The sequence below is a fragment of the Bordetella genomosp. 13 genome, from assembly GCF_002119665.1.
Classification (GTDB): domain Bacteria; phylum Pseudomonadota; class Gammaproteobacteria; order Burkholderiales; family Burkholderiaceae_B; genus Bordetella.
This window is the reverse complement of the sequence record NZ_CP021111.1, coordinates 1300552-1415894: the sequence shown is the minus strand read 5'-3', so window position 1 is coordinate 1415894 and position 115343 is coordinate 1300552. Positions and strand designations below refer to the sequence as shown.

The 115343-nt window shown below is 69.5% G+C and carries 81 protein-coding genes and 1 pseudogene (2 of these 82 only partly in view); 31 read left to right on the top strand and 51 right to left on the bottom strand.

From position 1 onward, the window contains the following. The 5 genes from ntrC to rdgB all read right to left on the bottom strand — a co-directional run. On the bottom strand, positions 1 to 238 hold the beginning of the coding sequence (ntrC, locus tag CAL15_RS06365) for a nitrogen regulation protein NR(I) (protein WP_198299238.1). 1268 nt of this gene lie to the left of the window's left edge; only the first 238 of its 1506 coding nucleotides appear in the window; its start codon is at positions 236 to 238; its stop codon lies beyond the left edge, outside the window. Beyond that, positions 238 to 1302, bottom strand: coding sequence for a nitrogen regulation protein NR(II) (glnL, locus tag CAL15_RS06360; protein ID WP_086077806.1), 1065 nt, complete (start codon positions 1300 to 1302; stop codon positions 238 to 240). Before glnL ends, ntrC begins: the two co-directional genes overlap by 1 nt. A 220-nt stretch (positions 1303 to 1522) precedes the next feature. After that, positions 1523 to 2935 (bottom strand): type I glutamate--ammonia ligase, encoded by a 1413-nt coding sequence (gene glnA / locus CAL15_RS06355; RefSeq protein ID WP_086077805.1) that lies wholly within the window; start codon positions 2933 to 2935, stop codon positions 1523 to 1525. Positions 2936 to 3109: 174 nt separating this feature from the next. Then, complete coding sequence (gene hemW / locus CAL15_RS06350) at positions 3110 to 4339, bottom strand: radical SAM family heme chaperone HemW (protein WP_086077804.1); 1230 nt, start codon at positions 4337 to 4339, stop codon at positions 3110 to 3112. 6 nt (positions 4340 to 4345) lie between these two features. Beyond that, entirely contained in the window at positions 4346 to 4969 is a 624-nt protein-coding gene (gene rdgB, locus CAL15_RS06345; protein ID WP_086077803.1) for an RdgB/HAM1 family non-canonical purine NTP pyrophosphatase, read from the bottom strand. A gap of 105 nt (positions 4970 to 5074) precedes the next feature. Between rdgB and CAL15_RS06340 the strand changes: the two genes are divergently transcribed. Continuing rightward, positions 5075 to 6886 (top strand): EAL domain-containing protein, encoded by a 1812-nt coding sequence (locus CAL15_RS06340; RefSeq protein ID WP_086077802.1) that lies wholly within the window; start codon positions 5075 to 5077, stop codon positions 6884 to 6886. Positions 6887 to 6896: 10 nt separating this feature from the next. Here the strand turns inward: CAL15_RS06340 and CAL15_RS06335 are convergent, their stop codons facing one another. Further along, positions 6897 to 8564 carry a methyl-accepting chemotaxis protein gene (locus CAL15_RS06335; protein WP_086077801.1) on the bottom strand — a complete coding sequence of 556 codons (1668 nt, stop codon included), beginning with the start codon at positions 8562 to 8564 and terminating at the stop codon, positions 6897 to 6899. A gap of 135 nt (positions 8565 to 8699) precedes the next feature. After that, entirely contained in the window at positions 8700 to 9620 is a 921-nt protein-coding gene (locus CAL15_RS06330) for a LysR family transcriptional regulator (protein WP_086077800.1), read from the bottom strand. A gap of 147 nt (positions 9621 to 9767) precedes the next feature. Here CAL15_RS06330 and CAL15_RS06325 point away from each other — a divergent pair, with 147 nt between their 5' ends. From CAL15_RS06325 to CAL15_RS06310, 4 genes are all read left to right on the top strand, one after another. Then, entirely contained in the window at positions 9768 to 10931 is a 1164-nt protein-coding gene (locus CAL15_RS06325) for an acyl-CoA dehydrogenase family protein (RefSeq protein ID WP_086077799.1), read from the top strand. 7 nt (positions 10932 to 10938) lie between these two features. After that, positions 10939 to 12327 carry an MmgE/PrpD family protein gene (locus tag CAL15_RS06320; protein WP_086077798.1) on the top strand — a complete coding sequence of 463 codons (1389 nt, stop codon included), beginning with the start codon at positions 10939 to 10941 and terminating at the stop codon, positions 12325 to 12327. 207 nt (positions 12328 to 12534) lie between these two features. Continuing rightward, positions 12535 to 13062 carry a DUF2844 domain-containing protein gene (locus CAL15_RS06315; protein WP_086077797.1) on the top strand — a complete coding sequence of 176 codons (528 nt, stop codon included), beginning with the start codon at positions 12535 to 12537 and terminating at the stop codon, positions 13060 to 13062. A gap of 14 nt (positions 13063 to 13076) precedes the next feature. Beyond that, positions 13077 to 14360 (top strand): DUF3443 family protein, encoded by a 1284-nt coding sequence (locus CAL15_RS06310; RefSeq protein ID WP_086077796.1) that lies wholly within the window; start codon positions 13077 to 13079, stop codon positions 14358 to 14360. A 17-nt stretch (positions 14361 to 14377) separates the two neighbouring features. Here CAL15_RS06310 and rph read toward each other — a convergent pair whose 3' ends face one another. After that, positions 14378 to 15124 (bottom strand): ribonuclease PH, encoded by a 747-nt coding sequence (gene rph / locus CAL15_RS06305; RefSeq protein WP_420042537.1) that lies wholly within the window; start codon positions 15122 to 15124, stop codon positions 14378 to 14380. A 125-nt stretch (positions 15125 to 15249) separates the two neighbouring features. Here rph and CAL15_RS06300 point away from each other — a divergent pair, with 125 nt between their 5' ends. The 6 genes from CAL15_RS06300 to CAL15_RS06280 all read left to right on the top strand — a co-directional run bounded on the left by CAL15_RS06300 (position 15250) and on the right by CAL15_RS06280 (position 20392). After that, the gene (locus tag CAL15_RS06300) at positions 15250 to 16197 is read left to right on the top strand and encodes a YicC/YloC family endoribonuclease (RefSeq protein WP_086077795.1); all 948 of its coding nucleotides are present in this window, start codon (positions 15250 to 15252) and stop codon (positions 16195 to 16197) included. Between the two features lie 166 nt (positions 16198 to 16363). Beyond that, entirely contained in the window at positions 16364 to 16549 is a 186-nt protein-coding gene (locus CAL15_RS24360) for a hypothetical protein (RefSeq protein ID WP_157666611.1), read from the top strand. An 18-nt stretch (positions 16550 to 16567) separates the two neighbouring features. Next, entirely contained in the window at positions 16568 to 17476 is a 909-nt protein-coding gene (locus CAL15_RS06295; protein ID WP_086077794.1) for an EamA family transporter, read from the top strand. Positions 17477 to 17607: 131 nt separating this feature from the next. After that, a complete protein-coding gene (locus tag CAL15_RS06290) occupies positions 17608 to 18345 on the top strand; it encodes a class II aldolase/adducin family protein (protein WP_086077793.1) in 738 nt (245 codons plus the stop codon). 78 nt (positions 18346 to 18423) lie between these two features. Continuing rightward, entirely contained in the window at positions 18424 to 19410 is a 987-nt protein-coding gene (locus CAL15_RS06285; RefSeq protein WP_157666610.1) for a tripartite tricarboxylate transporter substrate binding protein, read from the top strand. Between the two features lie 10 nt (positions 19411 to 19420). Further along, complete coding sequence (locus tag CAL15_RS06280) at positions 19421 to 20392, top strand: ketopantoate reductase family protein (RefSeq protein ID WP_086077791.1); 972 nt, start codon at positions 19421 to 19423, stop codon at positions 20390 to 20392. A 46-nt stretch (positions 20393 to 20438) separates the two neighbouring features. Here the strand turns inward: CAL15_RS06280 and CAL15_RS06275 are convergent, their stop codons facing one another. Further along, a complete protein-coding gene (locus CAL15_RS06275) occupies positions 20439 to 21716 on the bottom strand; it encodes an amidase (RefSeq protein WP_086077790.1) in 1278 nt (425 codons plus the stop codon). A 161-nt stretch (positions 21717 to 21877) separates the two neighbouring features. Next, positions 21878 to 22810 carry a LysR substrate-binding domain-containing protein gene (locus CAL15_RS06270; protein ID WP_198299159.1) on the bottom strand — a complete coding sequence of 311 codons (933 nt, stop codon included), beginning with the start codon at positions 22808 to 22810 and terminating at the stop codon, positions 21878 to 21880. Positions 22811 to 22996: 186 nt separating this feature from the next. On the opposite strand from CAL15_RS06270, the gene CAL15_RS06265 reads away from it, so the two are divergent. The 4 genes from CAL15_RS06265 to CAL15_RS06250 are packed head-to-tail and all read left to right on the top strand — an operon-like array spanning position 22997 to position 29741. After that, positions 22997 to 23998 carry a Bug family tripartite tricarboxylate transporter substrate binding protein gene (locus CAL15_RS06265; RefSeq protein ID WP_086077788.1) on the top strand — a complete coding sequence of 334 codons (1002 nt, stop codon included), beginning with the start codon at positions 22997 to 22999 and terminating at the stop codon, positions 23996 to 23998. A gap of 36 nt (positions 23999 to 24034) precedes the next feature. Further along, on the top strand, positions 24035 to 24511 hold the full coding sequence (locus CAL15_RS06260) for a (2Fe-2S)-binding protein (RefSeq protein WP_086077787.1): 477 nt from the start codon (positions 24035 to 24037) through the stop codon (positions 24509 to 24511). After that, positions 24508 to 27498: a c-type cytochrome gene (locus tag CAL15_RS06255; RefSeq protein WP_086077786.1), complete on the top strand. Its 2991-nt coding sequence runs from the start codon at positions 24508 to 24510 to the stop codon at positions 27496 to 27498. Before CAL15_RS06260 ends, CAL15_RS06255 begins: the two co-directional genes overlap by 4 nt. After that, positions 27495 to 29741, top strand: a complete 2247-nt coding sequence (locus tag CAL15_RS06250; RefSeq protein WP_086077785.1) for a xanthine dehydrogenase family protein molybdopterin-binding subunit — start codon at positions 27495 to 27497, stop codon at positions 29739 to 29741. The genes CAL15_RS06255 and CAL15_RS06250 overlap by 4 nt, the downstream gene beginning before the upstream one ends. 28 nt (positions 29742 to 29769) lie before the next feature. Here the strand turns inward: CAL15_RS06250 and CAL15_RS06245 are convergent, their stop codons facing one another. The 9 genes from CAL15_RS06245 to CAL15_RS06205 form a co-directional block, all read right to left on the bottom strand. Continuing rightward, positions 29770 to 30468 (bottom strand): class II aldolase/adducin family protein, encoded by a 699-nt coding sequence (locus tag CAL15_RS06245; protein ID WP_086077784.1) that lies wholly within the window; start codon positions 30466 to 30468, stop codon positions 29770 to 29772. Positions 30469 to 30516: 48 nt separating this feature from the next. Further along, positions 30517 to 31473 carry a helix-turn-helix domain-containing protein gene (locus CAL15_RS06240; RefSeq protein ID WP_086077783.1) on the bottom strand — a complete coding sequence of 319 codons (957 nt, stop codon included), beginning with the start codon at positions 31471 to 31473 and terminating at the stop codon, positions 30517 to 30519. A gap of 138 nt (positions 31474 to 31611) precedes the next feature. Next, the gene (locus CAL15_RS06235; protein WP_232468132.1) at positions 31612 to 32622 is read right to left on the bottom strand and encodes an NADPH:quinone oxidoreductase family protein; all 1011 of its coding nucleotides are present in this window, start codon (positions 32620 to 32622) and stop codon (positions 31612 to 31614) included. Beyond that, positions 32619 to 33056: a PaaI family thioesterase gene (locus tag CAL15_RS06230; RefSeq protein ID WP_157666609.1), complete on the bottom strand. Its 438-nt coding sequence runs from the start codon at positions 33054 to 33056 to the stop codon at positions 32619 to 32621. The genes CAL15_RS06235 and CAL15_RS06230 overlap by 4 nt, the downstream gene beginning before the upstream one ends. Beyond that, positions 33053 to 34735: a class I adenylate-forming enzyme family protein gene (locus CAL15_RS06225; protein ID WP_232468131.1), complete on the bottom strand. Its 1683-nt coding sequence runs from the start codon at positions 34733 to 34735 to the stop codon at positions 33053 to 33055. Before CAL15_RS06225 ends, CAL15_RS06230 begins: the two co-directional genes overlap by 4 nt. A gap of 14 nt (positions 34736 to 34749) precedes the next feature. Continuing rightward, positions 34750 to 35526 carry an SRPBCC family protein gene (locus CAL15_RS06220; protein ID WP_086077780.1) on the bottom strand — a complete coding sequence of 259 codons (777 nt, stop codon included), beginning with the start codon at positions 35524 to 35526 and terminating at the stop codon, positions 34750 to 34752. Further along, positions 35523 to 37940, bottom strand: a complete 2418-nt coding sequence (locus tag CAL15_RS06215; protein WP_086077779.1) for a xanthine dehydrogenase family protein molybdopterin-binding subunit — start codon at positions 37938 to 37940, stop codon at positions 35523 to 35525. The genes CAL15_RS06220 and CAL15_RS06215 overlap by 4 nt, the downstream gene beginning before the upstream one ends. Beyond that, the gene (locus CAL15_RS06210; RefSeq protein ID WP_086077778.1) at positions 37927 to 38421 is read right to left on the bottom strand and encodes a (2Fe-2S)-binding protein; all 495 of its coding nucleotides are present in this window, start codon (positions 38419 to 38421) and stop codon (positions 37927 to 37929) included. The genes CAL15_RS06215 and CAL15_RS06210 overlap by 14 nt, the downstream gene beginning before the upstream one ends. A 4-nt stretch (positions 38422 to 38425) precedes the next feature. Continuing rightward, a complete protein-coding gene (locus CAL15_RS06205) occupies positions 38426 to 39310 on the bottom strand; it encodes an FAD binding domain-containing protein (RefSeq protein WP_086077777.1) in 885 nt (294 codons plus the stop codon). Positions 39311 to 39422: 112 nt separating this feature from the next. Between CAL15_RS06205 and CAL15_RS06200 the strand changes: the two genes are divergently transcribed. Next, positions 39423 to 40328, top strand: coding sequence for a polysaccharide deacetylase family protein (locus CAL15_RS06200; RefSeq protein ID WP_086077776.1), 906 nt, complete (start codon positions 39423 to 39425; stop codon positions 40326 to 40328). Positions 40329 to 40517: 189 nt separating this feature from the next. After that, positions 40518 to 42149: a methyl-accepting chemotaxis protein gene (locus CAL15_RS06195; RefSeq protein WP_232468130.1), complete on the top strand. Its 1632-nt coding sequence runs from the start codon at positions 40518 to 40520 to the stop codon at positions 42147 to 42149. On the opposite strand, the gene CAL15_RS06190 is transcribed toward CAL15_RS06195, so the two are convergent. From CAL15_RS06190 to CAL15_RS06125, 13 genes are all read right to left on the bottom strand, one after another. Beyond that, positions 42082 to 42408 carry a DUF3325 family protein gene (locus tag CAL15_RS06190; RefSeq protein ID WP_086077775.1) on the bottom strand — a complete coding sequence of 109 codons (327 nt, stop codon included), beginning with the start codon at positions 42406 to 42408 and terminating at the stop codon, positions 42082 to 42084. The two genes, CAL15_RS06195 and CAL15_RS06190, sit on opposite strands and share 68 nt — an antisense overlap. Further along, positions 42401 to 43960 (bottom strand): PepSY-associated TM helix domain-containing protein, encoded by a 1560-nt coding sequence (locus tag CAL15_RS06185; RefSeq protein WP_086077774.1) that lies wholly within the window; start codon positions 43958 to 43960, stop codon positions 42401 to 42403. The genes CAL15_RS06190 and CAL15_RS06185 overlap by 8 nt, the downstream gene beginning before the upstream one ends. Next, positions 43960 to 44286, bottom strand: a complete 327-nt coding sequence (locus tag CAL15_RS06180) for an iron uptake protein (RefSeq protein ID WP_157666608.1) — start codon at positions 44284 to 44286, stop codon at positions 43960 to 43962. Before CAL15_RS06180 ends, CAL15_RS06185 begins: the two co-directional genes overlap by 1 nt. A 21-nt stretch (positions 44287 to 44307) precedes the next feature. Then, the gene (locus CAL15_RS06175; RefSeq protein WP_086077772.1) at positions 44308 to 45936 is read right to left on the bottom strand and encodes a cyclic peptide export ABC transporter; all 1629 of its coding nucleotides are present in this window, start codon (positions 45934 to 45936) and stop codon (positions 44308 to 44310) included. After that, positions 45930 to 57713 (bottom strand): non-ribosomal peptide synthetase, encoded by an 11784-nt coding sequence (locus tag CAL15_RS06170; protein ID WP_198299158.1) that lies wholly within the window; start codon positions 57711 to 57713, stop codon positions 45930 to 45932. The genes CAL15_RS06175 and CAL15_RS06170 overlap by 7 nt, the downstream gene beginning before the upstream one ends. Before the next feature lie 25 nt (positions 57714 to 57738). Next, positions 57739 to 59058: a lysine N(6)-hydroxylase/L-ornithine N(5)-oxygenase family protein gene (locus tag CAL15_RS06165; RefSeq protein WP_086077770.1), complete on the bottom strand. Its 1320-nt coding sequence runs from the start codon at positions 59056 to 59058 to the stop codon at positions 57739 to 57741. A 14-nt stretch (positions 59059 to 59072) separates the two neighbouring features. Next, positions 59073 to 60161 (bottom strand): GNAT family N-acetyltransferase, encoded by a 1089-nt coding sequence (locus tag CAL15_RS06160; RefSeq protein WP_232468129.1) that lies wholly within the window; start codon positions 60159 to 60161, stop codon positions 59073 to 59075. A gap of 109 nt (positions 60162 to 60270) precedes the next feature. Next, entirely contained in the window at positions 60271 to 63525 is a 3255-nt protein-coding gene (locus CAL15_RS24355; RefSeq protein ID WP_198299157.1) for a non-ribosomal peptide synthetase, read from the bottom strand. After that, on the bottom strand, positions 63518 to 73834 hold the full coding sequence (locus CAL15_RS06145) for a non-ribosomal peptide synthetase (RefSeq protein WP_086077769.1): 10317 nt from the start codon (positions 73832 to 73834) through the stop codon (positions 63518 to 63520). The genes CAL15_RS24355 and CAL15_RS06145 overlap by 8 nt, the downstream gene beginning before the upstream one ends. Before the next feature lie 4 nt (positions 73835 to 73838). After that, positions 73839 to 75854, bottom strand: a complete 2016-nt coding sequence (locus CAL15_RS06140; protein WP_086077768.1) for an AMP-binding protein — start codon at positions 75852 to 75854, stop codon at positions 73839 to 73841. Positions 75855 to 75945: 91 nt separating this feature from the next. After that, positions 75946 to 76932: a TauD/TfdA family dioxygenase gene (locus tag CAL15_RS06135; protein WP_086077767.1), complete on the bottom strand. Its 987-nt coding sequence runs from the start codon at positions 76930 to 76932 to the stop codon at positions 75946 to 75948. A 42-nt stretch (positions 76933 to 76974) separates the two neighbouring features. Continuing rightward, positions 76975 to 77667 carry a thioesterase II family protein gene (locus CAL15_RS06130; RefSeq protein ID WP_086077766.1) on the bottom strand — a complete coding sequence of 231 codons (693 nt, stop codon included), beginning with the start codon at positions 77665 to 77667 and terminating at the stop codon, positions 76975 to 76977. Continuing rightward, complete coding sequence (locus tag CAL15_RS06125) at positions 77667 to 77888, bottom strand: MbtH family protein (protein ID WP_086077765.1); 222 nt, start codon at positions 77886 to 77888, stop codon at positions 77667 to 77669. The genes CAL15_RS06130 and CAL15_RS06125 overlap by 1 nt, the downstream gene beginning before the upstream one ends. Before the next feature lie 300 nt (positions 77889 to 78188). Here CAL15_RS06125 and CAL15_RS06120 point away from each other — a divergent pair, with 300 nt between their 5' ends. Together CAL15_RS06120 and CAL15_RS06115 are read left to right on the top strand one after the other, a co-directional pair. Continuing rightward, positions 78189 to 80387, top strand: coding sequence for a TonB-dependent siderophore receptor (locus CAL15_RS06120; RefSeq protein ID WP_086077764.1), 2199 nt, complete (start codon positions 78189 to 78191; stop codon positions 80385 to 80387). 10 nt (positions 80388 to 80397) lie between these two features. Beyond that, positions 80398 to 81093: a 4'-phosphopantetheinyl transferase family protein gene (locus CAL15_RS06115; RefSeq protein WP_086077763.1), complete on the top strand. Its 696-nt coding sequence runs from the start codon at positions 80398 to 80400 to the stop codon at positions 81091 to 81093. A 24-nt stretch (positions 81094 to 81117) separates the two neighbouring features. On the opposite strand, the gene CAL15_RS06110 is transcribed toward CAL15_RS06115, so the two are convergent. From CAL15_RS06110 to CAL15_RS06095, 4 genes are read right to left on the bottom strand one after another with little or no spacing between them, the layout of a single operon-like run. Beyond that, on the bottom strand, positions 81118 to 82203 hold the full coding sequence (locus CAL15_RS06110) for a VWA domain-containing protein (protein WP_086077762.1): 1086 nt from the start codon (positions 82201 to 82203) through the stop codon (positions 81118 to 81120). Next, the gene (locus tag CAL15_RS06105) at positions 82200 to 83231 is read right to left on the bottom strand and encodes a DUF58 domain-containing protein (protein WP_086077761.1); all 1032 of its coding nucleotides are present in this window, start codon (positions 83229 to 83231) and stop codon (positions 82200 to 82202) included. The genes CAL15_RS06110 and CAL15_RS06105 overlap by 4 nt, the downstream gene beginning before the upstream one ends. Then, complete coding sequence (locus tag CAL15_RS06100) at positions 83209 to 84222, bottom strand: AAA family ATPase (protein WP_086077760.1); 1014 nt, start codon at positions 84220 to 84222, stop codon at positions 83209 to 83211. The genes CAL15_RS06105 and CAL15_RS06100 overlap by 23 nt, the downstream gene beginning before the upstream one ends. Positions 84223 to 84234: 12 nt before the next feature. After that, positions 84235 to 85137, bottom strand: coding sequence for a S1C family serine protease (locus tag CAL15_RS06095; RefSeq protein ID WP_086077759.1), 903 nt, complete (start codon positions 85135 to 85137; stop codon positions 84235 to 84237). A 70-nt stretch (positions 85138 to 85207) separates the two neighbouring features. Between CAL15_RS06095 and CAL15_RS06090 the strand changes: the two genes are divergently transcribed. Beyond that, positions 85208 to 86263 (top strand): VWA domain-containing protein, encoded by a 1056-nt coding sequence (locus CAL15_RS06090; RefSeq protein WP_086077758.1) that lies wholly within the window; start codon positions 85208 to 85210, stop codon positions 86261 to 86263. A gap of 21 nt (positions 86264 to 86284) precedes the next feature. On the opposite strand, the gene CAL15_RS06085 is transcribed toward CAL15_RS06090, so the two are convergent. After that, the gene (locus CAL15_RS06085) at positions 86285 to 88585 is read right to left on the bottom strand and encodes an NADP-dependent malic enzyme (protein ID WP_086077757.1); all 2301 of its coding nucleotides are present in this window, start codon (positions 88583 to 88585) and stop codon (positions 86285 to 86287) included. 111 nt (positions 88586 to 88696) lie between these two features. After that, positions 88697 to 89608 carry a hypothetical protein gene (locus CAL15_RS06080; protein WP_086077756.1) on the bottom strand — a complete coding sequence of 304 codons (912 nt, stop codon included), beginning with the start codon at positions 89606 to 89608 and terminating at the stop codon, positions 88697 to 88699. A 33-nt stretch (positions 89609 to 89641) separates the two neighbouring features. On the opposite strand from CAL15_RS06080, the gene CAL15_RS06075 reads away from it, so the two are divergent. Then, positions 89642 to 90796, top strand: a complete 1155-nt coding sequence (locus CAL15_RS06075) for a pyridoxal phosphate-dependent aminotransferase (protein WP_086080958.1) — start codon at positions 89642 to 89644, stop codon at positions 90794 to 90796. 69 nt (positions 90797 to 90865) lie between these two features. Here CAL15_RS06075 and CAL15_RS06070 read toward each other — a convergent pair whose 3' ends face one another. Further along, positions 90866 to 91720 carry a lytic transglycosylase domain-containing protein gene (locus tag CAL15_RS06070; RefSeq protein ID WP_086077755.1) on the bottom strand — a complete coding sequence of 285 codons (855 nt, stop codon included), beginning with the start codon at positions 91718 to 91720 and terminating at the stop codon, positions 90866 to 90868. Positions 91721 to 91806: 86 nt separating this feature from the next. On the opposite strand from CAL15_RS06070, the gene CAL15_RS06065 reads away from it, so the two are divergent. Then, positions 91807 to 93351 (top strand): UbiD family decarboxylase, encoded by a 1545-nt coding sequence (locus CAL15_RS06065; protein WP_086077754.1) that lies wholly within the window; start codon positions 91807 to 91809, stop codon positions 93349 to 93351. A gap of 35 nt (positions 93352 to 93386) precedes the next feature. On the opposite strand, the gene CAL15_RS06060 is transcribed toward CAL15_RS06065, so the two are convergent. The 4 genes from CAL15_RS06060 to CAL15_RS06045 all read right to left on the bottom strand — a co-directional run bounded on the left by CAL15_RS06060 (position 93387) and on the right by CAL15_RS06045 (position 95397). Beyond that, positions 93387 to 93824, bottom strand: a complete 438-nt coding sequence (locus CAL15_RS06060) for a hypothetical protein (protein WP_086077753.1) — start codon at positions 93822 to 93824, stop codon at positions 93387 to 93389. 1 nt (position 93825) lies between these two features. Continuing rightward, positions 93826 to 94251, bottom strand: a complete 426-nt coding sequence (locus CAL15_RS06055) for a phage holin family protein (protein ID WP_086080957.1) — start codon at positions 94249 to 94251, stop codon at positions 93826 to 93828. Between the two features lie 48 nt (positions 94252 to 94299). Next, positions 94300 to 94623 (bottom strand): DUF883 family protein, encoded by a 324-nt coding sequence (locus CAL15_RS06050; protein ID WP_086077752.1) that lies wholly within the window; start codon positions 94621 to 94623, stop codon positions 94300 to 94302. A gap of 84 nt (positions 94624 to 94707) precedes the next feature. Beyond that, entirely contained in the window at positions 94708 to 95397 is a 690-nt protein-coding gene (locus CAL15_RS06045; RefSeq protein WP_086077751.1) for a hypothetical protein, read from the bottom strand. 403 nt (positions 95398 to 95800) lie between these two features. Between CAL15_RS06045 and CAL15_RS06040 the strand changes: the two genes are divergently transcribed. The 3 genes from CAL15_RS06040 (at position 95801) to CAL15_RS06030 (ending at position 99320) form a co-directional block, all read left to right on the top strand. Continuing rightward, entirely contained in the window at positions 95801 to 96895 is a 1095-nt protein-coding gene (locus tag CAL15_RS06040; RefSeq protein ID WP_086077750.1) for a TRAP transporter substrate-binding protein, read from the top strand. Between the two features lie 101 nt (positions 96896 to 96996). Continuing rightward, positions 96997 to 97653, top strand: coding sequence for a TRAP transporter small permease subunit (locus tag CAL15_RS06035; protein WP_086077749.1), 657 nt, complete (start codon positions 96997 to 96999; stop codon positions 97651 to 97653). Positions 97654 to 97655: 2 nt separating this feature from the next. After that, positions 97656 to 99320 (top strand): TRAP transporter large permease, encoded by a 1665-nt coding sequence (locus CAL15_RS06030; RefSeq protein ID WP_086077748.1) that lies wholly within the window; start codon positions 97656 to 97658, stop codon positions 99318 to 99320. Here the strand turns inward: CAL15_RS06030 and CAL15_RS06025 are convergent. The 5 genes and pseudogenes from CAL15_RS06025 to CAL15_RS06005 all read right to left on the bottom strand — a co-directional run bounded on the left by CAL15_RS06025 (position 99313) and on the right by CAL15_RS06005 (position 106368). Beyond that, positions 99313 to 102009, bottom strand: a complete 2697-nt coding sequence (locus tag CAL15_RS06025; protein WP_086080956.1) for a nitrate reductase — start codon at positions 102007 to 102009, stop codon at positions 99313 to 99315. The genes CAL15_RS06030 and CAL15_RS06025 overlap by 8 nt on opposite strands. A gap of 146 nt (positions 102010 to 102155) precedes the next feature. Further along, positions 102156 to 103370: pseudogene (locus CAL15_RS06020) on the bottom strand (NAD(P)/FAD-dependent oxidoreductase); the annotation flags it as partial. Positions 103371 to 103393: 23 nt separating this feature from the next. Continuing rightward, on the bottom strand, positions 103394 to 104230 hold the full coding sequence (locus tag CAL15_RS06015) for an ABC transporter ATP-binding protein (protein ID WP_086077746.1): 837 nt from the start codon (positions 104228 to 104230) through the stop codon (positions 103394 to 103396). Between the two features lie 4 nt (positions 104231 to 104234). Next, positions 104235 to 105092 carry a nitrate ABC transporter permease gene (ntrB, locus tag CAL15_RS06010; protein ID WP_232468128.1) on the bottom strand — a complete coding sequence of 286 codons (858 nt, stop codon included), beginning with the start codon at positions 105090 to 105092 and terminating at the stop codon, positions 104235 to 104237. A gap of 1 nt (position 105093) precedes the next feature. Then, complete coding sequence (locus CAL15_RS06005; RefSeq protein ID WP_086077745.1) at positions 105094 to 106368, bottom strand: CmpA/NrtA family ABC transporter substrate-binding protein; 1275 nt, start codon at positions 106366 to 106368, stop codon at positions 105094 to 105096. Positions 106369 to 106833: 465 nt separating this feature from the next. Between CAL15_RS06005 and cysG the strand changes: the two genes are divergently transcribed. Then, entirely contained in the window at positions 106834 to 108225 is a 1392-nt protein-coding gene (gene cysG / locus CAL15_RS06000) for a siroheme synthase CysG (protein ID WP_086080954.1), read from the top strand. Positions 108226 to 108244: 19 nt separating this feature from the next. Here cysG and upp read toward each other — a convergent pair whose 3' ends face one another. After that, positions 108245 to 108883, bottom strand: coding sequence for a uracil phosphoribosyltransferase (gene upp, locus CAL15_RS05995; protein ID WP_086077744.1), 639 nt, complete (start codon positions 108881 to 108883; stop codon positions 108245 to 108247). Between the two features lie 164 nt (positions 108884 to 109047). Continuing rightward, the gene (dacB, locus tag CAL15_RS05990) at positions 109048 to 110466 is read right to left on the bottom strand and encodes a D-alanyl-D-alanine carboxypeptidase/D-alanyl-D-alanine endopeptidase (protein ID WP_086077743.1); all 1419 of its coding nucleotides are present in this window, start codon (positions 110464 to 110466) and stop codon (positions 109048 to 109050) included. A 99-nt stretch (positions 110467 to 110565) separates the two neighbouring features. On the opposite strand from dacB, the gene CAL15_RS05985 reads away from it, so the two are divergent. The 5 genes from CAL15_RS05985 (at position 110566) to tgt (ending at position 115143) form a co-directional block, all read left to right on the top strand. Beyond that, the gene (locus CAL15_RS05985; RefSeq protein WP_086077742.1) at positions 110566 to 111534 is read left to right on the top strand and encodes a Bug family tripartite tricarboxylate transporter substrate binding protein; all 969 of its coding nucleotides are present in this window, start codon (positions 110566 to 110568) and stop codon (positions 111532 to 111534) included. Positions 111535 to 111544: 10 nt separating this feature from the next. Next, on the top strand, positions 111545 to 111946 hold the full coding sequence (locus tag CAL15_RS05980; protein WP_086077741.1) for a RidA family protein: 402 nt from the start codon (positions 111545 to 111547) through the stop codon (positions 111944 to 111946). Between the two features lie 10 nt (positions 111947 to 111956). After that, positions 111957 to 112841, top strand: a complete 885-nt coding sequence (locus tag CAL15_RS05975; RefSeq protein WP_086077740.1) for an amidohydrolase family protein — start codon at positions 111957 to 111959, stop codon at positions 112839 to 112841. Between the two features lie 107 nt (positions 112842 to 112948). After that, positions 112949 to 114010, top strand: coding sequence for a tRNA preQ1(34) S-adenosylmethionine ribosyltransferase-isomerase QueA (queA, locus tag CAL15_RS05970; protein WP_086080953.1), 1062 nt, complete (start codon positions 112949 to 112951; stop codon positions 114008 to 114010). Beyond that, positions 114007 to 115143, top strand: a complete 1137-nt coding sequence (gene tgt, locus CAL15_RS05965; RefSeq protein ID WP_086077739.1) for a tRNA guanosine(34) transglycosylase Tgt — start codon at positions 114007 to 114009, stop codon at positions 115141 to 115143. The genes queA and tgt overlap by 4 nt, the downstream gene beginning before the upstream one ends. Positions 115144 to 115227: 84 nt before the next feature. Here tgt and CAL15_RS05960 read toward each other — a convergent pair whose 3' ends face one another. After that, positions 115228 to 115343 carry the 3' portion of a CcdB family protein gene (locus tag CAL15_RS05960; protein ID WP_086080952.1) on the bottom strand. The gene runs 202 nt beyond the window's last position, so the window shows 116 of its 318 coding nt (coding positions 203–318); its start codon lies beyond the right edge, outside the window — the gene reads right to left on this strand; the stop codon is at positions 115228 to 115230.

Sequence of the window (115343 nt, the reverse complement as noted above, 5' to 3'; positions counted from 1 at the left end):
TCATCACGATGACGGGCAGGCCGGCATGGCGTTCCTTGATCTGGCGCAGCAGTTCCAGGCCGTTGCCGCCGGGCATGCGGATATCGGACACCAGCACCGACGGCATGTCGCGCGACAAGGCGTCGAGCACGTCGGAAGCCTGGAAGAAGCTGCGCGTGGCGATGCCGGCGCGCGCCAGGGCTTTCTCGAGCACCCAGCGTATGGCCTGATCGTCGTCGACTATCCAAACGGGTTTCATCAAAGTGGGGGCTCCATCGGTAGGACCAGGCGAAACTCGGTGTGTCGCGGACGCGACTCGAATTCGATGAGGCCGCCGTGCTGCTGCACGAAATCCTGGGCCAGCGACAGGCCCAGGCCGGTACCGCCGGGGCGCGCCGTGACCAGGGGGTGGAAGATGCGATCGCGGATGTGCTCGGGCACGCCCGGACCGTTGTCGATGATGGACAGCACCAGCGCCAGGCGATGGTGCCGGTGCGCCAGCATCACCTGGCGCGCCACGCGGGTACGCAGCGTGATCTGCGGCGACGGCACGTCGGCGCCTGCCTTCTGCAGCGTCAGTTCCTGCGCGGCGTTGCGCGCCACGTTGAGCACGGACTGCATCAGGCGGGCGGCGTCGCCGTACAGGTCGGGCACGGAGGCGTCATAGTCGCGCACCAGGCTGACGCCGTCGCGGAACTCGGCCTGGATCAGCGCGCAGACGCGCTCGCAGATCTCATGGATGTTGACCGGCTTGGCATTGAGCGGCACGCGCTGCGGGCCGCTGAGGCGGTCGACCAGCGCCTGCAGCCGGTCGGCCTCGGAAATGATGACCTGCGTGTACTCGGCCAGGGCCGCGCTGGGCAGCTCGGATTCGAGCAACTGGGCCGCGCCGCGCAGGCCGCCCAGGGGATTCTTCACTTCATGCGCCAGATTGCGCAGCAGCTCGCGGTGCGACTCGATCTCTTCGACCAGACGGTGATTGCGATCGGCCAGCGTGCGCTGCTCGATCTCGCGCGTTTCTATCATCACCGGCCAGGGCTGCCCGGCAAGCGCCACGGTGGTGACGGTGACTTCGACCGAGTCGGTGATGCGGCGCAGCGAGGTCAGCTGCCGCACGTCGGCGAACTTGCCCGCGACCGCGCCATCAATGGAGGCTTGCAGGTCTTCGGGATGATCGAACAGGCTTACCGCGGAAAGGCCGCGCAGTTGCTTGCGCGATCGGCCGAACAGGTCTTCGGCGGCGGCGTTGGCGTATTCGATGTGGCCGCGCTCGTTAACGAGGAAAACGGACGTGGCTAGCAAATCAAAGGCGTCTACATTCATCGCTAAAGCACCAGAGCAGCCGTAAGGCGGGCACGCGGGCCGGCCAGCGGCCGGCGACGCCGCGGAAAACCGCGGCAGGCGCTGGCCCCCCGCGGGCAACGGCTTGCCGCAGGACAGACCGCCGGCTCGCCAGGATGCCGGGCAGACCCGCCCTGCGCGCCGGCGGCGCAGCCGCCGGCGGTGCCGTGCGGACGAGCCCGCAGGCCCGTCCGAGCGCCCATTACAGGCTGTAGTACATGTCGAATTCGACCGGGTGCGTCGTCATGCGCAGACGTTGCACGTCGGCTTCCTTCAGCGCCAGGTACGCGTCGATCATCTCGTTGCTGAACACGCCGCCGCGGGTCAGGAACTCGCGGTCCTTGTCCAGGGCTTCCAGCGCCTGGTCCAGCGAGGCGCAGACGGTCGGGATCTTCGCGTCTTCGTCCGGCGGCAGGTCGTACAGGTTCTTGTCGGCCGGATCGCCGGGGTGGATCTTGTTCTGGACGCCGTCCAGGCCAGCCATCATCAGGGCCGAGAACGCCAGGTACGGGTTGGCCAGGGGATCCGGGAAGCGCGTCTCGATGCGGCGGCCCTTCGGGTTGCCGACGTACGGGATGCGGATCGAGGCCGAGCGGTTGCGGGCCGAGTAGGCCAGCTTGACCGGAGCTTCGAAGTGCGGAACCAGGCGCTTGTACGAGTTGGTGCCGGGGTTGGTGATGGCGTTCAGCGCGCGGGCGTGCTTGATGATGCCGCCGATGTAGTACAGCGCGAACTCGGACAGGCCGGCGTAGCCGTTGCCCGCGAACAGGTTCTGGCCGTCCTTCCAGATGGACTGGTGCACGTGCATGCCGGAACCGTTGTCGCCGACGACGGGCTTGGGCATGAAGGTGGCGGTCTTGCCGTAGGCGTGCGCGACGTTGTGCACGACGTACTTCAGGACCTGGTTCCAGTCGGCGCGGCGCACGAGCGTGCTGAACTTGGTGCCGATTTCAAGCTGGCCGGGAGCGGCCACTTCGTGGTGGTGCACTTCGACGGGCACGCCCATCTGCTCCAGCACCAGGCACATTTCCGAACGCATGTCCTGGAACGAGTCGACCGGGGGCACGGGGAAGTAGCCGCCCTTGACGCCCGGACGATGGCCCATGTTGCCGCCTTCGAACTCCAGGCCGGTGGACCAGGGGGCTTCTTCGGACTTGATCTTGACGAACGTGCCCGACATGTCGGTGTTCCAGGTCACGCCGTCGAACACGAAGAACTCGGGTTCGGGACCGAAGTAGGCGGTGTCGCCCAGGCCCGAGGACTTCAGGTAGGCTTCGGCGCGCTTGGCCAGCGAACGCGGGTCACGGTCGTAGCCCTTCATGTCCGAGGGCTCGACGACGTCGCAGGTCAGGATCAGCGTGGGTTCTTCGCGGAACGGATCCAGGTTGGCCGTTTCCACGTCGGGGATGAGCAGCATGTCGGACGCCTCGATACCCTTCCAGCCCGGGATCGACGAGCCATCGAAGGCCTGGCCGCTTTCCAGCTTGTCCTCGTCCACGCTGTGGGCGGGAACCGACACATGGTGCTCGCGACCATTGGTGTCGGTGAAGCGGAAATCCACGAACTTGACTTCGTTGTCGGCGATCTGTTTGAGAACGTCTTTGGCGCTTGCCATGTCATCTCCATGATTGATAAATGCGTCGTGGGCGGTCGGCCCGACTGGCAATGGCTTATTAAGCAATAAGCATGCCAACTCGGAACCTCGGGATTGCCCGCAGGCGCGGTGCAGCCCGCCCGCGACATAGCACCATTATGGTGCAAAACATGGTGCACTACGCACCAAATCGGATCATTCCCCGGACAGGAACATTTCCTGCAGGTCATTCAGGAAGCGCCATCCCAGGGCGGTGGCCCGCAGGCGCGTCGGATCCGCATCGAGCAGGCCCTTGGCCGTCGCTGCTTCCAATTGGTGCGCGATGGCGGCAAGCGACAAGCCGGTGCGTTCGGCGAACAGGCCGGCGGCGACGCCGTCCTTCAGGCGCAGGGCGTTCAGCATGAATTCGAACGGCAGCTCGTCGGCGCCCACTACGCGCTGTTCGGCGATGTGGCTGCCGTCGCGCCGCCCTGCCCGCTCCATCCACGACTCCGGCTGGCGCGCCCGGGCTTCCCTGACGATACGGTCATGAAATGACAGCTTGCCGTGCGCGCCGGGGCCCAGGCCCAGGTAGTCGCCGAACTCCCAGTAGTTGAGGTTGTGGCGGCAGCGCGCGCCCTGCCGCGCATAGGCCGACACCTCGTAGCGCTGCAACCCCGCCGCGGCCAGTTCGGCCTCCACCGCGTCCTGCATGGCCGCGCCCACGTCGTCGTCGGGCAGCCCCTCTGGCGGGTACTTGGCGAATACGGTGTTCGGCTCGAGCGTCAGGTGGTACATCGACAGGTGCTCGGTGCCGAACGACAGGGCCTGCCGCACGTCTGCCAGACAGGCCTCCAGCGTCTGCCCCGGCAGCGCGAACATCAGGTCGAGGTTGACGCGCGAGACCGCGCGCTGGGCCATCTCGATGCCGGCGCGCGCCTGCGCCGCATCATGGATGCGGCCCAAGCGCCCCAGTTGGGCATCGTCGAAGCTCTGGATGCCCAGCGAAAAGCGCGTGACGCCGCTGCCGGCGTAATCCCGGAAGCGCTGCGCTTCGGCCGTGCCGGGATTGGCCTCCATGGTGATCTCGGCATCCGGCAGCAGATTCAGGCAGGCGCGCAGCATGGCCAGCAGTTCGTCCAGGCCGGCGGCCGACAGCAGGCTGGGCGTGCCGCCGCCCAGGAACACCGACACCACCTGCCGGCCCCAGATCGACGGCAGCGACTGTTCGAGGTCGGCGCGCAGCGCGTCCAGGTAGGCCCGTTCGGGCATCTCGGCAGCGGCGTGCGAGTTGAAATCGCAATACGGGCACTTGCGCACGCACCACGGCACGTGCACGTAGACGGACAAGGGCGGCAGGCTGGTCAGCGTGGCCGGGCCGGCCGGCATGACGGCGCGCGCGCGGGGCGCGGCGCCGACGGGTTGCAGGGGAATGGTGCGGGGCATGCGGTGTCAGGCTGCTGCGAGCTTGTCCAGCAACTGGCGCAGCGCGCGGGCGCGATGGCTGACGCGGTTCTTCTCGACAGGGTCCAGCGCCGCGGCGGTTGCGCCCAGGTCGGGCAGGTAGAAGTGCGGGTCGTAGCCGAAGCCGTGTTCGCCGTCGGGGGGCTCGACGATCTCGCCGTGCCAGACGCCCTCGCCGATCAGCGGCTGGGGATCGTCCGCGCTGCGTACGTAGACCAGCACCGCGACGTACCAGGCGCGGCGGTCGGCGTGGCCGGCCAGCTGGCGCACCAGCAGCGCGTTGTTGGCGGCGTCGCTTTTCTCGCCGCCGTGGCGCTGCGCGTAGCGCGCGGAATACACGCCGGGCGCGCCGCCCAGCGCGGCGACGCACAGGCCGGAATCGTCGGCCAGCGCCGGCAGGCCGGTATGCAGGCTGGCGTGGCGGGCCTTGGCCAGGGCGTTCTCGACGAAGGTGACGTGCGGCTCGTCGGCCTCGGACACGCCCAGTTCGCCTTGCGGCACCAGTTCGATGCCCAGCGGAGCGAACAGCGCGGCGAACTCGCGCAGCTTGCCGGGATTGCCGGAGGCCAGCACCACCCGGCGGGATGTGACGGAATCGGATGAGGCATTCATGGACGAATTGTATAAGCAGGAACACGGACAGCCTCACGGCCACACTATGGACACAAAGGCACGCCACCATGTTGCCCGCGACATCTGTCAAGGCCCGCAAGACCCATGCAACATCCCCCTGCCAGTACCAGCCGCAACGAGGATCTGGACGAGATCCTGCGGCAGGGGCTGCTGACCCCGCACTACCAGCCGGTGGCCGACCTGTTCCACGGCCGCATCCATGGCTACGAAAGCCTCATCCGCGGCCCCGCGGACCATTCCCTGCACCTGCCCGACGCCCTGCTGGCGGCCGCGCGCGCGCAGGGCCGCTACCGCGAAGTCGAGATGGCCTGCCTGCGGGCCGGCCTGCTGCGCTACGCGGCCAGCGGCCTGCGCGGCAAGCTGTTCCTCAACCTGTCGGCGGGCGGCGTGCTGCAACACTGGCAGGCCTGCGGCCGCGCGCTGCCCGAAGTGCTGCTGGGCGACAGCGGCGTGCCTGCCGGCAACGTCATCATCGAGCTGGCCGAATACGACCCCGCCCACGACGACATGCATGCCCTCACGCAGGCGTTGAGCTGCCTGCGCGAACGCGGCATGCGCATCGCGCTGGACGACTATGGCGTGGGCCATGCCAGCCTGCGCCTGTGGTCGGAACTGCGGCCGGACCTGATCAAGATCGACCGCTATTTCTTCCACGGCATCAGCGGCGACGCCTCGCGCCAGCAATTGGTGCGCTGCGTGCTGAACGCCGCCCAGTGCCTGGGCACGCCCGTGCTGGCCGAAGGCATCGAGACAGCCGAAGACCTGTCGGTGGTGCGCGACCTCGGCATCCGCTATGCGCAGGGCTGGCTGCTGGGCAGGCCCGCCACCGAGCCGTTGACCGAATTGCCCGAACCGGTGCAGGCGGTGCTGAACCTGCGCCGCCCCGCGCCGCGCCTGGCGGGCACCTACGACACCGTGGCCAGCCTCAGCGTGCAGGCGCCGGCGGTGCGTCGCGAGGGCCATACCAATGACGACGTGCATCGGCTGTTCCTGGAGCGCGCCGATCTGCATGCCGTGGCGGTGCTCGACGCCGAGGGCTATCCCATCGGGCTGATCAACCGGCGCGATTTCTCCGAGCAGTACGCCATCCGCTATACGCGGGAACTGTTCGGCCGCGACCCCTGCTCGACCTTCATGAATCCCGAGCCGCTGCTGGTGGACCTGGACACCGCCATCGACCGCCTGGCGCCGGTGCTGATCTCGGAAGACCAGCGCTATCTGCGCGACGGCTTCATCCTGACGCGCCACGGCCGCTACGCGGGACTGGGCACCGGCGAGGCGCTGGTGCGCTCGGTCACCGAGATCCGGCTGGAAGCGGCGCGCTACGCCAATCCGCTGACCGCCCTGCCCGGCAACATTCCCATCAGCCGGCACATCGGCACGCTGCTGACCGGCGATGAGGACTTCGTGGTCGGCTATTGCGACCTGGACAATTTCAAGCCGTTCAACGACGTGTATGGCTACTGGCGCGGCGACGACATGATCCAGCTGTGCGCGGAGGTCATCAAGCGCCACTGCCATGCCCAGCGCGATTTCGTGGGCCACGTGGGCGGCGACGACTTCGTGGTGCTGCTGCGCAGCCGGGATTGGCGCGAACGCCTGGAACGCCTCATCGGCGAGTTCAACGAACGGGCCCGCGTCTTGTACGACGAGGCGGGCCGCCGCAGCGGCGGCATCGAGACGGAGGACCGCTACGGCGTGCCCCGCTTCTTTCCATTCGTCACGCTGGGCGTGGGCGCGCTGATGGTGCGGCCGGCGCTGTGCGACGATACGCGGCCGCAGGACATCGCGTCGGCGGCCGCGCAGGTCAAGCATCGCGTCAAGCAGGGCCTTACCAATCTGATGATCGAGGACTACCCGGCCATCCGCATCGGCCAGCGCCTGCGGCGCGACTGACGCTTCGGGATCAGGCCGGCAGGTACTTCGGCTGCACGCCCAGGCGCGGCGCGGCCCCGGCGTAGACCGCGGCGGGCGCCCCGGCACGCGGCGCCTCGTCGGCCGCCGCATCCTGCTCCAGCGTGAACACCGACACGGCCTGGCGCAGCACGATGGCCTGTTCCGCCAGCGAGGCCACGGCGGCCGCGGTCTCTTCGACCATCGCGGCGTTCTCCTGCGTGTTGCGCTCGATCTCGGCCACCGCCTGGTTCACGGCGGCCACGCCTTCGGCCTGCTGCGCGCTGGCGTCGGAGATGCCGGCCACGATGCCCGTGATGCGGTCCACCGACTCGACCACCTGCTTCATGGTCTGGCCGGCGTTGCCCACCTGGCGCACGCCCGCGCTCACGCGTTCGCTGGCATCGTCGATCAATTCCTTGATCTCGCGCGCGGCCTGCGCACTGCGCTGCGCCAGCGTGCGGACCTCGCCCGCCACCACCGCGAAGCCGCGGCCCTGGGCGCCGGCGCGCGCGGCCTCCACCGCGGCGTTCAGCGCCAGCAGGTTGGTCTGGAAGGCGATGCCGTCGACCACGCCCACGATCTCGGCGATACGGCGCGAGGCCGTGGCGATGCCTTCCATGCTGCCCACGGCCTCGTCGACCGCCGCGCCGCCGCGGCGGGCCAGTTGCGAGACCTCTTGCGCCTGCTGGTTGGCGGTGCTGGCGTGCTGCGCATTGCCGGTGACGGTGGCCGCCAGTTCGGTAAGGCTGGCGGCGGCTTCCTGCAGCGCGCCGGCCTGGCGCGAGCTGCGGTCGGACATGTCATTGCCCGCCTCGGCGATCTCGCCAGAGCCGGCATGGATCTCTTCGACGCTGTGGCGCACGGCCGCCACGGCGTCGGTCAGGCCGCTCTGCATGCGGCCCATGGCCGCGTACAGCACGCCGATCTCGTTGTTGCTGCGCACCGTCAGCTTGCCGGTGAGATCGCCGTCGGCGATGCGATCGAACTGCTTGCCGGCCTCGGTAAGCGGCCGCAGGATGCCGCGATGGAACGCGACCCGCACCACCAGCGCGATCAGCATCACGCCAGCCACCATCAGCAGCGCCGCGATCATCGCGCGACCCTGCATGCTGGCCGCGTCCTCGACGGCCGTGCGGCCGACGGCGCGCGTGTAGCCCTGGTACTTGTCGACAGCCGCGATGTAGCGCTCGCCGACCTTGGGCATGACGTTGTCCGCCAGCTTGTTGGCCTCGATACCGTTCCAGCCCGAAATGGCCTTGTGCAGGGGCCCCATGACCTCGGCATCCAGCGCCTGGCTGGCGTCCATGACTTCCTTGTACAGCGCCGCACCCTCTGCGTCGCCGTCGGGGTTGTCGGCCAGGCGCTTGCGGCTGGCGCGCGCCGACTCGAGCAGCGCGCCGGCGCGGGCCAGCGCCTCGTCGCGCGGCGCCTCCTGCCCGCCTTCCATGTAGGTCTTGGCCACGGCCAGGTCGGCCCGGGCCTGGAAGAGCCGGCTGCTGAGATCGCTGAGATCGCTGGCGCGCTCGATGTTGACGCGGCCCAGTTGTTCGATCGCCCGCTGGTCGCCGCGCAGGATCCAGATCGCGGCCACCGCGGCAATGGCGAACAGCGCCACGAACATGACGAGCGTGGCCGTCAGAGCCGTGCTTACCTTCAGACCATTCAAACTTTTACTCATATACACCTGCCAGAATCCGCGTGGAGAGGCCACGGGGTTGCGCGGATTGTGCAACGCAACTTTGGCAGTTTCTTGACACTAATTTACGTGTCTGCCCTCTGACAGGCGGATGTCGGCGTCATTTCTCAAAAACCGTCACGCGTCGCCGCGTTCCGTCGGCGGCACGTCGTCGATCAATGCCTGCACCAGGTCGCGGGCGAAAGCCGGCAAGGCCTCGAGGTCTCTCACGCAGATGTGCAGGCGGCGCAGCGCCCAGGCATCCGTGAGCGGCACGATGGCGATGGCGAGCGAGCGCGCATAGCGCAGCGCCACCGATTCGGGGATGACGCCGATGCCCACGCCGCTTTCGATCATGCGGCAGACCGCCTCGAAATTGCCGACCTCGACGCGGAAGCGGAAAATGCGGCCCAGCGCGGCGGCCGCCTGCACCAGGAAGGGATGGATCGCGCTGGCTTCCGACAGCCCGACGTAGTCGTCGTCGAGCGTGTCGGCGAAGGCCACCGCGCGCTCTCCCGCCAACGGATGGTCGCCGCCCGTGACCAGCACGAGGCGGTCGTTGCGGTATGGAATGAACTGCAGCTTGGAATCCGCCGCATTGCCAGTGGCCGCGATGCCGATGTCCGCAGACCCTTCGGCCACCGCGCGCACCACCAGATAACTCAGGCGCTCGCGCAGTTCGACGTTCACGTCGGGGTGCGTGGCCAGGAAGCGGCTGAGCACGGCGGGCATGAACTCGGTCATGGCGGTGGTGTTGGCCAGCACGCGCACGTGCCCTTTCACGCCCCGCGCGTACTCCTGCATGTCGCCGCGCAGCTGCTCCACCTGCTGCATCACCGTGCGGGCATGGCGCAGCAGCGCCTCGCCCGAGGGCGTCAACGTGGCGCCCTGGCTGGAGCGATACAACAGCTGCGTACCGAAGTACTCCTCGAGGTTCTTCACACGCGTGCTGGCGGCGGGCAGCGACAGGTGCGACTTCTCGGCGCCGCGGGTCAGGCTGCGCCAGTCGCCGATGTGGACGATCAATTGCAGGTCGGTCAGGTCGAAATGCGCAGCCATCGCGGCCGGTCTCCTCTTCGGGAATCGAAAACCCGGTATTCGGCAATCCTAAATTGGCATTGCCCGGGGGCATGGGGCAAAGTGGCAGCCTGCCCTGGCCCATGCTGGGGCCATCATAGAAGATTGCCGAACCCCACACGCATTCCCATGTCCGATACCTCTCTGCACGCCTACGAAGACATCCGCGGCGCCGTGCGCGACCTGTGCGCGCAATTCCCCGCCGAGTACTTCCGCAAGATCGACGAAGCACGCGGTTATCCCGAGGAATTCGTGCGCGCGCTCACCGAGGCCGGCTGGCTGGCCGCGCTCATTCCGCAAGAGTACGGCGGCTCGGGCCTGGGCCTGACCGAAGCCTCGGTCATCATGGAAGAGATCAACCGCAGCGGCGGCAACTCGGGCGCATGCCACGGCCAGATGTACAACATGGGCACGCTGCTGCGCCATGGTTCGGAAGCGCAAAAGCGCGAATATTTGCCGCGCATCGCCAGCGGCGAACTGCGTCTGCAGTCCATGGGGGTCACCGAGCCCACCACCGGCACCGACACCACGCGCATCAAGACCACCGCCGTCAGGCGCGGCGATCGCTATGTCGTCAACGGCCAGAAGGTGTGGATCTCGCGCGTCCAGCATTCCGACCTGATGATCCTGCTGGCGCGCACCACGCCGCTGGACGAAGTCAAGCGCAAGGCCGACGGCATGTCGATCTTCATCGTCGACCTGCGGGAAGCCATCGGCCGCGGGATGGAGGTGCGCCCCATCGCCAACATGGTGAACCACGAGACCAACGAACTGTTCTTCGACAACCTCGAGATCCCCGCCGAGAACCTCATCGGCGAGGAAGGCAAGGGCTTTCGCTACATTCTGGACGGCCTGAATGCCGAGCGCGCCCTGATCGCGGCCGAATGCATCGGCGACGGCTACTGGTTCGTCGACAAGGTCTCCGCCTATGCCAAAGAGCGCGTGGTGTTCGGCCGTCCCATCGGCCAGAACCAGGGCGTGCAGTTTCCCATCGCGCGCGCGTACATCAACGTCGAGGCGGCCAGCCTGATGCGCTACGAGGCCTGCCGGCTGTTCGATGCGGGCCAGTCCTGCGGCACGCAGGCCAACATGGCCAAGCTGCTCGCCGCCGACGCGTCGTGGGAAGCCGCCAACGCCTGCCTGCAGTTCCATGGCGGCTTCGGCTTCGCGCACGAATACGACGTCGAGCGCAAGTTCCGCGAAACGCGCCTGTACCAGGTCGCGCCCATCTCCACCAACCTGATCCTGTCGTACGTGGCCGAACACGTGCTGGGATTGCCCCGCTCCTTCTGAGGTCATCATGACGGCTACCGCGCCCGCCGCCGCACGCGCCACGCATCCCAGCGCCGAGCTGGCGGCTTTTGCCGCCGGCCTGCGCTTCGAACAGATCCCGCCGGCCGTCCTGCGCCGCACCGAAGACCTGCTGCTGGACTGCCTGGCGTCCATCCTGGCTGGCGCCCGCACGCGGCCCGTGCAGGCCATCGAACGCTATGCCGTCGCGATGGGCCCGCAGAGCGGCCCGTCCGAAATGTTGACCGCGCGGCGCGGCACCTCGCCGGTGTTTGCCGCCATGGTGAACGCCGCGGCTGCGCACGTGGTCGAACAGGACGACGTGCACAACGGTTCGGTCTTCCATCCCGCGGCCGTGGTGTTCCCGCCCGTGCTGGCGTTGGCGCAGGCGCTGGGCCGTTCGGGCAAGGATCTGCTGACCGCCGCGGTGGCCGGCTACGAGGTCGGCATACGCATCGGCGAGTTCCTGGGGCGCTCGCACTACAAGGTGTTCCACACCACCGGCACGGCGGGCACGGTGGCGGCCGCGGCGGCCGCGGGCCGGCTGCTGGGACTGGATGCGAACGTGATGCTGCACGCGTTCGGCTCGGCCGGCACGCAGGCCGCGGGCCTGTGGGAATTCCTGCGCGACGCGGCCGACTCGAAGCAGCTGCATACGGCCAAGGCCGCCTCGTCCGGACTGGCGGCGGCGTGGCTGGCGCGCGAGGGGTTCACCGGCGCGCAACGCATACTCGAAGGGCCGCAGGGCATGGCGGCGGGCATGTCCAGCGATGCCGACCCCGCGCGCCTGACCGATCGGCTGGGCGAGCGCTGGGCTTTGGTGGAGACGTCTTTCAAGTACCACGCCTCGTGCCGCCACACCCATCCCGCGGCCGATGCCCTGCAAGAAGCCATGCGCGCCAACGGACTGCGCGCCGACGACATCGAGCGTGTGGTGGCGCACGTGCACCAGGGCGCCATCGACGTGCTCGGGCCGGTAACGGATCCGCGCACGGTGCATCAGTCGAAGTTCTCCATGGGCACGGTGCTGGCGCTGATTGCGCGCGGCGGCCGCGCGGGCCTGGCTGAGTTCGACGCCGCGCTGCAGGATCCCGCGGTGGCCGAGTTCCGCGACCGCGTCGAGATGCGGCTCGATGCGGACGTCGACGCCGCCTACCCCACGCGCTGGATCGGCAAGGTCACCGTGCACACGCGCGACGGCCGCGAACTGCATGCGCGCGTGGACGAGCCCAAGGGCGATCCCGGCAACACGCTCAGCCGTCCCGAGATCGAGGACAAGGCCCTGAGCCTGGGCACCTACGCGGGCGCGGCCACGGCCGACGAAGTGCGCGGGCTGATCCAAACGGTGTGGGGGCTGGAGCGCGCCGAACGGGTGAGCGCGCTGTTGCCGTCGGCCTGAATGCCACAGCAGCGGCCGGCGGCGGCATGGGGCCTTACGTGGCGTACGCATCGAACTGATCGCCACACGCGGTAACACCACGGCTGCACGATGGCGCCGCCGGTGGGATATTCTTTCGCGGTGCGGTCACGACACCCATCGAACTTTGGTGCGGACTCGCGCCGCCCGCCGCACACGGGCGTGCGGCGACCTGCCTCGGGGATATCCATGAAGAACCGGCATCCTGCGCTACCGGCGGGTGCATCGGCCAAGGCCGCGCCAGCCGCCGCGCTGGCTGCCTCGCTGGCCGCCGCGTTCGCCGCCGCACTGGCGTGCGCCGCATTGCCTGCGCATGCCGAACTGGGCGGCGCGCCGACCTGGCCCGCGCTGCAACCCGAAGGGCGCCAGTCTCGCGCCCTGGCCGCGTCAGCCGCGCCGTACGACGTCGTCGAAACCCATCTGCCCTCCGGCACCGTAGTGCGCGAGTACGTGTCGCCCACCGGCATGGTGTTCGGCATCGCATGGGAAGGTCCCGAGATGGCGCCGCTGAACACGCTGCTGGGCGCGTACTTCCCTACCTATCGCCAGGCACTGGACGCCCGGCGCGCCGCCCGCCACGGCGGCGCGCCGGGTCCGGTCGAGATCGATCAGGCAGGGCTGGTGGTGCAAAGCGGCGGGCACATGGGGTCCTTCTCGGGCCGCGCCTATCTGCCCGACGCCATCCCGCAGGGCGCCGACGCCGCCGCCATTCGTTGAACCGGAGTCCGAAGATGCGCAAGACGGCCTGGATATACGCTGCCTGCCTGACCGCCCTGCTTTCCGCCTGTGGCGGCGGCGGCGACGACGATGGCGACAGCGCAAGCCCCACACAGATCACGCCGGCCCCGCAGGAGGCGCCGGCCGCCGGCGGCCCGTCGGCCACGCCCAGCGACAGCGCGGCGCCGAACGCCATCCCGGTGACCGTGGGCAATGCGCCGGGCCGCCCGCGCAACTTCCCCGTGGTCAGCGTCACCGTGTGCGCGCCGGGCAGCAACGCGGGGGCCAGCTGCGCCACTATCGACAACGTGCTGCTGGACACCGGCTCGTATGGCCTGCGCCTGTACGCGTCGGCCATTCCGGCCGACACGCTGGCCGCATTGGAACCGCAGCGCATCGCCGGCGCGCAAGTGGCAAGCTGCGCCATCTTCGTCGACAGTCATGCATGGGGCACCGTGCGCAATGCCGACGTGCGCATGGCCTCGCAAGTGGCGCAGAACGTGCCCATCCACGTATGGTCGGATCCCGGCCTGCCGGCAAGCTCGCCGGCGGCATGCCAGCTGAATTCATCGATGGACACCGTGGCCGACCTGGGCGGCAACGGCATCCTGGGCGTGGGCGTGGCGCCGGCCGACTGCCCCGGCTGCAGCATCGCGGCCAGCGGCCAGTTCTATTACTCGTGCACGGGGGCGGTGTGCACGCCCGCCATCCAGCCCCTGGCCAACCAGATCGGCAACCCCGTGAGCCGGTTCGCCGACCACAACAACGGCATCGTGCTGCAGATGGAACCCATCGGCTCCGGAGGCAAGAGCGTTGCAACCGGTACGCTGGTCTTCGGCGTGGACACCGCCGCCAACAACGTGCTCGCGGGCCGCGGCGCGACGGTGCTGCGCACGGACGGCAGCGGCGGCTTCGAGGCGGTCTACAAGGGCGTGCGCATGCGGGCCTTCACGGACTCGGGATCGAACGGCTACTTCTTCGGCGATGCCGACCTGCCGCACAGCCGCATCAGCCCGGACTTCTACGCGCCCGAGGCCACGCAGTCGCTATCGCTGTGGGTGCTGGACCGCAACGCGGCCGCCGGCACGACGGGCGCGGAATTGCGCTTCGACGTCGCCAACGCCGACAGCCTGTTCGCCACCGGCAATGCCGCATTCAACAACCTGGCGGGCGACGTCCCCGGCGCCTTCGACCTGGGCCTGCCGTTCTTCTACGGCCGGCACGTGTACTACGGGCTCACCGGTCGCGCATCGGCGGGCGGGGGTTCCGGGCCTTATGTGGGATACGCGCCGCAGTAATGCGGCGCGCGGGCCCTTTATGCAGCCAGGGCGGCCCGCTGCGCCTGCACCAGCTGCGCGATGCCGCCTTCGGCAAGCGCCAGCATCGCGTCCAGTTCGGCGCGGGTGAACGTGGCTTCCTCGCCGGTGCCCTGCACTTCGACGAAGGCGCCGCCGCCGGTCATCACCACATTGACGTCGGCCTGGCAGGCCGAGTCTTCTTCGTAGTCGAGATCGAGCACGGGACGTCCGCCCACCAGCCCCACCGACACGGCGGCCACCGCATCGCGGATGGGGTTGCTTTGCAGTTCGCCGCGGCGCATCAGCAGCGCGATGGCATCGGAGGCGGCCACCCATGCGCCCGTGATGCTGGCGCAGCGCGTGCCGCCGTCGGCCTGCAGCACGTCGCAGTCCAGGTGCAGCGTGCGCTCGCCCAGCGCGGACAGGTCGACCACGGCGCGCAGGCTGCGTCCGATCAGCCGCTGGATCTCTTGCGTGCGGCCGCTTTGCTTGCCGCGCGCGGCCTCGCGGTCGCCGCGCGTGTGCGTGGCGCGCGGCAGCATGCCGTACTCGGCCGTCATCCAGCCCTGCCCCTTGCCCTTCAGGAACGGCGGCACCTTGTCCAGCACGCTGGCCGTGCACAGCACGTGCGTGTGGCCCGCCTTCACCAGCACCGAGCCTTCGGCATAGCGCGTGTAGTTGCGCTCGAGCGAGTACGGACGCAGTTCGTCGGGACGGCGCCCGGAGGGACGAGCGGACGGGATGGTGGCGATGGGATCGGTCAAGGGGACTCCGGCAAATGGCGGATGAGGATCCTGTAATTGTACGGGGACGCCGATGGTATCCTGACCCCTTGAAACGGCGCCGGCAAACGGCCCAGGGCGCCGTCCCAGATTGACCAGGACAAACCATGATCCGTAGCATGACCGCCTTCGGCAACGCCCGAGCGGACCTCGAACAAGGCTCGCTGGCGCTTGAACTGCGCAGCGTCAACAGCCGTTATCTCGACCTGTATTTCCGCCTGCCCGACGAACTGCGGCACACCGAGACGCCGCTGCGTGAACTGCTTACCGCCAACCTGGCGCGCGGCAAGGTCGAGGTGCGGGTCTCGTACACCCGCGCCGCGAGCGCCGAACTGAATACGCTCGACCCGGCCTGGCTTCAGCGCCTGGCCGCGCAGCTCGAAGCGGCCCGCCAGATCCTGCCCGAAGTCGCGGCGCCGCGCCTGGCCGAACTGTACAACTGGCCCGGCCAGCGCAACGCCGATGCGCTCGACCCGCAGGTATGGGGCGCGGCATGCATGCAGGCCGCGCAGCAGGCGCTGTCGCAGATGCAGGAAGCCCGGGCCCGCGAAGGCGAGCGCCTGGCGGCCATGATGCGCGAATGCGCCGAGGGCGTGGCGCGCATCGTCGATGGCGTCGAAACCCACCTGCCCCAGTTGCTGGCCGACCACCGCGAGCGCCTGGCCACCAAGCTGCGCGAGTCCGTGGAATCCGCCTTTCCGGGCGGCTTCGCCAACATCACCGGCGCCGAACTGTCCGAACGCCTGGCCCAGGAAGCCAACCTGTTCGCGCTGCGCATCGACGTGGCCGAAGAACTGTCGCGCCTGCGCTCGCATTTGGAGGAACTGCGCCATCTGCTGGGCGACGGCAGCGGCGCGGCGAAGTCGTCCGGCGGCAAGCGCGGCGGCCCGGCGGGCGGCAGCGCCGGCAAACGGCTGGACTTCCTGTTCCAGGAAATGAACCGCGAAGCGAACACGCTGGGCTCGAAGGCCGGCAGCATGGAGGTGACGCGCGCGGCCATGGACCTGAAGCTCCTGATCGAGCAGATGCGCGAGCAGGCGCAGAACATCGAATAGGCTTCGATCCTTCCCGCCTCAGGCCGCGTGCCGCTCGGCCTGAGGCTTCCAGCAGCACCGCGCACAGCGCCAGCGCTTTCGCTTGAGGCGCCTCTTTGCGCCAGTTCAGCCGCGTCTTCACGCGGCTGAACTTTGCTCCCGGCGCGATCCTTGACGAATACCCTCCGTGCTCACCCTGGCCGGCATTGCCATGGTCATGGCCGGCGTGCTGATGGTCGTCGATGGTCTTCGACCCAAACCGCCGCACAAGCCGCCGACCCCGGACACACGAGCATGGCGAGGTGACATCATGCCTTCACCGCTCGCCCAGGACTATGCGATATCGTGGCGTTCCGCTTCGGACGACCGGTGAGCCCTGGAGAACCCAGCATTGAAACCGAACGCAGCCCTCATCCTGGCGACGGCAAGCGGCGTGACCGCCAACGTGCTGCTGGGCGCATCTTCCCTGTACTGGAAAGAGCTGGGAAGCATCGCGCCGCAGACCCTCGTTGCGTACCGGGTCCTCGTCTCGCTGCTGACGCTGCTGCCGCTCATGTGGGCTGCCGGGCTGCTTCGGCCGCTGCGGACGAAAGTCACCCGGCGCGTCATCGCTCTGCACGCAGCGGCCTCGGTGCTCGTGGCGACCAATTGGGGAACCTTCATCTGGGCCTCCATCCATGGGCACGTCGTGGAAAGCGGCCTGGGCTATCTCGTCGCGCCCTGCATCGCGATCACGCTGGGCATCCTGGTGTATGGCGAACGGGCCGGCCCTTGGCGTGTCGCCGCCCTGACGGTCATTGCCGGCGCAATCTGCCTGCTGTTGACGCACAGCGGGGAACTGAACCACCGCGTCTATCTCATCATCGGACTGACCTGGGGACTGTATGCATGGCTGAAGAAAATGACGCCGCTGGATGCGTTCAGCGGCCTGCTGCTGGAGACCCTGGCCCTTGCGATGGCGTGCGCGGTCCTGCTGGCGGCATCGCAGTTGACCCTGTCGCTGCCCGCCGGCCTGGACCGATGGACCTACTACCTGCTTGCGGCCTGCGGCGTGGTGTCGCTGCTGCCCTTGGCCCTGTTCGCTTTCGCGGCCAATCGGCTGCCATTGATGGCCATGGGTTTCCTGCAGTTCGTACTGCCTACGACCCAATTGGTCATTGCGATAGGGATCTATCGTCAATCCGTTTCCCCGACCACCTTGCTGATCTTCGGTGCGATCTGGCTGGCGTTGATCGCGATGGTATTGGGGCCGCTGGTGTTCCGGTCCCAGACTGTCGCTGCGCGGCGTAGCGAGAGATGAACAGCTGGGGTATGTCCCAGTACGCTCCGTACCAAAATCGGTACTAATCTCTTTAAAGAATCAACCCTGCGAACTCTTGGGCGGGCGTTGCCTTTTTCGATCCAGTATCGATACATGCGTGCGGAGGCTTCATGTCGTCAATCACCACCGCTGAATGGCAGGCCCGCGTAGACCTCGCGGCGTGCTACCGGGTACTCGCCCATCTGGGCGTCAGCGACCTTACCTACAACCACCTGTCCGTGCGCGTGCCCGGCGAGCCGGACGCCCTGCTGGTCAAGCAGGCCACGGAAATGTTCGACGAGGTGACCGCCTCGTCATTGCGCAAGTACTCGCTGGACGGCACGCCGCGCCATGACGGCCCCGCCTTGAAGGGCGGCAGCCTGGTCATCCACGCGGGCATCCTGGAGGCGCGCCCGGACATCAACGCGGTGTTTCACACGCATACCACCGCGAACATAGGCGTCTCCTCGCAGAAGCAAGGGCTGTTGATGATCAATCAGCACGCCATCAAGTTCTACAGGCGCCTGGCCTATCACACCTTCGGCGGCTTCGAATTCAACATGTCGCAGCGCGCGCCGCTGATCGAAAGCCTGGGCCCGCACCGTGTCGCCCTGCTGCGCAATCACGGCGCGCTGGTATGCGGGCGCACGCTGGGCGAGGCCATGGTCGAGCACCAGTACCTGGAGATGGCGTGCCGCGGCCAGATCGCGGCGCTGTCCGGCGGCTGCGAAGTCACGCTCATTCCAGATGAAGTGGCCGAGTACGGCGTCACCCAGGTGACCTTCGACGATCCGCAGGCAGCCGGCGCCAAGGACTGGGCCGCCTGCCTGCGGCTGGCGCACCGGCTCGACCCATCGTTCGCGCTCTGACGCGCCGCCGAAAACCTGACCGCGCGCCATCTCGCCATCGCGCCAGACCACATACGAACCGACAAGGGGAAACCAGCCGTGAATCGCCATTTGAAGTTATGCGCCGCCGGATTGGCGGCGGCCGCCGCGATGGGCCTGCAGCCCGCCCATGCCGCTGACGGCGGCTCTGCCTATCCCGCCACGCAGGTGCGCATCGTCGTGCCGTTCCTGCCCGGCGGCGGCAACGACTTCCTGGCCCGCGACATGGGCCAGGCGCTGCAGCAGTCCTATGGCCAGAGCTTCGTGGTGGAGAACAAGGCGGGGGCCGGCGGGCTGATCGGGTCCGACGCCGTGGTCAAGTCCAAGCCCGACGGGTACACCCTGCTGATGGCGGCCAACACGGCGGCCATCGTCGACGCCACCGCCTCGAAGCCTCCCTTCAGTCTCGAACGAGACCTGACCGGTGTCGCGATGATCGCCAGCATGCCGATGCTTCTGGTGGTGAATCGCGACCTGGGCGTGGACACGACCGCGCAGCTCATCCAGCTGGCCAAGGCCCAGCCCGGAACCCTGAACTTCGCAAGCTCGGGCCCCGGCACGGTGCAGCACATGGCCGGCGCGCTCTTCAGCGCGGCCGCGGACGTGAAGATGGAACACGTGCCCTTCAAGGGCGCGAGCCAGATGATGCCCGAGCTGCTGGCCAACCGCGTGCAGGTTCTGATAGGCCCGGCGAATTCGGTGCTGCCGTACGTCAAGTCCGGCCAGTTGAAACCACTGGGCGTGACCAGCCGGGAACGCTGGAAGGCGATGCCCGAGGTGCCGACGCTGGCCGAGTCGGGCGTGCCCGGCTACCAGATCGACCTGTGGTACGCGGTGCTCGCGCCCAGCAAGACGCCGTCCGAGATCATCGGCAGACTGAACCAGTCGATCAACGCGTACCTTCGGGATCCCGCCACACACACCCGCTACGAAGCCCAGGCGCTGACTCCATGGATATCGACGCCGGAAGAGGTGAACGCCCTGATCCAGCGCGACGTGGCGCGCTGGAAGGCGGCCGCGGCCCAGATCGACCTGAAGCTCGACTGAAGGACGCGCAATGAAAATATGCGTATTCGGCGCGGGAGCGGTTGGCGGGCATCTTGCGGCCAAGCTGGCGCGCGCGGGCCTCGACGTCTCCATCGTGGCCCGCGGGCCGCACCTGCATGCGATCCAGCGCAACGGCCTCACGCTGAAGTCCGCCGACGAAACCTTCACCGTGCGCCTGCGCGCGACCGACGATCCCGCCCAGCTCGGCGCCCAGGATCTCGTCATCACGGCGATGAAGGCGCATTCGCTGCCGGCGGCGGTCGACGGGCTGCAGCACCTGCTCGGCCCGGCCACGCCCGTCGTCTATGCGGTCAATGGCGTGCCGTGGTGGTACTTCCATGGCATGGGCGGCGCGCTGGACGGACGCCGCATCGAACGCCTGGACCCCGGCGGCGCGCTGGTCGGGAAAGTGGGCCTGCGACGAGTGATCGGCGCGGTGATACGGTCGCCCAACGAAGTGGTGGCGCCCGGCGTCATCGAGTCGCGCAGCGCCAACAACTCGTTGATCCTGGGCGAACTCGACGGCAGCATCACCGAACGCCTGCAGGCATGCTGCGACACGCTGGGCGCGCATTATGGCGCCGTCACGCCGACCAGTGACATCCGCCAGGCGGTCTGGGACAAGCTGCTGCTCAACGTCGTGACTTCGCCCATCGCATGCCTGGCGCTGGCCACGTCCAAGGACATCTCGGACGATCCAGGACTGGTGGCGCTGTACCGCAGGCTGGCCGACGAATGCATCGCGATCGCCGCGCGCCTGGGGATCGTCCTGGCGCCGGATATCGATGCATTGCTGCGACAGGGGCGCGCGTTCGCCCATCGGCCGTCCATGCTGCAGGACCTGCTGGCGGGACGGCCCCTGGAGATCGACGCCCAACTGCTTGCCGTGCAGGACATCGCGCGCCTCGTCGAAGTCGACACGCCGATGATGGATGCGATGTTCGCGCTGCTGCGGGCACGAACCCGCCCGCAGGCCGCCTGATCGCAGGCCGGCAGGTCTCGCTTATCCGGTGGGCCCGGAGGCAAGCCTAGGCAGCAGCCTGCAGCAATGGATGCAGCGCCCTGCCCCAGGCCAGCAGGTCGTGGTCGGACTCGAAGCGGCCGACCAGCTGCACGCCCACGGGCAGGCCCGCCGGCGTCTTTCCCGTGGGCAGGTGCAGGCACGGCCAGCCGAGCACGGACCAGATGCGGTTGAAGGCGGAAGTGCCGGTACTCTCGAGCCCGCGCGGCGCGGCGCCCGGCGCGCTGGGCGTCAGGACCAGGTCGGCATCGCCGAAGAGACGTTCCCATTGCATGCGCCATGTCGCCTGCAGGCGGCGTTGCTCGAAATAGGCCTGCGTGGAGACGTCGAAGCCCAGCCGGACTGTGTCGCGCAGGCCGGCGCTGAGCTGCTCGGCGCGGCGCCGAACCACCGGCTCGAGGCTGCGCGCGAACTCGTAGTGCATGATGACGCCGTGCATGCGCGCGAGATCATGGGCCTCGTCGAATGGAATGTCGACGCACTGCACGCCGTGGCGCTGCAGGGCCAGGCATGCTGCGCGCAAGGCATCCGCGCTTTCGAGCTCGAGCGCCTGGTCGGGGCTGGAAGACACCACTGCCACGCGCCGGGGCAAGGCCGCGCCGCCGGCGCCGGAAGGCGGATATGGCAGCAGTATGCGCGCGATCGACTGGGCATCCGCCACGCAGCTGGTATGCCAGCCGATGACGTCGAGGGACTCGCACGTCAGCGCCAGGCCATCGCGGAACACCCCGCCGAATGAAGGTTTGAATCCCACCACGCCGCAGTATGCGGCGGGGCGGATCATCGAGCCGCCCGTCTGCGTGCCCAATGCGAAAGGCACCATCCCCGCGGCGACGGCGGCCGCCGATCCGCTGGAAGATCCGCCCGGCGTGTGGTCGGGTGCATGAGGATTCCGGGTAGGACCGGGCGCGCGGAAGGCGTACTCGGCGGTCACGGTCTTGCCGATGGGTACCGCCCCGGCACGACGCAGCAGGCTGACGCAGCTTGCGTCGAAAGCCCTGGGCTCGTCCGGCGTGGCCGTCGAGCCGCAGCGGGTAGGCATGCCGGCTACGTCGATGACGTCCTTGACCCCGAAGGGAACGCCGCACAAAGGCAGGCTGTCGCCCGGCGGCGTCTCTTCTTGGCGTAAAGCATCGGGAGTGGCGACGTGAGCCCAGGCGCGAACGCCGGCATCGCGGGCGGCCACGTGCGCCAGCGCGGCCTTTACCGCTCGCCACGGATGCGTGGCGCCGTCGTGGGCGAGGGATTCCAGGGTGGCGCCCGACTCGGTGCCGAAGCCATGCATAGGCAGATCCTTGCTTCATCGCTCGACGCAGCGCCGAGCAGCGTGCGCGTCAGGCCGAGAATGTTATCCCAATTTTGGCACAAACCCGCGCAGGGTAAACCCTCAGAGGGCGGGATGCGCCGGCCAGGCATGAGAAAAATTCGATCCGTCTGGACAAACGCTTACCGTGCCAGGGCGCCGCACAGCCAGTCCGCGAAAGCGCGCACGCGGGGCGGCGCTCCTCGCCGCGCGAGCAGGTAATACGACGCCTCGAGCGGCACCGAGATGTCGAAGGGCGCCACGAGCGTGCCATGGGCGAGCTCCGCCCGGCACAGCGCCGGCGTCGTTACCACCAGCCCTTCGCCGCGCACGGCGGCCTCGATGGCCAGGGCCGCATGGGTGAACCGATGCCCGCGGTCCGGCGTGGAGGACTCGATGCCGGCCGCCCGCAGCCATTGCTGCCAGAAGGACATGCCGCCGTACTTCAGCCCGCGTTCGTCGTGCAGCCAAGGCAGGCCCGACACATCGGCGGGCTTGCGCAGCGCGCCTTTTCCTTCGAGCAGCGCGGGGCTGCAGAGCAGCGTGATCGACAGGGGCATCAGCTCGCGCACCTCTACGTCCAGCGGCGGCTTGCCGCCAAACAGGATGACTACGTCGGAGGTATCGACCCATTCCCGCAGGACGGACGCCTCGTCCTTGGCGGAGCGCGAGGCCAGCCAGGGCTCGCGCATCCGCGTGGTGACGTTGAGGTCCACCTCGGGGTGCAGCGCCAGGAACTGGTGAGTGATCGGCATCAGCAGGCGCAGCGTGAAGGATGGCGGCGCGCTGACGGACAGCACGCCCATCTCGCGGAACTCCGACAGGGCGTCCATCGCCTGGGCCAGGTTTTCGAAGCCGTTTCTCAGCGGCTGCAGGCAGCTGCGGGCGGCCGCGGTCAGCGCCAGGCCACGGTGCAGGCGCTCGAACAGCACGACGCCGAGCATGCTTTCCAACTGGTGGATCTGATGGCTGACGGCGGTGGGCGTGACGTGAAGTTCCGCGGCGGCTGCCTTGAAGCTGAGGTGGCGCGCCGCCACCTCGAAGGCTCGCAGCGCGGTCAGGGGAAGCTGCGACACATGCATGGCACGGATGAGAAAAATTTGGCGACGGACAAGAATAAATCGTTTGACCCAATTTTGGTACGAATTTAATGTTCCGGCTTCCGGGATCTTCCGGGAGACGATCCCATTTTCTTCGTCCTGACCCGCGCAAAGAGAAATGCGGGCTGCAAGGGGACGATATCGCCTTATCGGGAGTGACGAATGTTCAAGGCCGTATCCCGCGCAGCCGCCCGCTGCGCTTTGCTGTCACCTGTCTTCTGTGCCGCCCTCGCGGCCGTGCCCTCCTCGGCGCTCGCCGCGGAGCCCGCCTATCCCACCGAACGCCCCATCACGCTGGTCCTCGCTTATCCGCCGGGCGGCGGCGTGGACACCGTCGGGCGCCTGCTGGCGCGGCAGCTCGAGAACACCCTGGGCCAGACCGTCGTCGTCGAGAACCGCCCTGGCGCGGGCAGCATCATCGGCACCAATGCGGTGACGCGGGCCAAGCCGGATGGCTACACCCTGCTGCTGGCCGACCCCGCGCTGGTGATCAACCCGAGCCTGATGGCCAGCGTGCCTTACGAGGTGAAGCGCGATCTCGCGCCTGTCTCGACGGTCACCAAATCGCCGTTGGTGCTCGCCGTGCCGGTGTCCTCCAAGATCCAGTCGCTGGGCGACCTGATCGCCGCGGGCGCGAGCGGCGGCGCGTCGCTGAACTACGCGTCGGCCGGCCTGGGAACGACGCCGCACATGTCCGGCGAACTGCTGACGCTGCGCACGAAGGGCAAGTTCACCCACATTCCGTACAAGGGCAGCGGCCCCGCCATGACGGACCTGATCTCCGGCCAGGTGGACTTCGCGTTCGCCACGGCGCCCGCCACGATCCAGTACATCTCGCAGGGCCGCCTGCGCGGCCTGGCCGTCACCGGCACCGAACGCAGCAAGTTCCTGTCCGACCTGCCCACCGTGGCGGAAACGCTCCCGGACTTCGGCGTGTATTTCTGGACCGCCCTGTTCGCCCCGGCGAAGACCCCGGCGCCGGTGCTGGACAAGCTCAATGCCGCGGTGAAGAGCGCCCTGGACAGCGCCGACATGAAGGCAGCGCTGGAGCGCGCGGGCGAGACCGGCTCGTACATGACGCTGGCGCAGACCGCCGACTTCGTCGACAGCGAGACCGCCACGTGGAAAAAGGTCGTGACCGACGGCAAGATCAAGCCGGACTGACGCACGGCAAGGCCAGCCATCCGCCGCAGGAGCCCCATGCAGTTCGATCTCGATGTGAACGGCCGTGTCCGGCAGGTCGACGTAGAGTCCGACACGCCCCTGCTGTACGTCCTGCGCAATGACCTTGCGCTGAACGGGCCGAAGTATGGGTGCGGCCTGGGCGAATGCGGCAGCTGCACCGTCCTGCTGGACGGCAAGCCGGCGCGATCGTGCGTCGTGCCGGTGAAGGCGGCGGCGGGACGGGCCGTCACCACGCTCGAAGGCCTGGGCGACCGGGACGCGCCGGGCCTGGTGCAGAAGGCCTTCATCGATGCCCAGGCCGCGCAATGCGGCTACTGCATCAACGGCATGATCATGACCGCGCACGCGCTGATCGCCCGCAACCCGCATGTGGGCCGGCGCGAGATCGAAGACGCGCTGCGCTACAACCTGTGCCGCTGCGGCACCCACCATGAGATCGTCGAGGCGGTGGCGCTGGCCGCACGCAGGGCCTGTACGAAGGAGCCGGAATGAGCGAGCCGATCCGGTTCCAGGGCGAGACATCAGCCGCGAAGTCGGGAGCGTCGCAGGTCGGCACGCCGGACGCGGGCGCGCCGGCGGACGAGGCACCGGCCGGCGCCATCGACGGCGCCTGGACGGGCGTCGTCCTGCGGCCGCCTCGCTGCAGCTGGGACGGACTGCGCTATCGCGGCTCGACACTCGTCGAGGTCGACCGCCAGTCCATTGCCGGGCTGGATCCGGTCCAGCTTGTCCATCTGGGCGATTTCGTGGCGGTCGCCTCGCCCGACGCCGAGCTGGCCGCGGCGGCGGCGCAGCGGCTCGGCGTCCGATGGCGCGAGTCGGGGGACGCCGTATCGACGACGCCACCACCGCCGGGCAACGGCGCGCAGCGACGCTATGGCTGGCCGGGCGCCATGCCGGACGTGAACGGCCCGGCGCAGGCATGGGCCTGTTGGACCGAGCGCGGCGAACTCGACATTCGAGCCGAAGCGGTCCACCCTGGCCGGCTGCGGCGCGAACTGGCCGGACTGTTCGACCTGCCTGCGGATCGTATCCGGATCCTGTCGCGCAGCGGACAGCACCCGGAAGGTTCCCCACAAGTGGGCACCGCACGCCATGGACACGATGCGGCCATAGAGGCCGCCCTGATTGCCCGGGCGATCGGCCGCCCGGCGCGGGTGCTCGCCCACCCGCCGCAGACGGCGCCCACACTGTCCATTGGCCTGCGGGCGCATGTCCGCGCCGACGGCCGCCGGGCCTGGACCATGGCGCCGGACCTGCCCCTGGGCTCCCGGCCGCCATGGGCGACGCCTGCCGCCGGCGTCACGCCGGCCGGCGGCGCTTCGCCGGCGCCCACGGTCGCCATGCCGTACGGCATCGCCTTCGATATCGAAGCCGCCAGGCGCGATGTGACGCCGCACCTGGACGTGGAAGCGCAATCGGCCGACGTCGCGGCGACGTTCTCCCTGGAGTCCTTCGCCGATGAACAGGCGCGGGATGCCGGCGTCGATCCGGTGCAATGGCGGCTGGACCATCTCGAAGACCCGCGCGGCCGCGCACTGATCCGCGCCGTGGCCGCGAGCGCGGGATGGCCACTGGCCGGGAACGGCAATCCGCGCAGCGCGCCGGCGCCTATGCATGGCCGCGGTTTCGCCTACGCCAGCACGGTGGACGTCGATGCGCAGCCGCCGGTACGCGCGTGGTCGGCCTGGGTGGTCGACCTGAAGGTCGACGCTTTGGCCGGCCGCATCGACATTGCGAGGCTCACCGTCGGCCATCATGTCGAAGGCTTGAAGACCGCTGACGAGCACGGTCCCGACCTGCATGCGCGCCTGGCCGCGGCCGCCACCCGGCTGCTGGGCAGCAGCCCGCGAGCCCATGACGACTGGACCGCCGACCCGGCCACCACCGCGCCGGCCGTTCAGGTGGTCGACCTGGCGTCTGGAACCGACAACGCCGTACCCGCGGACCTGTCCCGCAGCGCGGCGCTGACGCTGCCGCTGGCCGCGGCCATCGCCAACGCGATCCACGACGCCACCGGCATCCGGATGCGCGAGCCGCCTTTCGAAGGCCTGGCCTTGCAGCGCGCGGCGTTGGCGAATCCGGACGAGGCCTCGCCCTCGGCCGCCATGACGACCGCGCGCAAGCCTTGGCGCAAGGCGCTGGCCTGGGCCGGCGCCGCCGCGACGGCCGCGATGGGTATCGCCGCCACCGCGCTACCCTGGCGCCCGGCCATCGCGCCCGTCGCGCCCGATCTCACTCTCTATTCCAGCGCGGCGATCGAGCGCGGCCGCCTGATCGCCGCGGCCAGCGACTGCGTGGTCTGCCACACCGCGCCGGACGGCAAAGAGAATGCCGGCGGGCTGGCGATGGAGACGCCGTTCGGCGTCGTCTACTCGACCAACATCACGCCGGATTCCGATACGGGCATCGGCAGCTGGAGCTACCAGGCGTTCGAGCGTGCCATGCGCCATGGCATAAGCCGGGATGGGCGCCACCTGTATCCCGCCTTCCCCTACACCTCGTTCGCGAAGTTCTCAGATGGCGACATGCAGGCGCTGTATGCCTTCCTGATGACGCAGCCGCCCGTGGCGTCTCGACCGCCGCGCACCGAACTCGCGTTCCCCTACAACCTGCGCCCGCTGATGGCCGGCTGGAACCTGATGTTCCACGACGCCGCGCCCTTCGTTCCCGACCCGTCGCGCTCGACCTTGTGGAACCGCGGCGCCTACCTGGTGAATGGCGCCGGCCATTGCGGCGCCTGCCACACGCCGCGCAACGCGTTCGGCGCGGAGAAGCGCGGCCCGCTCGAATACCTGGGCGGCGCCACGGTCGACCATTGGGACGCGCCCGCGCTGAACCGCTTGTCCACCGCCGCGCAGCCCTGGACCCGCGACGATCTCTACGTGTACCTGCGCACCGGCCATTCCGAACGCCACGGCGTGGCCGCCGGGCCGATGGCGCCCGTGATCGCGGGCCTGGGCGCCCTGCCAGACCAGGACATCCTCGCCATGGCCACCTACCTGACCGAACTGCCTGGCGGCGCCGGCGGCCGCGAGACCGTTGCCGACGTCCAGGCGCCGCAGTCCCTGCCGACCACGTCCAGCGCGACGGCCCCCGCGCCGGACCAAGCGCACCTGTACGCCCTGCCGGGCCAGCGCATCTACGAAGGCGCGTGCGCCGCCTGCCACGATCCCGGCCGCGGCATGCCCCTGTTCGGCGTGCGACCGGACCTGGCAGTCAACACCAACCTGACTGCGGCCCGGCCCGACAACCTCGTCCAGGTCATCCTGCACGGCATCGACAAGCCCGCGTCCGATGAGCTGGGCTACATGCCGGGCTTCGCCGACACCCTGAACGACACGCAGATAGCCGATCTCGTCCACTACCTGCGCGCGCGGCACGGCGGCGGGGCGCCCGCATGGAACGACGTCGAGAACACCGTGGCGAGGATCAGGCACGCCGCGCCCGCGGCGACGGCGGAGGGGGCCATGCCATGAGCCAGACAGACCATGCCGTCACCGGCTTTCCGCTGGAGACCGCCACACCGCGGGACGCGCCCGTCTCTCGCGAACGATTGAACGCGCAGGGCGAGCCGCCGCCGCGCCACGCGGTGAATCGCGTGGCCAGGAACAGGGTCGACACCTACATCGAGATCACCGACCAGGGCGAGGTGATCGCCGTCAATGGACACGTGGACCTGGGCACCGGCGTGCGCACCGCCTTCGCGCAGATCGTCGCCGAGGAACTGGACGTGCCGCTTGCGCGCGTGCGCATGGTGCTGGGCGACACGGATCGCAGTCCCGACCAGGGGCCGACCACGGCCAGCGCATCGATACAGAGCGCCGCCGTACCGATGCGGCGGGCCGCCGCGCAGGTTCGCCAGGCGCTGCTGGCGCGCGCCGCCTCGCGATGGAACTGCGCGGTGGATGCGCTTGCCGTGGCCGAGGGCGTGGTGCGCGGCCCCGGCGGCGCCTGCGCCACCTACGCGGAACTGGCGCGGGGCCAGCGTTTCGACCTGGACGTCGATGCCGATGTGCCGCTCAAGCCTTCGGACCAATACCGCATCGTGGGCCGCAGCGTCCCGCGCGTGGACATTCCTGACAAGGTCACCGGCGGCCTGGTCTTCGTGCACGATCTGCGCGTGCCCGGCATGCTGCACGCGCGCATGGTGCGTCCGCCCTATCGCGGCCGCGACGCGGGCGCGATGATCGGCCAATCGCTGTTGTCGGTCGACCGGGACTCCGTCGCGCACATTCCCGGCCTGGTGGCGGTCGTGGTCAAGGGCGACTTCGTCGGCGTCGTCGCGCGCCGCGAGGAACATGCGATCAGGGCGGCGCGCCAGCTGATAGTCCAGTGGCGCACGCCGCCCGCCCTGCCCGACCTGAACGACCCCGAGTCCGCGGTGCGCGCCAACCCTTCGGCCGAGCGCCTGCTGCGCGAGACAGGCGACGTCGACGCGGCCCTGCAGCGTTCCGAAGGCGCCCATGCCGCGACCTATGTCTGGCCCTACCAGATGCACGGATCGATCGGACCCTCCTGCGCCGTGGCCGATTACCGCGACGGCGCGATCACGGTCTGGAGCGGCACGCAGAACCCGCATTTCCTGCACGTGGACATCATGACCCTGCTGGGCCTGCCGGACGCCGCGGTCCGCATCGTGCGCATGGAAGCCTCGGGCTGCTACGGCCGCAATTGCGCCGACGATGCCGCCGCGGAAGCCGCGCTGCTGTCGCGCGAAGTCGGCGCTCCGGTGCGCCTGCAGCTGATGCGCGAGGAAGAGCATTCCTGGGAACCCAAGGGCACGACGCAGGTGATGGACGTGCGCGGCGCCGTCACCGGCCCCGACACGCTGGCATATGCATTCACGAATCGCTATCCGTCCAACAACGCGCCTGTCCTCGCCCTGATGCAGACGGGCACCCTGCCCGCGGACCCGATCGTCGAGCACAAGGGCGACCGCACGGTGGTGCCGCAGTACCGCTGCAGCGACGCGCGCATCGCGGTGCAGGACATGGCGCCCATCGTGCGCGCGGCCTGGATGCGGGGCGTGTCCGCGCTACCCAATGTCTTCAGCCACGAGTCCTTCATCGACGAACTCGCCTTCCGCCACGGCGAGGATCCGCTTGCCTTCCGGCTGCGGTTCATGGAAGACGCGCGCGCCCGTGAATTGAGCCAGGCCGTGGCCGCGCGCGCCGGATGGCAGCCCGGTCCATCGCCCCGCCGAGCGGCCGATCCGCGGCGGCCGCATATCCGGCTGGGACGCGGCTTCGCGCAGCACCAGTACGTGCACGGCACGTTCCCCGGCGTGGGGTCGGCCTACTGCGCCTGGGTCTGCGACGTGGAGGTCGACATGCGGACGGGCGTGGTGCGCGTGGCGAAGGTATGGGTGGGCTATGACTGCGGCATGGTGATCAACCCCGCGGGCGTGCGCCACCAGATCCACGGCAATGTCATCCAATCCGTCAGCCGCGCGCTGATCGAGCAGGTCGCTTTCGACCAGAGCGGCGTCGTGTCGCGCGAATGGGGCGCCTATCCCATCCTGCGCTTCGGCGACCTGCCCGAGGTGGACGTGCTGATCATGCCGGCCCAGGACAGGCCCCCGCTGGGCGCGGGCGAATCGGCCTCCGTGCCCAGCGCCGCCGCGATCGCCAACGCGATCTTCGACGCTACCGGCGTGCGATTGCGTCGAGCGCCGTTCGATGCGGCTCGCCTGCGCAGAGCCCTGGAGGAAGCCGCTTAGCGCGGCGCGCGCCGCGCCGCCCTTAGGTTCAGGCGTCGCGCGCCCACAGGTCCCATGCGCGGTCGACGGCCGCCGGCGGCACCTTGGCCGCCATCTCGATCTCGCCCGCAGTCAGGCCGTGCACGGGGCCGAGCGCCATGGCGCGGTACTGATACTCCGCATTCTTGCAGGCGGCCACCGCGCGGAACACCATTTCCTTCAAGCGGAGGCCCACCACCGTCGCGCCATGATGCCGCATCAGCACCATCGAAGCCGAACCCAGCGCACGCGCGAGCGAGGCGCCTTGGGCGCCGTTGGTCACCAGCAGGTTCGTGTCGCCGAACTCGTCGCGGCTGTCCCACATCGGCACGTGGCGACCGATGAGCGCGCCGTGCTGATAGACGGGTACCACCGGCAGCCCGGCAACGCAGAACGGCATGACCGAAGGACTGTGGTGATGGCAGATCGCCAGGACATCCGGCCGGGCGCGATAGATCTCGCTGTGGATGAAGCGCTCGCTGTACTGGGGCCGCCCCACCCCGTCCACGGGCACGGCGTCGGCGTCGTATTCGAGGATGTCGTCTGCCTGCACCAGTTCGGGCGCCTTGGACTGCGACAGCAGGAAATGGCCGTCCCGGTCGGGATGCCGCACGCTGACGTGGCCGAAGGCGTCCAGCACGCCGGCATTGGCCAGGATGTGATTGGCCAGCACCAGTTCGGCGCGGCAGGTCTGTTCAGTGGAGGTCATAGGCGGACACCGATAAGGGTTGAGGCCGGCCGCCCATGCGGCCGCGCGCTACTTGGCCGCGCGAGCGGCGCCTTTCTTGCGTTTGGGAGCGAGAGCCGGCTCCACCTCCCGGGCTTGAACCGGCATCGCATCGGACTCGAGCAGCGACCGCAGGTACGCCGCGGCCGCGTCGCCCTTGATGGCCGTGCGCCAGGCTTCCTTGACGATCTTCTCGTGCAGCTTCAGCGCTTCGGGCGCGGACGTCAGCATGGCCACGCCCACCCGAATGTTCGGCTGCTCGCCCAGGCGGAACGGGCTGATGGTAAGCGTGCTGCGGTCGGCCTGCCGGAAGATCTGGAAACCGTTGTGAGGCAGGATGTCCGTCGCCAGCCCGATCTGCACGCCCAGGTTGTCCGCCTCGAGCAGCGTCGCCAGGTGTTCGATTTCAGAGCGCGCCCAGGCGAGCCGCTCGCGGCGCACGGCCTCGGGCAGATCGCGCCGGCCCATCAGCCCCATGTTGAGGAAGCGCGCGATCTGTTCGGCGGAAATGAGGTTGACGATGCTGGGGCGCCGCCGCATATAGGTCTGCTTGCGGGCCGCCAGTATCTCGATCACCTGGGTCACGTCCGCCAGATATCTGGCGCGCTGCGCATAGTCATCGGGCACGGACTCGCGCAGCGACTTCTCCAGCACCGTGATGAAGCGATCCGAGGCCAGCAGGAACGACACGGGGCTGGCCAGCACGATGATCTGGTCCGCCCGTTCTTCCAGCTGGCGCGTGCGCTCGAAATAGCTGACGGCCGAGGCCATGTATTCGATGCCCACGCCCAGCAGGGTCGGCATCGACACTTCGAGCAGTTCCGACAGGCGCTCGAGCGTGTCGATTTTCGCGATCTCGCCTTTTTCGACGCGGTACAGCGCCGTGCGCGAGATGCCGATCCGCTGCGCCACTTCGTCGGCGCTGTAGCCCGAGGCCATGCGGAAGGCCTTCACACGTTGGCCGATCTCTTCATATTGCGTGGGCATGCGAATGCTCCGGTGGTGTCGCGCCGGCGGCCGCGGGCCGCCGGCCGGGTACGAATAATACAACGCTGCACCAATTTTGGAACACCGCCGCGCCCGCGACCGCACGGCCTCGGACGGACCGCGGTTGCCGGATCCGGATCAACGGGCAGCAGGGTCGCCGTTGGGCAAGAGGATGAGGCGCGCCGAGGCCTTGCGATCCTGCAGCTCCGCCAGGGCCTGCGCCGCGGACTCGAGCGGATAGGTGCGCGTCTGCGCCGGCACCAGCCTGCCCTCGCCGTACAGCCGGAAGATCTCCGACATGCAATGCGCCATCCTGTCGGGCGTGCGCTTGCGATAGTCGCTGACCTGCACGCCGCTGACCTCGATGTTCTTGAGCAGCACGTAGTTCATCTTCAGGGTGGGAATGCGCCCCGCCGCGAAGCCTATCACCACGAGCCGGCCGCACCACGCCACCGCGCGGATCGCGCCATCGAAGAAGTCGCCGCCCAGCGGATCCAGCACGATGTCCGCGCCCTTGCCATCGGTCAGCGCGTGGACCTGCTCGCGTATGCTGTCGCGCGGGTTTTCCCTGGACAGATCGATCCACGCGTCCGCGCCCGCGTCCAGCACCACCCGGGCACGGGCCTCGCTGGAAACGCCGGCGACCACTTTCAGTCCGTACGCCTTGGCCAGCTGCACCGCCGCCAGGCCCACGCCGCCCGAGGCGCCCAGGACCAGCACCGTGTCGCCCGCCTGGGCGCGACCGCGGTCGCACAGCGCGAACCACGCGGTGTCGTATGCCAGCGCCATGCCGGCGGCCTGCACGAACGGCAGGCTGTCGGGAATGCGGAAGCAGTCGGCGGCCTTCACGACGGCCTTCTGCGCGTATCCGCCCTGCTCGGCCAGGGTCAGCACGCGGTCGCCGACACGCACGCCGGTCACGTCGTCCGCGACGGCCGTGACGATGCCCGCCGGCAGCTTGCCCGGAACGAAGGGCCGCTCGGGCAGGAATTGATAAGTGCCGGAGACCACCAGCAGGTCGACGAAGTTGGCCGCGGTGGCCTGGACGTCGATCGACACATGGCCCGGGGCCAGTTCCGGATCGGGCACTTCCTCCACTCGCAACGTCTCGACGGGCCCGAACTCGCGTATCAATACTGCTTTCATCATTCCCCCTGGGTGCTGGAATCCAGACTGCTGAACGTGCCGCGGCCGGCGGCGGCCAGTTTGCCGTCGGCGTCGCGGATCTCGATGTCCACGCGGGCCACTGCCCGGCCCACCTTGAGCGTGCGGGCGGTCGCCGTCAGGTCCTGAGGCGGCGCGGGACGCAGGTAGTCGATGCGCAGGTCGATGGTGGGCGCCATGCGGCCGATCTGCACCGCCACGGCCGCGTGTCCGGCCAGGTCGATCAATGCGGCGATCACGCCGCCGTGGATGCCCGGACTGCCGGCCGCCCGGCCGAACGCCGGCTGGTATGGCAGCCGGATCACCACCGTTCCGCTGGCCGCATCGGCCGACACGGCCTCGGGCCGCAGCACGGCATGGAACGGCGGATGGGCCAGCTCGTGCCGCAGGCGCGCCAGCGCGTCGTCCGAGGCCGTCACGACGCCACCGCGGCGGCAGGCGTATAACGCACCGGCGCGACCTCGAGGCGCCCGGCCTGCACGTCGTCCGCCAGGCCGCGCTTGAATATCTTGCCGCTGGCCGTCAGCGGGATCTCGTCCAGGGCCACGAAATACTCCGGCATGTCGTAGCGCGACAGGCCCGACTCGTCCAGGTGCGCCAGCAGCGCTTCGGCGGTGCTGGTCTGGCCCGGCTTGTACATCACCGCCAGGCACACCTTCTCGCCCAGGCGCGCATCCGGCACGGGCAGCACCGCGGCGCGCGCCACGGCGGGATGCTGCATGGCCAGGTTCTCGATGCGAGCCGGATAGATGTTGTGCCCGCCGCGGATGATCAGGTCTTTCTTGCGGCCGGTGATGAGCAGATAGCCGTCCTCGGTGAGCTTGCCCAGGTCGCCGGTCATGAACCAGCCGTGCGAATTGAATGACTCTTCGGTGGCCTGCTGGTTGTCGAAGTAGCCCAGCATCAGGCTGGCGCCGCGCCCGCCGATCTGGCCGATCTCGCCGGCCGGCATTTCGCGGTCGGGATCCTCGGTGGACCAGATGCGCACCTCGTAGCCCGGGCAGGCGCGGCCGGAGGTGCCGATGATCTTGTCGGGGGAATCCGTGGGCAGCGTGTAGTGGTGCGAGCACGCCTCGGTCATGCCATATCCGCTCTGGGGCATGACGCCATGTTCGATCAGCCCCGCGACCACGTCGCGAGGCGCCGCCGCGCCCGACACCCGGAAACCTTCGAGGCGGCCCAGCCTCTTCAGCCCGCGCGTACGCAGCTCGTTCAGGATGTCGATGGCGTGGGTCGGCACGCCGAACAGGAACGTGGCGCCGGTCTCCACCAGCCGGTCGACCAGGCTCGCGCCGCGCGGCAGGTCATGCACCACCAGTTCCGCGCCGGTGGCGAAGGCGCTGATCATGGCGCCCAGGCCCAGGTTGTGACTGAGCGGACTCATCGTGTAGAGCACCGACTCGGGACCGAAGCGCCAGTCCTTGGCAATCGCCCGCGCGTTGGCCAGCAGCGTGTTGTCGCTGTGCATCACGCCCTTCGGTTCCCCCGTGGTGCCAGAGGTGAAGGCCAGGTACACGACACGGTTGGGATCTTGCGAGATGTCGCCCGCGGCGCCCGTCGCCGCGCCGCCGTCGCGCGGCGCCAGCAGGTCGGCCTGCGCCTGGCCGCCGTCCAGCTCGATGGCGAGCTTCAAACCGGCCATGTCCTTCAGGGACTCGAAGATGTCGCGGCGCGCGGCATCCGCGCCCCAGCCTCGCTGTCCGATGAAGGCCGCGGCGCGCACGCGCGTCATCAAGGCGTGGACGTCGGCCACGGTATGGTCGCGATGCAGCGACGGGCAGCAGGTGTACCCGTTGCGCGAGCACGCCAGCCACACGATGGCGGTCTCGACGCGACTGGCGGTCCACAGGCCCACGCGCTGTCCCGGCCGCACACCGGCATCGCGCAGCCGCGCGGCCAGCGCGTCGGCGCAGGCAATCAGCTGCGCATACGACAGGCGCACGGCGCCATCACGGATCGCGTAGCTGTCCGGCCGCGCGCGCGCCTGGGCCGACGCGCTGGCGTAGATGGTCTCGTCGCGCCAGTGGCCCGACGCATAGTAGGCGTTGATTTCCTCCGCGCTGAGCATGGTCAGCACGGTGTTTTTCTGGATAGACACTTGAAACTCCTAGATCAGGATGCCCGGCCGCCGAACCAGCCGCGCACCGTCGCCCATAGCGAGGAAAAGATGAGGGAAATGCCGCCGATGGGCTTCGCGGGCGGCAGCGGCGGCAGCTCGCCGGGCGCCGGCACGGGGCGTCCCGCCCTGTACAACGCGGCCGCGGCCGCCAGGCCCGCCGCGTGCCCGGCCGTGAAGCCGGCGCCGTAGCCCTCGCGATATCCCTGTACATACGCGTCGGCGCCGCCGCCGGCAGTGAAGCGGGCGGCATCAGGCTGCGGCTGGGGAGTCGGCTCGGGGGACGGCGCCGCCTCCGCCTGTGCGGCATGCGCCTTGATCTGCCCGATGCGCGTTTCCAGATTGCGCGCGAACTGGGCGATGATCTGGTTCGCGACGTTCTGGATCAGGCCCGCTCCGCGGCCGTACTGCGCCACCGCGCCGGACAGGGCCAGGTCGGTGGTGATCATGATCTTCGAACCCACGGCCGAGGGCTGGCAATGGAAGGCGATCTCGGCCTGGGCGTTGCCGCGTCCCTTGGCGTCGGCGCCCGCGGCCTCGACGCGCGCACGGCGCGCCGCATCGTCGACCTCGACGAAGCGCGCGTCGCACACGAAGACCAGGCCGACCGGTCCCAGCCGGACCGATATCCTGCCCTTGAAGTTGCGATCGTCCGTGCGCTCGACGAGCTCCGCGCCGGGCATGCACGGAACGATCACGGGTATGTCCATCAACAGCGGCCAGGCTTCCTCGGGCGGCAGCGAGACCTCGAAACTGTTCGTGAATTGCATCATGGTCCTTTCGCGGAATCGGGCATGCCGCCTGTGTCGGATGCATGCGGATCGGGCTGGGGAGACGTACGCGTCGACAGGTGCCGCAGCACGTCCTCCGGCAACACGGGCAGCCGGTCGATGGCGCCGGGCATGCCCAGCGCATCGTCGACGGCCGCCGCGATGGCCGCGCCGGCCGCATTCGTGCCGCCTTCGCCCGCACCCTTCAGGCCCAGCGGATTCAGCGGGCTGGGCGCGTCTTCGGTGATCATCACGTCCACCGGCGGCATCTCGTGCGCCGTCACCATCAGGTAATCGGCAAAGGTGGTCGACAGCGGCTGGCCCGCGGCGTCGTAATTGAATTGCTCGTACAGCGCGCCGCCCAGTCCCTGCGCCAGGCCACCCACGATCTGGCCTTCGATCATCTTCGGATTGACCGCGCGGCCGACGTCATAGGACACCAGGTATTTCTCGATGTGCACGATGCCCGTGCCCTCGTCCAGACGTACCTGGGCCACGTGGATGCCATACGGGTAGTTCATGTGCTCGCTGTAGAACCAGCCTTCGGCCGACAGGCCCGGAGCATGCCCCTCGCTGGTCTTCTGGCTGGGATGCAGATACGAGGCCACCTGAGCCAGCGTGACCCCCGCCGCATCGGGATCGCCGCGCGGACGCACGACGCCGTGGCGCACGTGCAGCGCATCCGGCGCCACGCCCAGCAGTTTCGAAGCCACGTCCAGCGCCTTGGCGCGCACCTTGCGCGCGGCGATCTGCGTGGCCGAGCCGGACATGACCGTCACGCGCGACGCGTGCGCGCCGTTGCCGAACTCGATCTGGTCGGTGCGCCCTTTCACGACCCGTATGGTCTGGTAGTCGACCCCGAGTTCGTGGGCGCAGATCTGCGCCAGCGCGGTTTCCATGCCCTGCCCCACCGATCCGGCTCCCGTGACCAGTTCCACGCAGCCGCTGCGATCCACCGTCAGGCGAACCACGTCGGACGGACCCAGCCCGGACTTCTCCACGAACATGGCCAGGCCCATGCCGACGCATTCGCCCGCGGCGCGGCGACGCGCCAGGTCTGCGCGCACGCCGTCCCAGCCCACGCGGGCCAATGTCTTGTCCAGCAGGCCCGCGTAATCGCCCGAATCGAGCAGCACGTCGACGCCCAGCGCGTCCAGGGGACGCTCATAGGGCATCTCGGTCTTGTCGATGAGGTTGCGGCGCCGGACGGTGATCGGGTCGATGCCCGCCTTCTGCGCGATGGCATCCATCAGGCGCTCGCGCACGAAGGTGGTCTCGTAGCGACCCGGAGCGCGATAAGTGGCGGCGGGCGTCTTGTTCGTCAGGCGGTAATGGCCCGCGACTTCGTAGGCGGGGACGCGGTAGGGTCCCAGCAGCAGGCCGGCCGACATGTCGGCCACGCGGGGTCCGTGCGTACGCACGTAGCCGCCCTGGCTGTGATAGAAGCGGTTGCGGATGCCCAGGATGCGGCCGTCGCTGTCGATGGCCGCGCTGATGTAGTGATACTGCTCGCGGGAGTGATTGGTGGCCAGCAGGTTCTCGCGCCGGTCCTCGATCCACTTGACCGGCCGCCGCAGGCGCAGCGCGGCCAGGCACACCAGGACGTCTTCGGGATAGAGTTCGCCGCGCACGCCGAAGCCTCCGCCGACGTGCCCCTCGTACAGGTGCACGCTGGCTGGCGAGCGGCCCAGCATCTTCGCCATCTCGTCGCGGTTCCAGTGCGACTTCTTGGCCGCGCCGTGCATCTCCAGCACGTCGCGCGAGGCGTCGTAGCGCGCCACCGCCCCGCGGCACTCCAGCGGCACGCCGCTGTGGCGGCCGACGGACAGGGCGAGGTCCACCTGCGCCCACGCGGCGCTGAAGGCCGACTCGACGTCTCCGTAGCCCTTGCGGATCACCGTGGGCTCGGTGCTGAGACCCGGCAAGAACTCCTGCGGCTCGTCACGCGCGTCCATCAGCGGCGGCAAGGTCTCGATGCGCATCTCGACCAGCGCGGCCGCGTCTTCGGCGATGTAGGGATCCGTGGCGAACACGGCGGCAACCGGCTCGCCGGCGTAGCGCACGTGGCTTTGCGCCAGAATGGGCTGGCAGTAGGGTTCCAGCCCCTGCACCTTGGTCGCGCGAAACGGAATGGGCGGAATATCGGCGACGTCCTGCCCGCTCCAGACCGCGATGACGCCCGGCATGCGGCGCGCCGCTTCGGCATCCACGGCCAGCACGCGGCCATGGGGCACCTGCGAGCGCACGATCCGCATGTGCAGCTGCCTGGGAAAGTTGACGTCGGCGGCAAAGCAGCCTTCGCCGCGAACCAGCGCGCGATCCTCCAGCCGCGTGACCGACTTGCCGATCACGGCGTCGGCCGGATCGACGGGCGTGGAGACATCGCCGGCGGGCGCCTCGATCTCAAGCGGGCTCATTGGACGCTGCCCCCTTCATGGTCTCGCGCGCCTGCTTCACGGCCGCGATGATGTTGCGGTATCCCGTGCACCGGCACAGGTTCGACGACAGGGCATCTACGATCTCGTCGTCGCCGATGTCGGGATTGCGTTCGAGGATGCCCTGCGCCAGCATCAGGAAACCGGGCGTGCAAAAGCCGCACTGCAAGGCATGCTGGTCGACGAAGGCCTGCTGCAGCGGATGCAGGCGCTCGGCGCAGGCCATGCCTTCGACCGTGCGGACGCGCTTGCCCTGGGCCTGCACCGCGAACATCAGGCATGCGCGCACCGGCTCGCCGTCGACCAGCACGGTACAGGCGCCGCACACGCCGTGCTCGCAGCCGATATGCGTGCCGGTCAGGCCGCAGTCCTCGCGCAGCGCGTCCGCCAGGTTGCGCCTGGGCTCGACGCGCAGGTCGAAGGTCTCGTCGTTCACGCTGAGCGAAATGTCGATCTGGTCCATGCATTCATCCTTGCGTATGCGGGCGGTCGGCCGGCGCGCATGCCTTTGCCAGCGCGCGGCGCACCACCGTCTGCGTGAGATGCCGGCGGTAGCGCTGCCCGTCTTCGGTAATGTCCAGCGGCACGACGTCGTCGCCGGCCGCGCGCGCCGCGGCCTCGATCAGGGCGGGCGTGGCCGCCTGTCCTTCGAGGATCGCCTCGGCAGCCGCGATCCGGCGCGGCGTGCTTTCCACGCCGCCCAACCCGATGCGCACGTTGCGCAGGACGCCCTGCTCGTTCTCCAGCACCGCCAGCGCCATCGCCTGCGCGAAATCGCCGGCGCGGCGGCTGACCTCTTCGAATCCGAAACTCACGGCCGGCGACAGCAGCGGCAGGCGCGTGGACACCAGCAGTTCGTCGGCGGCCAGCGCGGTGGTCATGTAGCCGAGGAAGAAATCGGATGCGGCAATCTCGCGCGATCCGGCCATGCTGCGCACCTGGAACGTCGCGTCCAGCGTGACGCTGACCAGGCACCACTCCGACGCCGGATCGGCATTGGCGATGCTGCCGCAGAAGGTGCCGCGCGTACGGATGGGCAGGTGCGCGATATGCCGCACCACCGTGCTGAGCAGCGCGCCCAGCGGCCCGCCCGCGACGGGCGCATGGAAGGCGGCATGCCGCACGCAGGCGCCGATTTCCAGCTGGCCGTTGCGTTCGGCCAGCTCTTGCAGCGACGCGACGCCGTTGATGTCGACCAGATACGCCGGCTGTGCGAAACGCAGGGCCATCGCGGGCACCAGCGTCTGGCCGCCAGCGATGACGCGCCCATCGTGCTGCGCCACGTCGGCGAGCATCATCACTGCCTGCTCGACCGAAGTGGCCTCGTAATACGTGAACTTGCTGGGCTTCATCTGGGCTCCATCCGGTTCGGGATGTCAACGTATTGGAATAATAACCAATTTTGGTACACTTGTGCAGCCCTTTCCCGTCGGTGTTTTCCGCCATTCGCCTCAAGGAGCCCTCATGCTGCTGCCGCACCACAACCGCTATGCCTACAGCCCGATAACGGAACGCCCGACCTATTCCTGGCCGGACGGCAAACGGCTGGCCTTCTTCATCGGCCTGAACATCGAGCACTTCGCGTTCGGCGCGGGCCTGTCCCATTCGCTGTCCGTCCCGCTGCCGGGCATCGACCAGCGCGCCTTCGCGTGGAGCGACTATGGAAACCGCGTAGGCATCTGGCGCATCTTCGGCCTGCTGGACGAGCTGGGCCTTCCCGCCGCGCACCTCATCAACACCACCCTCTTCGAGTATGCGCCCCAGATCCTCGAGCGGATCAAGGCGCGCAAGGACGAGGTCATCGCGCATGGCCGCACCAACGCGGAGCGCCACGCCGGCATGTGGGAACGGGACGAGGCCCGCTTCATCGCCGAGGTGCGCGACGAGATCGAGAAACACTGGGGCCAGGCGCCGCGCGGCTGGATGGCGCCATGGATGTCCGTCACGCCGGTCACGCTGGACCTGCTGGACGAGGCGGGCTTCGAGTTCGTGATGGACTGGCCGGCCGACGACCAGCCCCTGTGGATGAAGACGCGCGGCGGCCGCATCATGTCGGTGCCCTACCCCTTCGAACTGAACGACTCGCCGCAGATGCTGGTGCGCCAGCAAAGCCCCGACGACTTCAGCCAGGCCATCATCGACCAGTTCGAGGAAATGCTGCTGCAAAGCGAAAGCCAGCCGCTGGTCTTCAGCCTGGCACTGCACGCCATGATCGTCGGCCAGCCCTATCGCCTGCGCGCGCTGCGCCGCGCCCTGCACTACATCGCGAACCATCCGCAGCGCGACCAGGTATGGTTCACGCTGCCCGGCGACATCCACGCGCACTGCAGCCGGTTGCCCCACGGAACGCTGGCCGAACCCCGGCGCTAGGACGCGGACGCGACCGGACCGAAAACAAGGCCGGGATTACCGCGAATGGCGCGGCCCTCGCAATTGCGATAAAACCTCCTCCACCCGGCGGCCCGGCATGCATGCATGCGTCATGCCGCCGTATAACGAGACGCGGCCTCGCGCCGCGCACCTGTTGCAGCGATCGAAGTTCCTGGGAGGGGAGTACGAGTGACAGCAATAGGCCATAGCACCATCCGAAGCCTGGCCGTGGGCGCTGCCTGCGCGCTGGTCGGCGTCATCGTCGCCGCCGCGGCCGGACCCGCCACGCCGCAGGCCTTGCTGCCCGCGGCGCTTGCCGCCATCACCGCGCTGGCGGCCTGGCGGCTGTGGGACCCATACCGCCGCCGCGACGACACCCACCGGCTGGAGCGCGCCGGCGCCGAGGTGGACCATATCGTCATCGGGGCGGCCGAGACCTCGCACTTCATCGACGCCATCAAGAAACAGGTGGATCGCGACCTGCAGGCCACCGAGCACATCGCGGCCCGCGCGGCCGACACCGCGCAGAGCACCGAACAGATCGCGCAGAGCGCCGCCGAGGCCTCGCGCATCGCCGCCGAGGTGCGCGAACAGAGCGTGGCGGGTCGGGCCGAGGTCGACCAGGGGTGGCGCCTGATCGACCAGGCGCGCCAGGACGCGCAGCAGTCCAGCGCGCTGATGGAAGACCTGCAGGACAAGTCCCGGCACATCCACGGCATCACCGCCACCATCAACGAAATCGCCATGCGCACCAACCTGCTGGCGCTGAACGCGGCCATCGAGGCGGCGCGCGCGGGCGAGCATGGCCGCGGGTTCGCGGTGGTGGCCAGCGAAGTGCGTCAACTGGCGCTGCGCACCAAGGAAGCCACCGACGACATCGGCGCCATGGTGCGCGAGATCGCCGAGCAGGCCGAACGCGCCGCCGGCGGCATGGCGTCTTTGACGCACAAGGTGCAGGAAGCCGCGCAGAACGTCCAGCGGGTGCACGGGTTCCTGGGCGGCATCGAACGCTCGGCCGGCGTATCGCAGGACGCGGTCCAGCAGATCGCCGACGCGTCGCACGAGCACGTGACGACCACGCGGGCCATCTCCAAGGCCGTCTCGCACATCCGCGACGGCATGGTGGCCACGCACGCCGAACTGCCGCGCGCCACGCAGTCGGCCATGCAGCTGAGCGAACGCGGCGAGACGCTGCTGGCGGTCCTGGCCGAGCTGGCCGTGCGCACCGCTCACGACCCGGTGCGCGAAGCCGCCCAGCGCGCCGCGCGGGCCGTGGGCGAACTGTTCGAACGAGCCATCGCCGAAGGCCGCATCACCGAGGCGGCGCTGTTCGACCGCCGCTACGTGCCGATCCCGGGCACCGATCCCGTCAAGCACTCCAGCGCCTTCGACGCCTACACCGACCAGGCGCTGCCGCCGATCCAGGAAGGCCTGCTGGAGGACATGCCGTGGCTGGCGTATGCGGGCGCGGTGGACGACCGCGGCTACTTTCCCACGCACAACCGCAAGTTCTCGCAGCCGCTCACGGGCGACTACGAACACGACCTGGTGCACAACCGCACCAAGCGCATCTTCACCGACCGCACGGGATCGCGCTGCGGCAGCAACACCCGGCCCTTCCTGCTGCAAACCTACAAGCGCGACACGGGCGAAGTCATGCATGACCTGTCGGCGCCCATCTACGTGAACGGCCGGCATTGGGGCGGCTTTCGTATCGGCTACCGATCGGCGGAGACGCCGCGTCCGGCGGGCGCTACCCTGATCGCCGCATCACCCAGCGCAGCAAGGGCGCCAGCCAGCCCGGGCGCCAGGTCAGCGTAAAGGCCACGAGCATGGCGGCCAGGCTGATGTCCATTGCCCAGAGCAGCGCGCCGAATGCCGGGCCCGCCAAAGATATCGCGGCACACAGGGCGGCCAGCAACAACACGCCGGCCGCCAGGCGCAGGCTCTGCCCGGCCGCGGCCGTTGGTTCCGGCAGTTCGCAGCCCGCGATATCGTCCCGATGGCGCGCCATGGCGCAAGCCATCAGCGCGAAAGCCAGATAGCCCAGCAGCAGCGCGAGGCCGAAGGCTTCAAGCATGGCGCGCCTCGCCGACGCTGCGGTAGGCGCGTTCACGCAGCGCGAGACGCCGGGCCGCCCATGCCGCCACGGCCGCGGTCGCCAGCAGCACGAAGTCGGTGCCGGCCACGGCCCAGTCGCCGCGCGCGACGGTGCGCACCAGATGGTCCCCCGTGGACAGGGCATTGCCGACGACGCAGGCCAGGGCCAGCGCGGCGATCGTCGCGCACTGCATGCGCCACGGAGCCGACCCGTCGCGCCGGCGCAAGGCGCCCACGATGCCGTGCAGCGCCGCCAGCAGCCAGGCGCCGCAGAAGACCAGCACTTCGATCCACTGCCTCGCCGCCATGTGAGGCGGCAAGGCGCGATTGGCCAGCAGCATCGCCAACGTGGCCAGTATCAATCCGGTGATGGCGGCGCAGGCCACGCCGGCCACCAGCGCGGCGCCGAGCCTGCCCTGCTGGGCGTGCCTGGCGCGGCGCTTCTCGACCCAGTACAGCATGCCGGTGGCGATCAGCACACAGCCCGCCAGGCCGCCCAGGAAGTACAGCCAGCGCAGCACGTCGCTGTCGAAGGTGACCGAATGCAGTTCCACCATGAACCGCTGCACGGACGTGACCGGCATCGCAGGCGCGGTCTGCAGCACCGCGCCGCTGGGCCCGTCGAAGTACACGGGCTCGAAGCCGCGCCCGATGCCGTCCTGCACCGACCGGCGGATCTCGACGTAGGCATTGGCATCGCCCGGGTAGCGCACGCGCACGGACGCGGCCTGCCCACCGCCCCACACGCGCTGGGCCTCGGCCACCATGGCGTCCAGCGAGGACAGCGGCGCGGGCTTCATCGCGGGAGGCCGGTCGTAGCGGGAAAGCCATTGGGTATAGAAGGTGTTGGGTCCCTCGGGATACAGCGCCTGGATCGCGGACGGCAGATAGATGAGGAAGAAGATCACCAGCCCCGAGAAGGTGATGACGAAGTGGAACGGCAGCGCCAGCACGCCCATCACGTTGTGCAGGTCCAGCACGCTGCGCTGCAGGTTCTTGCCCGGCCGGAACGTGAAGAAGTCCTTGAACAGCCGCGCATGGATGATGACGCCCGAAACGATGCAGGCCAGCATCACCATGCCGGCGAAGCCGATCAGCCATGCGCCCAGGTCGGCCGCTCGCAGGTGCAGGTTGTAGTGCAGCGGGTAGAAGAACCGGGTGGCGCCCAACGTGCCGGGATCGGGCAGCAGCGTGCCGGTGTGCGGGTCGGCCAGGCGCAGCACGCGGCCGAATGGGCGGCCGTCAATGGCCAGCGCCAGCGAAGGATCCCTGGCGTCGGGCAGGTCGGCCAGCCATTGCAGCACCTGGCCGCCGGGCGGCGCGGCCTGCTGCACCAGCGGCGCCACCACGCGGTCCAGCGACACCGCGTGGGTGGGTGCGGGCAAGCGGGTGTCCGGCATCATCCAGCGGTCCAGCTCGCGGTCGAACACCGCGATCGAACCCATCAGGAAGGCCACCATCAGCAGCAGGCCGGTGGCCACCCCGCCCCAGGTGTGGGCCCACTGCATGGAGTCGCGCAGGCTCCAGCGCATCAGGCGGCTCCGGCATGCTGCGCCAGCACGCGTGCCAGCAGGGTCAGCAGCAGGCCGCCGCCGCCCAGGACAAGTGCCGTGCGCAGCAGCCTGCGCGTGGCGATGGCCCACAGCGCGGCCACCAGGTACACGAGGAAGCCCGCCATGGCGAACACCATCACGGCCTCGCTGCGCGCCATGCCGGCGCGAGCCAGCAATACCGCGCCCAGCGCGCAGACGCCCCAGGCAAATCCATAGGCGAACACGATGACCACGACCGCGCGCGCCCACAGGACGCCGCGCCCGCCGGCCACCATGCGGCCATCAGGAATGGTTTTTGTTTTCACGGGCGTCTTTTTACAACGAAATCAGGCGGCGCTGTACTCGCGGCGCGGCATGGTCTCTTCGTGCAGCTGGCCGCTTTCCATGCGCAGCATGCGGTCGGCCAGGGGGAAGTAGCGATCGTCGTGCGTGATCACCAGGACGCCCTTGCCCAGGCGGCGCAGCTCGGGCAGGACCTCGCGGTAGAACACCTCCTTGAACGCCGGGTCCTGATCGGCCGCCCATTCGTCGAACACCAGGAATGGGCGCTCGTCCAGATAGGCCTCTACCAGGGCCAGCCGCTTGCGCTGTCCCTGCGACAGCGCGCGCGTGCTGAACGCCCCGTCCCGCATGCGCACCTTGTGCTGCAAATGCAGCCGGCCCAGCAGGGCGTTGCCGCGCGCGTCGTGCTCGGCCGAATCCGCGCCCAGCAGGCTTTCGAACAGGTAGAAGTCGGAGAACACCGTGGCGAAGAGCTGGCGATAGTCGGCGCGCGCGTCGGGCGGCACGGGCACGCCGTCCAGCAGGATCCGGCCCGACTCGGGCTCGTACAGGCCGACCAGCAGCTTGGCCAAGGTGGTCTTGCCGCTGCCGTTGCCGCCCACCAGATACGTGATCTCGCCCGGGCGCAGCGTCAGGTCGATGGGCCCCAGGGTGAACATATCGTCGCTCTGCTCGTGGTAATAGCGGTGCGTCACGCCCTCGAGGGTCAGCGTGCGCGGCATGGGCAGCACGCGGTCCTGCGCGGCCACCGGTTCCTGCGGCAGGCTGGCCATCAGGTCGTCGATGCGGCGTGCCGATACGCGGGCCAGGTTCACCAGCGGCAGGTTCTTCAGCAGCACTTCCAAGGGCGTCACCATGAACAGGATGACCAGCACGAAACCCGTCGTGATGCGCTGCGGATGGCCCGGCTCGGCGAACACCAGGAACAGCAGCACCCCGATCAGAGCGTAGATCAACAGGTTGCCCCAGCTCGCGGCGGCGACGAAGATCGACATGCCGCGCGTGCGCGCCCGGCGCAGGCGCTCGATGGTGGGCTCGAGCAGGCGTCCCGCGAACGCGCGCGACTTGCCGCGGCTGAGCTTCAGTTCCTTGGCGCCGCCTGCCATGGCGCCGAAGTGTTCGAACAAGCGGTCCTGTTCGCCGGCGGCCCGCTCGAGATGGCCCAGCGCCCGCATGTGGCCCAGGTGGTAGCCCAGCGCGCCCAGCACGATGGCGGCCAGCGCGCCCAGGAATACCGGCCACGACAGCACCGACAGATAGGCCAGGCAGCCCAGCACCACGACGGTGTTGCTGACCAGCCCGGGCAGCGCCACGAACAGATTGGCCAGCGTGGCGCTGTGATCGGTCAGCGCGCTTTGCACGCGGGCCGTGCCGACGGTCTCGAACTGCCGGTATGAAGCCCCCAGCACCTTGCGCGACAGGCCGATGCGCAGGTTCGCCTGCGCCTGCTGGCTGAGACGCTGGAACAGCATGCCCGCCGCCACGTGCGCGCCGATGGCGCATGCCACGGCGGCGGCGAACGGCAAGGCCAAGGCGACGCGCGCGGCCCCTTCGGCCGCGAGGGCCGAGTTCACCAGCGCGATCAGCGTGACGTTGCTCGCTCCGCCCAGCAGGCTGACGCACACCGCCAGCATCAGCAGCGCGCGCGATTGACGGATCAGAGTGGCTAGCATGTGGGAGTTCCTTGACGCCGCAGCGCGTGAGACAGCGCGTCCTGCAGCGCGCGATGCATGGCCGGACTGGCCAGCAGGTTCAGATGGTCGGTGCCTGCGATGGTCGCCAGGCGGCCGGCCAGCCTCGCATGGGCGGGCCAGTCGGGCTGCGCGACGCCGCCATTGGCCGAGGCCTCGGACTGCCAGGCGCACACGTCCACGGCGACGGGAGTTTCAGGCATCGCATAGCCCAACGCCAATCGCAGGCAGTTCAGTTCGCTCCACAGCGCATACTCGCGGCTGGCGGGCCGCGGACCATCCAGCGGCAGCCCGGGCCCGTCCTCTCCGGTGTGCCGTCCCACCACCTCGAGCAGGAAGTGCCAGTACTGCGGCGGCGAGAATGCGGCCAACAGGGCGTGCCAGCGCGACGCCATCGCCGAACGCGCCAGCCAGCCGTGCAGTTCGGCCTCGAGCCTGGCCAGCAGCGCATCCGGCGGCGCCTGCACTGCGGCCAGCCGCGTCCGCAGGCGCGTGAAGTCGGACACGTCCAGCATCGCGGCCAGGCGCAGGTCCGCCCTGCCCCGCAGCTGGCGGGCGATCTCCAGCGACAGCAGGCCGCCGATGGACCAGCCCACCAGGCAGAACGGCTGACCGCGGTCCTGCGACAGCAGCAGATCGGCGTAGCGTGCCGCCAGATCGGGCAGCGTGAGCGCGGCCCACTGCTCCTCCAGTTCGGGCGGGCTGTGCAGCCCGACCACGGGGCGGCCCAACGACAAGCCCTGGGCCATGGCGCGATACTCTTCCGCGTTGCCCAGCCGCGCCGGCACGCCATAGCAGGCGGGCTGCGCGTCCGCTTGCCCTGCCAGGCGGATGAGGCCCGGGGCGGGGTGCCGCGCCAGTTCCGCCAGGCGGCTCGCCAGGTCGCGGGCGGTACGATGGGCGTAGAGGTCAGCCAACGCCGGCGCGGCCGGCAGCATGCCTTGCGCGGCCAGTTCCCGGCAGCGCGCCAGCAGCCGCACCGCGTCGATGGACGTGCCGCCCAGGTCGAAGAAGTCGTCCTGCTCCGCGGGCTGCGCGTCATCGAGCGCCAGCACTTCGCGCCAAAGCCCCAGCAGCGCGTGCGACACCGCGGCTGGCGGCTCCACGGCCGGGCGCGCCGAGGATGCGGGCGATGCCGACCCCGCAACGGAGTCATATATCGGCACGCCGATCTCGGCCGCCTCGGCCACCGTGCGGCCGGCGTCCTGCCCCAGCCGCAGCAACAGCGCCTCGAACTCGTCCATCAGCGGCGGCACGGCGTCGGCCGCGATCTCCGCGCGGTCGTACTCCAGGCGCAGCGTCAGGCCGTTGGTGGGCAGAATGACGACGGTGATGGGATAACGCGTGGCGCCCCGGTTCACCACATTGGAGAACCGCACGGTCTGCCGCGAGCCGCGCTTGAGCGCGCTGTCCACCGGATAGTTCTCGAACAGCATGAGCGTGTCGAACAGGGGCCTGCCGCTGCGGCCGGCCCAGCGCTGCACGTCATAGAGCGCCACGTGTTCGCGCTGGCGCAGCTCGAGATTGTGCCGCTGCAGGTCGCGCAGCCACTCGCCGACCCGCTGGCCGGGCTGCAGGCGCTGCACCACCGGAAGCGTATTGATGCTGAGTCCGGTCAGGTTGTCCAGCCCGGGCAGGTCGCCCGAACGCCCCGCCACTGTGGCGCCGAAGGCCAGCACCGGCTCGCGCAGGCGACGCTGCAGCACCAGCAGCCAGGCCGCCTGCACCACCGTGTTGACCGTGACCTGCTGGCTGGCCGCATGGCGCTGCAGGCGCTCCACCTGCGCGGGGTCCAGCCGGCGCTGCACCAGCCCGTAGTGCTCTGCCGCCCGGTCGCCCGGCCTCGGCAGGGTCGGCGCCAGCAGCGTGGGGCGCGCCAACGGCGCAACGCGTTCGCGCCAGAAGGCACGGTCGTCCTGCGCGTCGTGGCCGCGCAGCCACGTCAGATACTCGCGATGGGTGGCCACGGGCCCGCAAGCGGCCGGCAACGCCTCGCCCGCATACTCGCGCAGCACCTCGCCCAGCAGCGTGGACATGCTCCAGCCGTCCAGCAGCAGGTGGTGCCAGGTCCATACGTAGCGATAGTCGCGCGCCTGCGGCTGGCCGACCTGCACCAGCACCAGCCGCATCAGCGGCGCGCGCTCCAGGTCGAAGCCGCGGCCGTACTCGTGGTCGCACAGGGCCTGCCAGTCCGCGTCCACGTCGGATCGGCCGGTCCAGTCCCGCACGTCCGCGGGGAACTCCAGCGTGCGCAGCACCAGCTGCAGCGGCTCGGGCAGGCCGCCCTGCCACACGATGGCGGTGCGCAGCACGGGGTGGCGCGCCACGGCGGCGCGCCAGGCTGCGATGAAGCGCGGCGCGTCGAAATCGGCCACGCGCGCCTGCATCTGCACGATGTTGGCCACCGACCCGGGCTTGAGCAGCGCGTCGTGCAGCATGCCCTGCTGTATCGGCGTGGCCGGATAGAGGTCCTCCAACTGGGCTGGCGGCACAGCCAGGCGCCGCAGCAAGGCATCGAGGCGGGTCTGGTCCAGGCCGGCCAGCGGCACGTCGGAAGGCGTGATGCCCTTGACCTGCCCTCCTTCGCACAGTGCGATCAGCGAACGCAGGCGTGCATGCATGTCCGCGAGCAGCGCCGCGACGGTATCCGCGCGCAGCTGGGCGCCGCCGTATCGGCAATCGATCCGCAGCCGCCCTCCCGATACGCGTGCATTGAAGGCCAGCGCCTCGCCCAGCGGCGTGTCGGGGGCGAGCCCGCCGCCCAGCGGCTCGTCCGCCAGGCGCAGCAGCGCATCGGCGGCGGCGCCGGCGTCGAGCTGGCCCAGGTAGTTGAACGTGATGGACGCCGCGGCTCCCGCGAGCGCCTGGCGCGTCTCGCCATCGCCCAGGTACTTCAGCACGCCATAACCCAGCCCCTTGCGCGGCACCGCGCGCAGCGCTTCCTTGACGGCCTTCAGCGTCGCCTCCGGCCCATCGTGCACCGGCAGGGCCACCGGATAGACGCTGGTGAACCAGCCCACCGTGCGATGCAGATCGATCTCGGGGAACCACGGCTCGCGGCCATGGCCTTCGAGGTTGATGCCCACCGTGTCCCGCCCGGTCCAGTGCGCCACCGCGCCGGCCAGCGCGGCCAGCAGCAGGTCGGAAATCTGCGTGCGATAGGCCGCCGGGGCTTCGTGCAGCAGCTTGGCCGTGGCCTGCGCATCGATCTCGATACGTTCATGGCGGGCCTGCGCCTGGGTATTGGCTGCCCGTGCATCGTCCAGCGGCAGCGCGATCGCGGCGGCCTCCCGCTGCGCTCGCCAGTACGGCAGCTCGGACAGCAGTTCGGGCGAACGCGCCCGTTGCGCCAGCCTGTCTGTCCAGGCCGCCAGCGAACTGGTGCGCGGCGGCAGGCCGACGCACGCGTCCGACTGCAGTTGGCGATACGCCGTCTGCAGGTCCTCCAGCAGCACGCGCCACGACACGCCGTCCACGATCAAGTGATGCGCGACGAACAACAGCCGCTGCTCGCCCTGCGGCAGCTGAACCAGCCATGCCTGCGCCAGCGGCGGCCGCTGCAAGTCCAGCGAGGCCTGGCAGCGCCGGCACACGGCGTCCAGCGACTCGGCGCCATCCAGCGCCTCGCGATGCAGCGGCACGGCGGGCGCCTCGGCCTGATAGAACTGTTTCCAGGCGCCATCGGCGGCGTCGCGCACGAAGCCGAGCCGGAAGGCATCATGATGCGCGGCGAGCGCCTGCAGCGCCTGCTCCAGCACATCGCCATCCAGCGTCTCGCTCGGCGTCAGCAGCAGCGATTGGTTCCAATGATGGCGCTGCGGCAGGTCCTGGGCGAAGAAGGAAGCCTGGATGGGCGTCAGCGCGGCTTGTCCCTCGGCGCGCTCGGTGCCCGCCACGGCAACGGCCTGCGCGCCGGCCAGCTGCGCCACCCTGGCCAGTTCCGCCACGGTCTGGTGTTCGAACAACTGGCGCGGCGCCAGCTGCAGACCGGCCCGCCGCGCGCGCGCGACGATCTGCAGCGTCAGGATGGAATCCCCGCCCAGTTCGAACAGATTGTCGTGTCGGCCCACCCGGGCCACACCCAGCACCTCGCGCCAGACGCCGGCCAGCGCGGTCTCCAGCGCGCCCTGAGGAACCTCGTACTCCCGCTCGCTTTCGAACGACGGCGCGGGCAGCGCGCGGCGGTCGATCTTGCCGCTGGTATTCAGCGGCAATGCAGGCATCACCGTCAGCGAAGCCGGCACCATGTAGTCGGGCAGTTGGGAGCGCAGCATGTCTTTCAGGACCTGCGGCTGCGGATCGCAACCGGCATGCGGCGCCACGTAGGCGGCCAGGCGGGCGCCCGTACCGTCCCGATGCGCCACCACCACGGCCTGCGCCACGTCGTCGTGCGCCAGCAGGCGAGCCTCTATCTCGCCCAGTTCGATGCGAAAGCCCCGTATCTTTACCTGATGGTCGATGCGGCCCAGATACTCCAGCGCGCCGTCGCGAGTCCAGCGCACCAGGTCGCCGGTGCGGTACAGGCGCGCGCCCGGCGGGCCATACGGATCCGGCAGGAAAGCCGCCGCGGTCTGGCCGGGGCGGTCCAGGTAGCCGCGCGCCAGGCCTGCTCCGCCCAGGTACAGTTCCCCCGTCACGCCTATGGGCACCGGGTTCAGCGCGTCGTCCAGCACGCGGGCCACCCGCTCGCCCACCGGTCCGCCGCCGGGCGCGTCGCCCCCGCAGATCGGCGCGTACGGCGTGCGCAATTGTGACGCCGCGGTCTCGGCATACGCCTTCCATGTCAGCGGCGTCACCACCGTTTCCGTCGGCCCGTAGCCGTTGATCAGCAGCCGCGGCCGCAGGGCGCGCACGACTTGCGCCAGCGTGGCCTGGGGCATGGCCTCGCCGCCGAACGAGTACAGGTCCACCGGCGGGGGATCGCCGGCCTCTTCCGCCCATTCGGCCAGCTGCTTCAGGTACACGGGCGGAAAGCCCGCGTTGGTGATGCGATAGTCGTGCAGCGCCTGCCAGGTGCGCTGCGCGGACCACAGCTCATCGTCACGCAGCTGCACCATGCCGCCGGCCGCCAGCGCCGACAGCCAGCGCTCGTGCGCGCCGTCGAAGGCGAAGGACAGGAAATGCAGCTCGCGCGTATGCGCGCCCATCTCGTAGCCGTCGATGGTGGCCCGCACGTGCATGGCCAGCGGCCCGTGCGGCACCGCCACGCCCTTGGGTTTGCCGGTGGACCCGGAGGTGTAGATGACGTAAGCCAGGCTGCCCGCATGCAGCGCGGCCGGTTCGAACGCATCGGACTGCCGCGCCAGTTCCGCCTCGTCCCATGTCCAGATCGCCGGGCCGGCGCCGCACGCATGCGCCATCGCCCCGCGCAGCGCAGGCTCGGTCAGCAGCAGGCAGGCGCCGCTGTCCTGCACGATGTCGGCCAGCCGCTGGGCGGGGTAAGCGGGATCCAGGGGCACGTAGGCGCCGCCCGCCTTCAGCACCGCGAGGTAGGCCGCGAGCGCCCGCGGCGATCGTCCCATGGCCACGGCCACGCGCGACTCGCGTCCCACCCCGCGCGCGCGCAGCACTCCCGCCAGCCGGTTCGATACGGCGTGCACGCGGGCGTGGGTCCAGACTTCGTCGCCCAGGGCCGCGGCGGCCGCATCCGGCCGTTGCGCGGCATGCGCCGCGATCATCTGGTGGACCAGCGGCCCCGCGGTATGCCGCGGCTCGGCGCCGCCCCACCGCTGCAGCAGCGCCGTTTCCTCCGCATCCGGCAGCGCCAGCGCGGCCAGCCGCTGCTGCGGCGCCTGCGCCAGCTGCGTCATGGCGTGCACCAGATGGCGGCCCAGCGCCTGGACCACGTCCTCGCCGTATACCTCTCGGTCGTAGCCCAGGCGCAGGCGCAAGCCTTCCTGCTGCACGACGGCAAGCGTCAGCGGGTAATGCGTCTGCTCGCGAAGCGCGGGCGCGTCGATGACCAGCCCGCCGGGCGCCGCTTCGCGCAGCGTGCCGTCCACCGGATAGTTTTCGTAGACCACCAGCGTATCGAACAGACCCCGCCCGGCCGCGCCCGTCCAGCGCTGTATCTCGTAAAGCGGCGTGTGCTCGTGTTCGCGCGAGGCAAGGTTCTGCGACTGCACCTCGCGCAGCCACTCGGCGGCCGTCATGGTTCCCGAGGGCATGCCGAGTACGGGCAAGGTATTGATGAACAGGCCCAGCATGTCGTGGGAGCCGGGCAGTTCCTGCGGGCGCCCGGCCACCGTCACGCCGCAGACCACGGCATCCTGCCCCGTGTAGCGCTGCAGTACCAGCAGCCACGCAGCCTGCACCAGCGTGTTGAGGGTCACGCGCAGGCCGCGCGCCGCCTGCGCCAGGGCTTCGAAGCTCGCATGATCCAACTGCGTGACGTGCTCGGTGTGGCCGGCGATGGGCGCGCGAGGCGCGGCCACCGCACCCGCCAGGTGCGTGCCGCTGCCCGCCGGCGCCAACAGTTCGCGCCAGTACCGCTCGCTGGCGCGCGTGTCGCGCCCGGCCAGCCAGGCCAGGTAGTCGCGGAAGCGCCCTCGCCGCGCCGCGGGGCGCACGCCGCCGTACTCGCGCAGCACTTCGCCCAGCAGGCGCGACGTGCTCCAGCCGTCGAGCAAGAGGTGATGCACGGTCCAGATCACGCGATAGCGCTCGGCGTCCAGCCGCACCAGCACCAGCCGCATCAGCGGCGGCTCCGCCAGCGTGAATCCGCGCGTGCGCTCTTCGCCGGCCAGCGCGTCCAGCCGTGCCTGCAGGTCCGGCGCCGAGGCTTCTGCGCGCCAATCCAGTTCGCGCAAAGGCAACTCGGGCGCGCGCGCCACCCACTGCAGCGGCTCGCCCGCCCCGCCGGGCTGGGCCAGGAAGCCCGTGCGCAGGACATCGTGCCGCGCCATGGCGGCCCGCCATGCAGAGGCGAAGCGCTTCACGTCCAGCCCGACCACGTCGACGCACAGCTGATTGACGTAGGAGGGAACGCGGCCTTCGCTGGTATCGTCGTACAGGCTGTGGAACAGCATGCCGGCCTGCATGGGCGCAAGCGGGTACAGGTCCTCGACCTGGCGCGCGGGCAGCGGCAGCGCGTCCAGCTGTGCCTGCGTCAGCGCGACCAGGGGAAAGTCGGATGGGGTGAATCCCTGGGCGCCCAGGCAGTGCCGGATGAGCGCGCGCAGCTCTTCGGCCGTGCGCGCCAGCACACGTTCGATGCGCGGCGCCTCGAAGCGCGCGCCGTCATAGAAGGCGGTCAGCGCGAGCCGCCCTTCATGCACCTGCCCCGTGACGGCAAGGGGGTGCGACAGCGGCGCGCCGGCGTCCCGGGTGGCGCCCGCGCCTTCTCGCGCCAGCCGCCACGGCGCATCGGCGCCGAAGCTGTTGTCGAACTGCCCCAGATAATTGAACTGCACCTCGGGCTGCGGCAGCGTCGCCATGGCCAGCCGGTCGCCGGCCGCGCCCAGATATCGCAGCAGGCCGTGTCCCAGGCCGCGCCCCGGCACCGAACGCACCGACTCCTTCACGCGCTTCAAGGCATCGCCCGGCGTGCCGTTGGGCGCCAGGCGGACGGGGTAGATGGTCGTGAACCAGCCGACGCTGCGGCTGAGATCCATATCGTCCGCCAGCGGCTCGCGGCCATGCCCTTCGATGTCCACCAGGATCTCGCTGCTGCCGGTCCACTCGCACAGTGCCCGTCCCAGTGCGGTCAGCAGCACGTCGTTGACCTGTGTGCGATAGGCTGCCGGCACCTCCTTCAGCAACTGGCGGGTCTCCTGCGTGGACAGGTTCACCGTGCAGCGGGCCTGGTTTGCCTGAAGGCCCCCGGCGCCCTCCTGGCCCGGCAAGGTGGCGCGCACCGCTTCCTGAGCCTGCCAATACGGCAGCTCGGCACGCACCGCATCGTCATGCGCGTGCTGCTGCAGCCGGCGCGCCCATTCCTGGTACGACGCGCTGGCTGGCGGCAGCGCCGGCGGCTGCCCCAGCGCGGCCTGGCGATAAGCCGATGCCAGGTCCTCCAGCAGCACCCGCCAAGACACGCCGTCCACCACCAGGTGGTGCACCACCAGCAGCAGCCGCCATCCCGCGTCGTCCGCATCGATGGCGACCGCGCGCAGCAACGGCCCCGCGGCCAGGTCCAGGCTGCGCTGCGCCTCTTCGCAAACCTGCTGCAGGGCCGCTTCGCCGCGGACCTGCCGTTGCCACAGCACGGTATCGGCAGCGTCGGCATGCTCGGCATACGCCTGGCTCCACTCGCCGTCCAAGCCTTCGCGATAGCGCAGGCGCAGCGCGTCGTGCGTGGCCAGCACCGCGTCCAGCGCCTGGCGCAGCGCGTCCGCATCCAGGGCGGCATCGGCGTGCAGCAGCACGGCCTGGTTCCAGTGGTGGCGCCGCGGCACTTCGCCTTGGAAGAAGCGCGCCTGTATCGGCAGCAGCGGCTGCGCGCCGCCGGCCCGCTGCGGCGCATGCGGCGCGCGCTCGGCCAGCGCTTGCGCCACCTCGGCCAGCCCGGCGATGGTCTGGTGTTCGAACAGCTGCCGCGCGCTCAGCTGCATGCCCGCCTTGCGCGCACGGGCCACGATCTGCAGGCTTAGGATCGAGTCACCGCCCAGTTCGAAGAAGTTGTCGTCGCGGCCCACCTGCGCCACGCCCAGCACTTCGCGCCAGATGCCGGCCAGCAGGATCTCGCCCTCGCCCCGCGGCGCTTCGAACCGCGCGCTGGCGGAAAACTCCGGCGCGGGCAGCGCCTTGCGGTCTATCTTGCCGTTGGGGCTGAGCGGCATCTCGGTCAGCACCACGATCGTCTGCGGCACCATGTACTCAGGCAGACTGCTGCCCAACGCCGCTCGCAATGCCTGCGCGTCCACGCGCGTATCGGTCCCGCCCACCACGTAGCCGACCAGCCGCGCGCCCTGTGCATCGTGGTGGGCCACCACCACCGATTGCGACACGCCTGGCTGGGCGGTCAAGGCGGCCTCGATCTCGCCCAGCTCGATGCGCAGGCCACGGATCTTCACCTGATGATCGGTGCGGCCCAGATACTCCAGGGCGCCGTCGGCGCGCCAGCGGCACACGTCACCGGTACGATACAGGCGCCCTCCCGTGCCGCGCGGGTCCGGCACGAAGCGTTCGGCCGTCAGCCCGGCACGGCCCAGATAGCCTCGCGCCAGCCCGATGCCGCCAAGGTACAGCTCGCCCGCCACGCCCACGGGCACGGGCTCCAGCCGGCCGTCCAGCACATGCGTCTGCACGTTGGCGATGGGCCGGCCGATCGGCACGGCCGCGCCGCCGGTGGGCGAGCACTGCCAGTACGTGACGTCGATGGCCGCCTCGGTGGGACCGTAGAGATTATGCAGGCCCGCCCATGGCCACTGCGCCAGCGCGCGGTCCTGCAGTTCGCCCGGCAGGGCTTCGCCGCTGCAGATGATGCGCTTGAGCGACGGGCACCGCCCCGCCTCGCCGGCCAGCGCCGCATGGGCCACGAAGGCCTGCAGCATCGATGGCACGAAATGCAGGGTGGTGATGCCGTGCCGCGCGATCAGCGCGGCGAGGCGGACGGGGTCGCGATGGTCGCCGGGCCCGGCCACCACCAGCCGCGCGCCCGTCATCAGCGGCCAGAAGAACTCCCAGACCGACACGTCGAAGCTGTACGGCGTCTTCTGCAGCACCGCATCGCGTTCGTCCAGGTTGTATTCGGCCTGCATCCAGGCCAGCCGGTTGTACAGCGCGCAGTGCCGGTTGCCCACGCCCTTGGGGCGGCCCGTGGAACCCGACGTATAGATGACGTATGCCAGATGTTCGCCATGCAGCGGCTGGCCGGGGATGTCTTCCAGGTCGTCGGCGGATGCGTCCGCGGCCATGCCGACCGATTCGTCGATGTCGATCACCGCGCAGCCGTGCGCCGGCAGGCGCGCGCGCAGGCGAGACTGCGCCAGCAGCAGGCTCACGCCGCTGTCGGCCAGCATGAATGCCAGGCGATCGGCCGGATAGTCCGGATCCAGCGGCACATATGCGCCGCCCGCCTTCATGATGGCCAGCAGGGACAGCACCAGTTCCAGCGAACGTTCGGCGGCCACGCCCACTTTCACGTCCGGGCCCACGCCGCGCGCGCGCAGCTGCCGCGCCAGCCGATTGGCCCGCGCGTTCATCTCGGCATAGCTCAGCGTGCTGGCCCCGAACTGCAGGGCGGGCGCGTGCGGCTGCGCCGCGACGCGCGCCTCGATGAGGCGGTGGACGGGAACGGGCTGGCCGAGGTCGCACGGCGCATGGCCCCAGGCGTGCAGCCGCGCCCGCTCATCGTCGCCCATCAGCTCGGCCTGCATGACCGGCGCGTCCGGCTGGCGCAGCATGGACTGCAGCAGATGCGCATAATGTCCGCGCAGGCGCTGGATGGTGGCCTCGTCGAACAGGTCGGTGTTGTATTCCAGCGCCGCCCTGGCGCGCCCGCCTTCGATCACCACGTCCAGCATCACGTCGAACTTGGCCGTGACGTGCTGGTCGACGATGGGATGCACCTGCAGGCCGTCCAGGTCCAGCGTCAGCGAGCGCGCCGCCATGCGCAAGTTGAACAGCGTCTGGAACACCGGGCTGCGGCTGTTGTCGCGTCGCACCTTCAGCGTCTCGAGCAGCATCTCGAACGGCAGGGCCGCATGGTCCAGCGCGGCCACCGCCTCGTCGCGCAGCCGTCGGCAGAGGCCCGCGTAGGTATCTGCGTCGGCCAGCCGCACCGGATAGACCTGGGTGTTGACGAAGAAGCCCACCAGGTCCTGCACCTCGGGCAAGCTGCGGCCGGCGTGCGGCACGCCCACCGCGAACGACTGCTGGCCGCTGTAGCGCGCCAGCAATACCTGCCAGGCCGCCAGCAGCGGCACGAACGGCGTGAGGCGATGGGCCTTGCAGAACGCCTGCACCGCCGCGGTGAGCGCGGGATCGAACTCCCACGAGACGCGCGCGCCGTTGAACGTCTGGTTGGGCGGACGCGGACGATCCAGCGGCAGGTCCAGCGCGGCAGGCGCCGCGCCCACGTGTGCGCGCCAATAGTCCAGGTCGGCCGCCATGCGCTCGCGGCCCTGCGGCGTGCGCTGCCACCGGGCGAAGTCCGCGTACTGCGAGGGCAAGGGCGCCAGGCTGGCCTTGCCTTGCGTGCGCGCCTGCAGATACGCCTGGGCCAGGTCGCGCACCAGCAGCGGATTCGACCAGGCATCGGACACGATGTGATGCAGGCAGATCAGCAGCACGTGCTCTTGTGGCCCCAGCCGCACCAGCGAGGCGCGTATCAGCGGAGGCTGCGACAGGTCGAAGCGGTGGGCCGCGTTCTCGCGCAGCAGGCGCGCCAGTTCGTTCTCGCGTTCGGCCGCCGGCAGATTGGCCAGGTCGACCTGTTCCAGCCGGAAAGCGGCCTGGTGCAGCACTTCCTGGCAAGGCTGGCCGTCCTGCTCGAAGAAGCGGCTGCGCAGCACGCCATGCCGCTCGACCAGTGCGGCGAACGCGATCTGAAGCGCCTCGCCGTCCACCACGCCATACAGGCGGAAGGCGCTGGGCAGGTTATACGCCGTCAGGTCGGGTTCATAGGTCTGCAGGAACCACAGCCGCTGTTGCGAGCACGACAGCGGCGCCACCGTGGCGGACGTGTGCACGTCGAGCGTGCCGGCCCCAGTGGCCAGTCCGTCTTCCAGCAGCAAGGCCAACAGCGCGTCGTCATGATCCTGCATGAAGCTATCCTCGAACATGGCCGGCTCGGCGGCCGGGAGCGATTGGGGCATGGGCATCGGGTCGTAATGAGGCGCGTCAGGCCGCTGACGCGCGGGCTTCGGCGCGCGGGCGCGCCGGCTGCGGCAGCCTGGCCGCCAGGGCATCGGCGATCTCCTGCGCGCGGGTGGGCAGGATGGACAGCAGTGTGTCGCTCAGGCCGTGGGTCTCCTCGCAGCAGCCCTGCAGATACACGCCGGCCTCGCAATCGGGCGTGGTCAACAGCCTGTAGTCGCGCGCCACCGGCAAAGGCTCGCCGGCGCCCGCCGCCATGTAGGGCCGCAGCGGCGCCACCAGGTCAGAGTGCAGATCGCGCCGGTAGCCTGTGGCCAGCACCACCAGGTCATAGTCCACGGTCTCTTGTCCGCCGGTGGATACGTGGCCCAGCGTCAGCGCGATGCCGGCGGACGAGGCGCTCACCTCGCGCACCTCGCACAGGCGCAGCACCCGCAGGCGGTCCTGCCCGCGCACCTTCTGTTGGTAGAGGGTCTCGTAGATGCGTTCGATCAGATCCAGGTCCACCACCGCGTAGTTGGTGTTGCGGTATTCCTGCAGCAACCGCCGGCGCTCGATGGCCGGCTGCTGGAACAGGTAATCGGTGAACTCCGGGTTGAACACCTCGTTCACGAATGGGCTGTCGTCGGCGGGCTTGATGGCGTGCGACCGCGTCACCAGGTCTATGCGCGCACCGGGATAGCGGCCCTGCAGGTCCATGAAGATCTCCGCCGCGCTTTGCCCGGCGCCCACCACGGCCACGCGGCGCGGCGGAGCCAGGCGCGACATGCCTTCCAGGTATGACGAAGAATGCAGCACGCGCGGATCGCGGCGCAGCGCCGCGAACATCTCGGGCACGGCGGGCGCGCCGCCCACGCTCACCACCACATTGCGCGCCAGCCTTTCCTGCTCCATGCCGCGTCCGTCGCGCACCCGCACGCGCAGGTGCGTCGCCACGCCGCGCCGCAGTACCGGCTCGATGGCCAGCACGTCGGCGTCGTAGCTGACCTGCATGTCGAAGTCGTCGGCCACCCAGCGCAGGTAGTCGTTGAATTCGTGGCGGCTGGGAAAGAAGGTCTTCAGGTTGATGAAGTCCATCAGCCTGCCCTTGGCGTGCAGATAATTGATGAAGGTGTACCGGCTGGACGGATTGCGCAGCATCACCAGGTCTTTCAGGAACGAGATCTGCATGCAGCTGTCGTCCAGCAGCATGCTGCCATGCCAGACGAACTCGGGTTTGCGTTCGACGAACGCGAAGTCCAGCGGCGGGCGCGTGGACGTCTCGCGCAGCGCCACCGCCAGCGCGAGGTTGGAAGGACCGAATCCGACGCCCAGCACGTCGTGGATACGCGTATCGACAGCCATGGCCACTCCTGCGATCAAGATTGCGAAACGCCGCCCTGCGGCACCCACAGGCGGTCGCCGAAGAAGCGCTCGCGCAGCAACATCACAAGCATGGCGCGCTTGTGCGGAAAATCGAATTCCTTGACCTTGGCGAAGCCGCAGCGGTCCAGGTTGTTGATCTGCTGGTGATGATCGGCGCGAGGCTCGCCGACGATGCGCTGCGTGCGGCTGTCGTCCAGGAACAGGTAGTGCATGAGGGAAGGCAGCCAGGCCGTCACCCACGCCCGGCCGCGTATGTCGTCCTCGCCGATGAGCACGTGCCAGCCGCGGTCGTAGTCCTGCGCGTCGTAGTACGGGCCCAGGCGGTTCTCCTTGGCCCAATACACCTCGAAGTAACCGAAGGGTTTCCCATCGGCGCTGGCGATCAGGGGCAGCATGTGCGGATCGTCGATCAGGTTCTGCAGATAGCGGCGGTGGAACTCGAGATCGCCCTCTTCTTCCCATACCTGCGCGACGCGCGGATTGTTCATCCAGCGATTCAGGCGCTCCACGTCCTGGTCGATGGTGGCCACGCGAAAGCTCAGCACCTTGCCCAGCCACGGGATCTGGCGCGCATACACCTCGCCCGAGGGCTTGGGCGGACGCAAAGGATGGCGCTGGCCTTTCCCGCTCATCGCCGGACGGTAGGGATACGCACGCGCGGCCTCGCGGTCCAGCAGCCACAGGTCCGCCTGCTGCCAGAAGGCATCGACGTGCACGTCCAGTTCCTGTCCCGCCGGCTGCGCGAGGCGCCGCGCCAGCGTGGCGGCCAGCCTGCCCTCGGCGTGAACCCGCAGCACGCGCGCATCCAGCCGGTGCGAGAACACCGTGTCCAGAGCGGCCAGCGCGGCCTGGTACGAGCCCGGTGTGCCCACCGCACTGTCATAACGCAGGGCAAGCCGCGCGGCCCCCTGCGCGCCGGGCGCCGCATAGTCCCACTGCTGGCGTTCGCCCTGCGGCCCCTGCACGTGCAGCCCCGCATCGTCCCACACCGTGCGCCACTGCCCTCCCGCCGCCACCGACACATAGCCCTGTTGCGGCAGCGCCAGCATCATCGGATTGTCCACCTGGTCTTTCGCCATCATGCTGTCTCCCGCATGCTCGCCGCATGCATTGCGTTCGTTGCCATCGATCCTTCGGTACGGCCGCAGCCGCGTTGCGCACATGCCGCGGCGTCCGGGCCGCACCGGCGGTTCATGCCGCCGCCTCCTGGCCGCTGGATGCCGCGGACCTGCCGCGCTCCGCCAGCGCGGCGCGCTCGGCCGGACTCATCGCGTCCAGCCGGCGGCGCGCGGCGGCCACCTGCGCCAGGCGTCCCGGGCTCGGCTCTTGCGCCGTCAGCGCCTGCGCCAGCGACCTCACGGTCGGGTGGTCGAACACCACGCCCGGCTGCACCTCCAGCTGCAGGCTGCGGCGTATGCGCGCCACCAGCTTGATCACCATCAACGAATCCGCGCCCTGCTCGAACAGGTCTCCCGTGACGCTGACCGCATCGCGCTCGAGCAGCTCGGCGATCAATCCGGCCAGCACGGTCTCCACATCGCCCTCAGGCGCCGTGTGCAAGCCCGCATCCGCGTGGTGGTCCGGGTCGGGCAGCGCCGCCGGGTCGAGCTTGCCGTTCGGCAGGCGCGGCAGCTGCGGCAGCGTGACGATGGTCGCGGGCACCATGTGCGAAGGCAGGATGGCCTGCAGCGCGGCGCGCAGGCGGCTGGCAGCCGAATCGTCGGAAGGCCCCGCCACGTAGGCCACCAGCCGGAGGGCGCCCGTGCCGTCGGGCAGCGCCCGCACCGCGGCCTGGCGCACTTCGGGCAGCGACTGCACGGCCGCCTCGATCTCGGCCGGTTCGACGCGATAGCCGCGGATCTTCACCTGATGATCCGCGCGCCCGGCCAGGACCAGTCCGCCCTGCGGCAGGCGGCGCGCCAGGTCGCCGCTGCGGTAAAGGCGCAGGCCCGGCGCCAGCGGCGTCTGGAAGAAGCGGGCATCGTCGGCCACGCCCAGGTAGCCGCGGCACACCTGGGCGCCGCCTATCGCCAGTTCGCCCAACTCGCCGGTCGCGGCCAGATCCCCCGCCGCGTTGAGCACCAGCACGGTATTGCCGTCCAGCACGCGCGACAGCGGCAGCTGCGCGCCGGCCTCCGGATCGGGACCGGGCGGCACCTCGTGCACCAGCACGCCCACGGTGGTCTCGGTGGGTCCGTAGTGGTTGAAGATGCGGCACCGCGGCGCGGCCCGGCGCAGCGCGCGCACCAGTGCGGCCGGCGTGGCTTCGCCGCCCAGCACCAGCGTCGCCGGTATCGCGGCGCCCTGCGGCGGCTCGTCCAGCAAGGCCGACAGGTGAGACGGCACGATCTTCAGGCAATCGATGGCATAGCCCGCCACATAGCGCGCGAAGGCCTGCGGGTCGCGCACCGCGTCGGGCTCCGCCACCACCAGCGCGGCGCCATGGCACAGCGCGCCGAACAGCGCCGTGTTGCCCAGGTCGGCCGCCACCGAGGCCACCAGGCCGAAGCGGCGGCACTGCGACAGGCCCAGCGCGGAGCCGGATGCGGCGACGTAGTTGCCCAGCTGGCCATGCTCGATCACCACGCCCTTGGGCGTGCCGGTGGAGCCGGACGTATACAGGACATAGGCAGCGTCGTGCGTCCCCACCGTGGGCAGCTCGGTGGCGGCGTCGTGCGCGGGCTCGGCCAGGCTGAAGTCCAGCGTCGAGGAGCTGCGCGTGCCGCCATCGGAGGCGCCGGCCGGCCGCAGCCGCAACACGGGGCGCGCGTGCTCGAGGATGAGTTCGCGCCGCTGGGGCGGCCATGCCGGGTCCAGCGGCAGGTAAGCCGCCCCGGCCCGCATGACGGCCAGCAACGCCACGACCAGGTCCGCGCTCAGCGGCAGGTCCAGCGCGACGACATCGCCGCGCTTCACGCCATGAGCGATCAGGCAGCGCGCCCAGGCGTCCACGCGGGCCTGCAGCGCGGCGTAATCCAGCGCGCCGCCCGACCATTGCAGCGCGGTGGCGCCGGGCGTGCGTTCGGCCCAGCCCTGCAACCGGCGCGGCACCGTATCGGCCGAGACGCTCGCCGACGCCGCATTCCAGGCCGTCAGCGCCTGCGTCTCCTCCGGCCCGACCAGCGGCAATGAGGCCAGACTGGCCGGGCCGCAGTCGGCAAGCGCAGCCAGCAGCGTCCGGTATTGCTCCAGCAGGCGCGCCGCGGCGACCGCGTCCAAACGACGGGGATCGTAATGCAGCACCAGCGGCAGCGCCGCTCCTGCCTGCACGGGGCCGGCGAGCAGCACCAGTTCGAACCGCGGCGCCTCGGCGCCATGTTCTTCCATGCGCCACGTGCTGCCCGCTGCGCTGCCGCCCACGTCGGCCGGCAGCATGCCGAAGCCGGCGCGCGGCGAAACCGGAGGTTCGGCCACCGGCCAGTATTCCTGCGCCTCGCGATGCGAGTCGAGCTGCGCGGACAGGCCCTGCGCCAAAGCGTCGAAGCCGCCCTCCAGGTCCACCGCCAGATTCAACGGCAGGATCTTCTCGTAGCGGCCCACCGCGCCGGCCAACATGTCGTAGTCGCGGCGGCAATCATGCAGCCACCCGCCCACGTAGCGCGATTCGCCCGAGATGCGGGCCAGCAGCGCCCACCACGCCGCCTGCAGCACGACCTCGTCGGCCGGCACGCGGCCTTCGGCTTCACCCGGCGCATAAAGCGCGCCGGCGCGGGCCAGCACGGCATCGGCGGCCTGGGCGGACGCCTGCGCCGTAATGCTCGCCACGGCGCTCGGCGCGCCGGCGTCTACGGCCCGGCGATACGGCAGGCGCAGCGGCCCGGCCTCGTTCGCGCCCTGCGTCCAGGCCTGCCAGTAGTCGCGGCCGGCCTGCGCGTCCCCGTCCTGCTCGAGGTCGTGACGCCACGCCACATACTGCGCGTATGGCAAGGGCGGCTCGTCTGCGCCATCGGCACGCAGGCCCCGCCACCACCGTGCCAGCTCCAACGCCAATTGCGCGCGGCTGCCGCGGTCGGCGGCCAGTGCCGCGATGGACAGCAGCAGCCGCCATTGCGCATCGCCCAGCCGGCACAGCGCGGCGCGCCACGGCCGTCCCTGCGCGAGGGCCAGCGGCGTGCGCTGCTCGCGCTCGCGCATCGCTTCGAAGGCGGCGTTCACATCCGCGCTCTGCGACAGGTCCGCCACCTCCCATGCCAGATCGGCGGCGGGCTCCATAGGCACGGCCCGCACGCCGAGGTAGCCCGGCACCTCGGCATAGGCATGCGTCAGCACCGCATGGCGCGCCGCGATCGCGTGCAACGCCTGTCGCAATGCGTCCGGCTGCAGCGCGCCGTCGAACTCCAGGGTCACCACCACGTGCTCGCCGGCGCCGCCCGCCTGGATCAGCGCGCGCTGCTCGGGTCCCAGGGGCAGGCTCTCCAGCGCGGGTTCCCGCGTGATCTCATTCATGTCTCTCACCTTGAAGTTGCCGCTCGGCCGCGGACACGGCGGCCGGCGCCAGCCGTGCGCGCTCGACCATGTCGCCCATCGCCACCACGATCTTGCGCGGTCCCTGGTAGGGGTCGCGTGCATGGGCGGCCAGCATGTTGTCCAGCATCACCACGTCGCCATGGCGCCAATCGAAACGCACGGCGCAGCGCTCATAAGCCTGGCCGACGATCTCCATCACCTCGTCCGGGATGGGCGTGCCGTCGCCGTACATCACGTTGCGCGGAAGGCGCTCCACCCCGACCATGGCCAGCAGGTCGCGGCGCAGTTCCGCGTCCAGGCAGAACACGTGGTGCAGCTGGACCTGGTTGAAGAACGAGCGCTCGCCGGTTACGGGATGCACGATCACGGCCGGGCAGCGCGTACGCGTCTGGAACTCGCGCTGGGCGCCGCCCGATCCCGGCACGTCGATCCAGCGCCATTGGACGCCGGCGGCATCGCAGCGCGCCTCGACGGCAGCCGCATCATCGGTCTTGAAGAAGTCCTGCCAGCTGACGTCGAAGCGAGGCGCGAACGTGCGCACGTACAGCAGTTCCTTCTGCTCGAACTGCCGGACCACGTCGGGCGGCAGCACGCGCAGCATCTCGCGGCAATCCACGATCGGCGTGGCACCGCCTACCGGCGCAGGCAGTTCGCAGAAGAACCACTGCTTGCGCGGCCAGCGCTCCAGGTGCGCGCTTTCGTTGTGGTACAGGATCATCTGCCGCTCGGGATAAGGCGTGGAGCGGTAGGTGTTCTTGCCGCCCTCCTTCTTCGGCAGATCGCCATAGGCGCCGTACAAGCCCGGCTGGATCGCTTCGGCGAAGGCCTCGAAGTCGGCGGGCGTCTTCAGGCCGAAGCCGCGGAACAGGATGCCGCCATGGCGGCACAGCGTGGACTCGATGAAATCGCGCTGTCCACGGGCCCATGCGATGGGATCGAGATCCTGGCTGGCCGGCTCGATCACCACCGGGAACTCGCGGCCGGGCGCGAGCAGAGAGGATCGGGTCTGCGGCTCGGGCGCGGCCGGGCCGCCTTGCGGCCGGCCCGGCGCCGCGCGGCGCAGCTTGTCGAGTTTGCCGGACTTGCCGGCCAGCGTGTTCGTCGCGGTCATAGCGGAAGTGTCCTCAGGAATAGGCAGCGCATAGCCGCCCACGGCGCGCTCGGGCGCCTCGGCAATCTGCGCCAGCAGCTGCACCCAGGCTTGCGCCAGGCGCTCTACCGTGGCGCGCTCGAATACCGCGGTGGCATAGACCCAGTCGCCGCGCACCGCGCCAGGGTCGGCTTCGTCGGAAGCCAGGAACAGGGCCATGTCGAACTTCGACTGGCGCCAAGTGGGAGCCAGCATCCCGGCTGACAGGCCCGGGATGTCGAAGGCGCCGGCGGGCGTGTTCTGCATCACGAACAGCCACTGCACCAGCGGATTCCAGCGGCGGTCGCGCGGCACCGCCGCGCTGTCGACGATGCGGTCGAAAGGCAGCGCCTCGTGCGCATAGGCTTGCAGCAGCGTGCCGCGCACGGCATCCAGGTGGTCGAGGAAGCTGGCATCGGCGCGCCAGCGGCTGCGTAGGGGGACCACGTTGACGAAGAAGCCGACGAGGTCCTGCAATGCAGGCTGGTCGCGCCCCGCCACGTCGGTGCCCACCACCAGGTCGTCGCGTCCGCTGACGCGGTGCGCCAGTACGTCGAACGCCGCCTTCAGGACCATGAAGCGCGTCGCGCCGCGGGCGTGGGCCAGCGCGTCCAGGCGTGCGCAGAGCGCGCCCGGCAGATGCAGCGCGACGGCGTCGCCGCGCGTATCGGCCACGGCCGGACGCGGATGATCTCCCGCCAGCGGCGGACGGGCATCCAGTCCTTGCAGCTGTGCGCGCCAGTAATCGGTCAGCGCGCGCAGACGTTCGCCACGCAGCACCTGGCGCTGCCAGGCGGCGTAGTCGGCGTACTGGACCGGCGCCGGTTGCGATGCCGGCTCGCCTCCCCGGCCGCAGGCGCGGTAAGCCTGGCCGAAGTCGCGCATCAACACACCGATCGACCAGCCGTCGGCCACCAGGTGATGCATGGCGAACAGCAGCACGTGCTCATCGATGCCCAGCCGCACCAGTGTGGCGCGCGCCAGCGGCGCCCGGGCCAGGTCGAAGCGCGCGCTGGCGTGCGCCAGCCGCAGCGCATCCAGCCGCTGGCCGCGTTCGGCCTGCGGCAGGTCGGACAGGTCGACCCGTTCCAATGCCAGCCGCGCCCCTTCGTGCACCAGCGCGATGGGGCCGCCCTCTTCCGGATCCTCGGGATAGCCAGTGCGCAATACCTCGTGTCGCCGCAGCAGTGCATCCAGCGCGGCCTGCACGGCCTCGGGATCCAGCGGTCCCCGCAGCGCCAGCGCGGCGGGCATGTTGTAGGCCGACGTGCCGCCCGCCAGGCGATCCACCAGCCACAGACGCTCCTGCGCCAGCGAGAGCGTCAGCCTGCCGCCGCGCGGCACGGGCGCGAGCGCCGGCAGCCGCGGACCGGCGGGCAGCGCCGCCAGGCGGTCCAGGTGCGCGGCCAGCGCGTGCAGTACCGGATGCGTGAAGACGTCCGCCAGTTCCGGCGCGGCATCGCCCAGCGAGTGCCGCAGTCGCGCGACGAGCCGGATCGCCAGCACGGAATGCCCGCCACACTCGAAGAAATGGCTATCGCGGCCGATGAGGTCCGCTTCGATACCGAGCAGCTCGCACCACAGCGCCGCCAGCCGCCTTTCATTGTCGGTGCGCGGCGCGGCCGGTGCGCCGGCCGGCTCAGAAGCCTGCGGCGCGGGCAAGGCCTTGCGGTCCACCTTGCCATTGGGGCTCAGGGGCAGGCGTTCCAGTTCCACCCACACGGCTGGCACCATGAAGTCCGGCAGCGCTCGCGACATTGCCTCGCGCAACGCCGGTCCCAGGGGAGTGGCGGCATCGGCCTGGGGCACCACGTACGCGACCAGCCGCGGCCCGGCGGCCTCGTCGCGCGCCACGACCACGGCCTCGCGAACCTGCGGCTGGCCCAGCAACTGCGCCTCGATCTCGCCCAGTTCCACGCGCAGCCCACGCAGCTTCACCTGGTGATCCAGCCGCCCGAGGTACTCGACGGCGCCATCGGCGCGCCAGCGGCACAGGTCGCCCGTGCGATACAGGCGTTCACCCGCCTTGCCCAGCGGGTCGGGCACGAAGCGCTGCGCGGTCAGGGCCGGACGGGCGTGATAGCCGCGGGCCAGTCCCACGCCGCCCAGATACAGTTCGCCGGCCGTGCCCGGCGGCGCCGGGTGCAGGTCCGCATCGAGGATCCGCAGCGTGATGTTGCCGATCGCCCGGCCGATCGGCACGCTGCCGACATCGGCAGGTCCGCAGGTCCAGTGCGTCACGTCGATGGCGGCTTCCGTCGGACCATACAGGTTGTACAGCGCGGCCTGAGGCAGCAGACTCATGGCGCGCTGCGCCACGGACGCCGGCAGCGCCTCGCCGCTGCAGATGATGCGGCGCAGGCCCTTGCATTCGAGGGCCGCGGGGTCGGCCAGGAACTCCTGCAGCATGGCTGGCACGAAGTGCAGCGTGGTCACGCCCTGCGCCACGATGCGCCGCGCCAGCCGGCGAGGATCGCGATGCTCGCCGGGCGCGGCCAACGCCAGCCGCGCGCCGACCGACAGCGGCCAGAAGAACTCCCACACCGATACGTCGAACGAGAACGGCGTCTTCTGCAGCACCACGTCGCCGGGCGCGATGGGATAGGCCTGCTGCATCCATGCCAGGCGATTGTGCAAGGCCTGGTGATGGTTGGCGGCGCATTTGGGCTGCCCGGTTGAGCCGGACGTGTAGATGGCGTAGGCCAGCGAGGCGGGATGGAGCGCCACGGCCGGATCGTCGTCGCGCTGCGAGTCGTCGGGCTCGATCACCTCGATACCCGGCGGCACGGCCAGCATGTCCGTCAATCCCGAAGGAGCCACCAGCAGCGACACGCCGCTGTCCTGCATCATGTAGGCCAGGCGCTGGGGCGGATAGTCCGGATCCAGCGGCACATAGGCCGCTCCGGACTTCAGGATGGCCAGCAGGCCGATCACCATCTCGGGCGAGCGCCGGGCGCTGATGCCGACCAGGCGGTCGGGACCGGCGCCTCGGGCCATCAGACGCCAGGCCAGCGCGTTGGCCCGACGATTCAAGTCCGCATAGCTGAGCGTCCGCTCGTCGCTGACTAAGGCCACGGCGTCGGGCCGGATGCGCGCCTGCGCCTCGAACTGGCGATGCACGGGCACGTACGCGCCATAGTCCGCCGCTGCCCCCGCGACATTCTCCAGCCAGGCGCGCTCGTCGTCCGGCTGGCGCCACGCCGCATCCAGCGCGACAGGCGAGTCGGCCAGGGCGGCATCGGCCAGCGATTCCAGCAGCGCCTGAAGGCGTCGGTGCAGAGCCTGCACCTGCGCGCCATCGAAAACGTGGCGCGCATAGCCGTAGCGCATCGTGAGCGCGGCTTCGTCGCCCAGCGCGGCATGCCTGCCCTGTCCGGCCAGGATGGCGCTGACGGTCAACGGATAAGCGGTCTGCTCACGGTTGACCGGCTGGCCGAAACGCAGCCCCATGCGAGCGACCGCCTCGGATTGCAGCGCCGCGTCTACCGGATAGTTCTCGAACACCAGGATGGTGTCGAACAGCGCCGCATGCCCCGCCTGGCGCTGTATCTGGTAAAGCGGCACGTGTTCATGCTCGCGCGCGGCAAGGTTGTAGGCCTGCAGTTCGCGCAGCCAATCGCCGCATGTTCGCGCGGCGTCCACGTCGACCCGCACCGGCAGCGTGTTGATGAACAGGCCCAGCATGCGCTCGGCGTCGGGCAGCGCCTGCGGCCGTCCCGACACGGTGGCGCCGAACAGCACCTGCCGTTGGCCGGTATGGCGCGCCAGCAGCAAGGCCCATGCGCCCTGCACCAGCGTGTTCAACGTCACGCGCTGGCGCCGCGCGCCTGCCTGAAGCCGTGCCAACAATGCGGCGGGCACCGTGGCGGCCAGCACGCCGGGCTCGAACCCAGCCGATGCGATCGCTGCATTATCCGCAGGCGGAGCAAGCAAGGTGGGGGCCTCGACCGCGTGCAGCTGCGCACGCCAGAATGCCAGGCTGCCTTCGGCATCGGCCTGCGAGAGCCAGTCGATGTAATCCCGGTACCGCGGAGCCGGCGGCCATTGCGCAAGCGCTTGTGCGTCGGCGTACAGTGTGAACAGCTCGGCCAGCAGCTGCGACGTGCTCCAGCCGTCCAGCAACAGATGATGGTAGGTCCAGACGAGATGGTGCCGTGCGTCGCTCGTGCGCAGCAGCAGCACACGCATCAGCGGCGGCTGATGCAGCACGAAGACCTGTTCGCGCTGCGCCAGGGCCAGCGCGTCGATGGCGCCATCGTCCGGCCATCCACGTGCGTCGAACTCCTGCCACGGCAGGCTTGCGGCCGGCGCCACGACCTGCTGCGGCGCGTCCCCGGCCGTGTCGAAACCGGTGCGCAGAATGTCGTGGCGCTCCAGCATCCGCTCCCACGCGGCACGCAGCCTGGCAGCGTCGAGTCCGTCGATATCGATGCGCAGCTGATTGACGTAGGCGCCTGCCCCGCCGTCGATCAGCGTGTGGAACAACATGCCCTGCTGCATCGGGCCCAGCGCGTAGCGTTCGGTCGGCGCGGCGGCGTCGAGCATCTCGCGCAGCGTCTCGGCATAGTGCCCTGCCAGCGACTGCGCGACATCCTGCGCCAGCCACCGGCGGTCGAAGGTCCACGTCAGGCGCAGCGCATCGCCATAGACGGCGCCGTCGATGGTCACCGGCGTGCTCATGCGCGATTGCGGCGCGCGCGTGGCGCCGCAGGGTTCATCCACCAGACGCCAGCCGGCCGCATCGAACTGCTCGCCCACGCCGGCGTCGAGGCGGCCCAGGTAGTTGAAGGTGAGATCGGGCTGGCGAGCATCGCGCAGCGCCGTCCTGACCGGCTCCGGACCAAGATGGCGCAGCGCCGCGTAGTGCAGGCCCTGTGCCGGCAGCGCGGCCGCCGCATCGCGCACGGCGGCCACCTGGTCGGCCCAGCCTTCCCGCACCGCAAGGACGAAGGGATAGGTGGCAGTGAACCAGCCCAGCGTGCGGCTGACGTCCAGGTCCTCGAACGCGGCATCGCGGCCGTGGGCCTCGCGGCGCAGCAGAAAGGCCCGCTGGCCGCTCCAGCGCGCCAGCACGCGCGCCAGCGCGGCCAGCAGCACCGCATCCATGCCGCCCATGCGGGCGCCCAGGGCAAGCAGGCGGCGCGTATCGTCCGCATCCAGCAGGGTCAGCGCCTGGGCTGCCTCGGCATGGCGCGGCGCCGCCGAAGTGTCGGCCCAGGGCAGCGGCGGCAGATCGGCGCCCAGCGTCCGCCAGTGCGGCAGTTCCGCCCGTCCCCGCTCGCCGGCCGCCATCTCGGCCAGGCGCGCGGCCCATGACGAGGCGTCCGATCCGCGCGGCGCCAGTTCCACGGGCCGCCCATCGGCCAGCGCGCGATACGCCTGTGCCAGATCCTCAAGCAGGATGCGCCACGAGACGCCATCGACCACCAGGTGATGCGCGACGAGCAGCAGGCGCTGCGCGCATTCGCCTGCTTCGATGAGCACGGCGCGCAGCAATACGCCTCGAGACAGATCCAGGCTGCGTTGCGCGGCTTCGCAGACGGCCAGCGCGTCGTCGCCGGCGGCCTCGCGCCGCCACAGAATGGGCGCGGCAGGCCGTGCCGCTGCGCCCGCCCGGCCGTCCGGGGCATAGGGCTGGGCCAGCGCGGGATGCGCCTCGACCACGCGTTGCAGCGCCAGCTCCAGCCGCTGCGCATCCAGATGCGCGGCGGGCGCCACCATGACCGCCTGATTCCAGTGGCTGCCGGCCTCCGGCGTCTCGTCGAAGAAGGCGCGCGCCAGCGGCAGCAGCGGCGGTGTATCGGCCGCGACGTTCGTGCCGGCCCCCATCGCGCGCTGAACGGCCGGTTGTGCGCCGGCCGGCGGGGCGGCCGCGGCGACCGGCTGGGCCACGGCGGCCAGCGCCGCGATGGTCTGGTGTTCGAACACCTGCTTGGGCGACAGCTTGTAGCCCTGTTTGCGCGTGCGCGCGATGATCTGCAGGCTGATGATGGAATCGCCGCCCAGTTCGAAGAAGTTGTCGTGCCGGCCGACGTGCTCGACCTTGAGCAGCTGGCGCCAGACGCCGGCCAGGATTTCCTCCACCGGCCCCTGCGGCGCGTCGCCGTCCGCCATGCGCTCGGTCGTCGGCGCGATGGCTGGCAGCGCCCGGCGATCGATCTTGCCATTGGGTCCCAGCGGCAGCGCCGGCAGCACCGCCCAATGCGCGGGCACCATGTAGTCGGGCACCACGGTCGCGAGCCAGGTTCGCAGCGCGTCCACGTCCGCGGCGGCTCCGCTTTCCAGCACGACGTACGCGCACAGCGCCAGCCTGTCATCGCCCGGCATGGCGCGGGCCAGCACTTCGGCCGCCCTCACGCCCTCGCGGGAGCGCAGCATATTCGCGATCTCCTGCGGCTCGACGCGATAGCCGCGGATCTTCACCTGATGATCGACGCGGCCCAGGAACTCGAAGGCGCCATCGGGCAGGCTGCGCACCCGGTCGCCCGTTCGATAGAGACGTTCCCCCGTGCCCAGCGGATGTGGCACGAAGCGCTCGGCGGTCAGCGACGGCCTGCCTACATAGCCGCGCGCCACGCCTGCGCCGCCCAGGTACAGCTGGCCCGTCCCGCCCAGCGGCACGGGATTGAGATCCTCGTCCAGCACCCACGCCTGCAGGCCCGCCAAGGCGCGTCCCATGGGCACGCTGGCGCTCCAGGCCCACGCGCCGTCGGCCGGCTGCGCCAGGGCACCCACGGTGGTCTCCGTGGGCCCATAGTGATTGAAGACGCGGCATGGCGGTGCGAGATCTCGTACGCGCTGCAGCAGCGGCCACGATGTCGGCTCGCCGCCCAACACCAGCGCCGTCCGGGGCAGCACGTCGTGCGGGCGGCCGGCCGACAGCAGCGATTGGAGGTGGCTGGGCACGATCTTCAGCACGCCGACGCGATACTCGGCCATGTACTCGGCGAAGGCATCGGGATCGAACGCGCGTTCCGCCGACAGCAGGTGCAGCGAGCGTCCCGAGCACAGGGCGCCGAACAGCACGGTGTGGCCGAGGTCGGCCGCCACCGTCGACACCATCGCCATGCTGGCGTCCGCCGGCAGGTCCAGCCGTTGCAGCACGGCCTGCACGTAATTGGCCAGCGCCCCATGCGAGACGAGCACGCCCTTGGGCCGCCCCGTGGAACCCGAGGTGTAGATCAGATAGGCGCCCTGTGCGGCATGCGGAATCGCGCCGGCATGCCGCACCGGCGGACCGTCGAGCTCGACGTCCAGCGGCACCCATGCCGCCGACCCGGCAAGGTACGCGGGCCGCGTCGAGGCCAGCACGCAGCATGCCCCGCTGTCCTCGAGCTGATACCGCAGCCGCTCGACGGGCAAGGCCGGATCCAGCGGCAGGAAGACGCCACCCGCCTTCAGCACCGCAAGCATGCCCAGCACCATGTCGATGCCGCGCGGCGCCTGGACGGCCGCCACGCGCTCGGGCCCCACGCCGTCACGTCGCAGCTGCTCGGCCAGTCGGTCGCTGCGCGCGTCGAGGTCGGCGAAGGTCAGGCTGCGCGCCTCGCCGGCCGGTTCGTCGTACACGCGCGCCTGGGTTCCGCTGCGCAGCACGCCCGCGCGCCACAGGGACAGCACATCCGATGCGGGGACCGCCATGTCCTCGCCCTGGGCCGGCGCTGCGCAGCGGACCAGGTCCATTCGATGCAGCGGCAACGCGGGATGGCGGGTGACCCACTGCGCGATGGCGCCCAACTGCTCCGCCAGCAGGGTCATAGTGCGGGCCTCGAACAGTTCGCTCGCGTAGACCAGGTGCAGGGTGATCGCGCCTTCGTCGCATACGTCGACGCTGAGATCGAAGTGCGCGCGCGCTGCCGGCAGCTCACGCAGCCGCATGCGCAACTCACCGGCCCCGATCTCCCGCTCGCGGCCGGCGTTGCGCTGCTCCGTGCACTTCACCTGGAACAGCGGATGGCATCCCGGCAGCCGCTCCGGCGCCAGACCTTCCACCAACTGATGGAACGGCAGGTCGCCGGCCTGCATGCCGTCCACCAGCGCATCGCGCACGGCGACCAGCAGCGCGTCGAAGCCCGCATGCGGGTCCAGCGGCGCGCGCATCACCTGCACGTTGACCAGGTACGCCACCATGTCGCGCGTCTGCGGCCGGGCGCGATCCGCGATGGGCACGCCGACCGGCACATCGCGCTGCCCACCCAGCCGGTAAAGCGCCAGCTTCAGCACGGCCAGCACCGCGCAGAACGTCGATACCGAATGCGCACGTGCCAGCGCGCGCAACGATTCGCTGAGCGCTTCCGGCCATTGCACGCGCAGGCTGCCGGCTGCATCCCCACGACCCGCCTGCCGGGGCCGGTCCAACGGCAACGCGGCGGGCGGGGCGGCGACGTCCAGGCGCGCGCGCCAATGCTCGAGTTGCCGCCGCCCCTCGCCGGCCTCCAGCCATGCCTGCTGCCATGCGGCGTAGTCCCCGGCCTGCACGGCCAGCGGCGCGGGCTCGACGACGGCCCGCCCGAGTATCGCCGCCTCATAGGCCCGCGCAAGATCGCGCATGAGCACGGGAATCGACTCGCCGTCGCAGATGATGTGATGCAGCGTCAGCACGAGCTCGTGACGCCTGGGCGCGAGCCGCAGCAGGCGCACGCGCCACAGCGGTCCGCGCGCCAGGTCGAATGCCTGGTCGGCGTCCGCGCGCGATTGCACGTCGGCCTGGCGCCGTGCCTCGTCGGTGGACAGCATGGACAGATCGTTCAGCGGCAGCGGCGGCGCCGTCCGGGCGTGCACATACTGGCGCAGCATGCCCGCCTCGTCCGTGCCGAAGGTGGTGCGCAGCGGCTCGTGCCGCTGTGCCAGCGTTTCCAGCGCCGCCTGCAACGCGAAGGGATCCAATGCGCCGTCCAGGTCCAGCACGCCGGCCATGTTGTAAGCCGGACTGTCGGGATCGAGCTGCCACGACAACCACAGGCCGTGCTGCGAAGGCGCGGCCGGCAGCACCAGCGGCCCGGCGCCCGTCGGTTGGCGGCGCTCCAGCGCCGGCACGACAGGCAGCGCCTGGAACGGAATGCCGCGTTCCCGCAGTCCTTCCAGGAACTGCGCTTTACGCGCGGGCGGCAGGGCCTGGTAGCGCTCCGCCAGCGCGACGAAGGAAGCAGCTTGCGCCATGGCCTCAGGCCTCCAGTTTGTCCAGGAGTTCGTCGATGGCGCTGGCCTGTTCGCTTTGCGTGCGCAGCGGTGCGGCCGACAGCAGCCGCGCCTGCTCGCGCACCGTCGCGCCCTCGAAGAAACTGCGCAGCGGCACGTCCAGGCCGTGACGCTCGTGCGCCAGCGCGGCGATCTGCGTCGCACTGACCGACGTGCCTCCCAGCGCATAGAACGGATCCACCACGCTGACGCGAGACAGGCCCAGCCCCTCGGCCCAGACCTCGGCGAGACTGCGCTCGAGGTCGGTGGCGGGCGGCGCATGGTCCTGGGCCTGCGCGGCCAGCCATTCCTGTTCGGTCACTTGCGCATAGGCGTCCAGCGTGCCTTCTTGCCAGCCCTGGCGGCAGGCGGCGCGCTGCAGCTTGCCGCTGGACGTCTTGGGCAGGCCGCCGGGGTTGAGCAGCACGATGGCATGTACCACCTCGCCGCAAGCCTGCGCCACCGCGCGCCCGATGGCGGCCGCGATCTCGCCGGGCGCGTGCGTCTTCTGGGTCGTACGCCCGATCTCCGCGGCGACGCCGATCCGTTCGGCCCCGTCCACATTGGCGGCAAAGGCGATCACGCGCCCCTTGCGTACGCTGGACACTTCATCCTCCACCGCCTGCTCCAGGTCCTGCGGGTAGAGATTCTGTCCGCGCACGATGATGAGGTCCTTGCTGCGGCCGGCGACGTACAGCGCGCCGTCGTGCAGCGCGCCCAGGTCGCCGGTGCGCAGCCAGCGCGTACCCTCGATGTCGACGAAGGCGGAGGCCGTGGCCGTGGGATTGCGCCAATAGCCGTGCGTCACGCTGGGCCCGCTGAACAGGATCTCGCCCACCTCGCCTTCGCCGCGCGGACTGCCGCTCTCGGGATCGACGATGCGTACGGCATGATGCGTCGCCGTACGGCCGCACGACACCAGCGGCGTGGCCTGTACGCTGGCCTGCGTCGCCGGCTCGATGCGTCCGCCCGCCAGCACCTGCGCGTCGCTCCATGTCACCGTCATGCCATTCCCACGGCCAGCGCCGGTGACGAACAGCGTGCCCTCCGCCAGGCCATAGCACGGAAACACGGCCGAGGGATCGAAGCGGGCGGGTGCGAGCGCGGAGACAAAGGCCTCCAGCGTGGCGTGCCGCACGGGTTCCGAACCCGAGAAGGCGAGCCGCCAGCTGGACAGATCCAGCGTCTCGGCCTGCTCGGGACGCACGCGCTCCGCGCACAGCTTGAACGCGAAGTCGGGCCCCCCGCTGATCGTGCCGCCGTACTGAGCGATCGCCTGCAGCCAGCGCAGCGGCCGTTCCAGGAAATCCTGCGGCGGCATCAGCACGACGCGGATGCCGCGATACAGCGGCTGCAGCAGTCCGCCGATCAGCCCCATGTCGTGATAAAGCGGCAGCCAGTTGACGTAGACGTCGTCCTCGCGCACGCCCAATCCTTCCTGCATGGCCACCTCGTTGGCCATCAGGTTGCCGTGACTGACCATCACGCCCTTGGGGTTGGCGGTGGACCCCGAGGTGTACTGCAGGAACGCGATGTCATCGTCCTGGGGCCGATACTCGCGCCAGGCGCCGGCCGCCGCGGGGTCGACCGCATCGACCTCGACCAGTTCGCTGCCCAGCACGGCGAGCGCCTCGGCATGCTGGGCCGCCAAAGCCGCCGTGGTCAGTATCGCGCTCGCTTCGGCATCGGCCGCGATGGCGGCCAGCCTGCCGCCGCGCTGGTCGCGATTGGCCGCCGGGGGATACGCGGGCACGGCGATCACGCCGCTGTACAGGCAGGCCAGGAACGCGGTCACGTAGTCCGCGCCGCTATGCATCAGCAGCAGGACACGGTCGCCCGGCGCATAGCGACCTTGCAGGTACGCTGCCAGCGCCCGGACGCGCGCGTCGAGTTCGGCATAGGTGTACTCGCCGACGGGCGTGCCCGCCTGCAGCACGACCAGGGCGCTGCGATCAGGTTGGCGGGCAGCGTGCTGGCGCAGGCATTGGACGAGATTCGACATCGGGACTTCCTCCAGGCGCACGCGGCGCAAGGGTCATGTAGGGAAGAGAGATAGGGCCGGCGCCGCGCGCCAGCCGCGGTTCAGCGCCGCATCAGGCCGATCCGGCGTAGGAGCGGGCCATGGCGACCACGACCTTGCGCGCTCCGCTGAATGGCGTGCGCGCATGGGCGGCCAGCATGTTGTCCAGCATGAGGACGTCGCCCGCGCGCCAATCGAAGACGATCGTCTGTTCCTGCAGGAGCCGGCGCACGGTGTCGAGGTCGGCATCGGGAATGGGCGCGCCGTCGGCATACAGCACATTGCGGGGCAGATTCTCCACGCCCACCGCATCTTCCAGCGACTCCCGCACTTCAGGCGCAAGGTTCGACACGTGGAACAGATGGGCCTGGTTGAACCACACGTGATCGCCGGTATCGGGGTGGCGTGCCACGCCCTGGCAGTGCTGCGTGGTGCGCAGTTCGCCGTCGTCCTTCCACTCGCACGTGATGCCGCGCGGCGCGCAGTACGCCTCCACCGCGGCGGGGTCCTCCGTGTTGAAGACGTCCTGCCACGGCACGTCCAGTCCGTTGCCATAGTTGCGGACGTAGATCAGGCCCTGCGCGAAGCGCTCGCGTATGGCGTCGGGCATTTGCCGATAGATGGCCCGGCTGTCCGCGATCGGGGTCTGCCCGCCCTCGGCGGCGGCCGTCACGCAATGGAACCAGATGCGCATCGGCCACTCGCGTGTATAGGCCTGCTCGTTGTGCAGGGGAATGTGCTGGTGGGCGGGGTATTCGGTGGAGGTATAGATGCCGGCCGACACCGTGCTGCGCGGAGTGGAGCCGAATTCGTACGACAGCAGAGGATCGCCGAAGGCGGCCGCGAAGGCGCGGAAGCGTTCGACATCGGGCACGGCAAATCCCCTCAGCAGCACGCCGCCCACCTCCGGCAGCACGTCGGCGATCCGAGGCGCCAGCGCGTCGAATGCATCGACCAGGCTCTGGCCCGCATAGGCCGGCTCGAACAACAGGGGCAACAACGAATCGTCAGGCCCGCTCTTGGGGGGGCAAGACGCAACCCGCAACACCGCTTGGTCCATCGCTTTCATCCCGGTAAAGCCGCCGGAATGCGATCGGAACAGCTATAGCCCGATGGCAGTCACGACGTGCCGCAGGAAATCGCTTTCCTGCTCGCGCATGAAGAAATGTCCGCCCGCCAACCAGGTGAGCGTACAGGTGGATGTGGTGGCGTGCTGCCATGCCAATAATTGCGACTGCGAAATCCGGTCCTCGCGTCCGCCGTACACGTGCATCGGGCAGTCGAGCGCCGGACCCAAGGCTGCCCGCGCGCTGGCGCACACGCGGAAGTCGGCCTTCAGCGCGGCAAGCGCCGGCCCAAGCAACTCGGGCTCGGCGAACACCGCCTCGGAGGTTCCGCCCAGTGCCCGCATTTCGGCGATCAGTTCGGCCTCGCTTTCCAGCGCTGCCCGTGCCGCGTCTTCCCGCGTGCCCGGCGCGGCGCTGGCCGCGACGAACAGGGCCTGCGGCGGGCGCCCGCCGCGCGCCGCGAGCAGCGCGAACTCGTATGCGATCAGCGCGCCCATGCTCATGCCCAGCAGCGCGTACGGCGTCTGCAGCCGGCCCAACCATTCGGGAGCCAGCGCATCGACCAGCGCATCCATGCGCGCGATCGGCGCTTCGTTCAGCCTCCTGCCCCGCCCAGGCAGCTCCACCGGTTCGATGGCCAGCCAGGACGGCACCTGGCGGCGCCAGCGCTGATACATCGTGGCGCTGGCGCCGGCGCAGGGCAGGCAGTAAAGCGTAAAAGCGGGCATCAGGCGGGGACCGATTCGCCGTCGTCCATGAAGCGGCGCAGGCTGGCGGGACGCATGTCGGTCCACAGTGCTTCGATATGCGCCAGGCAGGCAGCCTTGTCACCGCTGAAATCGGTCGCTCGCCACCCTGTCGGCACCGGTTTGAAGTCGGGCCAGATGGAGTATTGGTCTTCGTCGTTGATCACCACGTGAAAAGTGATGTCGTCCCGGTCGAAACTCATGCGAAACCTCCTCTCCGATGAATGCCGCTACATTGCAAATACTAACGCAAATCGTTCGCGATTCCAATGTAAGAATGGGTATCAGATCTGCCTCTACTACGCTAATTGGTCGGCGTTACCCCGGAATTCATGGCCTGTGCCGCTAATTTGCAGAAATCACGTGACCATTTCGAGACACGAAAATGCGTACTTTGCGGCCCAAGCAGTGCTTGCATAAATCTGAAAAACAATTAAAAATCCTGTTCCACAAATGGCAGTGATTCTCAGTTCCGTTATGAATCCTATCCTCAAAAACAGCCCATGAACATCGATCGTCTGTCGTCCCCTCTTCTTCCTTCGTCCTTTTCCATCCGCCGGCTGAACATCTTCTGCGCACTCGCGCTGTCCGCCCTCGCCGCCCAGGCACAGGCCCAGACCCAGGCGCAGTCCAACGTGTCGACGCTCAGCCCGATCTCCGTGACGGGGGACGCCAGCGACGAGGCAGTCCGGCAGAATCCGCCGACCACGGTGGGCTCCAAGACCGCGCTGACCCAACGCGAAATTCCGCAGACCATCAGCACCATCTCGCAACCGCAGATCCAGGCGCAGGGCATGACCTCGGTGGACGACGCCATGCGCAACACGCCGGGCGTGGTCGTGGAAAAGCGCGACTACAGCCGCAGCATCTATCACTCGCGCGGCTTCCCCATCACGAGTTACCAGTTCGACGGCGTTCCCACGCAGTACGACTGGCGCATGATGTCGTCGGGCGACCTGGCGCTGTACGAACGCGTGGAAGTGCTGAAGGGTCCGTCGGGCCTGTACAACGGCGCGGGCGGCCTGGGCGGCGTGATCAACCTGGTGCGCAAGCGTCCCACCAAGGACTTCGCGTTCCAGGGCGAGCTCGGCGCCGGATCGTGGGACAACTTCCGCAGCATGGCCGACATCAGCTCGCCGCTGAACAGCGACGGCTCGCTGCGGGGCCGGCTGGTGGGGGTCTACCAGAACCGCGACTTTTTCTTCGACAAGACCAATGAACGGCACACCGCCATCTATGGCATCGTCGACTACGACATCACCCCCAGCACCACCGTCACGCTGGGCGGCAGCTCGCAACGACGCCACATCGATGCCTCGATGTGGTCGCTTCCTGCCTACGCCGACGTGAGCAATCCGGCCCGTCCCAACGCCTGGCTCGCCGACATCCCGCGCTCGACGTTCCTGGGCGCCGAATGGAGCGAAGATGTGTTCCGCGACAACGAAGTCTTCGGCGAACTGCAAAGCAAGTTCGACAACGGCTGGTCGTCCAAGCTTTCCGCCCGCGCCGTGCGCAGCGACCTGACGCGTGATCAGGCCTATGCCCAGGGCGCGATCAACCCGGTCACGAACCTCACCAGGCTGCGGTCCGCCAAGGGTCCGGCCACACAGCGCCAGAACTCGGTGGACGCGTACGTGTCCGGACCGCTGGCAGCCTTCGGCCGCGAACACACGCTGACGTTCGGCACCAACTTTTCCGACCAGCGATTCAACAACGACTGGGAGTATCCGGTCCCCAACTGGATCCAGCCCGTCGACGTCACCAATCCGGTATCCGACTTTCCCAGCCTGAACTACGAATACAACAACGGCACGACGGCACGCACGCGCCAATGGGGCTTGTACGCCAACGGCCGCTTCAAGCTAGCCGATCCGTTGACCTTGGTCGCCGGCGGCCGAGTGGACTGGTGGCAGATCGAACGCGAATCCCGCACCGCGACCACCGCCCGCTCCACGGACGCCGAATACTCGGCCAAGTTCTCCCCCACGGTCAGCCTGATCTACGACATCAACCGCACATACGCGCTGTACGGCAGCTACACCGAAGTGTTCCAGCCGCAACCGAATTTCAGCACAGCCTCCGGCGACATCCTCGAGCCCTTGACGGGCAAGCAGTACGAAGTGGGCATCAAGGGCGAGTACATGGAGGGCCTGCTGCAGGCATCGCTCTCGGCGTTCCAGATCCGCGACGAAAACCGCGCGCAGCTGGATGTCAATTCGGCCAACACGTACTCGGCGAACGGCAAGACAAAGTCGCAAGGCTTCGAACTGCAGGCCTCCGGCAAGATCCAGCCCAACTGGAACATCTACGCTGGCTACACCTACACCGACGTCGACGTCATGAGCAATGGCGGCTACGACAGCTCGATGACCGCAATCGCGCCGAAGCATCTGTTCCGCCTGTGGACCGACTATCGTCTTCCCGGCCAGTTCAACAAATTCAAGGTGGGCGGCGGCGTGAACGTGTCGAGCAGCTTCTACACCACGTTCCCGGTGGGCGCCGCGCGCGGCACGCTTCGCCAGGGCGGCTACGCCACGGTCGACCTGATGGCCGCTTACCAGTTCACCAAGAACATCGAGGGCGCGATCAACGCGTACAACATATTCGACCGCAAGTACTACACGACGATCGGCAACCCGAACCAGCAGAACATCTTCGGTGAACCCGCCGCCGTCATGGTGACGCTGCGCGCGCGCTACTGAGGCGACGCGGATGGTCGAACCCGTCCGCATCGTCACGCCCGCCGGAACACCGGCGGGCGTGGTCGTCTGGCACCTGCCGTTGGACCTCGAGCACGACCACCCCGACGACCTGCACGTGCTGACGCAGGATGAACACGTGCGCGCCGCGCGCTATCGCCAGCCCGCCGACCGGCGCCGCCATGTCCAGGCCCGCGCCGCGCTGCGCAGGCTGTTGGGTAACACGCTCGGCATCGCGGCGGCCGACGTGCCGTTGTTCGCCGGCCCGCAGGGCAAGCCCGACCTGGCGCACGGGCCGGCCTTCAATCTTTCGCACGCGGGAGACCACGCCTACCTGGCCGTGGCCGATACCGCGGCCGCATCGCCCGCCACATCATCGCTGGGCATCGATATCGAACGCTGCCTGCCCGCGGGGCCGCTGCCGCCATGGTTGACGCTGGCGTGCGATGACGACGAAGCCGACGCGATACGCCGCGCGCAGGACCCGCTTGCCGCGCTGATCATGCACTGGACTGCCAAGGAGGCCGTACTGAAGGCGGCGGGGACCGGCATCGCCGACCATCTGCGGCGCGTGCGGATCTCGGCGGGCATGGGAGAGGCGTTGCAGCTTCATACCGAGCTGCCGGACCTGCAATCCATCCGCGCATGCCGTCTGCCAGCGCCGCATGGGTATGCGGCGGCACTGGCCTGGCGCGTCGCGGACGATTGATCCGATGGCGCGCCGCGCCGCTGCCTACGCCACCCTGCCGAACCACCACAGCGACAGCATCGCCGCGCACCCCGCCAGCAAGGCCCCCAGCGCGCTGAACAAGGCGGTGATCTCGACCATCTCGCTGCGCTCGTACGCGAGCCGCGCGACGAGCGACCGATACACCTTCTTCAGGCCCTCGGCGTCCTCCACGCGGAAGTACGCGCCGCCTGTAGCGTCCGCCACCTTTCTCAGCACGGCGTCATCCAGCCGCACCCGCGAGGACCAGCCTTCCACGTTTAGCACGGCCCCCTCGGCGGTGCCGATGCCCACCGTGTAGATGCGCACGCCGTGTTCGGCCGCCAGCCTGGCGGCCTGCAGCACGTCGCGGCCCGCATTGCCCTCGCCATCGGACATCAGCACGATGGCGCCCGACGGATACGAACCCGGCGCCACCGGCTCCGGCGTCGGCTGGCCCCCGGAAGATGCCCCGGCGCCCTCCCCTGGCTTGCCCGGCGCGGCCGTTCCCGGCGGCCCGTCGCCCATGTTGATGAAGCCCGTCACGTCGATGCCCGCGCGCGGCAGCAGCGTACCCAGCGCGATGACCAGGCCGTTGCCCAGCGCCGAGCCGCGCTGCGGCTGCAGGCGGTCTATGGCCGCCTGCACTTCGTCCTTGCGACGGCTCGGCGGCTGCGCGACGGCCGCGGTGCCGGCCACCGCCACCAGGCCGACGCGCACGCCGGCGGGCTGCGCCGCCACAAAGGCACGCGCGGCCTGCTGCGCGACCTGCATGCGGCTGGGCTTGACGTCCTCGGCGCGCATGCTGCCCGACATGTCCATGGCCAGTATCACGGTCTCTACGTGCGATGGCAGCTTCAGCATGGCCTGCGGCCGGGCCGTCGCGACGATCAGCGCCGCCACGCCCAGCAGAACCAGCGCGGGCGGCAGATGCCTGCGCCACGGCGCGCCCGCGCGTATCGTCAGCCCCGTCGCCTGCAGCGCGGGATAGCGCAAGGCGCCGCGCCGACGGCGACGTTCGTGGCGCACGTACCAGGCCAACAACAGCGGCACGCAGAGCAGCAGCCACAACACGCGCGGCCACAGGAAGCTGAACTCGGGCAGCGCGCTCACGGGTAGGCCCTCGAGTCGGCGCGCGGCCCTGGTCCGGAGGCAGGCGCCACAGCGCTGACCGCCTTCGCGCCGCCGCGCCGGCGACGGCGCGCGAAGCGCAGCAGTTCCAGGTCCAGCCTGGCATCGGTGGACAGGGCCAGGCAATCCACGCCGGCCCGCGCGCAGGCTTGCTGCAACGCGGCCTCGCGTGCCTGCGCCGCGTGCGCGAAGCGCTTGCGGAAAGCCGCGTCCTGGGTATCGACGAACATCTGCTCGCCGCTTTCGGCGTCCTGCAGCACCATCAGGCCGAGGTCCGGCAAGGCCAGCTCCAGCGGGTCGACCAGCCGCACCGCCACGACTTCGTGGTGGCGCGCCAGCATGCTCAGCGGCATCTCCCATCCGGGTTCGCTGATGAAGTCCGACACGACGAACATCACGCCGCGCCGCGTCGCGGCCGACTGGGCGCGGACCAGCAGCTCGCCCAGCCGGGTGGCGCCAGAGCGCGATGCGGCCGCGGCCCGGGTGGCGCGCATGCGCGACAGCATGTGCAGCAGATGGCGTCGCCCGGCGCAGGCGGGCACCACCACGGGGGTCACCGCCGCGCCGCCGTACAGGACCGCGCCCACCCGGTTGCCATGGCGCACCAGCACGCGGGCCATCACCGCGGTGAACTCTTCCAGCAGGGCGCGCTTGCGCACCGTGCCCGAGCCGAAATCCACCGAGCCGCTCAGATCCAGGAGGAACCACGCGGCCACTTCCCTGTCCTCCTGGAACTCGCGCACCTGTGGCGTCGCCAGCCTGGCCGTGGCGTTCCAATCGATGTGGCGCACGTCGTCGCCGGGCCGGTATTCGCGCAGGTCGGCCAGATCCAGGCCGAAGCCGCGCAGCAGCGTGCGGTAGTCGCCCTGCAGCAACCCGTCCAGGCGGCGCAGCACCGTCCATTCGAGACGGCGCAGCAGCGCATCCACGCGCTGCGCATCCGGGCCGGCCTTGGTCGCCGCGTCCGCGTCGGCGCCGCGCGCCCGGCTATTGCGTCGCCACCCGAACATGGGATTCCAGTGGCCGCTCGGGCGCGGGAATGGCGCGCAGCAGACGCGCGATCACCTGGTCCGCATCCACGCCATCGGACAAGGCCTCGTACGACAGCACCAGGCGGTGACGCAGCACGTCGGGCACCAGGTCGACCACGTCCTCGGGCAATGCATAGTGGCGGCCGCGCAGCAGCGCCAGTGCGCGCGCGCCTTCCACCAGGCCGATGGTGGCGCGCGGGCTGGCGCCGTACGACAGATAACGGCCCAGCTCTTCCAGGCCGCACAGCGCGGGGTTTCGCGTGGCCGCCACCATGCGCACCGCGTACTGCACCAGGCCCGGATCGACATAGACCTGGCGGCACTCGGCCTGCAGCGCGGCCAGCTGGTCCGGCGTGGCCAGCGCGTTGACCGCGATGCGCGGACCGGTCACGCGATTGACGATGACCACCTCTTCGTCTTCGCTGGGATAGCCCACCAGCACTTTCATCATGAAGCGGTCGACCTGTGCCTCGGGCAAGGGGTACGTGCCCTCCGTCTCGATGGGATTCTGCGTGGCCATGACGAGGAACGGCGCGGGCACCGGATGCGTTTCGCCGGCGATGGTGACCTGCCGCTCCTGCATCACTTCCAGCAGCGCGCTCTGCACCTTGGCCGGCGCGCGGTTGATTTCGTCGGCCAGCAGCAGATTGGCGAACACTGGTCCCAGCACGGTGCTGAATTCGCCGGTGCGCTGGTTGTACATGCGGGTGCCGACGAGGTCTGCCGGCAGCAGGTCGGGCGTGAACTGGATGCGCTTGAAGACACCGCGCATGGTCTGCGCGAGCGTATTCACGGTGAGTGTTTTGGCCAGGCCCGGCACGCCCTCCACCAGCAGGTGGCCGCGCGCCAGGATGGCCACCAACACCCGCTCCAGGAAGTGATCCTGGCCCACCACCACGCGCTTGACCTCGTACAGCACGCGCTCCATCAGGTTGCCGCCGCCGGCGGCGTTCAGGGCAGGATCTTTCATGGCGCTCCGCATCTAGAAGGGGGAGAAACCGACGGCGCTGCCGGCGCTTTCGATGGTGGTGGCGAACCCGATGCCGACGAAGGTGCTGCTTTTGGTGGGGTTGAGTATGGCGGTGACGATGCCCACCACCTCCCCGTTCATGTCGATGAGCGGGCCGCCGGAGTTGCCCGGATTGGCCGCGGCATCGAACTGGATCAGGCCCGAGAGGTTCTGCTTGTTCTCGGGCGAGGCGAACTCGCGGTTCAGGCCTGACACCACGCCGGCCGACACCGAAGGACCGATGCCGAACGGAAAGCCTATCGCCACGACCTCGTCGCCCGGCGCGAGACCGCGGCTGGAGCCCAGCGTGGCAGCCGGCAGGTCGTCGGGGATGGTTTTGGCGCGCAGCACCGCCAGGTCTTTCTCGGGCATGACGCTGACCAGCATGGCCTCGGATTCCATGCCGTCGGAGAACGTGACGACCAGGCGGCTGGCCCCCGCGACGACATGATGATTGGTCAGGATCATGCCTTCGTCGGTGACGACCACACCCGTTCCGACGTTGCGCATCATGGCCTGGGGTTCGGCGGGCGGATCGCGGGCGGCGCCGGGGTCGGCGGGCTGGCCCGGCGAGCCGGGCGGCTGGCTGTCGGCGGGCGGTGGCGAGCCATGCCGCGGCGCGGCCGCGTCGGGCGCCGCGGGAGCCCCGTCGGGGTAGCCCTGGATGAGTACCACCGAAGGATGGACCACCGCGGCCGCGCGGGCGGCACGCGAGGGCAGGCTTTTGGTCTGCAGCGTGTGCATGACGGCGGAGTCGATGTCCTCTTGCGTGAGGGTGCGCGGGTCTGGTTGCACCAGCCAGGTGCAGGCTATCCCCGCGGCGAAAGCCAGCACCAGCCCTGCCGCCGCCCATCCGTAGATTGCAACCCGTTTCATCGCCGCCGAAGCTCCGCGCCGCCGTGGAAGTACAGTACCATCGTCCCATCCACGCGCCAAGGAGCACTGCATGCAGTTTCTCTGGCCGGAAATGCTCTGGCTGCTGCTCGCGCTGCCCGTGCTTGCAGGCGCCTACGTGTACGTGCTGTCACGGCGCAAGAAGGCCGCGGTGGTCTACGCCAGCCTCTCCCTGCCGCGCGCGGCGCTGGGTCCCGGCCACCGGGTGCGGCGGCACATTCCTCCCGCGCTGTTCCTGTTGGCGCTGGGCGCGGCGCTGCTGGCCTGCGCACGTCCGAGCGCCACGGTCACCCTGCCGTCCGACACCTATACGCTGGTGCTGGCCATGGACGTGTCGCGCAGCATGGAAGCCCAGGACATCCCACCCAGCCGCATGGTGGCCGCGCAGCAGGCGGCGCGCGGTTTCGTGGCCGAGCTGCCGGCCAGCGCACGCATGGGCATCGTCGCGTTCGCGGCGGCCGCCACGCTGGTGCAGGCCCCCACCGACATCAAGCAGGACATGATCGACGCCATCGATCGCTTCGAACTGCAGCGCGGCACCGCCACCGGCAGCGGCCTGCTGCTGGCCTTGGCCACGCTGTTTCCCGAGGACGGCATCGATGCCGCCGCCATGGACCCGGGCGCCGCGCCGCCGCGCCCGGGGCGCGACGCGCTGCCGCTGGGACAGGGATCCAACAAGCCGGGCCCGCCGGCCGAGCGGCCACCGGCCAAGCCGGGCTCGTACACGAACGGCGCGATCATCCTGCTGAGCGACGGCCGCCGCACCGTGGGCCCGGACCCCGTGGACGCCGCCCGCCTCGCCGCCGAGCGCGGCGTGCGCGTCTACACCGTGGGCTTCGGCAAGCCGAGAAACGGCCCTTCCGCCGACGATGGCTGGTCGTACTACATGCAGCTGGACGAGACCGCGCTGCGGGCGGTCGCCGCACTGACGGACGGCGAGTACTTCCAGGCCGACTCGGCCGCCGACCTGGGCCAGGTCTATCGCAAGCTCAGTACGCGCCTGGCGCTGGAACGCCGCGAGACCGAGATCGGCGCGCTGCTCGCCGCCGTGGCCGCGCTATTGCTGGTGACCGCCTGCACCCTGTCCATCATGTGGTTCCGCCGCTGACGCGAGGCCCGCCCACGTAGCTCAGGCGGCGGGCATCGCGGCGCGGTTGGCGTCGATGACGGTCAACGCAGTCATGTTGATGATGCGACGCACGGTGGCGCTGGAAGTCAGGATGCCTACCGGCGCGTTGACGCCAAGCAGGAAGGGGCCGATCGCCACATTGGCGCCCGCCGTGGCCTTGAGCAGGTTGTAGGCGATGTTGCCCGAATCGACGTTGGGGCACACCAGCAGATTGGCCTCGCCCTTCAGCGTGGACGAGGGAAGGATCTTCAGGCGCAGCGCCTCGTCCAGCGCGCAGTCGCCATGCATCTCGCCATCGATCTCGAGTTCGGGCGCGGCCTCGCGCACCAGTTCCAGCGCCTCGCGCATCTTGGCGCCGGACGCCGAGCTGCCGGTGCCGAAGTTGGAACGCGACAGCAGCGCCACCTTGGGGGCGAGATTCAGCTCCGTCATCTGGCGCGCGGCCGCCACCGTGAATTCGGCGATCTGCCCGGCCGTGGGGTCGTCGTTGACGTGCGTGTCCACCAGCGCCACCGTGCGCTCGTCCAGCAGCAGGATGTTCATCGCGGCATAGGTGTTGGCGCCGGGGCGCTTGCCGATCACTTCATCCACGAAACGCAGATGGTCGTGATAGGCGCCCACCGTGCCGCAGATCATGCCGTCGGCATCGCCCAGGCGCACCATCATCGCGCCGATCAGCGTCAGGCGGCGGCGCATCTCGACGCGCGCCATTTCCTTGGTGATGCCGCGGCGGCACATCAGTTCCCAGTACGTGGTCCAGTACTGATGGAAGCGCTCGTCGTATTCCGGGTTGGTGACTTCCACGTCCTGGCCCAGCCTCAGCCGCAGGCCGAACTTCTCGATGCGCGCCGACAGCACCGACGGGCGGCCCACCAGGATGGGCTTGGCCAGGCCTTCGTCCACCACCACCTGCACCGCGCGCAGCACCCGCTCGTCCTCGCCTTCGGTGAACACGATGCGAGCCTTGGCGCCCTCGCGCACCAGCCGCTTGGCCGCGCCGAACAGCGGTTTCATGAAGGCGCCCGAGTGGTACACGAACTGCTGCAGCTGCTCGACGTAAGCGTCGAGATCGGCCAGCGGCCGCGTGGCCACGCCGCCTTCCATGGCCGCACGGGCCACCGCCGGCGCGATGCGCACGATCAGGCGCGGATCGAAGGGCTTGGGAATGAGATATTCACGGCCGAAGCACAGATCGTAGGTACCGTACGCGGCGGCGACCACCTCGTTCTGCTCTTCCTGCGCCAGGCCGGCAATGGCGTACACCGCCGCCATCTCCATCTCGCGCGTGATGGTGGTGGCCCCCACGTCCAGCGCGCCGCGGAAGATGTACGGAAAGCACAGCACGTTGTTGACCTGGTTCGGATAGTCCGAACGGCCCGTGGCCATGACCACGTCGTCGCGCACCGAATGCGCCAGTTCCGGCAGGATCTCGGGATTGGGATTGGCCAGCGCCAGGATCAGCGGCTGCGCGGCCATCCTGGCCACCATCTCGGGCTTGAGCACGCCGCCGGCCGACAGGCCCAGGAACACGTCGGCGCCTTCGATCACCTCGGCCAGCTTGCGCGCATCGGTCCGCTTCGCGTAGCGCGCCTTGTCCGGATCCATGAGCGTGGTGCGGCCTTCGTAGACCACGCCTTCGATGTCGGTCACCCACACATGCTCCAGCGGCAGGCCCAGGTCCACCATCAGGTCCAGGCAGGCCAGCGCCGCCGCGCCCGCGCCCGACGTGACCACCTTGACCTGCGAGATGTCCTTGCCCACGACCTTCAGGCCGTTGATGAAGGCCGCACAGACCGTGATGGCCGTGCCGTGCTGGTCGTCATGGAACACCGGGATCTTCATGCGCTCGCGCAGCTTGCGCTCGACCGTGAAGCACTCCGGCGCCTTGATGTCCTCGAGGTTGATGCCGCCGAACGTGGGCTCCAGTCCCGCGATGATGTCCACCAGCTTGTCCGGATCGGATTCGTTGATCTCGATGTCGAACACGTCGATGCCGGCGAACTTCTTGAACAGCACCGCCTTGCCTTCCATCACCGGCTTGGACGCCAGCGCGCCGATGTTGCCCAGCCCCAGCACCGCCGTGCCGTTGGTGATGACCCCCACCAAGTTGCCGCGGCCGGTGTAGCGGAACACATTGCCCGCGTCTTCGACGATTTCTTCGCAAGCGGCCGCGACTCCAGGCGAATAGGCCAGCGCCAGATCGCGCTGGTTGGAGAGCTGTTTGGTGGGCGTGACCGAGATCTTTCCCGGGCGGCCCAGCTCGTGGTATTCGAGCGCGGCCTTGCGAAAATTGGCGTCCATGTTGCGGCGGATATGAGGTTCAGGTTGAAATGGTTCGCGCTATCTTACTCCCGCCATTCCGCCTGACATGCCCTGACATACCCCAGCGCCGCAGCCGGCCCGCGGGAAGGCTCAGGCGGCGCCGTACAGGCCGGCGGGATCGAATGCCTGGGCAACGCGCATGTCCAGGCGACGCGCCGCGGGGCGGCAAGCGCCGTCATCCGGCGGCACATCGGGTGCGTGCGACATGGCCGCGCCGGCCTGCGGCGGCGCCTGCGGCCGGGGGTGATCGGCTTGCGCCGGCGGCGCCAGCGTCGCGCCCTCGACCCACGCCAGCGTGCCGCCATGCCCCAGCAGCAGATGCGCCAGGTTGACCTGGGCCGGTTCGCGCGGACGCAGCGCATCCAGCCTGTAGCGTGCGGGCCAGCGCGCCGCAGCCAGGCAAAGCGCGGCATCGGCGGTGCCCGCCAGCTGGAACAGCGCGGGCACCAGGCGCTGCGCCGTGGCCGTATGCAGCGGCCTCAGGTCGTCCTGCCCGAAGGGCCCCAGGGTCTCCGCACTGCCATCGGCCAGCAACAGGTCGAGATCGCGCACGCCGCTGGCCGCGGTGCCGCCCACCGGCCAGGCGCCCTGTTCGGCCAGCCACACTGCCAGCATCTGGTCGGGCGGCGCATCGGCGAACTGCGGCAGGCCCGACAGCGCCAGATCATGCGCACGGCAGCCCGGACCGGCATGCCATCCGGACTGCGTGCGCACCAGCCGGTCCAGGCCCGCCGGGTCCACGACCAGCACCGGCGGCGCCGCATCGTCCGGGTCCGCCTGAGCCAACGGCGTGCCGTCCAGGGCCAGCACCGCGCCGTAATCGGCGCACAGCGCGCGCGCCTGGCGCACGTCGCTCGCGTCGTGCGCGGCCAGCACCGCCCGGCGCGGCCCGGCATCGCGCAACGCCCCCTGCGCCACCCGCGCCAGGCGCAGGCGCAGCTCGTCCCAGGCCGTGACGGGCGGCCGTCGTCCAAGCAGGAAAGCGCGCCGCGATGGCTGCATGACTACAATCCTTTTTTCGCCGAGATGAACCCCATGTCCCGCCTTGCCCTGCGCACCGAAGAATTCCGCACCTTCCACGTCGTCGAGCTGTTCAAGCAGGCCCAGGCCCTGCAGGCCGCCGGACGCGACATCATCAGCCTGGGCATAGGCGAGCCCGATTTCACGGCCCCGCCGCAGGTGCTGGAAGCGCTGCAGCGCGCCGCGGCGGCAGGCCAGAGCGGCTATTCCGCCCCCGCGGGGCTGATGCCCCTGCGCGAGGCCATCGCCGCATTCTACGCAAGCGAGTTCGGGGCGCAGGTGGATCCGTCGCGCGTCATCGTCACCGCCGGCGCGTCGGGCGCGCTGGCCCTGGCCTGCGCGGCGCTGGTCAACCCCGGGGCCGAAGTGCTCATGCCCGATCCGTCCTACCCGGCCAACGGCAACTTCGTGCTGTCCGCGGGCGGCCGGCCACGGCTGATTCCCAGCAGCGCGGCCAAGCGCTTTCAGTTGTCGGCGCAGGACGTGCGCGAACACTGGGGCCCGGCCACCCAGGGCGTGCTGGTCGCGTCGCCCAGCAATCCCACCGGCACCTCGATCGCGCCGGCCGAACTGGCGCAGTTGCTGGCGGCCGTGCGCGAGCGCGGCGGCTATGCCATCGTGGACGAGATCTACCTGGGGCTGTCCTATGACGAGGCCGCGCGTTCGGCGCTGACACTGGACGACGACGTCATCATCATCAACAGCTTCTCGAAGTACTTCCACATGACCGGCTGGCGCCTGGGCTGGATGATCGTGCCCGCCTCCATCGCGGCCACCGTCGAGAAGATGGCGGGCAGCCTGGCCATCTGCGCGCCGACGCTGGCGCAGCATGCCGCGCTGGCGTGCTTCGCGCCAGCCACCATGAAGATCTATGAGCAGCGCCGCGAGGCCTTCCGCCAGCGCCGCGACTACCTGCTGCCGGAATTCGAGCGGCTGGGCCTGCCGGTGCCGGTGCGGCCGGATGGCGCGTTCTACATCTACGCCGACCTGGCTGGTCTGGGAGTGGACAGCAGGGAATTCTCGCAGCGCCTGCTGCTGGAAGCCGGCGTGGCCGCGGTGCCGGGCGTGGACTTCGGCCCGGCGCACGGCGCCCATACCATGCGCTTTTCGTACGCCACGGGACTGGACCGCCTGCAGGAGGCCGTCGCGCGCATGGCGCGCGTGCTGTAGCACGCGCGTGCGCGGCGGGTCATTCGAACGCGAATGTGGGCCTGCCGGGCAGGCCCGCGCAAAGACGGGTCAGTCGCGCGCCAGCGCGATGCCCGATGCCAGCGCGAGGCGGCGGCGTTCGGCCTGCACCTTGGCGCCGTAGCCGTTGTCGTCCGGGCCGGAGGCGCCGACATAGCACGCCAGGCCGCCCGTGACCGAGCCGCGGCGATCGATGCAGTCGCGCAGGATGGTGGTGCCGACGTGGATGTTCGACACGGGATCCAGCGCGCCGCCGGGCCTGCCGGTCTCGGCCAGCGCCTCGAACTTGTCCTTGTGCACGCGGGTCATCACCTGCATCAGGCCCTGCGCGCCCACCGGGCTTTCGGCGAACGGGTTGTAGCGCGACTCGATCGCGATGACGGCCAGCAGCAGCAGCGGATCGATGCTTTGCTCGCGGCCGACGCGGTACGCGGTATTCACCAGCACGCCCGTGGCATCATAGGCCACCTTGTACTTGCGCGAGATGTAGTTGCGCAGCGCCTCGATCTGCGACCCGGACGTTCCGGGCGGAAGACGTTTTGCTGCGGCCGCGGCCTTCACGGCGACGGCGGGTTTGTCCGCACCCAACGGCCCCAGCAGGCCGGTGGCGTTGCTGGCGGGGGCGGCGGGCACCGCCATGGCGACGGCGGTTGCGGCTTCGAGCCCCGTCTCGGGGGCTGGATCGGACTCCAGAGCGGATTGCGCGGATGTAGGAGCCAGGGCGGTCAGCAAGGCTTTGTGCACCTGCAGCGCCTGGTCTCGCAGACCAGGCAACGCGAATCCCATGCTGACCGTGACAATGACCGCAATGCCGAGATAAACGGAACAGATGCGCAGCCATTCAGCCAGTTGGCGGTGCACTCCTTGGGCCAGCCGGTGTACGGCGGCCACTGACGCATCGGGCATGGCGACCTCCTGCGTAGAGAAGTGAAGGGGTGGATGTTAACCTTTGATCCCGGACACATATGTAACCAAATTGGCAGGCCCCATCCGTGAAGTACCGAGACCTCCGAGATTTTCTTGCCCAGCTTGAAGCTCGCGGCGAACTCAAGCGCATCGCCGCGCCCGTGTCCACGCGCCTCGAAATGACCGAGATTGCCGACCGCGTGCTGCGCGCGGGCGGCCCCGCGCTGTTGTTCGAGAACGCGCGCCACGGCGATGCGCCGGCGCAGATGCCGGTGCTGGCCAACCTGTTCGGTACGCCGCGCCGCGTGGCCTGGGGCATGGGCGCCGAAGACGTGGGCGCGCTGCGCGAGACCGGAGAACTGCTGGCCTCGCTGCGCGAGCCCGAACCGCCCAAGGGCCTGCGCGATGCCTTCGCCAAGGTGTCGATGCTGAAGGCGGCCCTGTGGGACATGGCGCCCAAGCGCGTGCGCGGCCCGGCCTGCCAGGAGATCGTGTGGGAAGGCGACGACGTCGACCTGGCGCGCCTGCCCATCCAGACCTGCTGGCCGGGGGACGTGGCGCCGCTGCTGACGTGGGGCCTGGTGATCACGCGCGGCCCCAACGCGCGCCGCCAGAATCTGGGCATCTACCGGCAACAGCCCATCGCGCGCAACAAGCTGATCATGCGCTGGCTGTCGCATCGCGGCGGCGCGCTGGACTTCCGCGACCACGCACAAGCCCATCCAGGCACGCCGTTTCCGGTGGCGGTGGCGCTGGGCGCCGATCCCGCCACCATCCTGGGCGCCGTCACCCCGGTGCCCGACACCTTGTCCGAATACCAATTCGCCGGCCTGCTGCGCGGCTCGCGCACCGAGGTCGCGCAGGCGCTGGGCAGCGAACTGTCGGTGCCGGCCTGGGCGGAGATCGTGCTGGAAGGCCATCTGCTGCCGTCCGGCGACCCGCGCGCGGTGCAGCCCGCCGTGCCGTCGGGCGTGAATCCTCCGCCGGACACCGGCTACGAGATGGCGCTCGAAGGCCCGTATGGCGACCATACCGGCTACTACAACGAGCAGGACTGGTTCCCGGTGTTCACGGTGGACCGCATCACCATGCGGCGCGCGCCCATCTATCACTCCACTTACACGGGCAAGCCGCCCGACGAGCCGGCGGTGCTGGGCGTGGCGCTGAACGAAGTGTTCGTGCCGCTGCTGCGGCGGCAGTTGCCCGAGATCGTCGATTTCTACCTGCCGCCCGAGGGCTGCAGCTATCGCCTGGCCGTGGTTTCGATCCGCAAGCAGTACGCGGGCCACGCCAAGCGCGTGATGTTCGGCCTGTGGAGCATCCTGCGCCAGTTCATGTACACGAAGTTCATCGTGGTGGTGGACGAGGACATCGATCCGCGGGACTGGCAAGAGGTGGTATGGGCCATGACCACGCGCATGGACCCGGTGCGCGACACCGTGCTGGTCGAGCGCACGCCCATCGACTACCTGGACTTCGCCTCGCCCGTGTCGGGCCTGGGCGGCAAGATGGGCATGGACGCCACCAACAAGTGGCCGGGCGAGACCGACCGCGAATGGGGCACTCCCATACGCATGGACGAGGACGTGAAGCGCCGCGTCGACGCGATGTGGGGCGAACTGGGTCTGTAGAAAGAAGATCGGCGGGCACTCGGCCCGCCGATGTCTTACCGGGTCTTGTAAGTACGGCCTCTTCTGAGCGACTGCGCCTGCATGGCGGGCGCATCCTTGTGCGTCATTCCCCGCCAGGCCTTGTAGAGCTGGTAGCCGGCCAGGCCCATCCCCGCCACTTTCAGAATGCCGCCGCGGCCCTTGGCCGCGCCCAGCACGAATGAGGACAGGGTGGAGGTGACCATGGGAAAGCGCCGCGCCAGCGATACCACCTGCCACAGCGTGGACGAACCGCCGCCCGGCTTGCCGCCACGGCCGCCGGCGCCGCCGCCGCGAAGTCCGGCGGGGAGCAGGCTGCGCAACAGGTTGGACGGCTCGAGCCCGTGACCGGTCTCGATCAGGCGCTGGGCCAGGGTTTCGCGTTCCAGGGTGGCCCGGGCGCGCAGCATCTCGATACGCACCTGGCGTTCGACGGCGGGGGATATGCGTGCCATGTCAGCGCTCCTGAACGTGCCCGGCCGGAGCCTGGCCTTCCTGCTCTTCGTCCTCGTCCACTCGGACGCGCTCGAGCATCGCCACGTCGCGCTCCAGCGCGTCGAGCGTTGCCGAGAACGGCGCCGGGTCTTCCACCAGCAGGCGTCGCACGGCCAGCAGCAGACCCACGCCGATGAGGGCATAGACGGCGGCCAGGCAAGCCAGCGCCAGGTAACGCTGCTCGGTGGGCCAGACGGCCACCGCGATGGCGATGGTGACCACCAGCACGGCGAGCGTGAGGAACAGCAGGGATCCGAAGGCCATGCCCAACAGCTTGAGCAGGCGGGATTTTTCTTCGGCCGCTTCGAGGCCGAACAATTCGAGGCGTGTGCGCAGCAGCCCGACCAGACTGGAGGCAACGCCGAGGACAGATCTGCGCAGGCCCATGATGGGAGCCAGCATGCACGCGGCCGGCCGCGATGGCCGGCCAGCGCGCTATCGGCGGCTGATCAGCAAGCCCAACAGCAGGCCGGTCACGCCCGCGATGGTAATGGCTTGCCAGGGGTTGTCATGCACGTAGTCGTCGGTGGCGCGGGCGGCGCGGCGTCCGCGTTCCATCACGGCGTCCTGCGCGTCGTACAGCGCCTCGCGAGTGCGCTTGAGGGACGTCATGGCGCGGTCGCGCAGCTCGGCGGCCTTGTCGCCGGTGCTGCCGGCGGCTTCGCGCAGCAGGTTCTCGGCATCAGTCAGGCTGCTCTTTACGCTGTCGATCAGTTTTTCTTTCTCTTTGGCGATTTCTTCGGATCTTCTCGAATTCATGGCAGAGCTCCTTGATGACGTTCCGGGGCAAACCCATCATACCAGCGGCATGCCCGAAAGCGGGGACAGCCTTGCTACGGTGTGCTACTTCATCTGCGTGATTTCGACGGCGGATTTCATGCCGCCCTGATCGATGTCCTGTCGCATCACCATGTCGACCTTGGGGCAGAACCAGTCGGTCACCGTCGTGTTCAGGCCGGGGATGGGCAGGGTGACGCCCTTGAACGTCGCCATGGTGGGATCGGTGTCGCGCGTATAAGTGATGGGCCAGCACGAATAGCTGCCCAGCGGCGTGTCCAGCGTCTGGCGCTTGCCCACCCGCTTCTCGCCGATGCGCACCGTCGTGCTGGGCCGGCCGCCCACCGGGGCGTCGCGGCCGATATTCAGGCGGTACGAGGCGCCCGGCAGGCGCTGGCCCTCGCCGGTGACCTGGTCATAGGCAAACAGGCCCAGCATGCGCAGGTCGAACTGGCCTTCGTCGACGGGCTTCTCGCCCGCACGGTCGTACCGCACGAAAGCGGCCTGGCCGTTCTTCACCGTCATCAGGTAGTCGAGCTGCGATTTGCCGGGCGGCAGGCCGGCATAGCCGAACGAGGCCACGCCCGTGACGCGCGCGCGGCACTGGCTGCCGCCTTGCTTGGAGACCTCGGCGAAATTGAGGTCGGCGCCCAGGGCGATGTTGCCCTTGCCGGTCAGCTGGACGCGGCCGCCTTCATGCATGAAGGGCGCATCGCACACACCGGCATACGCCGCGCCGGACGCGGCGGTCACCATGACCGCCGCCAACAACCGTAGGGAAAAAAGCCTGCGCAACGCCACGAGCCACTCCTGCAAAGTCCGAACGCGTCCGCACTGCGGACGGCTGGCTCGATACTACACCGGCCCCATGGCGCCCGACGTTTCAGAGGGCATCAGTATCCGACCTGGCATGGAGAGGCCATGTCTGAATCGCCCCCGACACGGGGCTGAGGGGAATGTCGCCGGCTCGACCTTCCGCCCAATGCACTGATTTCTGCGGAAATGAAGGGTTTACCCGGTACGACGCGACAAGATTTCTCTATATATTTCCTGCCCACCACAAAAGTCGTCGTCCGCTATCCCGGGCAGTCGGCACATACGTCCACCAAACGTAGCAGTCCATACCGTGCTTACCCAAGCCAGCCAGGAGACACTTTCCATGCAGCGCCGTTCGTTCCTCAAACACGCCACCCTGGGCGCCGCCGCCGGCAGCGCCACCCTCGCCGCACCGGCCATCGCCCAAGATTCCCCCACCATCTCGTGGCGCCTGGCGTCGAGCTTCCCGCGCAGCGCCGACGCCATTTATTCGGGCGGCGAAAGCGTGGGCAAGTATGTCTCCGAGGCCACCAATGGCAAGTTCACCATCCGCACCTTTCCGGCCGGCGAAATCGTCCCGGCCCTGCAGGTGCTCGACGGCGTGCAGAACGGCACTATCGAGGCCGGCCACAGCGCTTCGTATTACTACTACGGCAAGGACCCGGTCCTGAGCTTCGACGCCGCCGTGCCGTTCGGCCTGAACACGCGCCAGATGAACGCCTGGATGCGCCATGGCGACGGCCTGTCGCTGATGCGCGAAGTGTTCAAGGCTTACAACATCGTCAATTTCCCGTGCGGCTACAGCGGCACGCAGATGGGCGGCTGGTTCCGCAAAGAGATCAAGACCGTCGAGGACCTGAAGGGCCTGAAGTTCCGCGTCAGCGCCTTCGCCGGCGCCGTCCTGTCGCGCTTGGGCGTGGTGCCGCAGCAGATCGCCGGCGGCGACATCTATCCCGCGCTGGAAAAGGGCACGATCGACGCGGCCGAATGGATCGGCCCCTACGACGACGAGAAGCTGGGCTTCAACAAGGTGGCCCCGCACTACTACTTCCCGGGCTGGTGGGAAGGCACGCTGCAGGTGTCGCTGTACGTCAACCAGGACGCCTACGGCAAGCTGCCCAAGCACTACCAGGCCGTGCTGGCGCAGGCCTGCGCCGCCGCCACCAACGACATGATCGCCAAGTACGACGCCGAGAACCCGGCCGCGCTGCGGCGCCTGATCGCGGGCGGCGCGCAGCTCAAGCCCTTCCCCAAGCCCGTGCTGGACGCGTGCTACGCAGAAGCCGTCAAGCTCTATGACGAACTGAGCGGCAAGAGCCCGATGTTCAAGAAGGTGTACGAGAGCATGCGCGATTTCCGCGACAACGAACTGCCGTGGTTCCGCGTCGCCGAAGGCAGCTACGACAGCTACATGGGCACCATCGGCCGCGGCAAGTAAGCGCCGCGGCTTGGGCGCGCCGCCGCGCGGCGGCGCGCCTCATGCCCTCAGGTTCCTGCATCCCCCCTCATCCCTTCGTCCGTCCCGCGGACCGGATCATCATGAACGCCCTGCTTGCCCTATCCCGGTTGATCGACGCGATCAACACGGCCGTAGGCCGCGCGGTGACGTGGCTGACCTTGATCGTCGTGCTCGTCAGCGCCGGCAATGCCGTCGTCAGAAAAGTCTTCAACACCAGTTCCAACGCGTGGCTGGAACTGCAGTGGTATCTGTTCGGCGCGCTGTTCCTGCTGGCGGCCGGCTACACCCTGCTGCGCAACGAACACGTGCGCGTGGACGTGCTGTCCTCGCGCCTGTCGCGCCGCACGCAGCTCTACATCGAAATCTTCGGCGTCGTCTTCTTCCTGATGCCGGCCTGCCTGCTGATCCTCTGGCTGTCCTGGCCCATGTTCATGGATTCCTATCTCACCAACGAGCAGTCCTCCAATCCGGGTGGGCTGGTGCGCTGGCCCGTGAAGCTGCTGATCCCGGTCGGTTTCGCGCTGCTGGTGCTGGCCGGCCTGTCGCACCTGATCAAGTGCGTGGGCTTCCTGATGGGGCGCTGCGCCGACCCGGGCGCGCGCGATGAAGGCCTGTCGGCCGAAGAGGCGCTGGCGCAGGAGATCGCCGAGGAAGCCCGCCAGCGCGAAGCCCGCGCGGCCGGCCTCCCGGACGTGGATCCGCACGCCGTGGACCAACGCGACGGGAAAGGACGCTGATCATGGAATTTCTCATCGCCAACATGGCCCCCATCATGTTCGCCACCCTGGTGGTGTTCCTGCTGCTGGGCTTTCCGGTGGCCTTCGCGCTGGCCGCCAACGGGATCCTGTTCGGCCTGATCGGCATGGAACTGGGCCTGCTGAATGCCTCGCTGTTCCAGGCGCTGCCCCAGCGCGTCTTCGGCATTCTCGCCAACGACACCCTGCTGGCCATCCCGTTCTTCACCCTGATGGGCCTGATTCTCGAACGGTCCGGCATGGCAGAGGATCTGCTCGAGACCATCGGCCAGCTGTTCGGCACGGTGCGCGGCGGCCTGGCCATCGCGGTCGTGTTCGTGGGCGCGATGCTCGCGGCCACCACCGGCGTGGTGTCGGCCTCGGTCATCTCCATGGGCCTGATCTCGCTGCCCATCATGCTGCGCTACGGCTATGACAGGCGGCTGGCCTCGGGCATCATCGCGGCTTCGGGCACGCTGTCGCAGATCATCCCGCCCTCGCTGGTGCTGATCATCCTGGCCGACCAGCTGGGCCGCTCGATCGGCGACATGTACCGCGGCGCCATCCTGCCGGGCTTCCTGCTGGCCGGCATCTACATCGTCTATGTCGTGGTGGTGTCCTATCTCAAGCCCGGTTCGGCGCCGGCGCTGCCGGAGTCGGCGCGTGCCTTCCGCGAGCCCAACGGCCGGCGGGGCGACCGCTCGCTGGTGGTGCTGATGACCATCTCGGCGCTGTCGGCCTACGTGATCACCGACCTGATCGAATCCGACACGGCGCCCGTCGACGAACAGATCGTGCTGTCGCTGCTCATCTGGGGCCTGACCGCCTTCATCATCGCGGGTACCAACAAGCTGTTGAGGCTGGGGCTGTTGTCCAAGCTGGCCGAGCGCGTCACGTTCGTGATGATCCCGCCGCTGTTCCTGATCTTCCTGGTGCTGGGCACCATCTTCATCGGCGTGGCCACGCCGACCGAAGGCGGCGCCATGGGCGCCGTGGGGGCGATCATCATGGCCGTGAGCCGCGGACGGCTCACGCTGGCCCTGCTGAAGCAGGCCATGGACACCACGACGAAGCTGTCCACGTTCGTGGTGTTCATCCTGGTCGGCTCGACGGTGTTCGGCCTGACTTTCCGCGGCGTGAACGGCGACCTGTGGGTGGAGCACCTGCTGGTGGGCCTGCCCGGCGGCGAATACGGGTTCCTCATCGCCGTCAGCGTGCTGACCTTCGTCCTGGCGTTCTTCCTCGACTTCTTCGAGCTGGCCTTCATCATCGTGCCGCTGCTCGGGCCGGTGGCCGACAAGCTCGGCATCGACCTGATCTGGTTCGGCGTGCTGCTGGCGGTGAACATGCAGACCTCGTTCATGCATCCGCCGTTCGGCTTCGCGCTGTTCTACCTGCGCTCGGTCGCGCCGAAGAGCCGCTATCGCGACAAGGTCACCGGCAAGACCATCGAGCCGGTGACCACGGGGCAGATCTACTGGGGCTCGGTGCCGTTCATCGTGATCCAGCTGGCCATGGTGGCGGCGGTGATGGCCTTCCCCGGCCTGGTGATGCACTACAAGGGCGACGCGCCCGAGATCGACGCCAGCAAGGTCAAGATCGAGATCCAGGGCGACTACGGCGGCGGCGGCATCTACGGAAGCGAGGATCCGGCCGCCGGCTTCAAATAGCCGAGCCGGCGCTTGCAGCGGTCGCCGGGATCCGGCGCCGCAGCATGCCGCGTATCTCGGGCACGCACGAGCCGCAGCCGGTGCCGCAACCCAGCTGCGCCTTGAGCCCGTCAAGGTCCAGGCCGGCTGCGATGCCGGCAGCGATGGCGGCATCGCTGACGCCCATGCAGGCGCAGACGGTGCGGCCGCGGGCCACGGCGGCGCCGCGTCCCATCAACAGGCGCGCCAGCCCTGCCGGGGCCTGCCCGCAGTCGGCCCAGGCCAGCATTGCCGATTGCGCACGCAGGTCGCCCGCCAGCATGAAAGCGTCCGGGCGCCCCGCTGCGTCCAGCCCCGCACGGCGCAGCATGCCGCGTGCGGGATCGTCGAAGGCGGCCGCCGGCCGGGACAGGCGCAACGCCCGCGCCAGCTCCTGCAACAGCACCGCGTCCGGCGCCGCCTCGGCGGCCAGGCGCAGCCGCAGGCTGCCGCCTCCAAGCGCCGAGGGCAGCAGCACCGCGTACGCAAACCTTGCCAGCCAGGGCCTGAGCGCGCGCCGCAACGCGGCGGCGTCGCCGCGCAGCCATCCCATCGCCTGCCATGGCAGCCGCGCTGCCGCCACCGAGACCGCGCTGTGCTTCAGTTCGGGCTGGTGCGATATCGGGTCGCGCGCGGGATTGGTCAGCGCATTGACGCCGTCACCGGCCATGAAGCCGCTGCCCCAGTGCATGGGCAGAAAGGCGCGCCCGGGCTCGAGGCTCTCGTCCGCGCGCGCGGGCAGCACGATGGCGCCGCGCCGCGACCGTACCCGCACCAGCGCGTCCTCGTCCAGGGCCAGCTCCCGCATGTCATGCGGATGCAGCGAAATCCACGGCTCCTCGACGTGCTGCACCAGCGTGGCGGACAAGCCGGTACGGCTCATGGTGTGCCAGTGATCGCGCAGCCGGCCGGTGGTCAGCCGCAGCGGAAACTCGCTCGACACCGCATCGGCCACCGGCTCGTATGTGACGTCGACAAAGCGCGCACGTCCGTCCGGCGTGGGAAAACGGCCGTCGGCGTACAGCCGCGCGGTGTCCATGCCGTCGCGCAACGGCCACTGGCGCGGACCGCTCTCCAGTGCGGCATAGTCCAGCGCGCTGTAGTCCAGGTCGCGGCCGGCGGTGAGACGGGCATGTTCGGCGAACACCTCGGCCTCGCCGGCATAGTCGAACAACGCAGCCTTGTGCGGCGCGATCCGCATGGCCAGCCGGCGCGCCACGCCGCAGGCCAGGCGCCAATCGGGCCGGGCGCTGCCCGGCGGCGCCACGGCGGCGCGCACGCGGCTGATGCGCCTTTCGGAATTGGTCACCGTGCCGTTTTTCTCCGGCCAGGTGGCGGCCGGCAGTACCAGGTCGGCATAGTCCAGCGTCTCGGCGTCGGCGTACGCCTCCTGGACGATGACGAACTCGGCCGCCCGCAGCGCACGGCGCACGCGCGCCTGGTCGGGCAGCGACTGCGCCGGATTGGTGGCCGCGATCCACAGTACCTTGATGCGCCCGTCCAGCACGGCGTCGAACATCTGCAAGGCCGGCAGTCCGGGCTTGTCCGGCAGGCGGTCCACGCCCCAGGCCGCGGCGACTTCCGCGCGGTGCGCCGCATCGGCAGGGTCGCGATGGCCCGGCAGCAGCGTGGCCATGCCGCCCGCCTCGCGCCCGCCCATGGCATTGGGCTGTCCGGTCAGAGAGAACGGGCCGGCCCCCGGCCGGCCGATCTGGCCGGTGGCAAGATGCAGGTGGATCAACGCGGCGTTCTTGGCGGTGCCGCTGGACGACTGATTCAATCCCATGGTGTACAGCGACAGCGCGGCGCCGGCGCGGCCGAACCAGCGCGCAGCCTGCTCGATGTCCGCCGCGGGCACGCCGCATACGGCCTGGGCAGCCCGCGGCGTACAGTCGCGGATGCGCGCCGCAAGGGCCGGAAAGCCCTGCGTGTGGCGCGCGATGTAATCCCGGTCGAGCAGTTCGTCGCGCGCCATCACGTGCAGCATGGCCTGGAACAGCGCCACGTCGGTGCCGGGCGCGATGGGCAGGTGCAGGTCGGCCAACGCGGCCGTGTCGGTGCGACGCGGGTCGATCACCATGATCTTCAGGTCCGGCCGCGCGGCCTTGGCCGCCTCCAGCCGGCGAAACAGCACCGGATGCGCATACGCCATGTTCGAACCGGCGATCAGCACGACGTCGGCGGCCTCCAGATCGTCGTAACAGGCCGGCGGGGCGTCGGCGCCCAGCGTCTTCTTGTAGGCCGACACCGCGCTGGACATGCACAGCCGCGAATTCGTGTCGATGTTGTTGGTGCCGACCAGCCCTCGCGCCAGTTTGTTGAAGACGGCGTAGTCCTCGGTCAGCAATTGGCCCGACAGGTAGAAGCCCACCGAGTCCGGCCCGTGCCGCGCGATGGCATCGGCCAACCGTCCGGCCGCCGCGTCCAGCGCATCGTCTAGCGCCAGCGGAATGCGTGCCGCGTCGCGCCGTGCGCGCCATTCGGCCTGGAGCACGCGCGCGTCGTCGCGCCGCACGGTGTCGGCCAGCGCACGGCCTTTGCTGCACAGCCGGCCCTGGCTGGACGGATGGTCCGGATCGCCCGTCACGGCCAGCACCCGGTCCGCGCTCGCCTGCACGCGCACGCCGCAGCCTGTGCCGCAATAGCAGCAGACCGAGGACACCGTGCGCATGGGCGTGTCGCCGGCCGCAGACGGCGGCTCGGACGAGATCAGCAATGCTTCGATCACGGGATTGCCCTCCTGCCGGTGGCAGCGCCTTCCTTGAAGGAGGCAAGCGCGCCTGAAGGGCCGGCGCCCTCCGGCTGCGCCGGTTCGCAGCCGGCGGCGTCCTCGCCGAGCATCAACGCATCGCGCAGCGCGCCGATCGGCTGCCCTTCGCGGATCAGGCGGAAATACCAGGCGCTGTTGTCTGTGTCGCCGTACAGGCAGGCCCCCACCAGCCGGTCGTCCTTGACCACCAGCTTCTTGTAGATGCCGGCACGAGCGTCGGACAGGACGATGAACTCGGCGCCGTCTCCACCCGCGAAATCGCCCGCCGAATACAGCTCGACGCCGGTGACCTTCAGCCGGGTCGAGGTGACGCTGCCGGGATAGCGGCCGATGCCGTGCAGCGCCAGGTGGTTCGCGGCCACCCTCGCCTGTTCGAACAGCGGCGCCACCAGGCCGTAGCACGCGCCGCGATGGCTGGCGCATTCGCCCACCGCATAGATGCGCGGGTCGTAGGTCTGCAGCGTGTCGCTGACCACCACGCCTCGATCGACGCGCAGGCCGCATTGTTCGGCAAGCCCGGTATCGGGTCGGATGCCGACCGCCATGACCACCAGGTCGGCGGATATCTCCTCGCCGTCGGCCAGGCGCACGCCGCGCACATGGCCATTCCCGTCGTCCAGCAGCGCCTGCGTCTGCCGTCCCATCAGGAAACGCAGGCCGCGCGCCTGCAGGCTGTGCTGCAGCAACTGCGCGGCGTGCACGTCCAACTGCCGGTCCAGTAGCGCCTGCCCGAGATGCACCACCGACACCCGCATGCCGCGGGCCGCCAGCCCGCTGGCAGCCTCGAGCCCCAACAGCCCTCCGCCGATCACCACCGCCTCGCCGCCGCGTTCGGCCGCGGCGATCATCCTGCCGACGTCGGCGGCGTCGCGGAACCCGATCACGCCTTGCAGATCGCGTCCCGGCACGGGCAGCATGTAGGGACGCGAGCCAGTGGCCAGCAGCAGGCGGTCGTACGGCGCCTGCGAGCCATCGGCGCCATGCACCATGCGGCGCGCGCGGTCGATGCGAACCGCCTTGCAGTCCAGGCGCAGGTCGATGCCGTGCCGCCGATACCAATCCAGGTCGTTGAGCACGATGTCCTGGAACGCCTGCTGGCCGGCGAGCACCGGCGACAGCAGTATGCGGTTGTAGTTGGGATGCGGCTCGGCGCCGAATACCGTGATGTCATATAGGTCGGGAGCAAGCCCGAGCAGTTCTTCCAGCGTGCGTATGCCGGCCATGCCGTTGCCCACCACCACCAGTCTTTGCCGTGTGCTCATGGCGTCGTTTCCATTGCGGGACATCAGGCATGCTGCAGCGCTGCCGCGCCGCCCTGCCCGGCCGTTTGCCGCGACGAGGGATGCGCGTAGCGCCGATACAGGAAGTCGACCACCGCCGCGCGGCACGCCTGGTAGCCGGCGTCGCCGGCCAGCGCCACGCGGTCCCGCGGGCGCGGCAGGTCTACGGACAGGATGTCGCCGATGGTGGCCGCCGGGCCGTTGGTCAGCATGACAATGCGATCGGACAGCAGCACAGCCTCGTCCACGTCATGAGTCACCATGACGACCGTACTGCCCGTCTCGGCGACGATGCGCAGCAGCTCGTCCTGCAGGTGCGCGCGCGTCAGCGCGTCCAGCGCCCCGAACGGCTCGTCCATCAGCAGCACGCGCGGCTCGATGGCCAATGCGCGCGCGATGCCCACGCGCTGCTTCATGCCGCCCGAGATCTCGCGCGGAAGCTTGTCGCGCGCCGCCGAGAGTCCCACCAGATCCAGCGCGGCCTGCGCGCGCTCGGTCAGCCGGGCACGGCTCTCGCGCCCGCCGAACACGCTTTCGACCGCCAGGTGGACGTTCTGCAGGCAGGTCAGCCACGGCAGCAGCGAATGGTTCTGGAAGACCATGGCGCGGTCGGGCCCCGGCCCGGTGATCTCGCGCTCGGCGCACAGCAGCACGCCGGAGGTGGGCCGCGCCAGGCCTGCGATCAGGTTCAACAGTGTCGACTTGCCGCAGCCCGAATGGCCGATCAGCGTGACGAACTCGCCGGGGTCCACCGTCAGGTCGATGTCGCGCAGGGCCACGAAGGGTTCGCCGCGGGCGACGAAGACTTGCCCGACGTTCTCGATGCGCAGGGATTTCTGCATGGTCTCACTCCTCGACGTATGCGAATCGGCGCGCCAACCGCAGCAGCGCCAGTTCCAGCAGCAGGCCGACGACGCCGATCACGAAAATGGCGACGACGATGTGTTCCACCTTCAGGTTGTTCCATTCGTCCCACAGCCAGAAGCCGATGCCCGTGCCGCCGGTCAGCATCTCCGCGGCCACGATCACCAGCCAGGCGGTGCCGATGGACAGCCGCACGCCCGTCAGGATGTGAGGCAGCACGGCCGGCAGCAGCACGCGGGTGACCACCTTCCATTCCGACAGGTTGAGCACGCGCGCCACGTTCAGGTAATCCTGCGGCACCCGCGCCACGCCGGCGGCGGTGTTGATGACCATGGGCCAGATCGAACAGATGAAGATGGCCCAGATGGCGGCGGGATCGGCGGCCTTGAACAGCAGCAGGCCCAGGGGCAGCCACGCAAGCGGCGACACGGGACGCAGCAGGCTGACGATGGGAGACGCCATGGCGCCGGCCACGGCATAGCGGCCCATGATGAAGCCGGCCGGGATGCCGACCAGCGCGGCCAGCCCGAATCCCAGGCCCACGCGCCGCAGCGAGGCAAGCACGTTCCATCCCACGCCCTTGTCGTTGGGGCCGTTGTCGTAGAACGGATCGGCGAACAGGCGCGCGGCCGCATCCCAGGTCTTGCCCGGCGTGGGTATTTCGGGCACCAGCAGCGCGATGCATTGCCAGGCGAGCACGAACACCGCGAAACCGGCCAGCGCCCCCAGCACGCGGCGCGCAGCGGGCTCGAAGGCCTCGCGCAGAAAGGGTGTGCGCACGGGAACGGCTGTGCGCGGCATGGCGGACGCGGACAGGGTCTGTTGTACGGAGTGGGACATGTCAGGCCGCCTTTATCTTGAAGCCGTCGGCATAGGCCGCGGGATTGCCGCCGTCCCACACGGTGCCGTCGATCAAAGTGGATTTGCGCATTTCAGTGGCGGGCAGCGTTGCGCCGGCCGCCTGGGCCGCCTGCCTGTACACGTCGATGCGGTTGACCTGCCGCGCCACCGCCAGATAGTCGGGGTGGTCTTTCAGCAGGCCCCAGCGCTTCTGCTGCGTCAGGAACCACATGCCGTCGCTGAGGTACGGGAAGCTGGCCTCGCCGCCGCCGTAGAAGCGCATGGGATGTTCGTCGTCCCACTGCCGGCCGGCGCCGTCGTCGTAGCGGCCCTGCATGCGGTCGATGATGCCCGCGGCATCGGTGTTGACGTAGGCGCGCGCGGCGATCGTCTCGGCGGTCTTGCGGCGGTTCTCGGGCGATGCGTCGATCCACTGGCCCGCCTCGATGATCGCCGCGGTGACGGCGCGCGCCGTGTTGGGATTGCGCTGCACGAACTCGGCCGTGGCGCCCAGTACCTTCTCGGGGTGATCCGGCCATATCTGCTGGGTGGTGCAGGCCGTGAAGCCGATCTTGTCCAGGATGGCGCGCGCGCCCCACGGTTCGCCCACGCAGAAGCCGTCCATGTTGCCTACGCGCATGTTGGCCACCATCTGGGGCGGCGGCACGGTGATGGCTCGCACGTCGCGCAGCGGATCGATGCCGTAGGCGGCCAGCCAGTAATACAGCCACATCGCATGGGTGCCGGTGGGAAACGTATGCGCGAAACCGTAGTCGCGCTTGTCCTTGGCCATCAGCCCGGCCAGGGACTCGCCATCGCGCGCGCCGGCCTGTAGCAACTGGCGCGACAGTGTGATGGACTGCCCGTTCTGATTCAGGCTCATCAGCGCCGCCATGTCCTTCCTCGGGCCGCCGACGCCCATCTGCAGGCCGTACACCAGGCCATACAGGACGTGCGCGAGTTCGAGTTCACCGTTGAGCAGCTTGTCTCGAACGGCCGCCCACGAAGCCTCCTTGGAGGGCACGATCCTGACGCCATACTTCTTGTCGATGCCCAGCACCGAGGCCATCACCACCGAGGCGCAGTCGGTCAGGGGAATGAAGCCGATGCGTACCTCCGGCGTCTCCGGCGCGTCGCTGCCCGCTGCCCATGCGCCGGCGCGCACCAGCGGGTCGACCAAACCGAGCAAGCCGGCGCCCGCGGCGGCGCGGGCGGCGCCGGCCAGCCACCGGCGGCGTTGCGGATCTGCTGCAGACGGCCCAGGGCGGGACGGCATGGAAGGAGTGCGGAATGCAGGCATCGTCAAGGCTCCGGAAGAAACATTGAAAAAAAAAGCGCTCCGCACGTCGTCGGGCCGGGCCCGAGAACGTTGCGGAACGCCTTTGTTCCTACTGCATGGCAGAGCGGAGGGCCGCATGCGGCCGCCCACATCCGATCAAGCAATAGCCATGCCAGGTGTGAGACCGATCAGATTTCCCTTTCTTTTCATGCAGTTGCCTCTTTCCGCCGGCATATCCGGCGCTGCATCGATGCATGGCACGCACATAACCGGTGCGCGAGGCGCATGATGGCCGCACTGTTTTCGTGCCGCAGTGCAGCAACGCCGCTTCTGCCACGTGACGACAGGGCTTAATAACCACGGCCCATATCAATCCAATGAATCAGAAGTTGTAGAGATGTAGCCCCGCTTTCTATGATGGCCGCTTTTGCGGGCCATTCCGGCTCGCCCGGGCCCTTTTCGATGAAGCTCTTTCCGATATTTGCCGACCTGCAGGGACGGCGCGTGCTGGTGGTGGGAGGCGGCAGCGTGGCCGCCCGCAAAGTGCGCGCGCTGCAAGAGGCCGGCGCCGAGGTGCGTGTAGGCGCCCCGGATCTCGAACCCGAGCTGGCGGGGCAGGCGGCCGATGGCCGCATCGTGCACGTGCCCGGCCGTTTCGAAGCGTCCTGGCTGGACGACGCCTGGCTGGTGGTAGCCGCCACCGACGACCGGGAGGTCAACGCGGCGGTGGATGCCGCGGCCCGCGAGCGCCGCATCTTCTGCAACGTGGTCGACGACGCCGAGCTGTCGTCCTTCCAGGTGCCCGCCATCGTGGACCGTTCGCCGCTGGTGCTGGCCATCTCATCCTCGGGCGTGGCGCCGGTGCTGGCGCGCCGCCTGCGCGAGCGCCTGGAATCGCTGCTGGACCATGCGCTGGGCCCGCTGGCCGAACTGGCGGCGCGCCACCGGCCGCGCATCCGCGCCGCCCTGCCCGACCTGGGCCAGCGCCGCCGCTTCTACGACTGGCTGCTGGACGGCCCCGTGGCCGGATGGCTGCGGCAGCAGCAGCCCGCGCAGGCCGAGGCGGAACTGCAGCAGGCGCTGGACCGCGGCTGGCCGCAGCAGCCGGGCAGCGTGGTGCTGGTGGGCGCGGGGCCGGGCGATCCCGGCCTGCTGACGTTGAAGGCGCTGCGCGCCTTGAACGAGGCCGACGTCATCCTGCACGACCGCCTGGCCAGCGCCGACGTCCTGGCGCTGGCGCGCCGCGACGCCGACCGCATTTCGGTGGGCAAGCTGCCCGGCGAGAATCACGACGCCACGCAGGCGCGCATCCATGCGCTGATGGCCGAGCATGCGCGGGTCGGCCGGCGCGTGGTCCGCCTGAAAGGCGGCGACGCCTTCATCTTCGGCCGGGGCGGCGAGGAACTCGAATTCCTGCGCGAGCAAGGCATACGCTATGAGGTCGTTCCGGGCATCACCGCGGCGCTGGCCTGCGCGGCCTACGCAGGCATTCCGCTGACGCATCGCGACCATGCGCAGTCCGTACGGCTGGTGACCGCGCACTGCCGCCAGGACGAGGACACGCTGGATTGGGACGGACTGGCCCGCAGCCACCAGACGCTGGCGTTCTACATGGGCGTGGGGCAGCTTGAGCGGCTGGCCGAGCGCCTGGTCGCGCATGGCCGCGCGCCGGATACGCCATTCGCGCTGGTGGAGAACGGCAGCCGGCCGGAGCAGCGCGTGGTCGCGGGCAAGCTGGCCGACATGGCGGCCCTGGCCCGGACTCACCAGGTGCATGCCCCCGCGCTGCTGATCGTGGGAGAGGTGGCGGGGCTCGCCGACAAGCTGCACTGGTTCGGCAGCACCGCCGGCTAGCCCTTACTGCGCTGGCGCCCTACTCGCCCTTCTGCTTCGTACCGAAAATCCGGTCGCCCGCGTCGCCCAGGCCGGGGATGATGTAGCCGTTCTCGTTGAGGCGCTCGTCGATGGACGCCGTGTAGATGTGCACGTCGGGATGTTGCGACAGCACGGCCTCGACGCCCTGCGGCGCGGCGACCAGCACCAGCGCGCGGATCTCGCGGCAGCCCGCGCGCTTCAACATGTCGATGGTGGCCAGCATCGATCCGCCGGTGGCCAGCATGGGATCGACGATCAGCGCCAGGCGCTGGTCCAGTTCGCCCACCAGGCGTTCGACGTAGGTGTGCGCCTGCAGGGTTTCTTCGTTGCGGGCCACGCCCACCACGCTGACCTTGGCGCCCGGGATGAGGCTGAGCACGCCGTCCAGCATGCCGATGCCGGCGCGCAGGATGGGCACCACGGTCACTTTCTTGCCGGCGATCTTCTCGACCTTCACCGTGCCGCACCAGCCCTCGACCTCGGCCTCGGTCAGGGGCATGTCCTTGGACGCCTCGTAGGTCAGCAGCGCGCCCACCTCTTGGGACAGTTCCCGGAAGCTCTTGGTGCTGAGGTCGGCGCGACGCATGATGCCGAGCTTGTGGCGGATCAGCGGATGGCGGATTTCGTGCACGGGCATGTGCGGCATCTCCAGTGGTACGGTGCGGCGGGGCGCCGCCTGGCGCGAGCGGCAGATTATCGTAGCGCGTTTGGCGCGCGGGGCGGCATGGTAACCCAACCCGCCCGCAACGGCGGCGCGGGGCGCGAGGCCGCGCACCCGGGCCTGAGCGGCCTGCCCGTCGTCTACTGTTCGGCCAGCCAGCCGATCAGCGCATCGTTGAACGAGCGCACGGCTGCCGCCTGCTCGTGGTTGACCATGCTGACCACGATGTAGCGCTTGCCGCTGGCTCCCAGCACGTAGCCAGCGATCGCGCGCACGTCGCGCAGCGAGCCCGTCTTCAGGTGCGCCATGCCCTCGCCGTCCTTGCCGCGCAGGCGGCGGCGCACCGTGCCGTCCACGCCGGAGATCGCCAGCGACGACATGAACTCGGGCATGTAGGGCGAGGTCCACGCGTGCATCAGCAGCGCGGCCAGGCTCTCGGCCGAGACGCGGGCCTCGCGCGCCAGGCCGGCGCCATTGTCGATGACGAGTTCCGGCATTTTCAGGCCCTGCGCCTCGAGCAGCGAACGCGCGACCATGTCGCTGCTCTGCACCGTGGCCGGGCGCGCGCCGCGCTCCGCGCCCAGGGTCAGCAGCAGCGTGCGCGCCATCACGTTGTTGCTGCGCTTGTTGATCGTGCGGATGATCTCGCCCAGCGGCTGGGACTCGTGGGCCGTCAGCAGCACGGCGTCGGGCGGCACGAGGCCCGCGCGCACCTGTCCGGTGAACTTGCCGCCCAGGTCGGTCCACAGCTGGCGGAACACCGCCGTGGCGTACTCGGGCTGCGACATGGCAAGTCGATACAAGGCGAATTCGCCGCACGATCCGGCCACCTTGCCGCCCACGCGCACGGCCACGCCCTGCTGCGTGACGACCGGGTCGGTCGTCACCACGGGCGGCCCCGGGCAGCGCACGTCGCTCCATTCGACATTGCCCTCGATGCGCAAGCCGGGCAGCGGCGGGTCGACGTAGGGCACCCACTGCCGCGCGGCGGGGTCCGGCACGAAAAGCAGGCGCACCGCACCGAAGCCCACCATCAATGCGTCGGGACTGGCGTTATAGGCACGGTCCGGCGCGCCGTCGAAGGCGCCGGGATCGATGCCCACCTGGCCGAAGATGCTGCGGTCGATGACCAGGTCGCCGACCTGCTTCACCCCGCGCAGCCGCAGGTCGCGCAGCAGCGTCCACAGGTCTTGCAGCATCAGCTGAGGGTTGCCGCCGGCGCGCAGGTACAGCGGGCCGGGCAGCACGCCGCGGGCGTCGGGGCGGGCGCCCGGCTCGGCCAGCAGTTCGGTGCGCCAGATGTAGTTCGGCCCCAATTCGGACAACGCGGCCCATGTGGTGACCAGCTTCATCACCGAGGCGGGGTTGCGCGAGGTGGCGGAGTTGATGGCCGCCAGCCGCTGTCCGTCCACTTCCTGCACGACCAGGGACAGCGAACTGTCCGGCAGGCCGGTCTTCTTCCAGATCGCCGACAGCTCCGGCGGCAGCGCCTGCGCCTGGCCCTGGCAGGCGAACAGCGCCAACCCCACGGCCGCCAGCCAACGTTTCAGCATTCCCATCCGCTCTATTGCTCTTTTCCAGGTGATCGAAAAAATATCGTAATTCTGTCTCATTTATGGAGAAAAATAGCTACAGATTTTTCACCTGGAGAAACACAGATGAACCATCGCCTTGCCCTGTTTTCCGCCGCCCTGGCGCTGACCCTGCCGCTGGCCGGCCCCGCCGCCGCACAGAGCTATCCCGACAAACCGGTCACGCTGGTCGTTCCGTACCCTCCGGGCGGCAACGTCGACATCTCGGCACGCATTCTGGCCGAAGCGCTGAGCCGGAAGTTCAAGCAGACCTTCGTCGTTGAGAACAAGGCCGGCGCTGGCGGCCAGATCGGCGGCAATTATGTGGCACGCTCGACGCCCGACGGCTATACGCTGTTCGTTTCGTCCAACGGCCCGCTGCAGATCGCCGAGCTGGTCTTTGCCAAACCGATGTACCAGTGGAAGCAGGTTTTCCAGCCCATCAGCACGATCGCGCTGTCGCCGGTGGTACTGACGGCCAGCCCCAAGCTCACGGTGAACTCGGTGGACGAACTGCTGGCCAAGGCCAAGGCCGAACCGATGGTAATGGGTTCGCCGGGGGCCGGCACCATCAACCACCTGGCCTCTGAACTGCTGCAGCTGCAGTCCGGCGTGAAGTGGGACACCGCCCACTACCGCGGCAACGCGCCCGAGATCACCGACCTGATCGGCGGGCAGGTGCTGTTCTCGTTCGAACAGACCACCGTGGCCATGCCGTACTACACCAGCGGCAAGCTGCGTCCGCTGGCCGTGGCTTCCAGCGAACGCGTGCCCATGCTGCCCAACGTGCCCACCATGAAGGAACTGGGCTATAAGGACTACGAAGCGGTGACCTACACCGCGCTGGTCGCCCCCAAGGACACGCCCAAGGCGGTGGTCGACGCGCTGGCCGCCGCCACGCGCGAAGTGCTGGCCGAACCGGACGTGGCCAAGCGCCTGACGGACAGTCACGCCATCCCGCACGGCCTGTCGCCGGAAGAGACCACGCGCTTTCTGGATGCCGAGACGGCCAAGTGGAGCGAGGTCATCCGCCGCGCGAACATCACGGCCGAATGATCGAGGACCCATGAAGAAACGCCACAGCATCTACGTCGACGGCGCGTCGCACCGCGCGCCGATCCCGGCGGCCTGCCGCATCGGCAGCCTGCTGGTGACCGGAGTCATCAACGGCAACGATCCCGCCACGGGCGAGTTTCCCGATTCGCTCGACGAACAGTGCCGCCTGCTGTTCGCGCAGGTGCGCGCCATCGTCGAGGCGGCCGGCGGCGCCACGGCCGACATCATCAAGATGACGGTCTGGCTGAAGGACCGCAACGACAAGACGGCGCTCAACCGCGAATGGCTGGCGATGTTCCCCGATCCCGAAGACCGGCCCGCCCGGCACACCCCGCCGGGCGCGGACCTGGAAGGCCCCAGGCTGATCCAGGCCGATTTCATGGCGGTGCTGGGCGACGGCGCGCAAACATGAGGACGGTTCCATGACACAGTACTTCCCGTTCGACCCGAACCCGCGCGCGCCCGCCGAGCCGCCGCCGCCCGGCGCGTGCGACGCGCAGTTCCACGTGTTCGGCCCGCGCGAGCGCTATCCTGTGCGCCCGGACGCCGGGTACGAAATGCCGCACGCCACCTTCGAGGAGGCGATGCGCATGCATCGCACGCTGGGCATCACGCGAGGCGTGATCGTGCAGCCCACCACCTATGGCACCGACAACAGCGCAATGCTGGACGCGCTGGCGCTGGCCGGCCCGGGCTATCGCGGCTGCACCATCGGCAAGACGCTGGACACGGCCTCGGAAGCCGAGCTGCAGCGCCTGCACGACGCCGGCGTGCGTGGCGCGCGCTTCAACTTCCTGCGCAGCCTGAACATGATGCCCACCCCCGAGGCCCTGGCCAATTCGGCGGCGCGCCTGCGCGAGCTGGGCTGGTACATGAAGATCCAGCCGGGCAACGAAGGCATCCTGGACGCGGTGGCCCTGTACGAGGACCTCGACATCCCCGTGCTGATCGACCACATGGGCCGTCCCGATCTGTCCGAAGGACTGGACGGACCGACGGTGCGCAAGGTGATCGAGCTGCTGGGCCGCGGCAACTTCTGGCTGATGCTGTCCAACGGCCACAAGCTGTCGCGCCAGGGCGCACCGTGGGACGACGCGGTGCCGCTGGCGCAGGCGTACATCCAGGCCGCGCCGGATCGGGTGGTGTGGTCCACCGACTGGCCGCACCCGGTTTCGACCAGGCGGCCGCCCAACGACGGCGACCTGCTGGAGCTGTTCTACCGCTATGCGCCCGATGCGGATACGCGCCGGCGCGTCCTGGTGGACAACCCGGCCGCGCTGTTCGGCTTCGGGCCGGTCGGGACCTGACAGGGCGGCACGCCGCACGGCGGCGGGTCGCCGCGCCCGCCGTATGTCGGGCGGTGCGTCCGCCGCCCGACATACAATAGCGGGTTGTTTCCCGCTTGCCCGACCCCGTGTCCGCCCCCCTCACCCTATCCGACTTCGACTACGAACTGCCGCCCGAGCTGATCGCGCAGCACCCGGCGCCCGAGCGCGGAGGCAGCCGCCTGCTGCACCTGGACGATGCCGGCCGGCTGCATGATCTGCGCTTTCCGGACCTGGCCGGCCTGCTGCGCGCGGGCGACCTGCTGGTCTTCAACGACACCCGCGTCATCAAGGCGCGCCTGACCGGCCACAAGGCCGGCAGCGGCGGCAAGGTCGAGGTGCTGGTCGAACGCCTGGTCGAACCCACGCGTGCCCTGGCCCACGTGCGCGCCAGCAAGTCGCCGGGTCCCGGCACGACGCTGCGCCTGGCCGACGCCTTCGAGGCCGAGGTGCTGGGCCGCGAGGGCGAACTGTTCGACCTGCGCTTTCCCCAGCCCGTCCTCGACCTGCTCGATGCGCACGGGGCCACGCCGCTGCCGCCCTACATCACTCACGCCGCCGAGGCGGACGACGACAGCCGCTACCAGACGGTCTATGCGCGCCAGCCGGGCGCCGTGGCCGCGCCCACGGCCGGCCTGCATTTCGACCAGCCCATGCTCGAGCGCCTGGCCGCGCTGGGCGTGCAGCGGGCCTTCGTCACCCTGCACGTGGGCGCGGGCACCTTCCAGCCAGTGCGCGTGGACAACCTGCAGGACCACGTGATGCATGCCGAGTGGTACACCGTCCCGCAAGAGACCGCTGACGCCGTGGCGGCTGCGCGCGCCCGTGGCGGCCGCGTGGTGGCCGTGGGCACGACCAGCGTGCGCGCGCTCGAGTCGGCCGCGGCGCAGTCGGGCGCCGAACCGGGCGCCGCCCGGCCGCTGGAAGCGGCCCAGGGCGACACGCGCCTGTTCATCACGCCCGGCTATCGCTACCGCGCCGTGGACGCGCTGCTGACCAACTTCCACCTGCCGCAATCGACGCTGCTGATGCTGGTGTCGGCCCTGGCCGGGATGGAACCCATCCGCCGCGCCTATGCGCACGCGGTGGCCCAGCGCTACCGCTTCTTCAGCTATGGCGACGCCATGTTCATCGAAACTCCCCGCCCATGACCGGATTGCGCTTCGAACTGCTGGCCACCGACGGCGCCGCGCGCCGCGGCCGCGTCACCCTCAACCACGGCACGGTGGAAACGCCGATCTTCATGCCCGTGGGCACCTATGGCAGCGTCAAGGCCATGCTGCCGCACGAGCTGAAGGAAGTCGGCTCGCAGATCGTGCTGGGCAACACTTTCCACCTGTGGCTGCGCCCCGGCACCGACATCATGGAGGCGCATGGCGGCCTGCACGGTTTCATGCAGTGGGACAAGCCCATCCTCACCGACTCGGGCGGCTTCCAGGTCTTCAGCCTGCAGGGCATGCGCAAGATCACGGAAGAAGGCGTGAAGTTCGCGTCGCCCATCGACGGCACGCGTCTGTTCCTGACGCCGGAAGAGTCGATGCGCATCCAGCGGTCGCTGAACTCGGACATCGTCATGGTGTTCGACGAATGCACGCCCTACGAGATCGACGGCCGGCCCGCCACCGCCGAGGAGGCGGCCCGCTCGATGCGCATGTCGCTGCGCTGGGCGCGCCGCTCGCGCGACGAATTCGACCGCCTGGGCAATCCCAACGCGCTGTTCGGCATTGTGCAGGGCGGCATGTACGAGACGCTGCGCGACGAATCGCTGGCAGGCCTGCGCGAGATCGGCTTCCATGGCTATGCCATCGGCGGATTGTCGGTGGGCGAGCCCAAGGAAGACATGCAGCGCATCCTGGCCCACGTGGCGCCGCGCCTGCCGACCGACGCCCCGCGCTACCTGATGGGCGTGGGCACGCCCGAAGACCTGGTCGAGGGCGTGTCGCGCGGCGTGGACATGTTCGACTGCGTGATGCCCACGCGCAACGCGCGCAACGGTTGGCTGTTCACGCGCTACGGCGACCTGAAGATCCGCAATGCCCGCTATCGCGACGACACGCGTCCGCTGGATCCGACCTGCGCCTGCCACACCTGCCGCCACTTCTCGCGCGCGTACCTGCATCACCTGCAGCGCGCCAACGAAATCACGGGCGCGCGCCTGAACACGCTGCACAATCTGCATTTCTACCTGGACCTGATGGACCAGATGCGCACCGCCATCGCCGAGGGCCGATTCGACGCCTGGCGCGCGCAATTCGCCGCCGACCGGGCGCGCGGGGTCGATTAGCGGCGGCTCCGGTTCCGTGACCCGGATTGACCCGGGCGCCCTTGCGCGCGGGTCCCGGCGTCTCGCGCGGGGCGGGTTCCGGTCTCAGAAAGATCCGAACAAGCGATCCAGAGCGCCGACGATGCGGTCATGCTCGGCTTTCAACGAGTCGACCGGAGCGCCGAGCTCGCGCCAAGGCACCGCGGCCAGCTTTGGCGTAT

What these genes read in the sequence shown, in the direction of transcription:
- CAL15_RS06325 (WP_086077799.1), top strand. Translation starts at nt 9,768, where the DNA reads ATGTCCGATACCTCTCTGCACGCCTACGAAGACATCCGCGGCGCCGTG.
- CAL15_RS06275 (WP_086077790.1), bottom strand. Translation starts at nt 21,716, where the DNA reads ATGCATGGCTTCGGCACCGAGTCGGGCGCCACCCTGGAATCCCTCGCC.
- dacB (WP_086077743.1), bottom strand. Translation starts at nt 110,466, where the DNA reads ATGGGAATGCTGAAACGTTGGCTGGCGGCCGTGGGGTTGGCGCTGTTC.
- CAL15_RS06185 (WP_086077774.1), bottom strand. Translation starts at nt 43,960, where the DNA reads ATGCGCTGGAGCCTGCGCGACTCCATGCAGTGGGCCCACACCTGGGGC.
- glnA (WP_086077805.1), bottom strand. Translation starts at nt 2,935, where the DNA reads ATGGCAAGCGCCAAAGACGTTCTCAAACAGATCGCCGACAACGAAGTC.
- CAL15_RS06025 (WP_086080956.1), bottom strand. Translation starts at nt 102,009, where the DNA reads ATGCGCACGGTGTCCTCGGTCTGCTGCTATTGCGGCACAGGCTGCGGC.
- CAL15_RS06205 (WP_086077777.1), bottom strand. Translation starts at nt 39,310, where the DNA reads ATGAAGCCCAGCAAGTTCACGTATTACGAGGCCACTTCGGTCGAGCAG.
- CAL15_RS06035 (WP_086077749.1), top strand. Translation starts at nt 96,997, where the DNA reads ATGAACGCCCTGCTTGCCCTATCCCGGTTGATCGACGCGATCAACACG.
- CAL15_RS06255 (WP_086077786.1), top strand. Translation starts at nt 24,508, where the DNA reads ATGAGCGAGCCGATCCGGTTCCAGGGCGAGACATCAGCCGCGAAGTCG.
- upp (WP_086077744.1), bottom strand. Translation starts at nt 108,883, where the DNA reads ATGCCCGTGCACGAAATCCGCCATCCGCTGATCCGCCACAAGCTCGGC.
- cysG (WP_086080954.1), top strand. Translation starts at nt 106,834, where the DNA reads ATGAAGCTCTTTCCGATATTTGCCGACCTGCAGGGACGGCGCGTGCTG.
- CAL15_RS06290 (WP_086077793.1), top strand. Translation starts at nt 17,608, where the DNA reads ATGTCGTCAATCACCACCGCTGAATGGCAGGCCCGCGTAGACCTCGCG.
- CAL15_RS06280 (WP_086077791.1), top strand. Translation starts at nt 19,421, where the DNA reads ATGAAAATATGCGTATTCGGCGCGGGAGCGGTTGGCGGGCATCTTGCG.
- CAL15_RS06040 (WP_086077750.1), top strand. Translation starts at nt 95,801, where the DNA reads ATGCAGCGCCGTTCGTTCCTCAAACACGCCACCCTGGGCGCCGCCGCC.
- rdgB (WP_086077803.1), bottom strand. Translation starts at nt 4,969, where the DNA reads ATGAATGCCTCATCCGATTCCGTCACATCCCGCCGGGTGGTGCTGGCC.
- CAL15_RS05980 (WP_086077741.1), top strand. Translation starts at nt 111,545, where the DNA reads ATGAAGAAACGCCACAGCATCTACGTCGACGGCGCGTCGCACCGCGCG.
- CAL15_RS06095 (WP_086077759.1), bottom strand. Translation starts at nt 85,137, where the DNA reads ATGAAACGGGTTGCAATCTACGGATGGGCGGCGGCAGGGCTGGTGCTG.
- CAL15_RS06250 (WP_086077785.1), top strand. Translation starts at nt 27,495, where the DNA reads ATGAGCCAGACAGACCATGCCGTCACCGGCTTTCCGCTGGAGACCGCC.
- CAL15_RS06170 (WP_198299158.1), bottom strand. Translation starts at nt 57,713, where the DNA reads ATGCCCCAATCGCTCCCGGCCGCCGAGCCGGCCATGTTCGAGGATAGC.
- CAL15_RS06265 (WP_086077788.1), top strand. Translation starts at nt 22,997, where the DNA reads ATGTTCAAGGCCGTATCCCGCGCAGCCGCCCGCTGCGCTTTGCTGTCA.
- CAL15_RS06260 (WP_086077787.1), top strand. Translation starts at nt 24,035, where the DNA reads ATGCAGTTCGATCTCGATGTGAACGGCCGTGTCCGGCAGGTCGACGTA.
- hemW (WP_086077804.1), bottom strand. Translation starts at nt 4,339, where the DNA reads ATGCCCCGCACCATTCCCCTGCAACCCGTCGGCGCCGCGCCCCGCGCG.
- CAL15_RS06030 (WP_086077748.1), top strand. Translation starts at nt 97,656, where the DNA reads ATGGAATTTCTCATCGCCAACATGGCCCCCATCATGTTCGCCACCCTG.
- CAL15_RS06045 (WP_086077751.1), bottom strand. Translation starts at nt 95,397, where the DNA reads ATGGTGACCGCCGCGTCCGGCGCGGCGTATGCCGGTGTGTGCGATGCG.
- CAL15_RS06005 (WP_086077745.1), bottom strand. Translation starts at nt 106,368, where the DNA reads ATGCCGTCCCGCCCTGGGCCGTCTGCAGCAGATCCGCAACGCCGCCGG.
- CAL15_RS06190 (WP_086077775.1), bottom strand. Translation starts at nt 42,408, where the DNA reads ATGCTTGAAGCCTTCGGCCTCGCGCTGCTGCTGGGCTATCTGGCTTTC.
- CAL15_RS06140 (WP_086077768.1), bottom strand. Translation starts at nt 75,854, where the DNA reads ATGTCGAATCTCGTCCAATGCCTGCGCCAGCACGCTGCCCGCCAACCT.
- CAL15_RS05975 (WP_086077740.1), top strand. Translation starts at nt 111,957, where the DNA reads ATGACACAGTACTTCCCGTTCGACCCGAACCCGCGCGCGCCCGCCGAG.
- CAL15_RS06145 (WP_086077769.1), bottom strand. Translation starts at nt 73,834, where the DNA reads ATGGCGCAAGCTGCTTCCTTCGTCGCGCTGGCGGAGCGCTACCAGGCC.
- CAL15_RS06240 (WP_086077783.1), bottom strand. Translation starts at nt 31,473, where the DNA reads ATGCCCACGCAATATGAAGAGATCGGCCAACGTGTGAAGGCCTTCCGC.
- CAL15_RS06245 (WP_086077784.1), bottom strand. Translation starts at nt 30,468, where the DNA reads ATGACCTCCACTGAACAGACCTGCCGCGCCGAACTGGTGCTGGCCAAT.
- CAL15_RS06340 (WP_086077802.1), top strand. Translation starts at nt 5,075, where the DNA reads ATGCAACATCCCCCTGCCAGTACCAGCCGCAACGAGGATCTGGACGAG.
- CAL15_RS06330 (WP_086077800.1), bottom strand. Translation starts at nt 9,620, where the DNA reads ATGGCTGCGCATTTCGACCTGACCGACCTGCAATTGATCGTCCACATC.
- CAL15_RS06085 (WP_086077757.1), bottom strand. Translation starts at nt 88,585, where the DNA reads ATGGACGCCAATTTTCGCAAGGCCGCGCTCGAATACCACGAGCTGGGC.
- CAL15_RS06135 (WP_086077767.1), bottom strand. Translation starts at nt 76,932, where the DNA reads ATGGACCAAGCGGTGTTGCGGGTTGCGTCTTGCCCCCCCAAGAGCGGG.
- CAL15_RS06120 (WP_086077764.1), top strand. Translation starts at nt 78,189, where the DNA reads ATGAACATCGATCGTCTGTCGTCCCCTCTTCTTCCTTCGTCCTTTTCC.
- CAL15_RS06055 (WP_086080957.1), bottom strand. Translation starts at nt 94,251, where the DNA reads ATGGGCCTGCGCAGATCTGTCCTCGGCGTTGCCTCCAGTCTGGTCGGG.
- CAL15_RS06310 (WP_086077796.1), top strand. Translation starts at nt 13,077, where the DNA reads ATGCGCAAGACGGCCTGGATATACGCTGCCTGCCTGACCGCCCTGCTT.
- CAL15_RS06220 (WP_086077780.1), bottom strand. Translation starts at nt 35,526, where the DNA reads ATGATGCAATTCACGAACAGTTTCGAGGTCTCGCTGCCGCCCGAGGAA.
- CAL15_RS06100 (WP_086077760.1), bottom strand. Translation starts at nt 84,222, where the DNA reads ATGAAAGATCCTGCCCTGAACGCCGCCGGCGGCGGCAACCTGATGGAG.
- CAL15_RS06165 (WP_086077770.1), bottom strand. Translation starts at nt 59,058, where the DNA reads ATGGCTGTCGATACGCGTATCCACGACGTGCTGGGCGTCGGATTCGGT.
- CAL15_RS06175 (WP_086077772.1), bottom strand. Translation starts at nt 45,936, where the DNA reads ATGCTAGCCACTCTGATCCGTCAATCGCGCGCGCTGCTGATGCTGGCG.
- CAL15_RS06130 (WP_086077766.1), bottom strand. Translation starts at nt 77,667, where the DNA reads ATGCCCGCTTTTACGCTTTACTGCCTGCCCTGCGCCGGCGCCAGCGCC.
- CAL15_RS06115 (WP_086077763.1), top strand. Translation starts at nt 80,398, where the DNA reads ATGGTCGAACCCGTCCGCATCGTCACGCCCGCCGGAACACCGGCGGGC.
- CAL15_RS06235 (WP_232468132.1), bottom strand. Translation starts at nt 32,622, where the DNA reads ATGATGAAAGCAGTATTGATACGCGAGTTCGGGCCCGTCGAGACGTTG.
- tgt (WP_086077739.1), top strand. Translation starts at nt 114,007, where the DNA reads ATGACCGGATTGCGCTTCGAACTGCTGGCCACCGACGGCGCCGCGCGC.
- CAL15_RS06050 (WP_086077752.1), bottom strand. Translation starts at nt 94,623, where the DNA reads ATGAATTCGAGAAGATCCGAAGAAATCGCCAAAGAGAAAGAAAAACTG.
- CAL15_RS06200 (WP_086077776.1), top strand. Translation starts at nt 39,423, where the DNA reads ATGCTGCTGCCGCACCACAACCGCTATGCCTACAGCCCGATAACGGAA.
- CAL15_RS06070 (WP_086077755.1), bottom strand. Translation starts at nt 91,720, where the DNA reads ATGCCCGATGCGTCAGTGGCCGCCGTACACCGGCTGGCCCAAGGAGTG.
- CAL15_RS06125 (WP_086077765.1), bottom strand. Translation starts at nt 77,888, where the DNA reads ATGAGTTTCGACCGGGACGACATCACTTTTCACGTGGTGATCAACGAC.
- CAL15_RS24355 (WP_198299157.1), bottom strand. Translation starts at nt 63,525, where the DNA reads ATGAATGAGATCACGCGGGAACCCGCGCTGGAGAGCCTGCCCCTGGGA.
- CAL15_RS06105 (WP_086077761.1), bottom strand. Translation starts at nt 83,231, where the DNA reads ATGTTCGGGTGGCGACGCAATAGCCGGGCGCGCGGCGCCGACGCGGAC.
- CAL15_RS06320 (WP_086077798.1), top strand. Translation starts at nt 10,939, where the DNA reads ATGACGGCTACCGCGCCCGCCGCCGCACGCGCCACGCATCCCAGCGCC.
- ntrB (WP_232468128.1), bottom strand. Translation starts at nt 105,092, where the DNA reads ATGTCCCACTCCGTACAACAGACCCTGTCCGCGTCCGCCATGCCGCGC.
- CAL15_RS06210 (WP_086077778.1), bottom strand. Translation starts at nt 38,421, where the DNA reads ATGGACCAGATCGACATTTCGCTCAGCGTGAACGACGAGACCTTCGAC.
- CAL15_RS06335 (WP_086077801.1), bottom strand. Translation starts at nt 8,564, where the DNA reads ATGAGTAAAAGTTTGAATGGTCTGAAGGTAAGCACGGCTCTGACGGCC.
- CAL15_RS05985 (WP_086077742.1), top strand. Translation starts at nt 110,566, where the DNA reads ATGAACCATCGCCTTGCCCTGTTTTCCGCCGCCCTGGCGCTGACCCTG.
- CAL15_RS06300 (WP_086077795.1), top strand. Translation starts at nt 15,250, where the DNA reads ATGATCCGTAGCATGACCGCCTTCGGCAACGCCCGAGCGGACCTCGAA.
- CAL15_RS06160 (WP_232468129.1), bottom strand. Translation starts at nt 60,161, where the DNA reads ATGATGGCGAAAGACCAGGTGGACAATCCGATGATGCTGGCGCTGCCG.
- CAL15_RS06075 (WP_086080958.1), top strand. Translation starts at nt 89,642, where the DNA reads ATGTCCCGCCTTGCCCTGCGCACCGAAGAATTCCGCACCTTCCACGTC.
- CAL15_RS06090 (WP_086077758.1), top strand. Translation starts at nt 85,208, where the DNA reads ATGCAGTTTCTCTGGCCGGAAATGCTCTGGCTGCTGCTCGCGCTGCCC.
- glnL (WP_086077806.1), bottom strand. Translation starts at nt 1,302, where the DNA reads ATGAATGTAGACGCCTTTGATTTGCTAGCCACGTCCGTTTTCCTCGTT.
- CAL15_RS06060 (WP_086077753.1), bottom strand. Translation starts at nt 93,824, where the DNA reads ATGGCACGCATATCCCCCGCCGTCGAACGCCAGGTGCGTATCGAGATG.
- CAL15_RS06315 (WP_086077797.1), top strand. Translation starts at nt 12,535, where the DNA reads ATGAAGAACCGGCATCCTGCGCTACCGGCGGGTGCATCGGCCAAGGCC.
- CAL15_RS06015 (WP_086077746.1), bottom strand. Translation starts at nt 104,230, where the DNA reads ATGCAGAAATCCCTGCGCATCGAGAACGTCGGGCAAGTCTTCGTCGCC.
- CAL15_RS06215 (WP_086077779.1), bottom strand. Translation starts at nt 37,940, where the DNA reads ATGAGCCCGCTTGAGATCGAGGCGCCCGCCGGCGATGTCTCCACGCCC.
- CAL15_RS06080 (WP_086077756.1), bottom strand. Translation starts at nt 89,608, where the DNA reads ATGCAGCCATCGCGGCGCGCTTTCCTGCTTGGACGACGGCCGCCCGTC.